This is a genomic window from Nonomuraea sp. NPDC049480 (assembly GCF_044465905.1).
Lineage (GTDB): Bacteria > Actinomycetota > Actinomycetes > Streptosporangiales > Streptosporangiaceae > Nonomuraea.
Map to the genome: position 1 here is coordinate 55,401 of NZ_JBITMD010000010.1, position 111,695 is coordinate 167,095.

The following is a 111,695-nucleotide window of genomic DNA, read 5'->3' on the forward strand; positions in this document are numbered from 1 at the left end:
TCAACGTGGGGGTTTCGTGGGAACGCGGCAGCGGCGGTTCGTTGAGGCCGGGCAACTGGGCGGGCTGGTTCGGGAGGCCCTCGGGGATGGGCGGCGGCTCGTCGAGATCGAGCGGCTCAGAGGAGGCAGCAAGAAGGGGGTTTACCGGCTCCGGTTCGATGACGAGTGGACTGCGTTGCTCTACGTCTGGTCCGAGGACGAGGATTTCTGGAACGCGGGTTCTTCGTCACCGGAGGGCTCGCATGTGCTCTCGCATGCTTCGGGACTGCGCCTTTTCCAGGCAGCCCAAAGCCGGTTGAGCGGCCAAGGGGTGCGGGTGCCGAGGCTTTACTTCGCCGACGGGAGCGGCCTGCACTATCCGGCTGACATCGCCCTGGTCGAGGACGTCCGCGGTGGGACGCTGGAGGACCTGCTGGAGAAGGATCCGATGAGCGGGGGCCGGGTGCTGGAGAGGCTCGCGCGTGCTCTCGACCTCATGGGGCGGGATCGGGCGCCGGAAGTCGGGAAAGTCGCGCTGGTCGAGGACGGCCGGGGTGTGCGGGGGCGGGACTGCGTCGACGTCGTGCTGGAATGGGCGCTGAAGGACCTCGCCGAGGCGGCGAGAAGGGTGGACGGCATTCGGGCGGCTCGGCAGGAGTTCGACGCGCTCCTCAGGGAGATGAGGGCCGGCGTGGAGCCGCGCCACGAGTACGCGCTCATCCATGGCGAGCTGGGCCCTGACCACGTGCTCGTGGACGAAGAAGGCGAACCCGTAATCATCGACATCGAAGGGGCGATGTTCTTCGACGTCGAGTGGGAGCACGTCTTCCTGCGGATCCGGTTCGGCGAGCACTATGAGCGGCTGCGCGCCGACGGGCTCGATGAGCGGCGGATGAGGCTCTACCAGCTCGCTCAGCACCTGTCTCTCGTCGCCGGGCCGTTGCGGTTGCTGGACGGGGACTTCCCGGATCGGGCCTTCATGACGGGCATCGCGGAACACCACCAGAAGGCCGCCCTGGAATTTCTGCGCGACCATCGATGAGTTCGCGCGCACGCCGCCGTCATGAGAAACATGCGGAAAATCATCTACTCGCTGCTGATCTCACTCGACGGCTACACGGAGTCGCCCAACGGCGACATCGGCTGGACCGCGCCTGACGACGAGGTCCACGCCTTCATCAACGACCAGGCCGGAAACCTGGGCGGCAGCCTGTACGGCCGCCGTCTCTACGAGAACATGTCCGCCTACTGGCCCACCGCCGACGAGCGGCCGGACGCCCCCGAACTCGAAGTGGACTTCGCCAGGACGTGGCGCGCCATGCCCAAGTACGTTTTCTCCAGCACGCTCGAGAAGGTCGAATGGAACAGCACGCTCGTCACCGGCGATCTGAAGGAGGAGGTCCTGAAGATCAAGCGGCAGCAGGGCGGAGACCTGGACGTCGGCGGGGCCACGCTGGCGGGGAGTCTGCTGCGGCTCGGGCTGATCGACGAGATGAGCATCTTCGTTCACCCGCTGGTGCTGGGCGCGGGCAAGCCGTTCTTCCCGCCGCTCGACGTCCCCATCAGGACGAGGCTGCTGGAAACACGGGCGTTCACGTCAGGGACCGTCTACCTTCACTATGAAGTCCTGAATTCTTAGGAAGGTTTCTTATCGGCTAGGGAGGGCGGGGTGCGGGTGAGACTCGTCGCGACGGCCCTCGGCGGCCTGCTGCTGATGATCGCCGGTTGCGGGAATGCCCAGGCGCCCGAGGCGCCGGTCAACGCCGACGACGTGATGTTCGTGCAGATGATGGTCCAGCATCACCGGCAGGGCATCGAGATCGCCAAGGTGGGGACCGCCCGCGCCACCGCCCCCGAGATCAGGACGCTCACCGCCGCCATCGAGAGCACCCAGCAGGACGAGGTCGAGATGATGCTGCGGTGGCTGCACTCCTGGGACCAGCCGCTCAAGCCGGCCGACGGCTCCCACGACCATCACGGCGGCATGCCGCAAACCGGCGTCGAGCGGATCCAGGAACTCAAGAAGTCGAAGTCCTTCGAACGCGACCTGCTCAACCTGCTGATCGCGCACCAGGACGACGCCGTTCAGCTGGCGGGTATGGAGGTCTACAACGGGGCGAATCCCACGGCCAAGGAATGGGCTGAGCAGGTGCAGGCCTCGCGGAAGGGGCAGATCGACATGATGACGAATCTCCTCAAGCGGGCAGGCGGGTGACGAACTCGCGTAACGCGCGCTCGTACCCGGTCCGGTCGACGTTCCACGAGCCCACGTGGCCGCCGCCGCGCGTCTGGACGAGCGTCACCAGGTCGGGCCGCAACTGCGCGAAACGCAGCGAGGGCGCGACGGGAACGCTGGTGTCGGAATCGTCGACGAACAGCAGGATCGGCTGCTTGAACTCGTTGGCGTGGCGTACGTGGTCCAGGTCGTCGAGCGAGACGCCCGTGCGGCGTTCGACGATGAACTTGGCCACCGAGGCCAGCCACAACGGGACGCCCTGCTGCCGGGCGCCCAGATCGATGGGGGCGTTCCAGTCGAGGACCGGGCTGTCCAGGATCAGGCCCTTGATCGGCTCGCCGGGCAGCATGCGGGCCGCCATAGGGACGATGCCGCCGCCCATCGAGAAGCCGTAGAGGACCACGCCGGTCGCGCCCTGGCCACGCGCGTACGCGATCGCCGCCGCCACCTCCTCCCACTCCGTGGCGCCGAGGTGGAACTTGCCGTCCTCGCTCGCCGGCGCACCTTCGTCGTTGCGGTACTTGATCGCCAGCACCGGCAGTCCCAGTGAATGGAAGAGCGGCATGAAGCGCAGGGCCTCGGAGGGGTTGGCGTTGCGACCGTGAACCGCGATCACCCAGGTCTTGGAGGTGCCGTGGGTCAGCCAGGCGGGGAACTCGCCCAACGTGCTGCGGATCGAGACCGTCGAGTACGGCAGGTCCAGGGCCGAGCGCGGGTCCTCGTGGCCCCAGACCCAGCGGTCGAAGTACGCGCGCACGCCGGGCCGCAAGATCCCCCGCCGCACTTTCACGACCTCCCTGACGACGCTACCGCCGGACGACGAGATCACCCGGCCGAGGGTGGCGTTGCCGTCGCGCCAGGTCAGCCCGTAGACGCCGGGCGCGGCAGTGTCGTTCCCGCCCGTCAAGGTGACCCGGGAGCCGTCGTAGGCGACCACGGAAAGCGGGTACGAGCCCCCGTGGGAGGGGTCGATGACCATGCCGGAGTAGTACCAGCCCGCGCCACCGACCCCGGCCACGGCTAATACCAGGACAATCCCAAGGATCCACACCATCACACGCTTCATGCCGCGAAAACTACTCTCCTCGTAGACGCCGGTGCGGATTAAGTGATTAGATCACTTGATATGTCCGAGGTATCGCGGCCCACGCTGTCCGACGCTCTGACGGAGCGCATGCTGGAGCTCATCCGTACGGGAGGGCACCAGCCGGGCGACAGGCTGCCCTCGACCAGGGAGCTCTCCCAGCGCTTCGCCGTCACCACCCCGACGCTGCGCGAGGCGCTGCGCAGGCTCGAGGCCACCGGGGCCATCGAGATGCGGCACGGCTCCGGCATCTACGTCGGGGCCGACATCGAGCGGCTGGTCCTGCCCAACCCCAACATGCGCGAGATCCGCGCCGCCCGGCTGCTGGAGCTGCTCGACGCGCGCATCCTGATCGAGCCGCCGCTGGCCGCGATGGCCGCCGAGCACGCCGGCCGCGAGGAACTGGCCGCGCTCAAGCAGGCGCTCGACGAGGCGGGCAGGCATCTGCGCGGCGAGGACGCCGAACTGCACGACGCGAACATGACCTTCCACCGGGCGACCGCGCGGATGGCGGGCAACAGCGTGCTGAACGAGGTCGTCGACTCGCTGCTCACCGTCCATGGACCCGAGCAGCGGGAGATCCTCCAGATCTTCGACGACCGGCGCCGCGACTACGAGGAGCACCTGGCGATCCTGGAGGCCGTCGAGGCGCGTGACGCGGCGCAGGCCGAGGAGCGCATGCGAGCCCATCTGGTGGACGTGAAGACGGTTATCGAGCACCGGTTGCAGCCTTCCCAAAGAACCAACGCCCCCCGATAAGAGAACCAAGGAGGCCGGCCCATGTTCCGGTCACGTGTTGCCATGCTGGGCGTGGCGGCGCTTGCCCTGGCCGCCTGCGGCGGCAACGGAGCCGCGACGCAGCAGAAGAAGACCGAGCTGACGCTCTACAACGACAAGGGCGCGTGGACGAAGTTCTTCGACGAGATGAGCGCTTTGTCGAAGCAGAGCATCGGGCTGAGCATGAAGCCGACGGGATACACGGACTCGGCGCAGTACCAGGCGTTCATCAAGGCGTCGTTCCGCACGAACGTCAAGCCCGACCTGTTCACCTGGCAGACCGGGGGGATGCTGGAGGAGATCGTCAAGCAGAAGCAGGTGGCCGACACCACGGCCGTCTGGCAGGAGGCGATCAAGGCCGGCGACCTGTCGCAGGATCTCGCGCCCTACTACACGATCGGCGGCAAGCAGTACTGCGTGCCGATGAACGTCGCGTACTGGGGGATGTTCTACAACAAGAAGATCTTCGACAAGTATGGCCTGAAGCCCCCGGCCACCTGGGACGAGCTGGTCCAGGCGGCCGAGACGTTGAAGAAGAACGGCGTCAAGGCCTTCTACCACACCAGTGTGCTGTTCTCCTTCGTCTGGTTCGAGCAGCTCATGGCCGGCACCGACCCCGACCTGTACGACCGCCTGGCCACCGGCAAGGCCAAGTACACCGACCCGGGCGTGGTCCAGGTGATGGAGAAGTGGAAGCAGCTCATCGACGCCGGATATTTCATCAATCCAGGCGATAAAACGGACCCCGGCGATGTGATGAAGAACGGCAAGGCCGCCATGGTGTCCTTCGGGACCTGGTTCAACACCAGCATGACCCAGCGCGACATGAAGCCGGGCGTCGACTACGACTTCTTCGTCATCCCCAACGTCAACGCCGCGCTCCCCAAGACCTCGATGATCTTCGAGAGCGGGCCGCTCTGCTCGCTGGCGAAGGCCGCCGACCCCGACGCCGGCATGAAGTACCTCAAGTGGTGGACCACCGCCGAGGCCCAGGAGAAGTGGGCGACGAGCAGGGGTGACGTGAGTGCCAATCCCAAGGTCGTCATCAAGGACGAGGCGCTCGGCGCCGTCACCAAGGACGCGGGCAGCGGCAAATACCGCCTGGTCAACCGCTACTTCGAGGCCACGCCGCCACCCATCCTGACCGCGGCGCTGGACGGCTTCAGCAAGTTCGTCGCCGAGCCCGGCACGTACAAGGAGGTCCTGGAGACCATCCAGAAGGAGGCCGACGAGTACTGGAGCACGCATCAGTGAGGCGGCGGCATATGGCGACCGAGTTCGCCTCACGGAGTGAGGCCATGAGCAGGGGCGCACCCACGCTGGGCCGGTTCCGTCACGGTTATGTGGCGCCCGCGGCCATCCTGGTCGCGGTGCTGCTCTACGCGCCGTTCCTGTGGACCGCCTACCTCAGCCTCACCCGGTACGACGGCCTGGAGCCACCGGCCTGGATCGGCTTAGACAACTTCGTCAAGCTGCTCGACGACCCCGCGCTGCTCACCTCGACCCGCAACACGCTGATCTGGGTCGCCGGCACGATGGTGCTCCCGGTCGGCCTCGGCCTGCTGGTGGCGGTCCTGTCGTACGACATCAGGGGCGGCGTGTGGTACCGCGTGCCGTTCATGCTGCCGTACGCGCTGAGCGGCGCGGGCCTGGCCATGGTCTGGAGTCCGATCCTGTCGCATGACGGGATCGCCAACCTGCTGCTCGGCGTGGACACCGCGTTCCTGCAGGAGGCGCCGGACAACACGCTGGCCATGCTGCTGGTCTGGACGTGGCAGCAGCTCGGCGTGAACACGTTGTTGTTCGTCGTCGGCCTGCAGTCCATCCCGAAGGAGCCGATCGAGGCGGCGCGGCTGGACGGCGCGTCAGGGTGGCGGTTGTTCCGGCACGTGATCTGGCCGCTGATGCGGCCGCTGACGGCGGTCGTGGTGGGGCTGGCGCTGGTGGCCAGCCTGAAGACATTCGACATCGTGTGGGTGCTGACGCAGGGCGGCCCGGGGCGCAACTCCGAGACGCTGGCGGCCACCATGTACAAGGAGACTTTCGTGGCCAGCGACTACGGCTACGGCTCGGCCGTGGCGGTGATGCTGACCGTGGTGACGGGGCTGGCGTCCTACCTCTACCTCAGGAGGCAGGTCCGATGATCCGCAGGGCTGTGCTGATCGTGCTCGGGCTGATCTGGCTCGGGCCCACCTATCTTCTGCTGGTGAACGCCTCGCGGCCGGCGGCGTCGTACGATCCCGCGCGCGCCTGGGTGCCCTCCGGCGACTTCGCGCTGCTGGAGAACTTCGCCAGGGCCGTCGAGAACGCGAACCTCGGCGGGAGCCTGGCCAGCACCGCGCTCTACGCGGTCGTGTCCCCGCTGCTGGGCGTGATCATCGGGGCGCTGGCCGGCTACACGATCGTGGTGCTGCGGCTGCGGCACGGGTTCTGGTGGTTCCTGCTGATCTTCGGCGGCACCATCTTTCCCTCGCAGATGCTGCTCGTGCCGCTGTTCGTCAGCTACAGCGACGCCGGCCTGTACGACACCCGCTTCGGCCTGATCCTCATCTACACGGCGATCAACGTGCCGCTGGGCGCGTTCGTGCTGCGGAACTTCTACTCCGGTGTGGCGTTCTCGATCTTCGAGGCCGCGCGCATGGACGGAGCCTCCACCTGGCGCATCTTCTGGCGCATCTACCTGCCGATGTCGCTCAGCGCGCTGACGGCCGTGTTCATCCTGGAGTTCACCTTCATCTGGAACGACCTCGTCTTCGGCCTGACCCTGTCCCAGACCGAGGACGTGCGGCCGGTGATGACCGCCATCGCCGGACTCATGTCCGACGTCTACGCCGGCACCCCCGTGCCGGTCGGCCTGGCTGCGGGACTGATGGTCTCGCTGCCGACCGTCGCGCTGTTCCTGGCCACCCAGCGCCTCTTCGCCCGAGGCCTTTCTCTAGGGAGTGTTTGATGACCAGCCGCTTGCTCCAGCGGAGCTTGGGTAGCCCCGACTACGACGGGATCAGGCAGGCGCTGCGGGACGACACCTCGACGCCCGTCATCAGCGTGCGCGGGCTGGAGGTGCGGGTGGCGGTGGTGCCGCTGTTCACCCACGACGGCCGCCAGGCGGTCCGGGTGACGAGCACCGAGCCGCTCACGCACGTGCTGGTGGGCGTGGACAGCGCGTCGGGCAAGGACGTGACGCTGCTGGTGCCCGAGGTGGACGCGCCGCGCGTGTTCACGCTGGAGAGCCGCGACGACGCCGGAGTGGTCGGCAGCGCGCGGATCACGGTGACCCCGCAGCGCAAGTGGAGCGTGTTCGTCGTGCACCACTCGCACCTGGACATCGGCTACACCGATCCGCAGGGCACCGTGCTCCGCCACCACCTGGACTACCTGGACGCGGCGGTGCGGCTGGCGGAGGAGACCGCGTCCTGGCCGGACGACGCCAAATTCCGGTGGACGGTCGAGTCGTCGATGCCCGCGCTGAAGTGGCTGGCCGCGCGGCCGGCCGAGATGGTCGAGTCGTTCAGGCGACGCGGCCGCGAGGGCGTGATCGAGGTGACCGCGCTGCCGTTCCAGCTGCACACGGAGGCGTGCTCGACCGAGGAGCTGCACCGGCAGCTCCGCTTCACCCGGCAGTTCGGATTCCCGGTCAAATCCGCCATGCACACCGACGTGCCGGGCGCGGTCGTCGGCCTGGTGGACGCGCTCAGCCAGGCCGGCGTGCGCTATCTGGCGGCGGCGCACAACTGGGCCGGGCGCTCTGTGCCGTACTTGCACGGCGGCGACAAGCTGACCAGGCCGTTCCGGTGGCGGGCGCCGAGCGGGAACGAGATCCTCGTGTGGTTCACCGACACGCCGCACGGGATGGCGTACATGGAGGGCAACACGGTCGGGCTGACCGACTCGTACGAGCTGGCCGACGACCTGCTGCCGCGTTACCTGTCGGCGCTGGCCACACGCGGATACCCGTACGGGCCCGGCACGTTCGGGTGGCAGGGGCCTGACGCGCCGCGGGAGCCGTACGAGCTGGACGTGCTGCACCTGCGGGTGCAGGGCGCGCACGCCGACAACGCGGGGCCGTCGATCGTGCCCGCGTCGATCGCCCGCAAGTGGAACGAGCAGTGGGCCTACCCGCGCCTGCGCTCGGCCGTCAACAGCGACTTCTTCGAGCACGTCGAGGAGCATTACCTCGACCGGCTGGCGGTGCACGAGGGTGACTGGACCGACTGGTGGGCCGACGGGCTCGGGTCGGGCGCGCGTCCGCTCGGTTACGTGCGCCGGGCGCAGTCGGCGCTGCGGGTTGCCGAGACCCTGCACACGATCGCCGGCGCGGACGCCACCGAGCAGATCGACGAGGCCTATGACAAGGTCGCGCTCTTCAACGAGCACACCTGGGGCGCGGCCAACCCCTGGGAGGACGCCGAGGAGGCCGGCGACTCCGGCGGCCTGCAGTGGACCCGCAAGTCCTCCGGCGCCTACCAGGCCCAGGACGACGCCTCCGACCTGCTGCACGCGGCCGTGCGGAGGTTCGCCGCGGCGCTCTCCGAGGCGGGGAGCGGGGGCGCGAGCTCCGGCCCGCCGGCCTCGTTCGCCGTCTTCAACCCGGCGACCCGGGCACGGACCGACGTCGTACGCGCCTTCCTGCCGCGCGACGTGGTGGGCGTGGACGTGCCGATCGCGCTGGTGGACGCGCGGACCGGGGAGACGCTGCCGCACCACGAGGAGTTCGTGGACCCGGACGACTGGCCGACGCGGCCGATCGGGCGGCACGTCCACGTGGTCGTTCCGGACGTCCCCGGGTACGGCTACGTCCGCCTCGACGTCGTCCCCGGCGAGACGCAGGCCCCTGAGCCGGTCGAGCTCGGCGACGCCCCGGTGATCGAGAACGAGTTCTACCGCGTCACCTACGACGTACGCGAGGGCTACATCGGCTCGATCTTCGACAAGCGGGCCGGTCGCGAGCTGGTCAACGGCGAGGCGGCCGCCGGCTTCGGCCAGTACGTCTACGACCAGTACGCCACCGCCCCGCATTTCAACCATCTGTCGGGACATGTCGGTGCGCACGACCGCACGCTCCTCGGCGACCGCGCCATCGGCAGGCACGCCACGATCACCAAGTGCCAGCGCACGGCCGTGGGCGAGAAGCTGGTCGTCGAGCTGCACGCCAAGGGCGTGGACTGGATCCGCACCACGATCGAGCTGCACTACGGCGTGCCCAGGCTGGACCTGACCTACCAGCTCGCCAAGCAGGGCACCCCGGCGAAGGAGGCGGTGTTCCTGGCCTTCCCGTTCGCCGCGTCCCAGGCCACGGCCTGGGAGCTGACCGGCGGCGTCGGCGGCCCCGGCGTGCCCCGCGTGCCGGGCTCGGCCGAGTACATGCTGCCGATCAGGCACTGGATCGCCTTCGAGGACCCCGAGCTGACCGTCGCCTGGGTCACGATGGAGGCGCCGCTGGTGCAGCTCGGCACCATCCACATGCCGTACGCGCCGTTCCCGCCGACGCTCGACCAGGAGGACGGCACGGTCTACTCGTGGGCGCTCAACAACATCTGGGACACCAACTTCCCGGCGCAACAGCAGGGCGAGACCACGTTCCGGTACGCGGTCGCCTCCGAGGCCGGAGCCCTGGGCAGGCGGCTGGGGGCAACGGCGGCCTCCGGGCTGACCGAGCCGTTCGTCGGCGCGCTGATCACCGACAGCCCGGCGGCCGCCGAGACGTACGCCTCGGTCGACCACCCCGACGTGCTCATCACCTCGATCGGGCACGAGGGCGTCAGGCTGCAGTCGCTGGCCGCCGAGCCGGTCGAGGCGACGGTCGGCCTGCCGGGACATGAGACGGTCAAGGTACGGCTGCCCGCCTGCGGGGTCGCCGTCGTTCGGGGAGCGAATTCGTGAAGATCGTTGACATCAGGGCCACGACGGTCGCCGTCCCGCTGGAGGCGCCGCTGCGGCACAGCAACGGCGCACACTGGGGGCGGTTCGTCCGCACGATCGTCGAGGTCGAGGCCGACAACGGGCTCGTCGGCCTCGGGGAGATGGGCGGCGGCGGGGAGAGCGCCGAGGCGGCCTTCCGCGCGCTGCTGCCGTACCTGCGCGACCACGATCCGTTCCAGCTCGAGGCGCTGCGCTTCAAGATTGCCAACCCGACGGCGTCGCTCTACAACAACCGGACGCAGCTCCTCGCCGCCGTCGAGTTCGCCTGCATCGACCTCATCGGACAGCATCTCGGGGTGCCCGCCTATGACCTGCTCGGCGGGCGGATCCGCGACGACGTGCCGTTCGCCTCGTACCTGTTCTTCCGGTACGCCGACGCCGGCTACGGCGAGATCCGCACGCCCGAGCAGCTCGTCGAGCACACGGCGCAGCTCAAGGAGGCGCACGGGTTCACCGTGCACAAGCTCAAGGGCGGCGTGTTCCCGCCCGGCTACGAGCTGGAGTGCTACCGGGCGCTGGCCGAGGCGTTCCCCGGTGACCGGCTCAGGTACGACCCGAACGCCGTGCTGTCGGTGGCCGAGGGACTGCGCTTCGGCCGGGCCATCGAAGGGCTGAACAACGATTACCTGGAGGACCCGGTCTGGGGGCTGGAAGGGCTCCGGGCCATCCGGGAGCAGGTCAAGGTGCCGCTGGCCACCAACACCGTGGTCGTCAACTTCGAGCAGCTCGCCTCGAACGTGCTGCGCAGGGCCGCCGATGTGGTGCTGCTCGACACGACGTTCTGGGGCGGGATCCGGCCGTGCGTGAAGGCGGCGGGGGTGTGCGAGACGTTCCAGCTCGGGGTGGCCGTGCATTCGTCGGGGGAGCTGGGGATCCAGCTCGCGACCATGCTGCACCTCGGCGCCGTGCTGCCCAACCTCACCTACGCCGCTGACGCCCACTACCACCAGCTGCGTGACGACGTGATCGAGGGCGGCAAGCTGGCTTACGTGGACGGGTCCATCGCCGTGCCGTCGGGGCCCGGGCTGGGGGTGCGCCTCGACAAGGAGCGGGTCGCCCGCTACGCCGAGCTCTACCGGGAGCTGGGCGGCTACCCGTACGACCGCGACCCCGGGCGGCCCGGCTGGTACGCCACGGTTCCGAACGAGCGGTTCGCCGACCCCACGGTGTCCCTGGATATAGCCCCATAATGGGGCGCTATGTCTGAAGCTGCACAGTACGCTCCCCCTGCCGACAATCTCGTCACGACGTCGCACACGCTGCCGTCGGGGCAGGCGTACACCGCCGTCACCGGCACCATGGTGCTGCGCGAGGAGGTGTTCACCGACGGCAAGTTCGACGGCCTGCAGTCTCCACCGGCTACTCGCGGGCGGCCGAGGGGGAGCAGGCCGAGCCGTACCACGGCTTCACCGGCGACCTGGAGTCGGTCGGCGAGATCATCAGGCTGTGGACGACGAGGAACGGGCGGTGGATGTCGCCGAAGTTCCTGGCCGGGGAGTCGTACGGGACGGTCAGGGCGGCCGGGCTGGCCCACCACCTGCAGTCGCGTTACGGCATGTACCTCAACGGCGTGATGCTGATCTCCTCGGTGCTGGACTTCGTCACCGGGGAGTTCAACGAGGGCAACGACCTGGCCTACGCCCTCTATCTGCCGACATATGCCGCCATCGCGCACTATCACGGGCTGCACGGCGACCGGCCGTTGGCGGAGGTCCTGCGCGAGGCCGAGGAGTTCGCCGAGCGCGACTACCTGTGGGCGCTGGCCCGCGGCAACCGGCTCACCCCCGAGCAGCGCGCGGCCACGGTCGCCAGGATCGCCGCGCTGACGGGGCTGAGCGAGGACTACGTCGACCGGGTGAACCTGCGGATCGAGCACATCCGGTTCTTCACCGAACTGCTGCGCTCGCGCCGCCTGGTCGTCGGACGGCTCGACGGCCGCTTCACCGGCTGGGACCCCGACGCGGGGCGCGAGCACTTCGCCGCCGACCCCAGCATGAACGCGATCATGGGACCGTACGGCGCCGCGCTCAACCACTACCTGCGCACGGAGCTCAACTACGCCAACGACCTGCCGTACGAGGTGCTCACCTCGCGCGTGCACCCGTGGTCGTTCAAGGAGTTCGAGGGCGCGCACGTCACCGTGGTCGACAAGCTGGCCGCCGCCATGCGGGCCAACCCGCATCTGCGCGTGCACGTGGCCTGCGGCTACCACGACGGCGCCACGCCGTACTACGCCGCCGAGCACGCCCTCGCCCATCTGCCCGTGCCCGCCGAACTGGCCCGCAACGTGGAGTTCACGTATTACGAGGCCGGGCACATGATGTACGTCCACGAGCCCAGCAGACTGCGCCAGTCAGCGGACCTGGCCGCCTTCGTGATCGGCGAGCACGCTTGACGCCTTCCTCAGACGATGCCCCAGGTTGGCGCGGAGCGCGTCGAACCGGTCGCGATTGTCGCGGATGACGGCCCGCTGCAGATCCGCGTCCGCCGCGTGCCAGGCGGCCACCAGGCCAGACGACCACTTGCAGTGCGTGTCGGCGATCGCGGTCAGCCGTTCGTCCTCGGTCACGGTCCGCTCCTCCAGGTTCCAGCGGCTGTCGGCGATGGCCGCCTCCGGAGCCGGATAGGAGTGACCCGCCTGGCTCATGCACGCCTCCCAGCGCTTGACCGCACCCGTGACGGAGGGGTGCTTGGCGGCCTGCTCCAGCGTGAGCGAGTCCTGCAGGGACAGCCACGGCCAGTCCGCCTTGCGCGCCCCCCGTTCCAGGGTCAGCGTCGCCCGGTCCAGGCAGCCCCGGTCGGCGGCGGTGCCGTACAGGTGGTGGCGGGTGGGCTTGGGCAGCTTGCCCGCCCAGGAGGCCGTCGTGTCAGGGGACGGTGGGCGGGCGAGGTGGTATCCGTAGCGCCGTGCCGCCTCGGTGTCCACGACGCCGTAGCGGCGGGAGTTGCCCGGGTCCGTCGCGGCGAGCGTGGCCGGGTCCTCGGCGGGCGGCTCGATGGAGATGCCTTCTTCGCGCATGCAGCGCACGACCAGGAGGTTGTGCGCGTTGCCCAGGACGGCCCGTTGCTCGGGAGTGGTCTTGTAGGCGTCGAACGGCAGCACCAGCTGCGCCACCGACCTGACGCCCGTCGCGTGCGCCTGCCGCATGGGCTCGTCGGCGGCGCAGCCCGCGGTGGAGATCAGCAGCAGCACACCCGCGAGCAGCCCGCGACAGCCGGTTTCCGGCGGCCAGACCCGGAAACCGGCACTCCCGTTCCCGGTCAGCGGCACCAGACGTCGAGCGAGCTGGTGCGGTCGTTGCCGACGGCGTTGTTCGCCAGGAGCCCGTCGTTCGAGTTATGCGTGAATGTGCTGTGGGCGCCCGTGTAGAACGGGTGCTGCCAGAGGGTGGCGCTGCAGCCGACACGGTTCCTGACCGAGCTGGTTTCGTTGTCCATGCTGTGCCAGGAATTGCTGAAGTCCCAATTCAGCCAGTTGTTGTCGGCGAAGTTCGAATCGTCCTTGACGAAGTCGCGCCAATGATCGGCCTGGCCGCGGTTGTAGTCGAAGTCCGCGTACAGGCAGACACGACCGCCGTAGCAGGTCGAACGGGGGCTGGCCACCGCTGCGGCGGCGGGGGCCACCACGGTGAACAGCGTGGCGGCGGCGACGAAGGCGGCGGCCTTTTTGGATAGCCTCACAGGTCTCTCCTCGATCGGTGAGTCGTTTCGACCACGTAACTTAGCGTGCCGAATCGAATGCGAGTCGTTATGACTCGCAGTCCGAGTAAAGGGCTGCGCGCCGCGAAGAGGTCGCGTGCCGGCACGCCGCCATACTCGTATCAAGGACGTGACCTGGAAGTTCTTCTCATTGACGCAACTGTTGCCTGCTTTTCCGAGTAATTGGAAAAGCGGCTATTCGGGGAGGGCCGCCGGGTTCTGCGCCAGCAGGCCGCCGTCCACGCGATGCTCCGCCCCCGTGATGAACGACGAGCGCGGCCCCGCCAGGAACGCCACCAGCTCCGCCACCTCCTCGGGCCGGCCCACGCGGCCCAGCGGGTGGGAGCGGCCCCATTGCCGGACCTGCTCCTCCTGTGACAGATCGCCCCGCCACAGATCGGCCGCCCAGCGCAGCATCGGCGTGTCGACCGAGCCGGGGCACACCACGTTCACCCTGATGCCGTCGGCGGCGTGGTCGAGCGCCATGGCCCTGGTCAGGCCGTTGAGCGCAGCCTTGCTCGCGGTGTAGGCGGCCACCTGCGCCTGTGAGGAGAACGCCTGCACCGACGACATGATCACGATCGAGCCGCCACCGCGGGCGCGCAACTCGGGGATGGCCGCCTTGCACGCGAGGTAGACGCCCTTGAGGTTGATGTCCAGCACCTCGTCCCAGACGTCCTCCGGCGTGTCCTCGACGGTGCCGTACCGCTGCACGCCCGCGCACGTCACGACGACGTCGAGCCCGCCGAACCTGGTCACGGCCAGGTCCACCAGGCCGCGCATCTCGTCCGCCCGCCGCACGTCGGCGATCCGGCCGACGACGTGTTCGGTGTCGAGCTCGGCGTTCTCGTCCACCCCGCAGAAGACCACGGACGCCCCGCCGTCGGCCAGGCGGTCCACCACCGCCCGCCCGATGCCCATCGAACCGCCCGTGACCAGCGCGACCTTGCCGGCGAACTCCGTCATGCCAGAACCTCCGCACGCATCCGCAACACCTTCGTCTCGCCGGGTTCAAGGGCGAGGGCCGTTCCGTTGGCCACGGCCGCGGCCAGGCCGTCGGTCGGCATGCTGGAGAACGGCTCGAGCCCCACCGTGTACGCCCGCCCCCACCAGGGGTATCCGGTGGACGCGCCCAGCTCCTGCCACATCCACAGGTACGGCAGCAGCGACGCGTCCCACTCCACCCGCATACCGATATCCCCCGAAATCTCGTACCAACCCTCGTCGAAGCCGGTCAGATAGACGATGTCGCTGGGCGCTCCCGGCTCCTGCACCACGCTGAGGTCCGTCTCGCCGCCGTGGTCGTCGGGGACCTTCGGCCACTGCCACGGCCCGCCGGCCCTGACCCGGCGACCCGCCGGGTTGATCGTTGTGGCGTGCGGGATCACCCGGACCCCTTCCGGCAGCCGGATCCTGGCCCCGGGGCGCAGGAACGGCCGGCCGTACACGATGTGCTGACCCCACATGGCATGCAGTGGGATCCCGGCCTCGTTCGCGGCCCGCCCCTCGATCTCCAGCGCGGCCGTGCCCGACCGCAGCCTGAAGACCTTCTCCATCCGGTACGGCAGCCTCCTGGTCCTGACGGTGAGCCGGATCGCGACCTCGTCCGGGGTGTCGGCCGTGACCTCGTAGGACCACGGCAGGCCGGAGACCTCCCCGTGCTGGGCCAGCCGCGCGCCGCGGTACTCGCTCGGCGCGCCGCCGCTGGGGAAGATCTCCTGCCAGCCGCCCTCGTAGTGGTCGACGAACTGGGCGACGTCGTCGGCCGCGCCCTGGAGGTGGTCGTGCGGGTTGCGCAGGCCCTGCGGGGAGAGCCAGACGAAGTCCGTGTCGGTGGGCTTGTGCAGGAACTCCACCACGTCCCCGCCCTTGTCCGGCACGACGGTCACGCGCAGCCGCTCGTTCTCCAGCACGACCGCCCGCAGCCCGTCGATCACGACGTGCCGCAGGCGGGCCGCCCAGTTGCGTCTCACCGTCACTGGAAGGTCACGTCCAGGAATCTCGGCCGGTAGATCGACACGTCGCGGTAGTGGTCGGTGTTCACGAAACTGTTGACGTTGTACGAGACCACGAGCCCGTTGCCGGCGACCTCTGGGTGGGCGTGGGCGTTGTAGGTGAAGATGTTCCCGCTGGTCTCGGGGGTCGTGTAGATGTGCTGCTTGCCGGTGAACGGGCCGAACGGCGAGCAGGAGGCGTAGGCCACGATGTTCGCGCTCAGCGCTTCCGTCGTGTCATGCGTGATCAGGACATATCCGGACCCCACCCGGGTGACGCTGAACTCGTTCGCCACGCCGCTCATGATCCGCGCGGAGTCGGCCTCGTTCGGCGACCAGTTGCCGTCCGCCTTGAGGTACTCCCAGCGGCCGAGCAGACTCTGGCCCTTGACCCGGGCGACGTGCATGTACTTCGGCGAGCCGAAGTCCTCGACGCCGTAGACGTAGGTGTACGCGCCGTCCTTGAGGGTCGCGGAGGCCCAGGACACGCCGTGCCCGGACGGCAGGTTGTGCACGCTGATCGGCCGGTCGAGCCGTCCCGGGGCGAACCTGGCCACCACGTTCCGATGCCAGCGCCAGTCCCACGCGCCGGTGCCGTACCGCTCGTACTCCTGGTAGGTGACCTCCACGATCCCGCCGGCCAGCGTCGCGTCGCCGGCCCAGAACCAGTGGTTCTTGTCGCGCGGCGGCATGACGGCGGCGGGCTTCTGGGGGGTGCCGCCGTAGATCGTGGACAGCTTGCCGTTGCGCTCGACGGCGAAGGTGTTGTTCAGGAAGACGGTCGTGCCGCCCTCCTCGACCACGGGCGGGCGCGAGCCGCCGGGGTTGACCTGGCCGAGGAAGGTGTCGGAGAAGATCCACAGCTCCTTCCCGCTCGGCAGCCTGAGCGAGTAGGTGCCGTCGGCGCCCGTCCAGTCGTCCAACCGGCTGTTGTCGTTGCCGTAATTGGTGAACAGGCTGGTCAGCCGGGCGTTCGTGGTCGCGCTCTTGACGGTCGGGGCGCACGCCGAGGCCGGTCCGGTCTGTTGTTGCTGCTCCTGTGCGATGGTCGGCACTGGTTTGGGCGGGGCGGCCCACGCCTGCTGCGACACGGTCGTGAGACCGATCAACGCGATGGCCAGGGGGGCGAGGGCAGAGCGGAATCGCGTCATCACTGGTTCCTAGGGGGAGGGGATTCCCTACAGTTCTAGTCATTAGATCACTTACTGTCTAGAGACCCCTATGGATCTTTCGGGGACGCTCGACGGCTGGACTTCCGCGAGCCGGAGCGCACTCCTCTCCGGCCCCACCGGGGGAAAATGTGATGACCGGCCCGGAACGGGCCCGGTACCCTGCGCCAATGGGCCACGTCGAAGTAGGACATCTGACATACGTGCTGCCCGACGGGCGGCCCCTGCTCAACGACGTCTCCTTCAGGATCGGCGACGGCGTGAAGGCGGCTCTCGTCGGGCCCAACGGCGCGGGCAAGACCACGCTCCTCAGGCTGATCGCCGGCGATCTGCCGCCGGTGGACGGCAGCGTGGCCAGCTCCGGCGGGCTGGGCGTGATGCGGCAGTTCATCGGCAGCGTGCGTGACGACAGCACCGTGCGCGACCTGCTGCTGGGCGTCGCGCCGCCGGCCGTGCGCAAGGCCGCCGAGCGGCTGGACGAGACCGAGCTGGCGATGATGGAGCGCGACGACGAGAAGACGCAGCTGCGGTACGCGCAGGCCATCAGCGACTACACCGACGCCGGCGGCTACGACATCGAGGTGCTGTGGGACACCTGTACGGTGGCCGCGCTCGGCGTGCCGTACGAAAGGCTGAAATATCGGGACGTGTCCACGCTGTCGGGCGGCGAGCAGAAGCGGCTCGTCCTCGAGGCGCTGCTGCGCGGCCCCGACCAGACGCTGCTGCTCGACGAGCCCGACAACTACCTCGACGTGCCCGGCAAGGAGTGGCTGGAGCAGCAGCTCAGGGAGACGCCCAAGACCGTGCTGCTGGTCAGTCACGACCGCCAGCTGCTGGCCAACGCCGCCGACCGGATCGTCACCGTCGAGGGCGGCAACATCTGGATCCACGGCGGCGGCTTCGCCACGTACGCCGAGGCCCGCAAGGCCCGCAACGAGCGGCTCGACGAGCTGCGCAGACGCTGGGACGAGGAGCACGCCAAGCTCAAGACCCTGGTCAACATGCTCAAGAACAAAGCCAGGTACAACGACGGCATGGCCCCCGCCTACCACGCCGCCCAGACGCGGCTGCGCAAGTTCGAGGAGGCGGGCCCGCCGGAGGTGGCCCCGAGCGACCAGAACATCAAGATGCGCCTCCGGGGCGGCCGCACCGGCAAGCGGGCGGTGATCTGCGAGGGCCTGGAGCTCACCGGGCTCATGCAGCCGTTCGACCTGGAGGTCTGGTACGCCGAGCGCGTCGCGGTGCTGGGCTCCAACGGCTCCGGCAAGTCCCACTTCCTGCGCCTCATGGCCGGGGAGAAGGTCGCCCACGAGGGCGTGGCCAGGCTGGGCGCCCGCGTGGTGCCGGGCCACTTCGCGCAGACCCACGCCAGGCCCGAGCTGATCGGCCGCACGCCGGTCGACATCGTCATGACCGAGCACGCCAAGCTCAAGAACGAAGCCATGAAGGCGCTGGCCCGCTACGAGCTGGCGGGCCGAGTTGCCGAGCAGCGGTTCGAGACGCTGTCGGGCGGCCAGCAGGCGCGGCTGCAGATCCTGCTGCTGGAGCTGTCGGGCGCCACGCTGCTGCTGCTCGACGAGCCGACCGACAACCTCGACCTGGCCAGCGCCGAGGCGCTCCAGACCGGGCTGGACGCATTCGACGGGACGGTGCTGGCGGTCACCCACGACCGCTGGTTCGCCGCCGACTTCGACCGCTACCTGATCTTCGGCTCGGACGGCACGGTCTACGAGTCGCCGGAGCCGGTCTGGGACGAGGCCAGGGTCGTGCGTCCCCGTTAAAGAGTTGGTACGGCTGGCGCGTGTCATCAGCCAGCCGTACCCATGCTCGGGTTATCACGGCAAAGTGATCCCGCACAGCCGAACCGCCAGCCTGCTCGCACTCGGGGCACTCGGGGCGATCTGCCTCACAGGGTGCTCAAGCGACGAGCGGCCAGTCCAAAAGCTCAAGCCCCTCGCTCTCAAGGAGCAGGTCTCGAACATCGTCAAGTCCGCGGACGGATACGCCGTCAACTGGGCGGGCGTGCTCACCAACGCCAATCCGTGGCACTTCGGCGAGCACGTGGTGGCCACGATCGTCGGCCACGACGCCAAGGGCACCGAGGTCGTCCGGCTGGACCAGCCGCTCGACGCCGTGCCGCCGGGCGGGTCGCTGGCGTTCACCGGGCAGGCCGGCGCCGCCGAGAAACCGGCCAGGGTGACGATCCAGTACCGTCCCGCGCAGTGGCGGCCGGCCGCGCGCATCGCCTCCGCCTTCCAGCGGTTTCCTATCACGCGTTCCCAGACATTGCCCCAGAAAGACGGCTCCTACCTTATTACGGGATATGTAGGAAATCCGTATCAGCTATCGGCCGGGAGCCTCGTCGTGAACGCTTTGCTGCGCGACAAGGCGGGCAAATTGCTCGGAGGTGGCAGCACGTTCGTGGACGACGTGAAAGCCGGCAGCCCGCCCAGGTTCATCCTCACCGTGTCCGGCCTCCCGCGCGGCGCCCAGGTCGCCAGAACCGAAATCACCGCCAGGACCTGGGGATCCACCGGCCGGCCCTACGAGGAGCTGGCGCTCGCAGGCGCCATCCCCGTGCACACGGCGACACCCACGAGCGAACCGTTCGCGGTGGACCGGAGCACGCAAATCGTGTCGGAGTACAAGCAGTAATGCGATAAATCCCTAAACCCGGGCGACGAAATTTCCCGGGTCGACACGACACGCCATGCCGTCCTACGGAAACGGTAGAACTACAAGTTACCAATCCATTACATTCGGTCACATGAACGACCGCGTCCTGGTGGAAGCACTCCGCGCCCGCGATCCCGGCGCCGCCGCAGCGCTCTACGACGCGTACGCGGAGGGCGTCTACCGCTACTGCCGGTCCCTTCTCCAGAGCGCCGACAGTGCCCAGGTGGCGCTCCGCGACACGCTGATCGCCGCCGAGGCGCACGCCGACGCGCTCGCCGAGCCCGACAGGCTCCGCACCTGGCTGTACGCGCTGGCCCGCGCCGAGTGCCTGCGCCGCCGCGCGGCCGCCTCACCGGGGGCCGACGAGGCCCTGGCCGAGGCGCCACCGCTGGACGACCCCGCCGACGCCGATCTGCGCGTCATGGCGTGGAACGCCGTCCGGAGCCTGCCCTTCGCCGACCGGGAGATCCTGGAGCTGTCCATCAGGCACGAGCTGCCCGACGCCGAACTGGCCCAGGTGCTCGCCGTCCCGGCGCGTCAGGTGGAGTCGGGCATGGACACCGCCCGCGACCGCCTGTGCGACGCGATCACCGCCGAGATCCTGGCCAGGAAGGGCCCGTACGACTGCCCGCGCCGCGCCGCCATCCTCTCCGGGTTCTCCGGCGAGCTGACGGCGGAGATGCGCGAGCGCCTGATCAGGCACCTGCCGCAATGCGAGATCTGCGCGCCGCACCGAGGCCGCCAGGTCTCGGCCGCCAAGGTCTTCGAGCTGCTACCGCCCGCGGCGCTGCCGGACTCTCTGCGGATCAGGGTGCTGAGCTGCTTCATCGATCCCGAGCTGCTGCCGTACCGCCGATACGTCGCCAGGCGTGCGAGCGCGCTCGGCGCCGCCGGGTTTCCCGTCCCCGCGGAGAAGGGTGTTCGAAGGTGGCCTCAGACGCTGGCAGGCGCGCTGGCGGCGGTCGCGACCGTGGTGGCTGTAGCGGTGATCTTCAATCAGATGGGCGGGGACGGCGGCGGGCTGTCGGGGGTCGCGACAGCCGCGTTCCCCGCGACCGGGGAGCCGCCCGTCATCCGGCTGCCCTGGCAGGGCGAGCCCCAGGATCTGCCGGTGACCGCGGCGCCTACCGTGAACAGCACGGGCACGCATCCGCTCCGGACGATCGCGTCGCCCCCGTCTACCGGGGCGACCGGATCACCTCCGCCTCGGCCCGTACCTGCCCAGGTCAGCCCGCCGTCCCGGACCGCCACCGCCTCGCAACAGGCCACGCCGCCGGGCGAGCACCCCGTCCAGGTCCCCTCCGGGGGACGCCCGTCGTCGCCACCACCCGAAGCACCCGGCCCGGGCACCCGCACTCCCTGCCCGACCCCGACCCCCACCCCGACGCGGACCTCCAGCCCGACGCGGACCCCTACACCGACGCGGACCTCCGGCCCGACGCGGACCCCCACCCCGACCACCACGCGAACGGAAACGTCCACCCCGACACCCACCGAGCACCCCTCGGTGACACCTGCGAGGCGCGGCTAGGCCGGCTCAGCGGGGGCTCTCCAACATCCACGGGGAAGGGCTGATCCCCACCCAATCATTACGTTACGTGAGTGAACCACCGGGAATTGTGTGCATAGAGTCACCATCTGTTTCCGGGGGGACCAATGCGTACATTTCGGGCTGGGTTGCTGGCGAGTTGCCTGCTCGTCGCCTTGTGCCCGCCGGTGGACGCCGAACCCCGCCCCTCCTCACGCGAGGTCGAGAAGGCCCGCGACACCGTACGGGCCCGCTCGAAGGAACTGGCTGCGGCACGCGCCGAGCTGGCCACGGCGCAGGCGCGGCTGGCGCGGCTGGCCGCCGACGTGGAACGGCTGGTGGAGGCGTACAACGGGGAGACGGTGCGGCTGCGCAACGCCGAGGAGGCCGCCCGCCAGGCCCAGACGCGCCTGGTCGCGGCCGACGCCGAGGTCGAGCGGGCCAGGCAGGACGTGGCGCTGCTGGCGGCGGAGGCGTACGGGGGATTGGGGACGCTGGAGCCGGTCGTCGGCCTGATCCTGGACAGGGGAGACGAGGCCGGCATGCTGCATCGGGCAGGCGTGCTCGGGCAGCTCAGCGGCGAGCGGGCGGCCGTGCTCGCCCGGCTGCGCGACGCCCAGGAAGTGGCGGCCATCCTGCGTACCCAGGCCGTCAACGCCCACGCCGCCCAGCAGGCCGCCGCGGAGAGCGCCGGGAAGGCGAAACTCGCCGCCGAGGCCGCCGTGGCCGCGCAGCAGCGTGAGACGAAGGTGCTGCGGGCCCGCGAGCAGCGCCTGCAGCGGCGGGTGGACGCCGCCCACACCCGCGCCGAACTGCTGGCCAGGCGCCGCGCCGCTGCCGGGTCGGCGGCCGGACTGATCACGGGAGGCTCGGCCAGGGGCCACGTGGCCGCTGACTGGGCGCTCGGCCAGCTGGGCAAGCCGTACGTGTGGGCGGCCGACGGCCCGGACACCTATGACTGCTCGGGGCTGACGATGAGGGCCTGGGAGCGGGTGGGCGTACGGCTCGACCACTGGACGGGCACCCAGTGGACGTCCGGCCCGCACGTGCCGCTGGACCAGCTACGCCGCGGCGACCTGCTGTTCTTCGCGCACAACAAGAGCGACCCCGGCACGATCCACCACGTCGGGATCTACGTGGGCCGCGGCCGGATGGTGCACGCGCCGCAGACCGGCGACGTGGTGCGGGTCGCCCCGATCTGGCGAGGGGACCTGGTGGGCGCCACCAGGCCCCGCTGAGGGGTCAGTGATGTCCCTCGTCCTTGGCCCGCTGGAAGGAGCGCTCGATCTCGGCCTCGGCCTCGATGCGGCCCACCCAGTTGGCGCCCTCGACGGACTTGCCGGGCTCCAGGTCCTTGTAGACCTCGAAGAAGTGCTGGATCTCCAGCCGGTCGAACTCAGACACGTGGTGGATGTCCTGGATGTGGTGCATCCGCGGGTCGGTGGACGGCACGCACAGGACCTTGTCGTCGCCGCCCTTCTCGTCGGTCATCCGGAACATGCCCACCGCCCGGCACGTGATGTAGCAGCCCGGGAACGTCGGCTCCTGCAACAGCACCAGCGCGTCGAGCGGGTCGCCGTCCTCGCCGAGGGTGTGCTCGATGAAGCCGTAGTCGGCGGGGTACTGCGTGGAGGTGAACAGGAGCCGGTCCAGCCTGATCTTCCCGGTCTCGTGGTCCACTTCGTACTTGTTCCGTTGCCCCTTGGGAATCTCAACGACAACGTCGAACTCCACCGCGGTTCCTCCGCTCAAGCCCCCCGGTACCCCCGGTCGGGCGTTAATGTCTCGTAGGCGAACTCAGAGAGAGGGCAGGCGACGTGGCGCGGCACGACCGGTCGGTGATGCTGGCCACCCTCGTCGTGCTCCAGGCCCTGACGATCATCACCGGCGTGTACGCGATGACCACCGACTTCAGCCTGGGCGCGCTGACGAGGCAGACTTCACCGACCAAGCCGACGGCGTCCCCGCCGGAAGGGTCTCCTCCGCCCGTCCCCGTGGTCACCTCGGGGCCTGTGCTGGCCCACCTTTCGGCGAAGTCAGGAGACGGACCTCTCCCGACTAAGGGTACTTTGACGCGGCAGCTCGCCAGCGCGCTGGGTGACGAAGCGCTGGGTGACCGGGTCGGCGCCGTCGTGATCGACGCGACCACGGGTCAGCAGGTCTTCGCCTCCAACCCCGACACCCCCATCACGCCCGCCTCCACCACCAAGATCGTCACCTGCAGCGCCGCGCTCGCCGCCCTCGGTCCCGACGCCCGCTTGTCCACCCGGGTGGTCCAGGGCGCCAAGCCGGGCGCCATCGTCCTGGTCGGCGGCGGCGACCCGCTGCTCGCGGGACCATCGGCGAAGCAGGCGTACCCGAAGCAGGCCAGCCTCGCCATGCTGGCCGCACGCACCGCCGCGACGCTCAAATCCCAGAACGTCAAGAAAGTCACGCTCACCTACGACACGTCGCTCTTCACCGGCTCCCCGATCGCGCCCGGCTGGAAGCCCAACTACATCCCCGACGGCGAAGTGGCGCCCGTCCACGCCCTGACCATGGACGAGGGCCGCCAGAACCCGCGCTACAACAACCCCCGCGTCGCCGACCCCCCTGCCTACGCCGCCGCGGCCTTCGCCAGGCTGCTCACCAAGCAGGGCATCGCCGTGTCGAAGTCCGTACGCCCGGGCAAAGCCGCCGCTGGCGCCCCCGAGCTCGGCAAGGTCGACTCCGCGCCCCTCTACGCCCTGGTCGAGCACACGCTGACCAGGAGCGACAACGATCTCGCCGAGGCCCTGCTCAGGCACGTCGCACTCAAGGAAGGACAGCCGGGGTCGTTCGAGGGCGGGGCCAAGGCGGTGATCGCGGTGCTCCAGCGGCTCGGCGCCGCTCAGGGCGTCTCGCTCTCCGACGGCAGCGGCCTGTCCATCCGCAACCGCATCAGCGCCCACGCCCTGGCCAAGCTCATCGCCCTGTCCGGCTCCGCGAACCACCCCGACCTGCACGCCATCGCCCCCGGCATGCCGATCGCCGGCTTCTCCGGCACCCTCGGCAACGGCCGGCGGTTCGTCAACGGCGACAGCAAGGGCCAGGTCGGCCTCGTACGCGCCAAGACCGGCACCCTGAACCACATCAACACGCTGGCCGGGCTGGCCACGACCAAGGACGGGCGGCTGGTCACGTTCGCCTTCATGGCCGACCGGGTGCCCGTCAACGCCGAGCCCGTGCTCGACCGGCTCGCGGCCATCGTCGCGCGTTCCTGATGGCCTGATGGCGAATCTTCGCAGCGTTGACGAGAACCACGTACGGTGGACGGTATGCAGGTGATCGACTGGGATCTGGCCGTCACGACCGGCACGCGCCTGGTGCGCCCCGGTCCTCAAGTGAGCCGGGAGGAGGCCAGGCAGGCCGTCACCGAGCTCCGCACCCTTTCACGTGAGGCCGAGGGCCACGTGCGCGAGTTCACGAAGATTCACACAGAGACCGCGCCCCAGCCCGCGACCATCGTGGACAGGCCAGGCTGGATCAAGGCGAACGTCGAGGGCTTCCGCGTGGTGCTCGAGCCCCTGACGCAGCGCATGGGCAACAGCTCCAACCCGCCCCCGGCCATCGTCACCGCCGTGGGCTCCCGCATCACGGGCGTCGAGGTCGGGGCCGTCCTGGCCTTCCTCGCCTCCCGCGTGCTGGGCCAGTACGAGCTGTTCCTTCCGCCCGACCCGACCGGCCAGGAGCCGACCGGGCGCCTCACGCTCGTCGCCCCCAACATCGTCCACGCCGAACGCGAGATGGGCGTCGACGCCCACGACTTCCGCCTGTGGGTCTGCCTCCACGAGGAGACCCACCGCGTGCAGTTCACGGGCGTGCCGTGGCTGCGCGAATACGTCCGCTCGCAGATGACCGAGTTCCTGCTCGCCTCCGACCTCGACCTCCCCACGCTGCTCGAACGCCTGCGCAACGCCGCCGACACGGTGGCCGACGTGGTGCGCGGCGGCGAGGGCAATCTGATCGACGCCATCCAGTCGCCCGGCCAGAAGGAGATCCTCGACCGCCTGACCGCCGTGATGACCCTGGTGGAAGGGCACGGGGACTACGTCATGGACGCCGTGGGCCCGTCCGTGGTGCCGACGGTGGCCGAGATCCGCGGCAAGTTCGCCCATCGCCGCGAGGGCGGCTCCCGTCTCGACCGGACGGTGCGGCGGCTGCTGGGGATCGAGGTCAAGATGAAGCAGTACGCGGAGGGATCCGCGTTCGTGCGGTCGGTGGTGGGCCGGGTGGGGATGGACGGCTTCAACAAGATCTGGACCTCCCCGGAAAGCCTCCCGACGACTCCTGAGATCGCCGACCCGGACGCCTGGATCAGCCGCGTCATCGGCACGCCGGCCCTTCCCGCCTGACCGACCGTCCTCTGGCCGACGACCTCCCACCGCTTCCGCCCCCGCCCTGGGCGCCCGCTTCCCGCGGAGCGCCACGTAGACGGTGCGGCGGCGGAAGCCGGTGCGGTGGTGCCCGGCGCCGGTCGGCGTGGTCAACCCGGCGCATGGCCGGCAGGGCCGGACGGAACGCCGGCCCACGGTGCCCGCATGCGACAACCTGCTGCAAGACGCCACAATGGCACCCGTGGGCCCACATCCAGCCGTAGCCGACGTCCGCAGGGCGGTGCGTGAGTCGCTGGCCGATCTCCCGCCCGGAGCCCTGGTTCTGGCGGCGTGCAGTGGCGGGGCGGACTCCCTGGCCCTGGCGGCCGCCCTGGCGTTCACCGCCCCCCGCGCCGGCCTCCGGGCCGGCCTGATAACCGTGGATCACCAGCTGCAGAAGGGCTCCGCCGAGCGAGCCCAGCAGGTGGTCGCGCAGGCGGCGCGGCTGGGCCTGCACCCGGCCGAGGTCCTCACCGTCACGGTCGGCACCGACGGCGGACCGGAGGCGGCCGCCAGGGAGGCCCGGTACGCGGCGCTCGCCGAGGCGGCCGACAGGCTCCAGGCGGCCACGGTCCTCCTCGGCCACACCAGGGATGATCAGGCGGAGACGGTGCTCCTGGGCCTGGCCAGGGGAAGCGGCCTGCGTTCGCTGTCCGGCATGGCGGCTCTGGCCGGCCGCTACCGCCGCCCCTTCCTGGACCTCCCCAGAGCCACCACCGTGGCCGCCTGCCAGGCGATGCACCTCGCCCCCTGGGACGACCCGCACAACGAGGACCTCCGCTACACCAGGGTCCGCGTCAGAAGAGCGGTCCTCCCGGTGCTCGAAAAGGAACTCGGCCCGGGGGTGGCGGAGGCGCTCGCCAGAACCGCGAGGATGGCGCGCGAGGACGCTGACGCTCTGGACGAATGGGCCGAGTCGGCGTACCAGAATTGCGCTCTTAGCGATATTGCCGGAACGGTGACGCTCTCCGTACCAGAACTCGAGAAGCTGCCCGACGCCGTCAGGCGGAGGGTGCTGCGGCGGGCGGCCATCGCGGCCGGAGCTCCGTCCGGCGCCCTGTCGGCCACGCATGTGCTGGCCGTGGATCGGCTGGTCACGCGATGGCGCGGGCAGAAGGCGGTGGATCTGCCCGGTGGCCTGTCCGCCGCCCGGCGGTATGGCACCCTGATATTCGCCATCAGTCCCCACGCGTAAGGAACCACAGGGTGGACGCTCCCGACATGGGCAATGACCTGGAGAAGGTCCTCATTCCCGAGGACGAGCTGCAGGCCAAGATCAAAGAGCTTGCCGGGCGGATCGACGAGGACTACGCGGGCAAGGACTTGCTGCTCGTGGGCGTGTTGAAGGGCGCCGTCATGGTCATGGCCGACCTGGCCAGGGCGGTGCACGTGCCCGTGCAGATGGACTGGATGGCGGTGTCGTCGTACGGCGCGGGCACGAAGTCGTCGGGCGTCGTACGCGTGCTGAAGGACCTCGACACCGACATCATGAACCGCCACGTGCTGATCGTCGAGGACATCATCGACTCCGGCCTGACGCTGCACTGGCTGCTGGAGAACCTCAAATCCCGCAACCCGGCGAGCCTGGAGATCTGCACCGCGCTGCGCAAGCCGGACGCGGTGAAGGTGCCGATCAACGTGAAATACGTGGGCTTCGACATTCCCAACGAGTTCGTCATCGGCTATGGCCTCGACTACGCGGAGAGATACCGGAACCTGCCGTTCATCGGCACTCTCGCGCCGCACGTTTATAAGTAGCACCACTTGCCATGGCCGGGAACATCGCGCAACGTGACGTACGTTGATAGGGCAAGGCCGGTGTAGCGGGCGGTCCCTCCGCGCGCTCTACCGGTGTACCTTCAGACTCCGGAAGGGTGACCACGTGTCCCCTTCGGGTAGTCAGAAGTCGCGGTGTCGGATGCCGCGGCCCCGGGCCAGCCCGGGGTTCCAGGCCATGGTCAGGAAGGGACGGGCCCGCAAGGGGTTCCGCATCGGATGGATCTCAAGCGATTTACACGTGGGCCACTGCTGTGGATCCTGGGCATCGTCGTGCTGCTCCTGCTCGTCACCCAGCTGTGGAGTGGCGGCGGAAATTACAAGCAGGCCGACACGTCCTTGGTTCTCCAGCAGATTCGCACCGGAAACGTCAGCAACGCCAAGGTCGTCGACAAGGACAACCGCATCGAGGCGACGCTGCACAACGCCATCCAAGTCAGGCCGGGCGATCAGCCGACGAAGCTGATCCAGGCCGAGTGGGTGACGGGTTACGGCAGCAAGCTGACCGATGAGCTGCAGGCTCAGGTCCAGGCGGGCAAGACCAAGAGCTTCACCACCGAGGTGCCGCAGGAGAACTTCCTGGTCAGCCTCCTGGTGAGCTTCCTCCCCATCGTCATCATCGTGCTGATCTTCCTGTTCATCATGAACCAGATGCAGGGCGGCGGCTCGCGCGTGATGCAGTTCGGCAAGTCCAAGGCCAAGCTCATCAGCAAGGACACCCCCAAGACCACCTTCGCCGACGTCGCGGGAGCCGACGAGGCCATCGAGGAGCTCCAGGAGATCAAGGAGTTCCTGCAGGCCCCGGCCAAGTTCCAGGCGATCGGCGCCAAGATTCCCAAGGGCGTGCTGCTGTACGGCCCGCCCGGCACCGGCAAGACCCTGCTGGCCCGCGCCGTAGCGGGCGAGGCGGGCGTGCCGTTCTACTCGATCTCCGGTTCGGACTTCGTCGAGATGTTCGTCGGTGTCGGCGCCTCGCGTGTCCGCGACCTGTTCGAGCAGGCGAAGGCCAACGCCCCGGCGATCATCTTCATCGACGAGATCGACGCCGTCGGCCGCCACCGCGGGGCCGGCCTGGGCGGCGGTCACGACGAGCGCGAGCAGACGCTCAACCAGCTGCTCGTCGAGATGGACGGCTTCGACGTCAAGGGCGGCGTGATCCTCATCGCCGCGACCAACCGGCCGGACATCCTCGACCCGGCGCTGCTGCGCCCGGGCCGTTTCGACCGGCAGGTCACCGTGGACCGTCCCGACCTGGAGGGCCGCAAGGGCATCCTCAAGGTCCACGGCCGCGGCAAGCCGTTCGCGCCCGACGTCGACCTCGACGTCATCGCGCGCCGCACGCCCGGGTTCACCGGCGCCGACCTGGCCAACGTGATCAACGAGGCCGCCCTGCTCACCGCGCGGGCCGACCAGAAACTGATCACGATGGAAATCCTCGAGGAAGCGATCGACCGCGTCATGGCAGGACCCGAGCGCAAGACGCGGGTCATGTCGGACAAGGAAAAGAAGATGATCGCCTACCACGAGGGCGGTCACGCGCTGGTGGCGCACGCACTGCCCAACTCCGACCCGGTCCACAAGATCACGATCCTGTCCCGCGGCCGCGCCCTCGGTTACACGATGACGCTGCCGATGGAGGACAAGTTCCTGGCGACCAGGTCCGAGATGATGGACCAGCTCGCGATGCTGCTGGGCGGCCGCGCGGCGGAGGAGCTCGTCTTCCACGAGCCCACCACCGGCGCCTCCAACGACATCGAGAAGGCCACGGCCGTCGCCCGCCGCATGGTTGTCGAATACGGCATGAGCGAGCAGCTCGGTGCCCGTAAGTTCGGCTCCGGGCAGGCGGAGGTCTTCCTGGGCCGTGAGATGGGCCACGAGCGCGACTACTCCGAGAAGATCGCCTCCACGATCGACGAGGAGGTCCGCCGGATGATCGAGACGGCGCACGACCAGGCGTGGGACATCCTGGTCGAATACCGCGACGTGCTCGACAACCTGGTGCTGGAGCTCATGGAGAAGGAGACCCTCTCCCGCGAGATGGTGCTGCAGATCTTCGCTCCGGTGGTCGTCAAGGAGCACCGTCCGTCCTACGCGGGCTACGGCAAGCGGCTCCCCTCGGACCGCCCACCGATCCTGACCCCGAAGGAGAAGCAGTCCGCCAACGGCTCGCTCACCAGCGGCCACCAGGACGCCCTGCCCTCCGGGGAAAGCGCGTAGTAACACAGCACGGAGACATTGCGTGACAAAGCACGACGTTGACCTGGGGCGGATCGAGAAGGCCGTCCGGGAGATCCTCTACGCCATCGGCGAGGACCCCGACCGAGACGGCCTGATCGAAACGCCCGCCCGGGTCGCCCGGGCCATGGCCGAGCAGTATTCGGGGCTCGGCCAGAAGCCCGAGGACGTGCTCAGCAAGGTCTTCGACGTCGACCACGACGAGATGATCCTGGTGAAGGACATCGAGGTCTATTCGACCTGCGAGCATCACCTGGTGCCGTTCCACGGCCTGGCGCACGTGGGCTACATCCCCAACGAGAACGGGCAGGTCACCGGCCTGTCCAAGCTCGCCAGGCTGGTGGACGTCTACGCCCGCCGCCCTCAGGTCCAGGAGCGCATGACGTCCCAGATCGCCGACGCGCTGATGCGGGTGCTGGAGCCGCGCGGGGTGATCGTGGTCGTCGAGGCGGAGCATCTGTGCATGACGATGCGCGGCGTACGCAAGCCCGGCGCCAAGACCGTCACCTCGGCGGTCCGCGGTGACTTCCGCACCAGCGACAAGACCCGTTCCGAGGCGATGGCGCTCATCCTCGGCAGATGAGGACCGTTATCCACAACGGGGGACCCGCGATGTCAGCAGGTGTGGGGGAACGCCTAGGCTTGGCCCATGACTAGCCTGCCCATCAACGCGCCGGGAGGCGCGGAGCGGTGCCTCGTCATGGGCGTGGTCAATGTGACCCCCGACTCATTCTCCGACGGCGGCCTGTGGTTCGACGAGGCGGCGGCCATCGGGCATGGATTCGAGCTGGTCGATGAGGGGGCCGACATCGTGGACGTGGGCGGCGAGTCCACCCGTCCCGGCGCGGCCCGGGTGTCGCTGGAGGAGGAGCTGGCCAGGGTCGTCCCGGTGATCAGGGCGCTGGCGGCCGAAGGGGTGACGGTCAGCGTCGACACGATGCGTGCGGAGGTCGCCAAGGCCGCGGTCGAGGCGGGCGCGCGGCTCGTCAACGACGTGAGCGGCGGCCTGGCCGACCCGGACATACCGCGCGTGGTGGCCGCGACCGGCGTCGCCTACGTGGTGATGCACTGGCGCGGCCACAGTCATGACATGGACACCCGCGCGGTCTACACGGACGTGGTCACCGAGGTGCGCGAGGAGCTGAGCAAGCGGGTGGACCTGGTGCTGGCCGAGGGGGTGTCGGAGGATCAGATCGTGCTCGACCCCGGCCTCGGCTTCGCCAAGCACGCCGAGCACAACTGGGCGCTGCTCGCCGCGATCCCGCAGTTGACAGAGGCGGGCTATCCGCTGCTCGTTGGGGCGTCGCGCAAGCGGTTCCTGGGGCGCCTGCTGGCAGCCCCTGACGGCACTCCCCGGCCGTTCAGCCGCAGTGACGACGCCACGCTGGCCGTGACCGCGCTGGCCGCGCACGCAGGCGCTTGGTGTGTGCGCGTGCACGAGGTCGGCCCCAACGCCGACGCCGTGCGCGTGGCCGCCGCATGGAAGAGAGCGGGAGCAGGCATATGAGCGTCGACACGGCCGCCATCGAGACGGTCAATCAGGAGTTCTACACCGCGATCGAGAGCGGCGATCTCGACAAGATGACCGAGATCTGGGCGGACGACACGGCCGACGACCAAGTGAGCTGCGTGCATCCCGGCTGGACACTGCTGACCGGCCGGTCGGAGGTGCTGCGGTCATGGGCCCTGATCATGGCCAACACCACCTACATCCAGTTCGTGCTGACCGACGTCAACACGACCGTGCTGGGCGACGTGGCCGTGCTCACCTGTGTGGAAAACATCCTGACCGCCGGCGAGGAGGGTGAGGCGAGCTTCGCCGCGGGCAAGGTGGTGGCCAGCAACGTCTACCTTCGCACCACGCAGGGCTGGCGGCTGTGGATGCACCACGGCTCGCCGGTCCTCCAGGGCGACGACGACGAGGAGGAGGAAGGCGAGCTTGAGCGCTGACCGCATCGCTCTCAAGGGCCTGCGGGCCAGGGGGAGGCACGGTGTGCTCGCCGCCGAGCGGGAGCTCGGCCAGGAGTTCGTGGTCGACGCGACCCTGTTCCTCGACACCGCGCCGGCCGCGGCCGGCGACGACCTGACCAAGACCGTCCACTACGGGGAGCTGGCCGAGGCCCTGGTCGAGGTGGTGGAGGGCGAGCCGGTCGAGCTGATCGAGACGCTCGCGCAGCGCCTGGCCGACGTGTGCCTGGCCAGCGACCTGGTGCACAAGGTCGAGGTGAGTGTGCACAAGCCGGCGGCGCCGATCCCGCTGGCGTTCGACGACGTGGTCGTGACGATCGAGCGGAGCCGCGCATGAAGGCCGTTCTCGCGCTGGGCGGCAACCTGGGCAACACGTTCCAAATCCTGCAGGGTGCCGTGGATGCTCTGTTCGACGCCCCGGACCTGGAGTTCGTCAAGGCATCGCCGGTCTACGAGACCGACCCGGTCGGCGGTCCTCCCGGCCAGGACCCCTATCTCAACGCCGTCGTGATCGCGGAGACCACCCTGCAGCCGCGCACGCTCCTGGAGCGGGCGCTGAGCGTGGAAAACGCCTTCGGGCGGGTCCGCGCGGAGCGCTGGGGGCCGCGCACGCTCGACGTGGACCTGATCGTCGTGGGCGACCTCGTCTGCGACGATCCTGAGCTGACGCTGCCGCATCCCCTGGCCCACGAGCGCGCGTTCGTGCTCGTCCCCTGGGCGGACGTCGATCCCGAGGGCGTTGTGCCCGGGCGGGGCCGCGTGTCCGACCTGGTCGAGGAGGTCGACAGGCGAGGGGTGCGCCTGCGCCCCGATCTCACGCTGCAGAGGCCGGATTGAGGCCCACGAACCCCGGCTGGCTGGTCGGCATCCTCGTCATCGTCGCCCTGCTGACGTGGGCGGTGGTGCAGCAGTTCTACGGCGGGCTGCCCCTCATGCCGTGGACGGCGATCCCGACCCTGCTGCTGCTGGCGATAGGCGAGGGCTACAGCGGCTGGGCCACCAAGGCCAGGATCGCCAGGAAGCCGGGGACCAAGCCGGTGGAGCCGCTGGCGGTGGCCAGACTGGCCGCCCTGGCGAAGGCCTCCGCGTACGCGGGGGCGCTGTTCGGCGGGCTGTTCGCCGGGTTCGCGCTCTACACGGTGCAGATCCTGGACCGGGAGACGCCGCGCTCGGAGTTCTTGGTTTCGAGCGGCTCGTTCGTGGCCTGCGTGGCGCTGGTCTGCGCGGCGCTCTATCTGGAGAACGCCTGCCGCATCCCGAAGGACCCGGAGGATCAGAATCCGAAATAGCGCCATCCGTCCTGCTCGCCCGACAGGTCCTCGCCGTCCTGCCGTCGAGCGTCGCGCGAGCTCCGGCGCACCCGCTCCTGCCAAGTGTCACGCTGCAGCACCCGCAGTGCGCGGCGGATCACGTCGCTCGGCCGCTCGTTCTCGCGCATGGCGGCACGGATGATCCGCTCGTCCTCGGCATTGGCCCGGAAGCCGATGTCAGCCATGCTCCGAGCCTACGGAGCCGCCGGCCTCCTCGTCCTGCGTTTGCCTGACCGGCGTGCGGCGCCGGCCGAAGAGGTAGATGACCGGGGTGGTGCAGATCAGCGGTCCGATGATCGCGATGGGGCGCTCCAGCCACCATTTCAGATCCGGCGGGATCGTGCTGCCGAGCGTGCCGAAGAGCCACCACGACAGCCCCAGCGCGATGGCCATCCCGGTCGTGTGGAACAGGAACAACGGCAGCGAGTACCGGTTGATGAAGTCGTTGGCCCGGCGCCAGCGCGGCCGCTCCAGCACCCGCTCCATGGCCGGTCGCAGCACCTCGACGAGGCCGATCTGGAACAGCAGCAGGGCCACGATCACGAACGTCGGAGGCGCCATGTTGGACCACTTGTCGCCGGGCACCCCCACCATCGACCCGGGATAGACGCCCGAGTACACCAGCCCGAACAGCGCGAACAGCCCGGTCCACAGCAGGGCGACGTCGTAGCGCCTGGGCAGGATCACGATCCGTTCGTAGAAGAACCCGGCCTGGTGGGCCAGCCCCCACACGATGATCATGTTGAGCCAGCCGACCCCGTCGACCCCGTACCGGAAGCGCACCACGTCCACCACCAGGGCCGCGCCGCCGAGCCAGATCAGGGTCAGCACGTCGTAGCGGCGGTGCAGCCAGAGCGCCACCGGCAGCAGCGCGATCAGCACCAGGTAGACGCCGAGGAACCACAGCGGGCTGAGCACCAGCAGCACCACCCGCCACATCCAGTCCACCCCGAACGTGAACGTGACCACCGCGCCGACCGCGATCCACACCCCGGACAGGAAGAGCGCCGGTAAAGCCAGCGCCCGGATCCGCCGCCAGACGAACGCCCCGATGCCGACGCCGCGCTGCCGCGCCCGGTCCCAGGAGAGCAGATGCACGTGCCCGCCGACGTAGAAGAACAGCGGCAGCACCTGAAGCAGCCAGGTGAGGATCCACAGCCCCGAGGTGAAGCCCAGCGGGCTGGTCGGCTCGGGCCCGTACGGCTTCCACACGAGGATCGTGAACGCCCAGTGCCAGACCACCACCACGACGAGGCTCAGCGCGCGGAGCCAGTCGACGTACTTGTCGCGCTCGGGGGCTTTCACTTGTCGATGTCACCCACGACGAAGAACATCGACCCGAGAATGGCCACCATGTCCGCCACCAGGTGCCCGGGCAGCATCTCCCGCAGCACCTGGATGTTGCTGTACGAGGCCGAGCGCAGCTTGAGCCGCCACGGGGTCTTGTCGCCCTTGGAGACCAGGTAGTAGCCGTTGATGCCGAGCGGGTTCTCCGTCCATGCGTACGTGTGCCCCTCCGGCACCTTGAGCACCTTCGGCAGCCGCTGGTTGATCGGCCCCGGAGGCAGTGAGCGCAGCCGCTCGACGCACGCGTCGGCCAGCTCGAGCGAGACCTTGAGCTGGTCGAACAGCACCTCGAAGCGGGCGTGGCAGTCGCCCCCTCCCTTGGTGACGACCTTGACGGGCAGCTCCGGGTAGGCCAGGTAGGGGTCGTCACGCCGCAGGTCGAAGTCCACTCCGGAGGCACGGGCGATGGGGCCGCTCACGCCGTACTGCATGATCTGCTCGTGCGTGAGCACGCCGACGCCCTTGGTGCGGGCCATGAAGATCTCGTTGTGCAGGATGAGGTCCTCGATGACCGGGACGCGGCGGCGGGTCTCCGCGACGGCCTCGGACACCCGGTCCAGCCAGCCCAGCGGCAGCTCCTCCTTGAGCCCGCCGACCCGGTTGAACATGTAGTGCATGCGCCCGCCGGAGATCTCCTCCATGACCGCCTGGATGCGCTCGCGCTCGTTGAACGAGTAGAAGATCGGCGTCATCGCGCCGAGCTCCAGCGGATAGGAGCCGAGGAACATCAGGTGGCTGAGAACCCGGTTGAGCTCGGCCAGCAGCGTACGCGCCCAGACGGCCCGGACCGGCGGCTCCATGCCGAGCAGCCGCTCGGCGGCGATCACCACGCCAAGCTCGTTCGCGAACCCCGCCAGCCAGTCGTGCCGGTTGGCGAGCATGATGATCTGACGATAGTCGCGGACCTCGAACAGCTTCTCCGCGCCCCGGTGCATGTAACCGATGATCGGCTCGGCGGTGGCGATGCGCTCTCCGTCCAGCGTCAGCCGGAGCCGCAGCACCCCGTGCGTCGACGGGTGCTGCGGGCCGATGTTGAGGATCATGTCCTCGGTGGCCAGCTCTTTCGCGCCTGCACCGATTCCGACCACGCGTTCCGTCATATTGGCCATGCTGCCACCGTCGTCGTGAGTGATCCAGCGCGGGGGATGGTCAAGGAATCGTATGGAAACGCATCGTTACTTCGGACATGGGGAGGAAGCGGGGGAACGGGGGGAGAAAGCACCATGAAGAAGGTTCTGTTCGATGTCGCGGCTCTGATCGCGCGGGTGGCGACCGGCGTGATCTTCGTGGCTCACGGCTGGCAGAAGTGGCAGAGCGGCATCGGCGGCACGGCGCAGGGGTTCAGGGAGATGGGGATCCCGTTGCCCGAGCTCGCCGCCGGGTACGCCACCGTCGTCGAGACCATTGGCGGCATCTTCCTGATCGTCGGTCTGCTGGTGCGGCCGGTGAGCCTGCTGTTGCTGCTCAACATGCTGGGCGCGATCGTGTTCGTGCATGCGGGGAAGGGGATCTTCGTCGCCGCCGGCGGTTGGGAGCTGGCAGGCACGCTCGGCGCGCTGAGCCTGCTGTTCCTGGCGCTCGGCGGCGGGCGGATCGGGCTGGACGGGGTGTTCGGCTCGCTGTTCCGCCGGCGCTCGGGACGCCACACCGCTGAGGAGGAACACGAGACGACGGCCCGCGGCACCACGGGCGGGGCGGCCGGCGGCCCGCTGACGCCGGCGCAGTCCACCACACCCGAGCAGCCGAACGTGCCCAGGCAGCCGACCGGGCCCAGGACGGGCGCGAGCAACCTCAACGACGAGGACATGCGGGACATCGACGCCCTGGTCTCCGACGATCAGCCGGAGCACCGCAAACCGCCGAACCGGTAGGAGCCGGGCTCAGCGGGAGACCAGGTCCCGCAGCGCCTCGATCAGCCGGTCGACGTGCTCCTGCGTGGTCCCGATGCCGATCGAGGCCCGTACCGCGGAGGCCGTGCCGTCCGCGCAGCCGCCGTCGTTCTCATGGTCGCGCCCGCTTCCGCCTCCGTCGGGCGCTTCCAGGAGGTGCCTGACGAACGGGTGCGCGCAGAACTTCCCGTCGCGCACCCCGATGCCGTACTCGCTGGACAGCGCCTCGGCCACCTCGCGAGCCGGGTACCCGGCCACGGTGAACGACACGATGCCCACCCGCGGATGATCGTCCCCCCACAGCGCCAGCTCCCGCACGCCCTCGACCGAGGCCAGCCCGGACCGCAGCCGCGCCAGCAACCGCTCCTCCTCGCGCACCAGCGCCGTCCAGCCGGTGGCGGTGAGCGCGTCGCAGGCGGCGGCCAGCGCGATGGCGCCCAGCACGTTCGGGGTGCCCGCCTCGTGGCGCGGCTCGGGATCGTCGTGCCACTCCGCGACGTCCCCGACCGTACGCACCGCGCCCCCGCCCTTGAGGTACGGCTCCCCCTCGGCCAGCCAGTCCCCGCGCCCCACCAGCACTCCGGCGCCGAACGGCGCGTACAGCTTGTGCCCGGAGAAGGCCACGTAGTCCAGGTCGAGCGCGGTCAGGTTGAGCCGCCGGTGCGGTACGAGCTGCGCGGCGTCCACCAGGATGCGGGCCCCGTGCCGGTGCGCGATGTGGGCCAGGGCGGCGATGGGCCACAGCTCGCCGGTGACGTTGGAGGCGGCGGTGACGACGAGCAGCTTCGGCCCGTCGATCCCGGCCAGCGCCTCGTCGGCGGCGCGGACGGCCTCGCCGGGGAAGGCGGGCGGCGCCAGCCGTACGGACTTCGGCCAGGGCAGGAGCGAGGCGTGGTGCTCGGTGTCGAAGACCACGGTGGTCGTGCCGGCGGGCAGGCAACGGGCCAGGAGGTTCGTGGCGTCGGTGGTGTTACGGGTGAAGATCACGGCGTCGTCGGGCCGGGCGCCGACGAACGCCCTGACCGTGTGGCGGGCCTGTTCGTACCTGGCGGTGGTGAGCTGGGAGGCGTAGCCGGCCCCGCGGTGGACGCTGGAGTAGGCCGGGAGCGCGGCGGCGACGGCCGCGTTGACCGGCTCCAGACAGGGCGCGCTGGCCGCGTAGTCGAGGTTCGCGTAGCCCACCAGCCTGCCGCCCTTGACCGGCACCTGGAGGTCGGCGCCCAGCACCGCCGGGATCGGCCGGCTGCCGGCGTCAGGCACGCTCGGAGCGGCCTGGTCGGGGACGGAGCTGAAGATCGTCAACGTGGGCACGGCACATCTCCTCAGGGTCAGTCGGACCCCTGGAGCAGCCACGGAGCCCGCGCTTGCCCGCCACATCTCGTGACAGACCAGGTCTTCACCCGGGGCACCCCGCCGCGGACGCGAGGGTTGCCGGCCAGCTAGCCGGGGCTTGTCGCTGACACTCATGACCTACGTCCCGCACTATAACCCACGGCCGGTGACGTTTCGCAAGTCGCGAACTTTTGCACCCTTTGACTCGTTGCTACCGGAAACCCGTCAGTGACACGTCATGGAGGTATGCAGATGTTCGACTGGGTGGCCGACCCACAGATCTGGATCGGCTTCTTCACCCTGGTCTCCCTGGAGATCGTGCTGGGGATCGACAACATCATCTTCATCTCCATCCTGGCGGGCAAACTACCTCCGGAACAGCGGGACCGGGCACGCGTGCTGGGTCTGGCCGCGGCGCTGATCAGCCGGTTGCTCCTGCTGCTCGGCCTGTCCTGGGTGGTGCAGCTCACCGAGCCGCTGTTCTCCGTCTTCGGCCACGACATATCGGGACGTGACCTGATCCTGTTGCTCGGTGGCCTGTTTCTCCTGGCCAAGAGCGTCACCGAGATCAGCCACAGCATGGACGGCCCCGTGAGCAAGGACGGCAAGAGCGCCGCGGCGGTCTCGTTCACGTCGGTGATCGTGCAGATCATGATCCTCGACGTCGTGTTCTCGCTCGACTCGGTCATCACCGCCGTCGGCATGGTGGACCAGCTCGGCGTGATGATCGCGGCGGTCGTGGTGGCGGTGCTGGTGATGTTGTTCGCCTCCGGGCCGATCAGCCGGTTCGTGGACCAGCACCCGAGCATCAAGATGCTGGCGCTGGCGTTCCTGGTGCTGATCGGCGTGGTGCTCGTCGCCGAGGGCCTCGACCAGCACATCCCGAAGGGCTACATCTACTTCGCGATGGCGTTCTCGGTCGTCGTGGAGCTGCTGAACATCCGGATGCGCGGCAAGCACGCCAAGCAGGTCGAATCTGAAAGCAGTGCTCCTAAGATGAAATAGTGCGCTTTGATCCCTGGAATCCGGATTTCGTGGCCCACCCGTACCGGGTCTACGACGAGCTGCGGCGTGAGTCGCCCGTCTGCTACTTCGAGCCGACCAACCAGTGGCTGATCTCGCGCCACGCCGACGTCAACGCCCTGCTCAGGGACCGCCGCCTGGGGCGGTCGTACCTGCACGTGGCCACGCATGAGGAGTTCGGCAAGGAGCCCGAGCCGGAGTTCCAGGAGCCGTTCTGGCGGGTGATCAGGGCGGGCATGCTCGACGTGGAGCCGCCGGTGCACACCAGGCTGCGCCGGCTGGTCTCCAAGGCGTTCACGCCGCGCATGGTCGAGTCCCTGCGGCCCCGCGTGCGCGCCATCGCCGAGGGCCTGGTGGACACGTACGTGGAGAAGGGCGGCGGGGATCTGATCGCCGAGGTCGCCGAGCCGCTCCCGGTGACGGTGATCGCGGAGATGCTCGGCATCCCCGAGGGCGACCGCCACCTGCTGCGCCCCTGGTCGGCCCAGATCTGCGGCATGTACGAGCTCAACCCCGCCCTCGAGGTCCAGCACACCGCGGTCCGGGCGGCGGCGGAGTTCGCGGACTACCTCAAGTCCCTGGCCCGTGAGCGCCGGCACAGCCCCGGCGAGGACCTGATCAGCGCGCTCACCCAGATCACCGAGCTCACCGAGGACGAGCTGGTCGGCACCTGCGTCCTGCTGCTCAACGCCGGCCACGAGGCCACCGTGAACGTGACGGGCAACGGCTGGTGGTCGTTGTTCAGGAACCCCGGCGAGCTGGCCCGGCTGCGCGCGGACCGCTCGCTGCTGCCCACGGCCGTCGAGGAGCTGATGCGCTGGGACACGCCGTTGCAGATGTTCGAGCGGTGGGTGCTGGAGGACATCGAGATCCACGGCGTGACGATCCCGCGGGGTTCGGAGGTGGCGCTGCTGTTCGGCTCGGCCAACCGCGATCCGGCGGTGTTCGAGGACCCGGACCGGCTGGACGTGGGGCGGGTCGACAACCCGCACATTTCCTTCGGGGCCGGCATCCACTTCTGCCTGGGGGCGCCGCTGGCCCGCATCGAGCTCGTGGAGTCGTTCGGAGCGTTGCTGGATCGGGCTGCCGAGCTGGAGCTGCGTGAGGAGCCCGGTTGGAAGCCCGGCTACATCATCCGCGGGCTGCACGCCCTGGAGCTGGACGCCCGGGCCTGAAGGACTCGTCGCCGTCGAGGGCGGCTCACCGCCGCAGCCCGCGCACGGCATGGTGTGGCGAAGATCACACGATGTTCAGCGGCACTGGTCGAGCCACCCGAAGCCGCCGAGTCCCGCCGGATCGATCAGCTCGCCTTCCTCCGACGCCCTGGCAAGGGCCCGGAGGTAGCCGCGCGGATCGGTGCGGGCCAGATCGACGGGCGGCCGGGCTCCGAGGATCCCCAGGGCCCGCAGCGCGTCGCGTTGTGTGGACAAGGCTGTGGATATCGCGCCGGTCCGCCGCCCGGCCTCCGCGCACGCGTCGAGCGCGACATGGGCCGTGATATCGCAGGTCCCGTCAGGAATGGGGGTTACGACCGCGCCGTCGCGGTACCCGGTCAGCGTGCCGTATGGCGGCCGGTTATCCACAGGATGTGCATAATCGATGGCGATCGCTCGCCCCCTGGTGAGGCGCGTGACGACCGACGCCCAGGCCTCGTCGCGGGGGCGCCCGATCTCCGCCCGCGAGCCCACGCGGGACAGCGGCCACCACCGGTCCAGCCATTGCCGGTCCGCGGGCCGCAGCGGGCCGCCGAGGCGCTCGTCGCCCGTACGGGTGTTCACCAGGACCAGCCGAGGGCCGTCGGGTGTCTGCTCGGCCACGTCCACCGGGACGTTGTCGAGCCATTCGTTGGCGATGGCCAGGCCGGTGATGCGGTCGGGCAAGCCGCGGCGCCAGCCGATCCGCTCGGGAAGGCCCTCAGGCCGGGGGGAGAGGTCGACGGCCGTGACGCGCAGCCGGTCGCGCAGCGAGGGCTCGGCGGTGGCCAGCACCTGGGCGACCAGCCCGCCTTCGCCCGCGCCGATGTCGACGAGGTCGAGCGCCTCCGGCTTGCCCAGCTCGGCGTCCACCTGCCGGAGCAGCTCCAGCACCGCGTCGGCGAACGCCGCGGAGGCGATCACCGAGGTGCGGAAGTGGCCCGACGGGCGCTCGCGGAGGTAGAAGCCCTCCTCGCCATACAGCGCTCGCTCCGTCGCGGCACGCCACGTGAGCCACATGCCTTGGACTATCTCACGACTTTCGCCGGGCACACACAGTTATCTTCCGACTACTCTTGGTCGCGCAATTGCATTGCTGTTACTTTGCGTCATCAGGTGATCGCGCTTCGCCAACACCCATCTGGCGGATCGGATCGCTCTCGAGTCGAGCAAGCGCCCCGCGGCCCTGTGCCGCGCAACTGAGAGGAGCTCTCATGCTCAAGAAGACCCTGGCCGTGGCCGGAGTCGCCGCAATGTTGCCGCTGGCCGCCCCGGCCGCGCACGCCGTGGTCGCCGGCGGCGACGGCAGCGTGCTCTCGGGGAACCAAGTGCATCCTCCGGTCGGCACCCCGATCGACGTGTGCGGCAACGCCGTGGCCGTCATCGGCCACTCCATCGCCGGCTGCAAGGGTGGCGCCGGCGTGGGTCATCACTGACCAGTAGAAGAGCCCGGACCGGCGCGGTCCGGTCCGGGCCCCGGTCCTGGCCGGTCAGTCGGCGGATGAACCGGCCAGGCGCACCTCCAAGGGGTCACATCGATGCGGGCGTCGGGTCCGGCCAGGACTCGGCGCCCGCTGCCATGCGATGAACCCCTCTCCTCATCTCTTCCGACAGGGGGTGCACGATTTGTATGCCCTTGTCGCTTTTGTCGTTAACTCAACATGCGGCAAAGCACCGGTCACATCCGCAATGGGGAGAGGCCGTTACGCTGGTCGGCAGTCCCAAAAGGTCGACAGGGGTGTGACGTCATGGACGCAGGGGATCGCCCGGCCCGGCTGACTGTCGGCGTGCTCGGGGCGGGCAAGGTCGGCTCGGCTCTCGGTGCCGCGTTGGCGCAGGCAGGGCATCGGGTCGTGGCCGCGAGCGGCGTGTCCGACAACTCCCAGCGGTGGGCCGCCGACCGGCTGGGGATCACGCCGTCGCGGCCCGACGAGGTGGTGGCGGCGGCCCAGCTGATCCTGCTCACCGTGCCCGACGACGCGCTGCCCGACCTCGTCAACGGCCTGGCCACCACCGGGGCCGACCTCAAGGGCAAGCTGCTGGTGCACACCAGCGGGGCGTACGGGTTGTCCGTGCTCGACCCGGCGGCCAGGGCCGGTGCGCTGCCGCTGGCGCTGCACCCGGTGATGACGTTCACGGGGCGCGACGACGACCTCAACAAGCTGACCGGGATCTCGTACGGCGTGACCGCGCCCGACGCGCTGCGCCCCATCGCCGAGGCCCTGGTGATCGAGATGGGCGGCGAGCCGGTCTGGATCGCCGACGCCGACCGCGCTCTCTACCACGCGGCGTTGGCCGGGGCGGCCAACCACATGGTCACGCTCATCGCGGAGTCGCAGGAGCTCCTGGGACGCATCGGCGTCGAGCATCCGGGGCGGATGCTGGGCCCGCTGCTCGGCGCCGCACTCGACAACGTGCTGCGGCTGGGCATCGCCGGCCTCACAGGACCGGTCGTCCGCGGCGACGCCGGCACCGTGCGCAAGCATGTGGACGCGCTGATCCTGGCCGCTCCGGAGGCCGCCGACGCCTACATCGCGCTGGCCAGGCTCACGGCCGACCGGGCGCTGGCGGCGGGATTGCTCAAACCGGAGGAGGCGGAGCGGCTGCTCGACGCGCTGGGCGGCAACATATGGACATAACAGGCGAGGCGGCGTATGGCGACCGAGCCCGCCTCACGAAGTGAGGCCATCAACAGGGAGGGCGTTATGGAGCTGATCGTCGCCAGGAACCGGGAAGGCCTGCTCAAGGCGCGCACCGGTGGCGAGGTGGCCCTGGTGCCGACCATGGGCGCGCTGCACGAGGGGCATCGGTCGCTGATCAGGCTCGCCCGCACCCGCGCCGATCAGGTCGTGGTCAGCATCTTCGTCAATCCCCTGCAATTCGGGCCTACCGAGGATTTCTCCCGCTATCCGCGTACATTCGATGCCGACCTGGAGGTGTGCCGGGCCGAGGGCGTCGACGTGGTCTTCCATCCGTCCGCGGAGGACATCTACCTCCCCGACCGCCAGGTGAGCGTCCACTCCGGCCGGATGGGCGAGATCGTCGAGGGCGCCGCCAGGCCGGGCCACTTCGACGGCGTGCTGACCGTCGTGCTCAAGCTGTTCAACCTGGTCCAGCCGCACGTGGCGATCTTCGGGCAGAAGGACGCCCAGCAGCTCGCGATGATCCGCCGCATGGTCGCCGACCTCGACGTGCCGGTCGAGATCGTCGGCGCGCCCACCGTACGCGAGCCCGACGGTCTGGCCCTGTCCAGCCGCAACCGCTACCTGACCGCCGAGGACCGGCAGGTGGCGCTGGCGCTCTCCCGGGCACTCCACAAGGGCGCGGCCGAGCCCACACCGTCGAGGATCCGCGCGGCGGCCAGAGAGATCCTCGACGCGGCCGGTCCGCGGCTCTTCGTGGACTACCTGGTGCTGGTCGATCCGGCGACCTTCGCCGAGGTGGGCGAGTCTCACGCGGGCCCGGCGGTGCTCGCGGTGGCCGCCACGGTCGGCACCACGCGGCTGATCGACAACGTCACCCTGACCTTGAATCCCGCCTGAGGCGGATTACCGTCGGAATCATGACCGACGAGGAGTTACGGGACGAGCTGCTCCGGCGGATGAAGGTCGACCAGGCCATGCGCGACCCGGCCAAGGGCTTTCCCGGAGACAAGCGGCTGGCCCGGCTCCAGAAGTTCGACGAGGGCAACACCGCCTGGCTCTATTCCGTGGTCGCCACCCGCGGCTGGCCGCTCATCTCGCAGGTCGGGGCGCGGGCCGCGCGGGCGGCCTGGCTGCTGGCGCAGCACGCCACCTCCCTCGAGGCTCAGCGCCTCTTCCGCGAGGTGATGGCCGACGCCGTGGAGCGGGACGAGGCCTCGCCGCGCGATCTGGCGTACCTGGAGGATCGGGTACGCGTGCGCTCCGGCCGCCTCCAGCTGTACGGCACCCAGTTCCACGGCGGCGCCGACGGACTGGAGCCCATGCCGATCGAGGAGCCAGAGCTGCTGGACGAGCGGCGCGCGGCCGTGGGGATGGAGCCGTTCGCCGAGTATGAGGCGTTCATCAGGAAAACCGCGGGCGACGACTGAACCCCGGGGCATGGGCACGGCGCGGCGGGCGTTATCGTCATATTGACGAAATCGCCTCACGTGAGGAGACCCCAATGAGCGCACCGGCCATTCCCTTGCGGCTGACCGCTCCGGCGCCCGGCTGGACCGCCGAGGCCGACGTGGTCGTCGTGGGCTCCGGCATCGCGGGCCTGTCCGTGGCCCTGCGCCATGCCGAGCTGGACCCGGCCGCCAAGGTCATGGTCGTCACCAAGGACGTGCTGTCGTCCGGCTCGACACGCTGGGCCCAGGGCGGCATCGCGGCCGTGCTGGATCCGCGTGACACACCCGAGGAGCACCTGAACGACACGCTGCTCGCCGGGGTCGGCCTGTGCGACATGCGGGCGGTGCGGACGCTGGTCACCGAGGGGCCGGGTGCGCTGCGGCGGCTGATGGCACGTGGCGCGCGGTTCGACCGGACCCCCGACGGGGAGCTTGAGCTGACCAGGGAGGGCGGGCACCGGCGCCGCAGGATCGTGCACGCCGGCGGTGACGCCACGGGCGCCGAGGTCCAGCGGGCGCTCGTCGAGGCGGTGCGCGCCGCCTCGATCGAGGTGATCGAGCACGCGCTGGTGCTGGATCTGCTCAAGGACGCCAGGGGCCGGGCCAGGGGCGTGACGCTGCACGTCATGGGCGAGGGCGCGCGCGACGGCGTAGGCGCCGTGCTCGCCAGGGCGGTGGTGCTGGCCACCGGCGGCATGGGCCAGGTGTACGCCGCCACCACCAACCCCGTGGTCTCCACCGGCGACGGGGTCGCTCTCGCGCTGCGCGCCGGGGCCGTGGTGCGCGACATCGAGTTCGTCCAGTTTCACCCGACCGTGCTCTGGCTCGGCCAGGGCTCGACGGGGCAGCAGCCGTTGATCTCCGAGGCGGTCAGGGGCGAGGGCGCGGTCCTCGTCGACCACGACGGCAACCGGTTCATGACGGACGTGCACGAGCTGGCCGACCTGGCGCCGCGCGACGTCGTGGCCAAGGCGATCATGCGGACCATGCGCACGACCGGCCGCGACCATGTCTATCTCGACGGTCGCCACTTCGGCAGGGAGAAGTGGGAGACCCGCTTCCCGACGATCTACGCGGTCTGCCGCGAGCACGGCATCGACCCGGCGACCGAGCCCATCCCCGTGGCCCCCGCCGCCCACTACGCCAGCGGCGGCGTCCGTACGGACCTGCGCGGCCGCACGTCGATCGACGGCCTGTACGCCTGCGGCGAGGTCGCCTGCACCGGCGTGCACGGCGCCAACCGGCTGGCCTCCAACTCCCTGCTGGAGGGGCTCGTCTTCGCCGAGCGCATCGCCGAGGACATCCACCAGGTACGCCCGTCGCCCGGCGAGCCCGTCGAGGGCCACGCCGCGATCGGGCTCGCGGACCCGCGGATCAGGCCCAGGATCCAGGCCCACATGAGCATGGGGGCGAGCGTGCTGCGCAGCCGCGAGTCGCTGCTGGCCACCGCCAGGGCGCTGCGCGACGCCCGCTGGACGCCCGTCTCGGTGCCGCCGTGCACCGAGTCCTGGGAGACCACGAACCTGCTCACCGTGGCCACCCTGCTCGCCGGCGCGGCGGCGGCCAGGCTCGAGACCCGCGGCTCACACTGGCGCGAGGACCACGACGAGCGTGACGACGACGAATGGCTGGGCCACCTTGATGTCACCCTGACGGAGGAAGGCCCCCGCATGACGTACACACCGCACGGTGACGCGACTTCAATGGCCTCACTCCGTGAGGCCGGCTCGGCCGCTCCTGATGCCGCAGCAATGCCGCCGGACCTGGCGCAGGAGCTCACGGCCGCCGGGCTCGACCCGGCCGAGGTCGACGCGCTGATCGACCGGGCGCTCGCGGAGGACCTGCAGGAGGCGGGCGACGTGACCAGCCTGGCGACCATCCCGGCCGGGCAGCGTTCGGCGGGTGACGTGGTGGCCCGCAAGGACGGCGTCGTGGCGGGGCTGGCCGTGGCCGAGGCGGTGTTCGTCCGGCTGGGCGCGGGGCGTACCGAGCGGCGGGCCAAGGACGGCGAGCGGGTCAGGGCGGGTGACGTGCTGATGACGGTGGAGGGCCCGACGCGGGCCTTGCTGACGGCCGAGCGCACCGCCCTCAACCTGCTCACGCACCTGTCCGGGGTGGCCACGCTGACCGCCAGGTGGGTCGAGGAGATCAGTGGCACGGCGGCGCGCGTACGCGACAGCCGCAAGACGCTGGCGGGGCTGCGGGCGCTGGAGAAGTACGCGGTGCGCTGTGGCGGCGGGGTCAACCACCGGATGTCGCTGTCGGACGCAGCACTGATCAAGGACAACCACGTGGTGGCCGCCGGTGGCGTGGCCGAGGCGTTCCGTGCGGTGAGGAAGCGGTACCCCGATCTGCCCATCGAGGTGGAGATCGACCGGCTGGACCAGCTGGAAGCGGTGCTGGACGAGGGGGCCGAGGAGATCCTGCTCGACAACTTCACGATTGAGGACACAGCTCGCGCCGTACAAATCGTGAAATATCGGGCGAAAAACAGGGTTGCGCTTGAAGCCAGCGGGGGATTGACCCTGGAATCGGCCCGCCCTGTGGCCGAAACTGGCGTTGACTACCTTGCGGTGGGAGCGCTAACGCATTCGGCGCCGGCCCTGGACATCGCACTTGATCTGCGGGGGTAATTGATGCTGCTCACGATCGACGTCGGCAACACGCACACGGTGCTGGGGCTGTTCGAGGGCGAGGACGTCATCGAGCATTGGCGGCTGGCCACGGACGCCCGCCGCACCGCCGACGAGATCGCGGTCGTCCTCCAAGGGCTGCTGGCGCAGTCGCCGCTGCTCAAGGGGGCCGACATCGACGGCATCGCCATCTGCTCCACGGTCCCCAGCGTGCTCAACGAGATGCGTGAGATGACCCGCCGCTACTACGGCGACGTCACCGCGGTGATCGTGGAGCCGGGCATCCGCACCGGGGTGCCCGTCCGCATGGACAACCCCAAGGAGGTCGGCAGCGACCGCATCGTGAACGCGCTGGCGGCCATCGACCAGTACGGCGGCCCCTGCGTCATCGTCGACTTCGGCACCGCGACGTCGTTCGACGCGGTGTCGGCCAAGGGCGAGTACGTCGGCGCGGTCACCGCCCCCGGCATCGAGATCTCGGTGGACGCGCTGGCCGCGGCCGGGGCGCAGCTGCACAAAGTGGAGCTGGTCAGGCCGCGCTCCGTGATCGCCAAGAACACGGTGGAGGCGCTGCAGGCCGGCATCATCTACGGCTTCGCGGGCCAGGTGGACGGCATCGTCGAGCGCATGACGGCCGAACTGGCCGACGACCCCGACGAGGTGACCGTGGTGGCCACCGGCGGGCACGCGGCGCTGGTGGTGGGCGAGTCGCGCTCGATCGACGTGCACGAGCCGTGGCTGACCCTCATCGGCCTGCGCCTGATCTACAACAGGAACGTCGCATAGCCGGATCCGCGGAAACACCTCACATAAGACAAGCGGCCCCCCGCTCGGGTAAGGGGGCCGCTTGCGTATATGACCGCGTGAGGATTACTCGCTCTCGACGGTGTAGAGGTGCTGCCAGTGGCCGCACTTCTTCGGGTAGTTGCCGTGCAGGTCGATCTGGCAGACCTTCGCCCGCAGGCCGTAGACGTCGTGCTCCTGGAAGTGGAAGGGCTTGTAGCCGGGGAAGCCGCAGTACTTCTTGTAGTAGGCCGGCGACCAGTCGTAGTCGGAGTCCATGGTCTCGAACTTCACGAACGCGCACTTGCCGCCCTCGTTGTAGCTACGGTTGTCGCGGTCGTAGAGCTTGCCCCAGACGTGGACCTCGTTGGACTCGCCGTCGTGGTCCCAGTTGACGCTGACCTTGCCGTGGGCCTTGGCCAGACCGTGCTTGGAGTAGACCGGGCCCCAGTGCTGGGAGTAGTCGTCGTAGTCCGGCGAGCTGGCGTGGGCGGCGACCGGAAGCGACAGGGCCAGCGCCGTGGTCGCGGCGACGGCGAGGGCGCCTGTCGCGATCTTCTTCAACATGTTCTCTCCTGAAGCTCCCCTGGGCCGGCTCCCTGCCGGCTCCCCCCTGAGCTCGTGAGATATTGATAAGAGAGTTCTCTTGCAACGTTCCTGCAGAGGACCGACGAGCCCTTGCAGTTCGCCGTATCCCCTACTCTTTGTTGATGTGAGCGACGAACTTCCCGAGCAGATGCGCATCCGGAGGGAGAAGCTCGACCGCCTTCGCAGCGAAGGCGTCGACCCTTACCCGGTGAGTTTCCCCCGTACGGCGACGAACGCCGAGGTCAGGGAGAAATACCAGGGCCTGGAGCCCGACGCCGCCACCGGTGACACGGTCGCGGTCACGGGCCGCGTGATGCTCAGCCGGGTGGGCGGCAAGCTCTGCTTCGCCACGCTCAGGGACGGCGAGGCGGACCTGCAGGTCATGATCTCGCTGGACAAGGTCGGCGAGGAGTCGCTCGCCCGCTGGAAGCGCGACGTCGACCTGGGCGATCACGTCGGCGTGGTCGGCGAGGTCATCACCTCGCGCCGGGGCGAGCTGTCGATCCTGGCCGACAGCTGGCAGATCACGGCCAAGTGCCTGCGCCCGCTGCCGGAGAAGCATCTGGGCCTCACCGACCCCGAGGCCCGCGTACGCCAGCGCTACCTCGACCTCATCGTCAATGACGAGGCCAGGAAGATGGCCCGCATCCGCAGCGCCACCGTGCGCGCGGTGCGCGACTTCTGGCACGAGGAGGGCTACCTCGAGGTCGAGACGCCGATGCTGCAGCCCATCCACGGCGGCGCGACGGCCCGGCCGTTCAAGACCCACATCAACGCCTACGACATGGAGCTCTACCTCCGCATCGCGATCGAGCTCTATCTGAAGCGGCTCGTGGTCGGCGGCATCGAGAAGGTCTTCGAGGTCAACCGCAACTTCCGCAACGAGGGCGCGGACTCCACGCACAACCCCGAGTTCACCATGGTCGAGGCGTACGGCACCTACCTCGACTACAACGACATGGCGGACCTGACGCAGCGGATGTACCAGAAGGCCGTCATGGCCGCCCTGGACACCACCGTGGTCGTGCACGACGGGGTCGAGGTGGATCTGGGGGGCGCCGCCTGGCCCAGGATCCCGCTCTACACGCTGGTGTCCGAGGCCGTCGGCGAGGAGATCACCACCTCCACCACCCTGGAGGAGCTCCGCAAGATCGCTGACCGGCGCGAGATCCACTGGGACCCGAAGTGGGGTTCAGGCAAGCTCGTGCAGGAGCTCTTCGAGGCCCTGGTCGAGCACACGCTCGTCCAGCCCACATTCGTCATGGACTACCCGCTGGAGACCTCGCCGCTGGCCCGGCTGCATCGGGACAACCCGCTGCTGACGGAGAAGTGGGACCTGATCGGCTTCGGCACCGAGCTCGGGACGGCCTATTCGGAGCTCAACGACCCGATCGACCAGCGCCACCGGCTGACGGAGCAGTCGCTGCTCGCCGCCGGGGGAGACCTCGAGGCGATGCAGCTCGACGAGGACTTCCTGACGGCGCTGGAGTACGCGATGCCGCCGACGGGTGGCATGGGGGCCGGCATCGACCGGATGATCATGGCCTTCACCGGCAAGAACATCCGCGAGACGATCCTGTTCCCCCTGGTCAAGCCCACCCACTGACACGTCGGCGGCAGGGCGCGCGTACCCCGGTCAGGGGACGAGGACCAGACGGCCGCGGACGCCGCCCGAAGCCACCCGGGCGTGGGCGTCCGCGGCCTTCTCCAGCGGGCACACCTCCGCCACCCGCAACGTCAGCCGCCCGGCCTCCACCAACCGCACCACCTCGCCGAGCTGATCGGCGTCGGCACGGAAGAACACGGTGGCGACGTCGATCCCGCGCAGGCCGACCGGAGCGACACCGGCCGACAGCGCCACGAACGCCCCACCGTCCCGCACCGCGTCGAGCGCCGCCAGCCCCAGCACGGCCGCGTCCACGGCGGCGTCCACACCTCCAGGCACGCGTTCCCGCACTGCCGAGGCCACGGACTCACCGCGTGCCACGAACCACTCGGCACCCAGCCCCCGTACGAATTCCTCGTCCCCGGCCCCCGCCACGGCCACCACCCGGGCGCCCCGCAGCGCGGCCAGCTCCACCAGGTACCCTCCGACGGCCCCGGCCGCCCCCGTGACCAGCAGCGTCCGCCCCGGTCCCACTCCGGCCCTGTCCAGGGCCTGCCAGGCGGTCAGCGAGTTGAGCGGGATCGTCGCCGCCTCCACGGCCGGGACCCCGCGTGGTGCCCGCGCCACCGCCTCCGCGTCGAGCACCACGTACTCGGCCTGCGCCTTCGTGGGCACCTCCAGCCGCGCGGCGAGCCCGATCACCTCCTCGCCCACCCGGAAGACGGCCCCGTCGCCCACCTGGTCCACGGTCCCGGCCGCGTCGAAACCGAGCCCGTACGAGTCCAGTCGCCGCGCCACGCCGTAGTCGGCGAGCGTCCCCGCCGCCACGGCGAGATCGAAGGGGTTCACCGCGGCCGCGGCCACCCTGATCCGCACCTGCCGGGGTCCTGCCTGCGGCAGCGGCACCTCCACCAACTGGGGAGCGCCGGAGCCGCCGATGAGTGCACGCATGGTCGTCTTCGTCATGCCTGCGACCCTAGGAAGAGTTACTCTCTTCTGGAAAGAAGGCACCTGGAAGTGCGTAACAAACCGTAAGGAGCGAGCGGATGGCCACGAAGACGGCGGCGGAGCGGCGCGAGGTGGCCAGGCAGGCGTTCGACGCGTACTTCTCCCAGTGTCCCTCCAGAAAGCTGCTCGACCGCCTCAGCGACAAGTGGGTCACGCTGGTGCTCACCGCGCTGGAGCGGGGGCCGTGCCGCTACAGCGATCTGGCCAGGCGCATCGCGGGCGTCAGCCAGAAGATGCTCACCCAGACCCTGCGTGGCCTGGAGCGGGACGGCCTGGTCACCCGTACGCTCACGCCCTCGGTGCCGGTACGGGTGGACTACGAGCTCACCCCGCTGGGAGAGAGCCTGATGCCGCTGGTGGCCGCGATCAAGAGCTGGGCCGAGGCGCACATCGAGGATGTGGAGCAAGCCAGGGAGCGCTACGACGCCGTCAGCGCCTGAGCCGCGACGGCAGCCCGGCCGTGCCCGCCTGATCGCCAGGAGGCCGCGGAAGTAGCCGCGAAACTCCCTTCCGGCCCGGCCGGTTTCCGATACGAGTTCGTCTGTAAGCATCGGGTCAAGGCCGTGCGCAAGAATTTCACTCCAGCCGCGAAAGCGTTCCTGATCCTTCGGAGGCACTCCGAGTATTTCGGTGATGACCATGATCGGCAGCGGATAGGCGAATGCTGAAACCAGGTCCGCCTCATCCGGCGGCGCGCCGATCAGTTCGGCGGTTATCTCTTCGATGCGGGGGCGTGGCCGTTCGAGCACGCGCGGTGTGAACGACTTGCTCACCAGGGCACGCAGCCTGGTGTGGTCGGGCGGGTCCGTCCGCAGGAACGACTCGACCGGCTGACCTGCGTCTCTTCTGGCCAGCGGGTCGGATCCATGCCCGAAGCGGGGGTCGGGGAGCATCGCTCCGCAATGCTCATGGGTGGTGACAACAAGCAATCCGGCACAGGTACGGAAGACCGTGCTCCGCGCGCTCATTTCGCGATAGCACGCGTACGGTTCACGCGGGAAATCCGAATCGTAGGGATCGAAGCCGAGAACGTCGACCGGGCCCATCGACGGCGGGTACGATGCGCCGGGCTGATCAATGAGATCGCTCATCACGCGCCACGGGTCCCGTCACCATATGGCGAGTACGTCACATATAAGGGATCATGTCAATAGCGTTCGTCAAGGGAGGCGATTATCACGCTTGACGACCTTTCCTGGATGCGTTTACCGTCTGCGAGACGAGCGGCTTCGGCCCGTTGTGCGGTCCGATTTCTGCTGTTGGGGGGGAGGGCTCCCGATGGATGTGCTCACTGAAGGCGTTGAGCTGAGCCATGCGGATCTGGCGTTACTGGCGGAGCTTGCCAAAGGGGTTACGGTCGATCGAGTGGGTAGACGTCTGGATATCAGCGGACGGACGGTACGCCGGCGGTTACGGGGCATCTGCGACCGCATAGGCGTGGCCACGGCCATCGAGGCCGTGGCCTGGGCAGCTCGCCGCCAGCTGATCTGACGATCAGTCGGCGATGCGCACCGCGCCGGCGTACGGCCGCCTTTCGATCGACGCGACGCGCACGACATCACCCGTCCGGGGGGCGTGCACCATCATGCCTCCGCCCAGGTAGATGCCGACGTGGTGCAGATCGCTGTAGAAGAACACGAGGTCGCCGGGGCGCAGCTCGGACTTGGAGATGTGCCGTCCTGCGGTCCACTGGTTGCCGGTGTAGTGCGGCAGCGAGATGCCCACCCGCTGGAAGGCCGCCATCACCAGGCCTGAGCAGTCGTAGGAACTGGGGCCCTCGGCGCCCCAGACGTACGGCTTGAGCTGCTGCGTGAGCGCCCACCTCGCGGCCTGGGCCGCCTTGCCGTTGCCGGGGATCGGCAGGTTGATCCGCACAGCGCGGCTGCCGGACTGGCCGGCCTCGCCCATGGCGCGCCTGAACAGATTGCTCTCCGCTTTGCTCACCAGTTTGGTGATCTTGTCCCGCTTGGTGTCGAGCTCGTCGACGATCTTCTGCAGCTCCTCCATGCGCGTCTGGGCGCCCGCCTTCGCGCGGGTGGCGGCGTCCATGGCCTTGGCGAGCTGGTTGAACTCCTCGCCCTGCTCCACCTCCAGCGCATACGTGGTGGCGGCCTGGTCGAGGAACTTCTCCGGATCCCCTGAGGAGGTGAACGCCAGCGCCCTGCTCAGGCCGCCGGTCATGTACGCGTTCTGGGCGAGCAGGACGGCCTTGGCGCGCTTGGCGGCGAGATCGGCCTCGCTGTCCGCCAGCGTCTTCTGGGCGGCGTCGGCGGCCTTCTGCGCGGTCTTGTACTTCTCCCGCTGGCCGTTGTACTGCTCCGTCAGCGTCTCGATCTCGACATGCAGCTTCTCGACCTGCTCGGAGAGATCCTTGAGCGAGGGCTTCGGGTCGGCGGACGCCGGACCCATGGGGATTGCGAACAGGAGCGCGGCCACTGTGACGCCTGCCACACCTAGGCGGCGCCAGGCTCGTTCCGGAGGGCGGGCGTTCGTGCCCGCCGACTTCTCCCCACGGTTCTTGCGCTTCACCAACCGAGCTCCTCTCATTGCCGCCTACCGGGTTAGCTGACGGGTTCGGGCCGGAGCAGCCCTACCGAAGAACTCGGATTCACCCCAATGGTGGCGTTCGGAGGGTCGCCACCGGCGGGTCCCCGGCTCCCCTTACGGGAATTGGGCGTGTCGCCCGCGCGCTACACGCGGGGAACGTTGTCGCTGGACACTAATGCACTCCGGGTTCGTGCTCAACCAGAACTGCTCGATCTGTAGAGGTTTCACAACTGAAGGGTCACGGGGTGATCTCGTGATCTATCGTGCAGAACAGACTTTATGTCCTCTTTGTCCTCGGTTCTGCCGTGGGCCCAGGAGAGACCGAGCCCAGGCCTGGGTTGACCGTGACATGTCACAGGATGGGGCCAGACGTGGGAGTTAGGGCCGAGCCGTAATGACATCTGTACTCTGGAGAGCCATGGAGCAGGTGGCCGAACTGACAGTGCCCGAGACCGCGGTCGTGGTCCGGCGTGCCCGCACGCCCGACGTACGCATGGTCCGGCGCCTGGTCGACACCTACGCGGGCGCGGGTCCCCGCCTCCTGGAGAAGACCACGGTGACGCTGTACGAGGACGTACAGGAGTTCTGGGTCGCCGAGTTGGACGGGCGGGTCGTCGGCTGCGGCGCGCTCCACGTCCTGTGGGAGGACCTCGCCGAGGTCCGCACGGTGGCCGTCGACCCCGAGTGCCGAGGCAGAGGCGTCGGCCATCGGATCGTCTCGGCGCTCATACAGCAGGCGAAGGATTTGGGGCTGCAGCGTGTATTCTGTCTGACTTTTGAGGTCGACTTCTTCGCCAGGCACGGCTTCCGCCCGATCCAGGGCACGCCGGTCTCACCCGAGGTCTACGCCGAACTGCTGGCCTCGTACGACGAGGGTGTCGCGGAGTTCCTCGACCTGGAACACGTGAAGCCGAACACCCTGGGCAACACCCGCATGCTGCTCCACCTGACATCGGGTGACGCGGACCTTGACTAGATGGAAAGGTGATTGTTGATACCTATGTCGATACGTTGGGCAGCACAGGGCATGTGTCCTGACACGTGCCACATGCGCACTCGAAGCGAGGTGACACGGTGAGCACCGGACAGCCGCCGTATCCACAGGACGAATCCGGCGAGAATTCTGCGCCCGGCAATCCCCACTACGGGCAGCAGAACACGGGCCGCCACCCTGGCGAGCCCGATCCCGACGCGACTGTGGTCGGCTACCGGGCGGACGACCCCTACGGTCAGCAGCCCCAGTACGGTCAGCAGGGCTATGGGCAGCAGCAACAGCAGTACTCCCAGCCCCAGCACGGCCAGCAGCAGGGCTACGGCCAGCAGGCTCAGTCCCAACCCGACTACGGCCAGCAGCACGGCTATGGCCAGCAGCAGGGTTACGGTCAGCAGGCGCAGTCCCAACCGGACTACGGCCAGCAGCAACCGGGCTACGGTCAGCAGGCACAGTCCCAACCGGACTACGGCCAGCAGCACGGCTATGGGCAGCAATATGGTTCGCAGCCGCAGCAGGGCTATGGGCAGCAGCCCCAGTCCCAGCCCGGCTACGGCCAGCAGCCCGCCTCCGGGCAGTACGGCGCTCAGCAGGAGGGCTACGGTCAGCAGCCGCAGTCCCAGCCGGGCTACGGCCAGCAGCAGGGTTACGGTCAGCAGGCTCAGTCCCAGCCCGACTACGGCCAACAGCAGCCGGGCTACGGCCAGCAGCCGCAGTCCCAGCCGGGCTACGGCCAGCAGCCACAGTCCCAGCCCGGCTACGGCCAGCAGCAGGGCTACGGGCAGCAATATGGTTCGCAGCCGCAGCAGGGCTATGGGCAGCAGCCCCAGTCCCAGCCCGGATACGCCCAGCCGCAGTATGGTCAGCAGCAGTACGGCGACCAGCAGCAGTACGGTCAGGGCCAGGCCTACGGGCAGCCGCAGCAGGCCGCCTACGGGCAGCCGGGCTACGGCCAGCCCTACGGCCAGCCGGTCGGGATGCAGCCGCCGGGCGCGCCGGCTCCGCTGGCGGAGTGGTGGCAGCGGCTGGTGGCGAGGATCGTCGACGGAGTCATCTTCGGCATCGCCATGGTCGTGCTGACGGCCATCTTCACCGCCGTCCTGCTCGCGAGCTACAACTCGGCCACTGGCGCCTCCACGGGCCTGATCGGCTCGTTCGTCCTCGGCATCATCATGGCGATCATCATCACGGTCGTCTATGTCGGCTACGACTTCCTCATGCACAAGATGAGGGGTCAGACGCTTGGCAAGATGATCATGGGCATCAAGGTCGTGCAGGTCGGCGGGACGGTGCCGCAAGGCGGCATCCCCAACGACGTGGCACTCAAGCGGGCGGCCGTGACGTGGGGCGGCTATTTGCTGTACTGGTTGCCCCTCGGACCCGTGCTCGCCGGCCTCGTCTGCGCCCTGAACGGCGCCTCCATGCTGTGGGACAAGCCCCTGCAGCAGACGTTCGCCGACAAGTTCGCGCAGACCGTGGTCGTGAAGATCAAGTAGTCCACGCGAAGCGTAAACATAGGGGCCGGCTTCCCGCCGGCCCCTATGTTTTGTCCCCCGGGCCGTACCAAAATGATGAAGACCGCACACCGATGACGTGAGGTGGAGGTTATGGCCGGGACGTCGCCGGGGGCGGACGCGCTGCCGGCGGAATGGTGGGAACGGCTCGCCGCCCGGCTGATTGAAGCGCTCGTCTTCGGGGTCTTCTATTACATTCTGTTCATCGCGCTGTGGGGCATCTTCCGAACTGTCGGGATGCTGGACGTGTTCGACGGCCGGCTGCCCGGCGTGTGCGCCTGGTTCGGCGCGGGACTGGCTTATGCCTGCTACGACTGGCACGCTCATTCCCGGCACGGCCGGACGTTCGGCAAGGCGATCATGCGGATTCGCCTGGCGCCGCGGAAGCTTCCGCCGGGGGCGGCGCTGAAACGAGCGCTCGTCTATCCAGGGCCGCTCGTGCTCATGGGCATTCCGGTCGTCAATCTCCTGGCTGGAATGCTGCTGTTCGGCGTGGGCCTGCTCATCCTGATCGACAAGCCGCTGGAGCGCGGGCCGCACGACAGGCTGGCCGGAACGCGTGTGGTTAAAGATCTTAGGTGAGGCTTGGCACGCCTGCCGCCGACGCCTTATCGCAAAATTTTTCGGTTGATCCGGTAAGGAGCCTGGAGAGACTGGCATTAGGCTATGGGGCGTCCGGGTTGCCGGATGTTGGTGCCCCTGCACGCGCAGGGCATCTGTGTGCCGCTATGGTCGGGTGCGGGCGGTAGCCGCCCTCGTGCTGCATGGGGGCCGCGCTCCTCCAGGCCGCGCAGAGGCGCTTATAGCGCCGCCGAAACCCCGCTAGCCGTGGAGGCGAGGACGAATGGAAGCCCTAACAGACGTATTGTCAGCGCTCATCCCACCGGCCGTGGTCGCCGGAGCGTTCATCTTTGGGCTAGTGAAGTTCCTCCGATCGGACGCCGCCGGGCGGCGTCCTAAGGGGCAGGAGCCCGCCGAGAAGCAGAACTGATCGGCCAGTCAGCCGAATCCCCGCTGTGCTGAATTGTCTCAGCGCCTTTCCGGGTATATGTTTGGGCAGGCGAATGAAACAATGCCCGCGAAAGGATTGCGTACATGGCCAAGCAGATCCAGGAGATTCTCATCGATGACCTCGATGGGGGCGAGGCCAATGAGACGGTCAGCTTCGCTATTGACGGCTCGTCCTATGAGATTGACCTCAGCGACCTTAACGCCAAGAAGCTGAGGGACGCGCTCACGCCTTTCGTGCAGAGCGCGCGCCGGGCGGGCGCCGCTTCCACGCGTCGTCGTGGTCGCGGTGGCAACCGTGCGATGAGCCGCGAGAAGAGCTCCGAGATCCGTCAGTGGGCCAAGGCCCACGGGCTCCCGGTCAGCGAGCGAGGCCGGATCGCCTCCACCGTCGTCGAGAAGTACGAGGCGGCCCACTGACAGAGTCGACTCTCGACCATGCGCTTATGCCGTTCGCCTTGGACCCCGGCGACCGCCATAAGCGCATGATCGTCTCCAGGGTATTCCGAATGCTGGAACACCCGGAGGGTGATCTCTGACAGTCCATATGCGGGCGTTTTGGCCATGTGCCGAGGCCCGTGCCTGGCGCTGTTTCGTCGGCGAGCGCCCGCATATGTGAAGGTGTCGCGCTGCGCGTGCCCGAATGGGATTCCCCGCGCGTGGCCCGTTCCGTGAGAGCGGCGCTTGCGGATGGCGGAGCGACGATGCCGGCGATGTGGCGGGCATTGCCCGGATCCGCCGACGGAACGTAAGTGTGGATCCGCTACTTGTGGCGGCCCGCAGAACACGGTCCACCATACGTTGAATGAGGTATGCGGGTCTCCCCGTGCGCCGCGGAAAACCAGGGATCTCTGTTGAGAGTGGCCCTAATCCGCGATCTCGACTCCCGCCCGTGTGGCGCCGGGCAAAACCCGCTCCCCAGGGCATGTGCCGCACAATGCCGCGCCTCCACGTGTGCGCGCCTCCGCGAATCGCGTGACTCGTTGGACAGTCGTGCCTGATGGGATCGGGTAACCGGGCTGACCGGATGAGGATTTGATGAGAGTGCGGTAGGTGCCGTTCCATGCTCAGGGCGTAGTGCGCGCACTTGGCCAACCATTGCATGGGGACATAGGATGATTGCGTAACAGATACGGACGCGAGCATCGGAAGATGCGCGGGGGAAGGGCCGTCACGGCGGTCGCCGGCCCCGAAGCGTCCGAGTGGCCATCCGTGTTGATCTGCGTACGCCGCGGGCGGCAATTTAGTGTCGCCTCAGTGATGCGGCCTAAACATCGTTCGCTTGCGGCGTATCGGGAACACGTCACCCCCGAACAGTAGTTGGATGGAGGGTGAACGCCCTGCTCTCGGGGAACGTCTCTGCTATAGAGCGTGTCAGCGGCGAGTGGGCACGGTTCGCCGAGCCAGGGCTAGCATGCGGGATGACGGGACCGGATTTACCGGCCTGACTGACCGCTCTGTGAGGAGCGACGAGATGTTCGAGAGGTTCACCGACCGAGCGAGGCGTGTTGTCGTCTTGGCCCAAGAAGAGGCCAGGATGCTCAACCACAACTACATCGGCACTGAGCACATTCTTCTTGGTTTGATCCACGAAGGTGAGGGCGTTGCCGCCAAGGCTCTGGAGAGCCTGGGCATCAGCCTTGAGGGTGTGCGCCAGCAGGTCGAGGAGATCATCGGCCAGGGCCAGTCGGCTCCGTCGGGGCACATTCCCTTCACCCCGCGGGCCAAGAAGGTCCTCGAGCTGTCGCTCCGTGAGGCTTTGCAGCTGGGTCACAACTACATCGGCACCGAGCACATCCTGCTCGGGCTCATCCGCGAGGGTGAAGGTGTGGCAGCCCAGGTGCTGGTCAAGCTTGGAGCCGATCTCAACCGTGTCAGGCAGCAGGTCATCCAGTTGCTCCACGGATACCAGGGCAAGGAGCCGGCCGCGGCGGGCGGCCCGCAGGAGGCGGCACCGTCCACGTCCCTGGTGCTCGACCAGTTCGGCCGCAACCTGACCCAGGCGGCCCGCGAGGGCAAGCTGGATCCGGTCATCGGCCGCGAGAAGGAGATCGAGCGGGTCATGCAGGTCCTCTCCCGGAGGACCAAGAACAACCCCGTTCTCATCGGCGAGCCCGGCGTCGGCAAGACCGCCGTCGTCGAGGGCCTGTCGCAGAAGATCGTCAGGGGCGAGGTGCCCGAGACGCTGAAGGACAAGCAGCTCTACACGCTTGACCTCGGCGCCCTGGTCGCCGGCTCCCGTTACCGCGGCGACTTCGAAGAGCGCCTGAAGAAGGTGCTCAAGGAGATCCGCACGCGCGGCGACATCATCCTGTTCATCGACGAGCTGCACACGCTCGTGGGTGCGGGCGCCGCCGAGGGCGCGATCGACGCCGCCAGCATCCTCAAGCCGATGCTGGCCCGCGGCGAGCTGCAGACGATCGGCGCGACCACGCTCGACGAATACCGGAAGTACCTCGAGAAGGACGCCGCGCTGGAGCGCCGGTTCCAGCCGATCCAGGTGGCCGAGCCCTCGCTCAGCCACACGATCGAGATCCTCAAGGGTCTGCGCGACCGCTACGAGGCGCACCACCGCGTGTCCATCACCGACGACGCACTGGTGGCGGCGGCGCAGCTGGCCGACCGCTACATCAGCGACCGCTACCTGCCCGACAAGGCGATCGACCTCATCGACGAGGCCGGGTCCCGGATGCGCATCCGCAGGATGACCGCTCCGCCGGACCTGCGCGAATACGACGAGAAGATCGCCAACGTGCGCCGCGACAAGGAGTCCGCGATCGACGCGCAGGACTTCGAGAAGGCCGCTGCCCTCCGCGACCAGGAGAAGCAGCTGCAGCTCAAGCGTGAGCGCCGGGAGAAGGAGTGGAAGGCCGGCGACATGGACGTCGTGGCCGAGGTCACCCAGGAGCTCATCGCCGAGGTCCTGGCGACGGCCACCGGCATCCCGGTCTTCAAGCTGACCGAGGAGGAGTCGCAGCGGCTGCTCCGCATGGAGGACGAGCTCCACAAGCGGATCATCGGCCAGGACGACGCCATCAAGGGTCTGTCGCGGTCCATCCGGCGCACCCGCGCCGGTCTGAAGGACCCGCGCCGTCCCGGTGGCTCGTTCATCTTCGCGGGTCCCTCCGGCGTCGGTAAGACCGAGCTGTCCAAGGCTCTGGCGGAGTTCCTCTTCGGTGACGAGGACGCGCTGATCAGCCTGGACATGTCGGAGTTCATGGAGAAGCACACCGTCTCCAGGCTGTTCGGCTCGCCTCCCGGCTACGTCGGCTACGAGGAGGGCGGCCAGCTCACCGAGAAGGTGCGGCGCAAGCCGTTCTCCGTGGTCCTGTTCGACGAGATCGAGAAGGCCCACCCCGACATCTTCAACTCGCTGCTGCAGATCCTGGAGGACGGTCGCCTGACCGACGCCCAGGGTCGGGTGGTCGACTTCAAGAACACGGTCATCATCATGACCACCAACCTCGGCACCCGGGACATCTCCAAGGGCATCGGGGTCGGGTTCGCGAAGTCCAACGACGCCGACTCCAACTACGACCGGATGAAGTCCAAGGTCCAGGAGGAGCTCAAGCAGCACTTCCGGCCCGAGTTCCTCAACCGTGTCGACGACATCGTGGTCTTCCACCAGCTGACGCCGAACGAGATCATCAAGATCGTGGATCTGATGCTCCACCAGGTGGACCTCAGGCTGAAGGACCGCGACATGGGGCTCGACGTCTCGCCCGAGGCCAAGCAGCTGCTCGCCGACCGGGGTTACGACCCGGTCATGGGCGCTCGGCCGCTGCGGCGGACGATCCAGCGCGAGCTGGAGGACTCCCTGTCGGAGAAGATCCTTTACGGTGAGCTCCGGCCGGGGCAGGTCGTGAAGGTGACGATCGAGGGTGAGGGCGACAACGCCAAGTTCATCTTCCGGGGCGAGACGGCCTCGAAGATCCCGGACTCGGCGGCCGCCATCGCGGCTCCGATCCAGCACTGACGGCCCCTTCTCAGCGAAGCCCCCGTGTGGATCACCACACGGGGGCTTTCGCGTGCTCGGGTCCCCTGAGCGCGTTTGTGCTCATCGTGTGGGCTCCCCTGGACAAAGTGGTCCTGCGGCCGCGGTGCGCGCCCTAGGATGCCTTCTCGCGCCCCTGAGCCGTCTTTTCGCACGACCGGCCGTACCTGGCTCATCTCTGCTCGCCAGATGGGCACTAATCCGGATATAACCGGCAAAAAGGGCAAAGTGATTGGAATGTGGTCGTTGCGTAATTGTTGGTTAGGCGGGTATACCACCACCGCAAGTAGTACTACACTGCGTAGAGCTTCGCCAAGTCTCATCCAAGTGAGTCACAAGAGCACGTTCCTAGGCTGTGGCCTGCTCCCTGGGGAGTACTGAGGAATCAACTCAGGGCGGACGCAAGCACCATCCATGAGCAGGCATGCTCAACAAGGTTCGCGCGTCCGTGGCGGGCGATGGGAACACACATAAGCAAGCCGTGGAGGAAACCGATGCGCCTGCGTCACGATGACGGAACGCTCGTTCACCTCGCCTACAACGCAGGCGTCCACCCCGCTGAGGACCTGGAGAACTTGATCGCCCATCTGACCCGCTACGCGGTCCCGGTGCGCAAGCGGCTGGGCGTGGAGCGGATGGGCATCGGGCTGTGGCTGTCGCCGACCGTGGCCGACCACCTGACCGCCGACCGTATCGAGCTCGTACGGCTGCGCCGCTCCCTGGAGGAGCGTGGCCTGGAGGTTGTGAGCCTCAACGGCACCGGCGGCCGCAACCAGGAGGTCCCGGGCCCCGACTGGGCCAAGCCCGAGCGCTATCGCTACACCATGGCGCTGGCCAAGATCTTGGCGTTCCTGCTGCCCGATGACGTACGGTTCGGGAGCATCTCGACGATCCCCATCGGCTGGCGCCGCGACTGGCCGGCCGACCTGCACACGATCGCCACCCGCCGCCTGGAGCGGCTCGCCCGCGAGCTGCGCGGCATCTACAGCGTGACCGGCAAGACGATCAGGGTCGGGTTCGAGCCGTGGCCCGGGTGCGTGCTGGAGACGACCGAGCAGGCGCTGGAGCGGGTGTGCGGGATCGACTCCGAGCACCTGGGCGTGTGCCTGGACGCCTGCCACCTGGCCTGCGGGGCCGAGGAGCCGGGCGCGGCGCTGAGGGGCCTGGCGAAGGCGGGGGCGCCCGTCGTCAAGCTGGGGCACGTGCACAATCACGCGGGCGAGATGTCGAACACCGGCGCGGTGCTGCACGACACCCTGACGGCGATGTTGTCGGGCGCCGTGAGCGGCAGCGCGCACATCGAGGTCGAGACGCACAATCTTGCCGTTCCAGGGCGGGCCAAGGGGCCGGGGGCCCTGGTGTCGTTGCTGGCCGAGGAACTGGCCTGGGCTCGTACGCGCCTCACCGGCCTGGGCCTTCAGCTCGCCGCCTGAGCGGCGGGATTCGTCAAGGGCTGGTCCGACGCCGTAGCCGAGGACCTCGAGCATCGTCCCGGCCGGCCGCGCCGCGTAGGTCTTACAGGGTGCCGAACCAGCCCGGCATGTCCAGGCGCCACGGATTGCCCGGGGTGACCTTGCGCAGGTCCGACTCCAGGGCGCGCAGGCGGTCCTCGCCCAGTTCGCCGGCCCAGCGGGCGCGCAGGGCGTCGAAGATGCGGGCCGAGCGGTCGAGTGCGTCGATTCCGTACGGGGTGAGGCGGACGATCTTACGGCGGGTGTCGTAGGGGTCGGTGGTGCGTTCGACGTAGCCGATGCGTTCCAGCGTGTCGATGGTCTTGCCGGCCGCCTGTTTGGAGACGCCGAGCGTACGGCCCAGTTCGACGGCCGTGGTGCCCTGCGGGCCGATCGCCTGCATGATGAATCCATGCATAGGCCGTATGTCGGGATGGCCTTGCCTGGACAGCTCGGCGTGGAGCTCGTCGATGAGCGCTCTGAACGCCAGCAGCAGGCGTAGGGGCAGTTCGAATCCTGGAGTGTCGCTTGACACGATAGACAACCTGGTTAACTATATTGATGGACAACGTGGTTGCCTATCTTAAGGGGATTTCAGGGATGACTGTTATTCGCGCCGCCGACGCGCGGCGATCGGAGACACCGGGAGGGGTCATGACGACGTTCGCCTCGCCGGCACAGGGCGGCTCAGGACGGTCCCTCTGGCGGGTCGACGCCCACCCCGGCGCCGTCGGGCCGGTGCACGACTTCGACGTCGAGCAGGTGTGGAGCTGGATCGCCGGCGCGGCGACCGTCGAACTGGGCGGGGAGACGTTCGCCGTGGCCGCCGGCGACACCGTCGTCATGCCCGCCCGGACGGTGCGGCGGGTGCTGGCCGACCCGGACGCCGGATACACCGCCGTCGTCGCGGCCCCGGCCGGGGCCAGGGCCATGTCCGCCGACGGAGCCGACCTGGGCGTACCGCCGTGGATCGTGTGAAGGGGGATTCCATGTCCGTCGTCCTGTCCGCTGATTCCCGGCGTACCGAGACGCCCAACGGCTTCATGACCACGCTCGCCTCGCCCACGCAGGGGCAGGCCGGGCAGGCCGTGTGGCGGGTGGACGCCAGGGCCGGCATGGAAGGGCCGGTGCACGCGTTCGACGCTGAGGTGGTGTGGACGTGGCTCGACGGGGCCGCGGTGGTCGAGCTGGGCGGGGAGCGGTACGAGGTCGCGGCGGGGGACACGATGGTGTTGCCGGCGGACGTGAGCCGGCAGATGTTCGCCGATCCGGTACGCGGCTTCGTGTCGATCGTCGCCGCACCGCTTGGGGCGCAGGCGTACAACCCCGGCGGGGTGTCGGCCCCGGACGCCTGCGACCTGGCACCCAAGGGCACGGAACGCACCGTGCCGCCCTGGATCAGGTAGCTCGGGCGTCCGGAGTGCCGGAAGGGCTCAGGCCTTTGGAGGCCAGGCGGCTCAGCGGGCCGTCCATCACGCCCTGTGGGTGGCCCCCGGCAAGGCCGCTCCATCGCGTCACCGGCCCCAGTCCCCGCGGTGCCACCTCCGCGGACGCCCCACGGGCGCGAAGTCTCAGCGGGGCCCCGGTGGCTGGGCGTTGAGGGGCCATCGCGCGGAGCCGCCTCACAGATCCCCGGTGGCGCATGGCGCAGCGTCGAGAGGCCGACGGGCGCGAACCGGACTCTGGCGATCCAGGAAGGCGGATCGGGCTCGGGGCGGATCAGGCGTGGGGGCCCGGTGACTCAAGGCAGGTCAGGCGTGGGGACCGGTGATTCAAGGCGGCTCAGGCGTGAGGAAGGCGGTAGGTGCCGTCGTCGAGGGCCTCCGCCAGGCCGTCGGCGATCAGGCCGTCCAGGGAGCGCTCCCGCTGGGCGGCGTCGTCCCACACCACGTCCAGCGCCGCCTTGGGCACCGGCCCGTGGGCCGAACGCAGCACCTCCAGCAGGCGGCCGCGGCACTGGCGGTCCGTGCCCGCGTACGTCTGCCCCTTCCGCGCGGGCCCGGCGTGCGGCGGCTTGCCGGCCAGCATCCACGCGCACAGGTGCGCGATCGGGCAGTCGGCGCAGCGTGGCGCACGGGCCGTACAGACGAGGGCGCCCAGTTCCATCACGGCCACGCCCCAGCGGGCGGCGCCCAGCTCGGGCAGGAGGCTCTCCGCCAGCCGCCGCTCGGCCGCCGAGGTGGCCGTGGGAGGGTATTCCTCCGCCCGGACCGCCCTGGCGAAGACCCGGCGGACGTTCGTGTCGAGTACGGCGTGCCGGCCGCCGTAGGCGAAGCTGGCGACCGCGGCCGCGGTGTACTCGCCGATGCCGGGGAGGGACAGCAGCGTCGCGTGGTCGGACGGCACCTCGCCGCCGTGCTCCTCGATGATGGCCCTGGCGCAGGCGTGCAGGCGCAGCGCGCGGCGTGGGTAGCCGAGCCTGCCCCAGTGGCGCACGGCCTCGCCCGGCTGTTCGGCGGCCAGGTCCTTGGGGGTGGGCCAGCGGGTCATCCAGTCGTGCCAGACGGGCAGGACGCGTACGACCGGGGTCTGCTGGAGCATGATCTCGCTGACCAGCACGCCCCACGGCGTCGCGTCGGCGGCACGCCACGGCAGATCCCTCGCGTTGCCCTCGTACCAATCCAGGACTGGAACGTGCAGAAGATTCGGCTCAAGCACGCGGTCAAGGGTATGTCTAGCTGATTGGTCTCGGCGTGTCGTCACTCTAGGCGAGCCGCCGAATTACCATGCTGAGCGTATGGATCCGGATACGATGCGTGGCGACGGCGGTGACGTCTATTGGCGGCGCCGGATGAGTGTGCTGGTGGCGGTGCTCGTCGTGGTGGCCGTTGTGGCGTGGGCGTGTTCCAGCGGGGGCAGCGGCCCGGGCCGCCCGTCCAGCGCGCAATCATCACCGAGCGCCACGCCCGCCGTCGATCCGCTGCTGGCGGGCCTGCGCACCCTCGCCATGGGCACGGCCAGCCCGTCGCCCAGCCCGAGCCCCGCCACCTCGACCCCCGCAGCCCGCCCCGAACAGCCCGGTGAGCCCTGTGCCGAGGAGGACCTGGTGCTCAGCCTCCAGGGCGGCAAGGACCAGATCTACGCCGGGGACGCCCAGCCCAACTTCATCGTCACGCTGGTGAACACGGGCCCCGTGATGTGCAAGGCCGACGTGGGGCCGCGGGCCATGGAGATCCGCATCACCTCCGGCGCGGACCGCATCTGGTCCAACGCCGACTGCGTGAGCGGCGTGGGGACGGAGATCAAGGAGTTGGAGCGCGGGATCCCGTACGTCCGGTCGTTGAACTGGGACCGCCGCCGCTCCAGCGCCGACTGCCGCTCCACGCCGGCGTACGCCCTGCCGGGGACGTACGTGGCGACCGTCCGCCTGGGCAAGCTCCGCAGCGGGAAAGGCGTCTTCCACCTGCGCTGACCACCCAGCGCGCCCAGCGCGTGCCACCGATCAATCCTTTGTCGTGATTTTTCTACGCATGATCCGCACTCCCGGTAGGGTGAGCCGGTCAAGTGATCATGGAGGAACGCGATGAAGCAGACGACAGCCAGGCGGATCGGCCGTTCGGCTCTGGTGGCGGCGCTCGCCGCAGGACTCATGCCGGCCGGTGTCGCGTCGGCGGCGGCCGCCGTCGCCGAGCAGAAGCCGGCCTTCGGTCCGTACGGGTACGGCAGTCTGCGGCTCGGGATGACCGCCGCGAAGGCGAGGGCGACCAGGAAGATCGTTCACAAGCCGGGCGGAGACTCCGCCAGGTGCACGACGTGGGACCTCAGGGAGAACCCGCTTCCCGACTACCGCGTGGGAATGTACATCTCGAAGAAGCTCGGCGTAGTCGTGATCATCGCGCCTCCCGGCGCCAGGACTCCGCAGGGCATCGGCATCGGCTCCTCCCAGGCACAACTCAAGGCCGCCTACCCCAAACTGAGGCGCGGCCCGTCGGGCTACCCCGCCGCCACCGTGCCCGGCAACAAGAAGGCGTACTACCTCTTCAACGCGCGCAAGGGCAAGGTGGTCGAAATGAGCCTGGTGGTGGCCAAGCAAGATTGCCTCAAGGTCGGCTAGCGCCTGCGGAACGCTATACGTAGCGTTCGAGGATGGAGGACTCGGCGAGGCGGGAGAGACCCTCGCGGACGCTGCGGGCACGCGACTCCCCGACGCCGCCCACGGCCTGCAGGTCGTCGATGCTGGCAGCCAGGAGCTTCTGGAGACCGCCGAAGTGGTTGACCAGCCGGTCCACCACAGTGGCGGGCAGACGGGGGACCTTGGCCAGCAGGCGGAAGCCTCGGGGGCTGACGGGACTGTCCAGTTTGTCGGTGCCGTTGTGGCCCAGGACATGGGCGACCGCCGAGAGGTCCAGCAGGTCGGTGCCGGACAGCTGGTCCAGGTCGTGCATGGCCTCCACCAGGCGTTTCTGGCGGCGGCCCGCGGGAGCCGGGAGGTAGTCGCGGATGACCAGCTCGCGTTCGGAGTCGACGCCGGCGACCAGCTCGTCCAGCTGCAGGGACAGCAGGCGCCCGTCCGTGCCGAGCTCCACCACGTAGCCCTTGATCTCGTCGGAGATGCGGCGGACCATCTCCAGGCGCTGGACGACGGCGGCCACGTCGCGGACGGTGACCAGGTCCTCGATCTCCAGGGCCGACAGCGTGCCGGAGACCTCGTCCAGACGGTGTTTGTAGCGCTCTAGCGTGGCCAGGGCCTGGTTGGCCTTGGACAGGATGGCCGCGGACTCCTCCAGCACGTAGCGGATGCCGTCGAGGTAGAGCGCGATGATCCGCATCGACTTGCTGATCGCGATGATCGGCAGGCCCGTCTGCCGGGCGACGCGCTGGGCGGTGCGGTGGCGGGTGCCGGACTCGTCGGTGGGGATCGAGGGGTCGGGCACGAGGTGCACGGCGGCGCGTACGATTTTGTGGTCGTTGCTCAGCACGATGGCGCCGTCCATCTTGGCCAGCTCCCGAAGCCTGGTGGCCGAGAAATCGACGTCCAGCTCGAAACCGCCGCTGCAGACCGCTTCGACGTCCCTGTTGTAGCCGAGCACGATCAACCCGCCGGTCTGCCCGCGCAGGATCCGCTCGAGGCCGTCGCGCAGAGGTGTGCCCGGGGCCACCGCGGCCAAGGCTTCGCGACGGCGGTCGTCAAGACTCCTATCCACCTGACCCCCGTGTCGATCGGTCACCTCAGCTTAGCCGCGCTATGTGACGTGTGTGAGTGCGTCCCAGACGTTCTCCGCCTGGACGACCTCGAAGCCGGGCGCGAACGCCACCGGTCCGACCGGCACCAGCGAGCGCTGACCGCTGCGCCTGCGGGCGCCGTCCTCCAGGGATCCCGCAGGCACGAGAGCCCGCTTGAAGCCCAGCCTGGCGGCCTCCGTCAGCCTCCTGCGCACGTCCTTGACCGGCCGCAGCTCGCCGGCCAATCCCACCTCGCCGAGCGCCACCATTCCGGCGGGCAGCGGCTTGTCGCCGGCGGCGCTGGCCACCGCCAGCATGACCGACAGGTCCACGGCCGGATCGGCCAGCTTGATGCCGCCCACGGTCGCGGTGAACACGTCGCAGCCGCCGAGGCGGGCGTTGAGCCGGCGCTCCAGGACCGCGAGGATCATCTGCACGCGGTAGGCGTCGAGGCCGGACGAGGTGCGCCTGGGCTGCTGCGCCTCCGTGCGCGCGACCAGGGCCTGCACCTCGGCGGGCAGCGGGCGGGTGCCCTCGACCGTGACCGTGACGCAGGTGCCGGCCACCGGCTCGCTCCGCCGGGAGACGAACAGGCCGCTCGGGTCGGTGATGCCCTCGATGCCGTGCTCGTGCAGGTCGAAGCAGCCGATCTCGTCGGTGGGGCCGAACCGGTTTTTGATCGCACGGACCATGCGGAGCCTGGAATGGTGGTCGCCCTCGAAGCTGAGCACGACGTCGACCAGGTGCTCGAGAGTGCGGGGGCCGGCGATCGAGCCCTCCTTGGTGACGTGGCCGACGAGCACGGTCGACATGTTGCGCTCCTTGGCCAGGCGCACGAGGTTGGCCGCCACCTCGCGCACCTGCGTCACCCCGCCGGGCACGCCGGTGGTCTGGACCGAGCCGATCGTCTGCACCGAGTCCACCACGAGCATCGTGGGCTGGACCTTCTCCACGTGGGTGACCAGGGCCGACAGCTCGGTCTCCGCGGCGAGGTAGAGGTTGTCCCGGATGGCGCCGATGCGGTCGGCACGCAGCCGCACCTGGGCGGCCGACTCCTCGCCCGTCACGTAGAGCACGGTCTCGCGCTCGGCGATGCGGGCCGCGGCTTCCAGCAGCAGCGTGGACTTGCCGATGCCGGGCTCGCCCGCCAGCAGCACGACCGCGCCGGGCACCAGGCCGCCGCCGAGCACCCGGTCGAGCTCGCCCACGCCGGTGGTGCGGGCGGCCGCGACCTCGGCCTTCACCTGGCCGATCGGCACGGCCGGAGCGGTGGTGGCGCCCGCCTGCACGACGGTGACGCCGGCCCGGGCGCCCTCCTCGTCGACCGTGCCCCACGCCTGGCACTCGCCGCACCGTCCCACCCACTTGGCGGTGCGCCAACCGCATTCGGCACAGCGGTAACCGGGTTTCTGGGCTGACTTGGCCATGCGGAGCAGGCTAGCGGCAGGTACCGACAATCTTCGACTTTCCTGCGAGGCGTTCCCTGGACTGCGAAGGCGGCCCGTGATCCGTCCAGGGAGAGGGAACGGCTGTCACGCCAGGCCGAGCTCGGACTCCAGGAGGCGCTTGGGCTTGGCGCCGACGACCCGCTTGACCGGCTCGCCGTTCTCGAACAGCAGCAGCGTGGGGATGCCCATCACGCCGTACTTCGCCATGATTTCCGGGTTCTCGTCCGTGTTGAGCTTGCCGATCGTCAGGCCGCGCTCCGCCTCGATCTGCTCGAGTACGGGTGCCACCATCCGGCAAGGACCGCACCACTCGGCCCAGAAGTCCACCAGCACCGGCTCGTTGCTCTTGAGCACCTGCTCCTCGAAGTTCTCCGTGGTCAACGTGATCATTTTCATCCCCTTACAAAGCAACCTGGGCACGACTGGGCGAGCTGGGCGGCCACTTCCGTGCGGCGGGCCAGCAGGACGCGGATCTCCGCGTCGATCTGGGCCAGCTTGCGTTCGTAGACCAGGACCGACTCCGCGCAGGAGCCGCCCGTGCTGTGGCCGCTGCGCAGGCAGTCCACGAACGGGCGGGTGTCCTCCAGCGTGAAGCCGACCGCGAGCAGCGCCCGGATCTCGGAGACCAGCTTGACGTCCTCCTCGGAGTACTGCCGGTAGCCGTTTGATCCGCGGCGGGCTTCGAGCAGCCCGTGCTGCTCGTAGTAGCGGAGCGAGCGGGTGCTCACTCCGGTGCGTTCCGCCAGCTCACCGATGCGCATGCCACTACGGTAAACGTTGACACTGACGTCAAGGTCAAGGGCTCAGTAGTAGCGCCAGCGCAGGACGTTCGGATAGGCCAGCTCCAGCCCCGGCGTCTCCGCGATGGCCTGCTCGGCCACAGCGGGCGTGAACTCGATGCGCAGCACCGCCTCCAGGTCGGCCCGGCGCTCGAAGGTCATCCGCAGGTCGAGCGGGCGCCGTTGCCAGCCTTGCCGGTCCCAGAACGCCTCCACCTCTCGCGGCGAGTAGGACGGCACGGTACGCGAGAACCACCGCCCGAACGATCCCCGCGTGGCGTCCAGGTCGATGACGAAGGCCGCGCCGCCCCGGCGTACCACCCTGGACAGCTCGCGCAGCCCAGGCTCGCAGCCGGGTCCGAAGAAGTACGCCCAGCGCGCCATCGCCACGTCCACGCTCGCGTCCGGCAGCGGCATGTCCTGGGCCGCTGCGGCGTGCACGGTCACGTTGGCCAGCCCGGCGCAGCGGCGGCGGGCCAGCAGGGCGAGCTCCCCGTGGGGCTCCACGCCGATCACGCTCACCGCCGACGTCGCCAGGACCGGCAGGTGGTAGCCGGTGCCGCAGCCGATGTCGAGCACGGTGGCGCCGTCCCAGGGGCGCAGGGCGCGCATCGCCGCGTCGGCCGCGCCCTCCGGATCGACGGCGCGGTTCTCCAGCTCGTAGACCTGGGGGGTGTTCCAGATGTTCGGGCTCGGGATGGCGCCTTTGGCTATCCGTGGCATGCCATAAAGGTAGGCGCACCACCCCCTGTGGTGAGCCAGCAGAGGGCTCGCTACAGGGGGGCGCGCGCCAGATGGGCTTCACCGGCTTAGGCTGGCAGCGTGGCTGATGTCATCCGCGTGCCCAATGCGAAGATCGCATTGTCCACTGCTTCGGTATATCCAGAACGCACTCCTGACGCGTTCGAACTGGCCGCCCGCCTGGGCTACGACGGCGTGGAGATCATGGTCGGCGCCGACCCGGTGAGCCAGGACATCGACGTGATAGAGCGGCTCTCCGAGCACTACGAGGTTCCCGTCCTCGCCATCCACGCGCCCTGCCTGCTGGTGACGCAGCGAGTTTGGGGCCGTGACCCGTGGGCCAAGCTCGTCAAGGCGCGCAAGGCGGCCGAGCGCCTGGGCGCCTCGGCGGTCGTGGTGCACCCGCCGTTTCGCTGGCAGCGCGACTACGCGCGTGACTTCGAGACGGGGCTGGCCAGGATGCGTGACGAGACGGACGTCACATTCGCGGTCGAGAACATGTTCCCCCTTCGGGCCAGGGGCAACGACGTGGTGCCCTACTCTCCCGGCTGGAACCCGATCGACTACGACTTCCCGCAGGTCACCCTGGATCTGTCGCACACGGCGGTGTCCGGCTCGGACGCCATGGAGATGGCCGCCAAGCTCGGCGACCGGCTCGCCCACCTGCACCTGGCCGACGGCATCGGGGTGACGAACAAGGACGAGCACCTGGTGCCCGGCAGGGGCAACCAGCCGTGCGCCCAGATGCTGGAGCGCCTGGCCAACACCGGCTACTCCGGCCTGGTCGTCCTGGAGATCAACACGCGCAAGGCCGCCAGCCGCACCGAGCGGATCGACGATCTGGCGGAGGCGCTGGCCTTCGCCAGGCTGCACCTGGCGGCGTCCGCATGAACATCGGGCCGATGAGGGACCTGGGCAGGGTGTTCGACCGCGTGGCCGACGCGTACGACGCGGGCCGGCCCAGCTATCCCGACGAGATGTATCGCGCGATGAGCGAGCTGACCGGCATCGATCTCGACGGCGCCACGGCGGTGGACGTCGGGGCGGGCACGGGGATTCTGACGCGGGCGCTCAGGGCGCGCGGCTCCCACGTGATCGCGGTCGATCCGGGCGCGGAGATGCTGGCCCGCCTCACGTCGCGGTCGGGCAGCGGCACGCCCGCCGTCGCGGCGGTGCAGGGCGACGGCAACGCGCTGCCGCTGTCCGACGGGGTGGCCGACCTGGTGGCGTACGCCCAGTCGTGGCACTGGCTGGACCCGGTGGTCTCGATCGCCGAGGCCCGGCGGGTGCTGCGGCCGCGGGGCGCGATCGTGGGCTGCTGGAACCTGCACCACGCCGCCCAGGCGGACTGGCTGGCCGCGTACGAAGCCCGCCTGGCCGAGGAGGTCCCCGCCTACTGGGGACCGGCGGTGGAGCAGTGGTCGGTTCCGCCCATCGCGTCGGCGTTCGAGGTGATCGAGGAGCGCTGGATCCCGTGGACGAGGCTGGTCGGCATCGAGGACTTCCTCCTCGACCTGCGCTCGCACTCGTACATGGCGGCACTGTCGCCCGAGGCGGCCGACGCGCTGGTGCGGCGGCAGCGGGCGGAGTTGCGCGAGGAGTTTCCTGAGGGCGTGTTGTCGGTGCCGATGCGGGTCTATCTGGCGGTGGGCAGGTGAGCACCGTGAAGAGACGTCCTGGGCGCCGGCCGGGGTCGGCCGACACGCGCGGGGAGATTCTCGCGGCGGCGCGGCGGGTGTTCGCGGAGAAGGGATTCGACAAGGCCACCGTGCGAGGGATCGCCAGGGAGGCCAAGGTCGACCCCGCTCTCGTGCACCACTATTTCGAGACCAAGGAGGGCATGTTCGCGGCGGCCATGCAGCTCCCCGTGTCGCCGGACAAGGTCATCCCGGTGTTGCTGGAGGGCCCGCGCGAGGAGATCGGCGAGCGGCTGGTACGCCTGCTCCTGACGGTCACCGCCGAGCCGGAGACGCGTGAGCCGATGGTGGCGCTGATCCGCTCGGCCATGACCAACGAGCAGGCGGCCGCGATGATGCGGGAGTTCATCACCAACGCCCTGCTCTACCAGGTGGCCGACCGGCTCGGGGTGCCGCATCTGCGGATCGAGGCCGCGTTCGCCCAGATGTTCGGCACGATACTGGGGCGCTACGTGCTCAAGCTGGAGCCGTTGGCGAGCGCCGATCCCGAGGAACTGGTCGAGCTGCTGGCGCCGACCGTCCAGCGGTACTTCACAGGCTAGAGCATTGTTCTGAACAGGGCGATGACCTTAGGGTATGTCGCGTACTCCGGAAATGTTACCCGCGGGTAGTATCCGAAGTAAGGCGTGCGCAGCGGCTGACCGTACGCTGACAGCCAACGTCGTCTGTGGGAGGACCCGTGCTCTGGGTAGCCATCATCGGGCTCGTCATGACCGTCCTGGCGGTGGCCGTCGCCGGCCGCAGGGCGCTGTTCCTGTTCAAGCTGGCGACCGTCGGCCCACCCGCGCCGGAGCGGGTGGAGTACGCCAAGACGCACGCGGCCGATGAGGTCAAGGCGCAGCTCGTCGAGGTGTTCGGGCAGAAGAAGCTGCTCAAGTGGACGCCGTCGGGCCTGGCGCATTTCTTCGTCATGTGGGCGTTCTTCATCCTTCTGACCGTCTACATCGAGGCGTACGGCGCGATCATTCAGGGTGCGATCACGGGCCGGCCCGACTTCCACATCCCGCTCATCGGGACCTGGGCCGTGCTGGGTTTCCTGCAGGACTTCATCGCGGTGGCCTGCCTGGCCGGCCTGGCGGTCTTCGCCGGGATCCGGATCAAGAACTCACCCAAGACGCTCGGCCGCACCTCCCGCTTCTCCGGCTCGCACCTGGGCGGCGCGTGGCTCGTCCTGTTCATGATCTTCAACATCATCTGGACGCTGTTCCTGGCCCGCGGCGCGGCGGCGGCCAACGGCAACTTCCCCTACTCCTCGGGCGCGTTCGCCTCGCTGGCCCTGGGCGAGGCGCTGCCGGCCAGCGCGGTGCTGGAGGAGATCTCGCTGCTGCTGCACATCGGCTTCATGCTGGTGTTCCTGGTCATCGTGGTGAACTCCAAGCACCTGCACATCTTCACCGCGCCGCTCAACGTGCTCTTCTCGCGCCGCCCCGACGGGCTGGGCGCCGCGGTGGAGATGCGCGTGGACGGCAAGCTGGTGGACTTCGAGGACGAGGACCTCGACCCGGAGCGGCTCGGGCGCGGCAAGATCGGCGATACCACGTGGAAGGGGTTCCTGGACTTCTACTCCTGTACGGAGTGCGGCCGCTGCCAGTCGCAGTGCCCGGCGTGGAACACCGACAAGCCGCTCTCGCCGAAGATGCTCATCCTTGACCAGCGCGACCACGCCTTCAAGGTGGCCCCGTACCTGATGGCGGCCGCGGGCGGCGTCGAGCACAAGGACACCGACGTGCTGGCGCTGCTGGAGAAGCCGCTGATCGGCGAGGAAGGCGTGATCCACCCGGACGTGCTGTGGTCGTGCACCAACTGCGGCGCCTGCGTCGAGCAGTGCCCGGTGGACATCGAGCACATCGACCACATCCTCGACATGCGCCGCTACCAGGTGATGGTGGAGTCGTCGTTCCCGTCCGAGGCGGGGGTGATGGTCAAGAACCTGGAGAACAAGGGCAACCCGTGGGGGATGTCCGAGATGAAGCGGGCCGACTGGATCGAGGAGCTCGACTTCGAGGTCGAGGTCGTCGAGGAGAAGATGCCCGAGGACGCCGAATACCTGTTCTGGGTGGGCTGCGCGGGTGCGCTGGAGGACCGGGCCAAGAAGACCACCAGGGCGGTGGCGGAGCTGCTGCACATCGCGGGCGTGAAGTTCGCCGTGCTCGGCCCGATGGAGGCCTGCACCGGCGACCCGGCCCGCCGCCTGGGCATGGAGTACCTGTTCAACATGCTCGCCCAGCAGAACATCGAGACGCTCAACGAGGCGGGCGTCAAGAAGATCGTGGCCACCTGCCCGCACTGCTTCAACACCCTGGCGAACGAGTACCCGCAGCTCGGCGGCACGTACGAGGTCGTGCACCACACCCAGCTGCTGGCCAAGCTGGTCGACGAGGGCAAGCTGACCCCGATCACACCGATCGAGGAGAAGATCACCTACCACGACCCGTGCTTCCTCGGCCGCCACAACAAGGTCTACTCCCAGCCACGCGACATCATGTCCAAGGTGCCCGGCGTGCAGACCCAGGAGATGCACCGGCACAAGGACCGCGGCTTCTGCTGCGGCGCGGGCGGCGCGCGGATGTGGATGGAGGAGCGCATCGGCAAGCGCATCAACACCGAGCGGGTGGACGAGGCGCTGACCACGAACCCGGACACCGTCTCCACTGCCTGCCCGTTCTGCATGGTGATGCTGGGTGACGCGATCAACGAGAAGAAGAACAACGGCGAGGCGAAGGAGTCGCTGGAGGTCGTGGACGTGGCCCAGCTCTTGATCAAGTCGGTCAAGGGCGCTTCCTGACGGAGGAAAGTCGGACTCCTCCACAGGCCATGTGGAGGAGTTTCGCATGTCAGCGCGTGTGGTTACGAGAAATCTGCCATCCACATAACGGGAAAATCACGGTAACCTCAACGTCGCATGGCTCTATTCGAGGGGGAGGGGGCTTGTGATGGGCGTCGTCGTCACCGACGCCGAGGTCACCCTGGCGGACGTGCTCTCCCTGCGATTGGCCATCGACGAACCGCTGCAGGACGGCACCGATCTCGTGCTCAGGCACCGCACCACGGGCGTCGAGCGTGACGTGCGGCTGACCACGCCGGGGGCGCGGGCGTGCGAGGCCACGCTGGCGGTCTCGCTGGCGCCGCTGGATCTCAGTACCGGGCGCTGGGACGCCTACCTGCGGGGGGCGGACGGCAAGCGCAGCAGGCTGCGCAGCGTGGACCCGGGCTTCTCGCTCGACCACCTCGACGCGTACGCGTTGTGCAAGCGCACCCTCGCCTACCGCTCCTATCGCACGCGCAACGGCTTCCTGGCGCTGAAGATCTCCGATGCCGAGCCGGCGGCCGAGGTGCGTGCGGTGTGGATCAGGGAAGGCCGCTTCGAGGTCACGGGCCTGCTGGCCTTCACCGGGCTCGAGGACGACGACTCCCGTCACGAGGCCACGTTCACCCTGGACCGCAGGCAGACGAGCGCCAGGGTGACCGCCACCGCCTTCGTCCAGGGCGTGCGCTTCCACGCGGCCGTCTCGCTCGTGGACGTGGTCGCCGCCGATCCCGATGCCTCGGGAGTCTCCGGCACCTGGGAGCCCGCGCTTCAGGTCGAGGGCGTGCCCACGCCGCTGAAGCTGGGTGCCAGGCTCGATGACGTGGACGGCAAACGGCGCCGGCTGCACTACCCCGCGGCCAAGGTGGACGACGTGCCGATCAGGCCCTCCTACACCGCCGACGACGAGCTGCGCATCGAGGTGGGCGGATGAAGGTCAGCTTGATCATGCCGTCCGCCTACGGCATGCGGGGCGACGTGCGTGCCACGCTCAGCCTCGCCTCAGCCCTGGCGGCGCGGCACGAGGTCGAGGTGATCAGCGTCAGGCGGCAGAAGGAGAAGCCGTTCTTCCCCGTCGGCTCCGATGTGGCCATGCGCGACGTGGTCGACGTACGCCCCGGGGTCAGGCACCTGCTGCCGCGGGGTCAGGTCCGCACCGAGGTGGCGCTGTGGCGGATGCTGCGCGCGCTCAAGTGCGACGTGCTCATCACCACCCGGCCAGGTCTCGGCGTCCAGGCCGCCAGGCACGCTCCCCGTGAGCTCTTAAAGATCGCCAAGGTGTGGAGCCGCCCGACCGTGCCCGGCCCCGTGAAGCGCTTCTACCCGCGCCTGAACGCCGTCGTGACGGCCACGGAGACGGCCCAGGGGGAATGGGCCAGGCTCCTGGACGGCGGGCCCGTCGTGCACTGCGTGCAGGACGCGCTGCCGGCCGGTCCGTGGCCGCGCTCGCGGATGGACAACAGGATCGTGGCCGCCGGGGGCCGGTGGGTGCCGGCCAAGGCGTACGACCGGCTGATCCGGGCGTTCGCCATCGTCGCCGGCAAACGGCCGGACTGGCGGCTGCGGCTGTACGGTGGCGGCCCCGAGGAGCGGCGGCTGCGCGCGCTGGTACGCGAGCTCAACCTGCACAACCACGTCTACTTCATGGGCACCACCCCGGACCTGGCGGGCGAGTTCGCCAAGGCGTCGATCGTGGCCAACACCTCATTCGGCGAGGACCAGGCCATGGCGGTCCTGGAGGCTATGGCGTGCGGGGTGCCCGTAGTGGCCTTCGAGGGGACCAAAGGGCCCACGGAGTTCGTGGCCACGGGGTACAACGGGGTTCTGGTGCCCGAGTCCGAGGCCGACCCGGGGCTGTTCGCGGCCGCGCTGCTGGCGTTGATCGACGACGAGCGCAGGCGGCGCTCGCTCGCGGCGGGCGCGCGGGACACGGCGATGCGCCACGCGCCCGGCGAGGTGGCCGAGCAGTGGGAGAAGCTGATCACGGATCTCCGCCATTGATACCGGTTACGGGTACCGTAGAAGCATGCATGGGTACAGCGGAGACAAGCAGGCGTATCTGACGCGGCTCAGGCGAATCGAAGGGCAGATCAGAGGCCTGCAGCGCATGGTCGATGACGACGCCTACTGCATCGACGTGCTCACCCAGGTCTCCGCTGCCACGCGGGCGCTTCAGGCTGTGGCACTGGGATTGCTGGAGGAGCACATCTCGCATTGCGTCGCGGACGCGATCAACAGTGGCGGGCCCGAGGCCGAGGCGAAAGTCAAGGAGGCGTCCGCGGCGATCGCGCGTCTCGTTCGCTCGTAGTATGAGTCCTCCTCAATTTGGAGGAGGCAAGTGACTAGTTATGCGAAACCCCGGGAACTAGGTTCCCGGGGCTAGAAATCGTGATGGTCGTATGGTTCTTCAGCGACTCGCCGAAGTCCGCAATCCGAGCGCGTCGTCGAGTTCGTCCAAGGTCAGCCGCCGCTCGCTGACAGCCACGGCCGTGAGTACCTCGGCGTAGAGCGCAATCTCGTCCAACGCGACACGGTCGTGGACCCGAGAGTCCAGGTCGTCGTGCCCCACCGCGTCGTCCTTTCCTTCCGCAGCCCACACCCTCTACGAGGTTACGGCGCACCCCGCCGTCCGGGACATGGCCCATCGGAGTCATTCCTTTCCGCGCCGTGGGGCCCCAGGGGGATCATTTCCCGAATCCGAGATCACAAGTCAGCGAAATTAGTGATCGTTGGAGTGTTAGATGGATATAGGCGAGGTTAGGGTGAAATAGCGCGATTAGTGGTTTAGGAGTGGTTGGCGTCGCTTTCGTGGTGATCGTCGCGTTCGTGGACGAGCTTGGCCACGAGCGCCGACTGCCCGGCCAGCCCCCGCTCGGGCACCTTGGCGCCCGTCAGCCTGCCCCACGCCAGCCCCATGGCGTACGCGGCCCCGAGCACCGCCGCCGCGCTCGTCCGGTCCGGCGGCGCCACCTCCAGCACCGGCGCGGGCACGGTGGACACCCCGCCGGGCCGCGCCTGCACCGGGAAGCCGTCCGGCGCGGTCGTCTCCGCGGCGGAGGTCCCGGTCAGCCCGGCCCGCTCCAACTCCTCGTACGCCATCCTGAGCCGGTGATCCAGCCGGGGCGGCAGCATCCCCCTCGAGTCCGACAGATCGGCCAGGAACGCGGCCGTGGCCCTGGACGGGTCGGCCATGAAGGCCAGCGCCTCGGCCAGGTCGTACACCGCATGCGAGAAGTGCGCCTCCGGATGGGTCTCCACGAGCAGCGCCCGGCGCAGCCGCGCGGGGCAGCGGCCCAGCCACGCCAGGCGCACCGCCTCGTCGTCGGGGAGCGGGTCGTCGAGCCCGGGCTGTCGCAGCACGGGCTCGACCATGGTGAGCAGCGCGAGCGCCCGCGGCCTGAAGCGGATGTCGGACATGAGGATCTGCGCCGTGTCCGCCATCACCGCGGCGAGCCTGAGGGCGGCGCGCGAGTGACCGGAGCGCGCCCGCTCGGTCACCAGAGTGACGAGGTCCAGCAGCGGCGGCGCGGGCAGCCAGCGCACCCACTCGTCACCGGGCAGCGGACGGCGCAGGTATTCGCCGAACACGGTGATCAGCCGCTCGTTGCCGTCGAAGGCGGGCGCGTACGCGCACCACATGATCGTCCCCCACAGGGCCGCCACCGTACTGGGCACGTCCGAGGCGAAGATGTCGCCGAAGGCCGTCAGCGGGTAGTCCAGCTCCGACTTGCGCCCGCTGGCCCGCAGCAGCACCCTGAGCCGCTCGGTCAGGTCCGCCGACACGTCCGGGCCGATGAACGCCTGCGTGGAGCCCGGCTCGGCGTGGAAGTCGGGCCCGTGCGGGATCACGGCGTCCGGCAGCACCGCCGCCGGATGGCCCACCTGGCGGGCCCTGGCGGTCCTCGGCGGCGGCGCCAGGTGCCAGCGGCCGTCCGCGGGGTCGTACAGATGCCAGCGCGCGTGGGCGCCGAAGAGCCAGCGGTCGCCATCTGGGGTCACAAGAATTCTGGCGGCCAGGACGTGGGCGCGATCGGGCACGGAAAGCCCTTGCCAACGCGGGTCCGCGACCATCGCGCGGACCTCTGCCTCGGCGGCGGTGAACGCATCCCAGGGTGGCACGGGCGTCATCGTACTTGGAGGCCGCGGATCAACCATCGGCATTTCACGGCAGAATGGCCGCTATGAGGGCGAAGGTAGCAGGGACGTTAGCAATCGTGAGTGTAGTGGCCGGTTGCGGCACATCTACATCCGCGCAGCCGACGCCCAGCGGACCCGGCCTGGTCACCTTGGACAAGGTCACGCCGCCCGCCCCCGGCGGGGAGGTCGGCCAGGCCTCGACGGAGTTCTCGAAGGCGACGGACCTGTCCATGTGGATCAAGCTGAGCACGACGGAGAAGGACGTCGACAGGATCGCCAAGCTCGACGTGAACAAGACCGTGAAGGGCACGATGTACCTGGAGCCCAAGACCTCGGCCTGGTTCGACGGATTCCGCGGTCCTTTCGTGTACCAGGATCTCGCCGGCGACATCGTCATGCACGCCCGGGTCAAGGTCGAGGGCAAGAGCGGCGGCTGGCCCAAGCGCAAGTTCTCGCTCGGCGGCCTGATGGCCCGCCAGCCCGGCTCGTACGAGACGCCCAACTGGGTGTCGGCCACCGTCGGAACCACCGACAGGAGCGGCCGGGTCGAGGCGAAGTTCACCAAGGACGGCAGCTCCAAGCCTAAGGAACTGTCGGTCAAGCACGGCTGGGTCGACCTCGTCCTGGCCCGGATCGGCCGCGTCTTCGTCGCGCTGTACAAGGAGAACGGCGGCAAGTGGAAGGTGGCCAACCGCTGGCCCTCGACCCTTCCCGACGCCCTGCAATGGGGCATCACCGCCTACACCGACTGGGACAGCTACAGCACGCTCAAGAAGGACGCGGCCAAGGGCAACGCCAAACAGGTCAGGGGACTGCCCGACCTGAAGCTGACCGTCGACTTCGTCCGGTTCCTCCGGCCCGAGCTGCCGGAGTACGCCGACCCGCTCAACAGCGCGTCGGTGTCGGACGAGGTCCTGATCAAAGCGATGACGCCTGCCGGTGCCTGAGCGCCTTGGCCATGTAGTTGTCCGGCGTACGGGCGAAGGACGCCCGGTCGTCGTCGGTGAGCTCGCGCACGATCTTCCCGGGCACGCCGGCGACCAGCACGCCGGACGGGATCTTCTTGCCGGGGCCGACCAGCGCTCCGGCGGCCACCAGCGTGCCGGCGCCGACGCGGGCGCCGCCGAGCACGATCGCGCCGATGCCGATCAGCGCGCCGGACTCCACGTGGGCGCCGTGGACCATGGCCTTGTGACCGAGGCTGACCCGGTCCTCCAGGACCGCGGGCTCACCGGGGTCGGAGTGCAGGCAGCACAGATCCTGTACGTTGCACTCCTCGCCGATTTCGATCCGCTCGTCGTCGCCGCGGAGAACGGAGCCGTACCAGATGCTGGACGCCCGGCCGACCCGTACCCTTCCGACCACGGTCGCGCCTGGCGCGATGTACGCCTCAGGATGTATGTCCGGGATTGCTCCGTTGTCCAACGCCGCTATGTACATTCGACACATCGTAATTCCAGGCTCGGGTATGGCGTTCCGGTTGCGGACGTGGGCAGATGGCAGGAAAGTCGTTTCCTGACGTCTCGTCGTCAGACCCTCACAACCCGCAGTTATCCCCCGCCTCACGCAAACCACCCTTAGGTAACCCCCATGATGAACCAGCACGAGAGCATTCCCGATCTGATGCAAGAGGACACCTTCGAGGTCGTGATGCGCGGCTACAACCGCCGCCAGGTCCACGACTACATGATGCGCACCCGTAACCAGATACGGGATCTGGAAGAGCGGCTGGCACGGGCGATCGAGCAGGCCGAGCAGGGCCGCCTGGAGCTGGCGGAGGCCAGACGGCGCATGGTCGAGGCGCCGCAGAGCTACGACGACCTCAGCCCGAGGCTCGCCCAGATTCTCAAGCTCGGCGAGGAGGAGGCCGCGTCCAAGCGGTCGGACGCGGAGGCCGAGGCCGCCAGCGTGCGCGACGCGGCCAAGTCCGAGGCCGACCGGCTGCTGACCACGTCCCGTGAGACCGCCGACAAGATCCTCACCTCCGCGCAGGCGGAGGCGGAGCGCCGGGTGAACGAGGCCACGCAGGCGGCGGAGCGCATGCTGTCCCAGGCGGGCACGGACGCGGAGGAGCAGCTCACCGCCGCCCGCGGTGAGGCCGAGGAGTTCCTGCGCGAGTCGCGGGCCGAGGCGGAGCGAGTGCTGGCCGCCGCCCAGGCCGAGTCCGACCAGTTGCTGAAGGCCGCCCACGCGCAGGCCGACCAGCTGGTGACCGGGGCGCGGGACGAGGCCGACTCGATGCTCGCGGCGGCGCAGCAGCGTACCGCGACATTGGACGAGCAGGCCGGGCGGCGGGTCGAATATCTGACCAACACGCATACCGAGGTCGTGCGGCGGCTCGACGAGATCAGCTCGGTGCTGGGCGACCTCATGCGCAACGAGGCCGGCGCGGGGCCGCTGGTGCCCGACACCGCCGTTCCGGCACTGTCCCAGGGCAGCGCCGTGCCCTCGCCTCAGGACGACGTGCGGGTCATCGTGGAGAGCGAGGACGACGGCGAGCAGCCCGAGGAGAAGCCCGCCGTGTCCGAGGACACGGACGTGAACATGATCCGCCTGTCGGAGGTCCCGAAGCCGGGCCACTGACGCTGGAGAAGGGTGACTCCGGGCGGACTGCCCCGAGGTTTCAGGCGTGCGTGATCGTGTCCAGGACGTCGATGACGTACAACCGGGGGTCGGCGCCCGGTGACGGCACCGCCACACGGCAGCCGGCCTGCTGCCCGACGAGCGCGTCCAGCCAGGCCGGGGGCACCGCTCCCGGCCTCAGCGTGAACGCGCTCGGCCCGCCCTTCCGGTACGAGGAGTCCACGACCACGTGGGACGGCCAGGACGCGGCCACGTACTGGATGATCACCTTGGCGCCCGCCGCGACCTCCCGCCCCGAGCCGTCGATGAGCGTGCGGGGCGGGTCGGCGGGTGTGAGGTCTTTGGGGATCACCGGCAGGGTCCGGCCGACCAGCCGGGCGTCGGGCGGGTAGCCGCCGAGGATGTCGAAGACCAGCACCAGCGTGTCCGCGGGCGAGACGCCGGTCAGCGGCACATTGGGCCCGAGCGCCTCGGCGGCCGGGCTGACCAGCATGATCCGGCTGCCGGCCGGATGGCCGATGAGCGACTGCCGCCAGGTCTCCGACACCTGCCTGCCGTCGAAGACGACAGTGGTGGGCTGGTTGACGTCGTAGGTGCTCATGTACGGCTGGTTGCCCGACCACCGCCGGATGTCCACGTCCGCGAGCACCACGTCACCCGGCACGGTACGCCGCCCGGTCCCCACCGACAGCACCGTGATCCGCGGCGTGCGGCCCGGGTTGCCGTTGGGGATGGCGACGACAGGCTTGCTGCCGAACGCGCCGGTGACGACGGGTTGTGAGCCTTCCTCGGCCAGGCCACACGAGGTGGCGAGCATGAAGACGGCAGGCCAGAACAGGCGCACGGTATCCTCCAGAAAATCCGAAGGGGTTACTTGCCGCATTGCGCAAAAGCAAAGCTTCGGGTCTGGCCATCTCCCGACAAAGGGCGCGGGAGACTGGGGTCCGTGCGCGAGCGTAGAGAGCCGATGGACACAGCAGCATGCTTGCTCACAGGACCGACGCAGGAGGGCCTGTGAGCAAGCCCAACTTGGCGCGCAGGGTCGCGGACGCGGCCGAGATCGCGCTGACCACCCGCAAGTACGTCACGTTCATCGACGTGGTCACGGGTTTGCGCTGGCTGCACTCCCGGCACGTGGACACCTGGCGGCAGGGCCGGGTGGCCACGCTGGCCGAGCTGGCGGACGTGGACGAGGAGCGCCTGCTCACGACGGCCGCGCTGCTGAGGGAGTGGGCGCTGGCCAAGGGGCTGAAGCCGGTGGACACCCCGTACGTGGCCGGCACCCGCGACCGCCGCGAGCTGCGCTTCACCTCCTGCCACCCGCAGGATCCCTTCCGCGTGCACTGGATCTCGCCCGACCTCAGCGAGGCCAGGGTGCGGCGGCTCGTCGAGACGCAGAGCAAGGCCCCCGACCTGGTGGCGGTGTCGCCGCTGGAGCCGTGGACGTGCGCCGACTGCGGTGACACCGGCCCGTACCTGATCATGGAGGATGCGCAGCCGCACTGCCTGAGCTGCGCGGACATGGACCATCTGGTGTTCCTGCCGGCGGGGAATGCGGCGCTCAGCCGCCGCGCCAAGCAGGAGAGCGGCCTGTCGGCGGTGGTCGTTCAGTTCAACCGGCGGCGCAAGGTCTACCAGCGGCTCGGCCTGCTGGTGGAGCAGGCCGCGCTGGAGGCGGCCGAGGAGCGGTGCCTGGCCGACGAGGAGGTGCGCCTGCGCCGCCGCGAGCGCGACCGGGTCCGCAGGGCCGAACAGGACGTCGAGTTCCAGGCCCGGATGGCGGCCGAGATCGCCCGGCTGTTCCCCGGTTGCCCCGCAGAGCGGACGCGGGAGATCGCCGAGCACGCCGGGCAGCGCGGGAGCGGCCGGGTGGGCAGGTCGGCGGCGGCCAAGGCGCTGGACGAGAACGCGATCACGCTGGCCGTGATCGCCTCCATCCGGCACCTCGACACCGACTACGACAACCTGCTCATGTCGGGCGTGCCACGGTTGGAGGCCCGCGAAATGATCAGGGACCGTATCGAGCGCAAGCTGGAGGACTTCCGCCGCCGCCCGTGACCGCGCTCAGGTGACGGCCAGCCGCCGGGCGTACCTCTCGTCGCGCCAGAGCTCGTCGTCCAGCACTTTCAGCAGCGTGACGGCGGCGTCGTACACGTCGGTGTAGCGGATGTACAGCGGCGCGAAGCCGAACCTGAGGATGTCGGGCGCGCGGAAGTCCCCGTGGACGCCGCGGTCGATCAGCGCCCGCATCACCGGGTAGCCGTCGGGATGGCGGAAGCTCACCTGGCTGCCGCGGGCGGCGGCGTCGGCGGGCGAGGCCAGCTCCAGCGCGTTCGCGACGAGGTCCACGAAGAGCGAGGTCAGTGCCATGCTCTTGACCCTGACCTGGTCCATCGGCACCCGTTCCCACACGTCGAGCGCCGCCTCCAGTGCCGCGAACGACAGCACGTGCGGGGTGCTCACGGCGAACCGCCTGATCCCGTCGGCCGGGCGGAAGCCGGTCTCGAACGCGAACGGCTCGGCGTGGCCGTACCAGCCGGACAGCGGGTTCTCGGCGGTCGCGTGGTGGCGCGGGTTGACGTAGAGGAACGCGGGCGCCCCGGGACCGGCGTTCAGGTACTTGTAGGTGCATCCGACGGCGAAATCGGCCATGGACACGTCCACCTCCATGGCGCCCACGCTGTGGCACACGTCCCACACCATGAGCGCCCCGGCCTCGTGCACCCGGGCGGTGACCGCCGGCACGTCGTGGCGGGCGCCGGTCCGGTAGTCCACCTCCGCCACCAGCACCACCGCCGCGTCGTCGAAGCGTCCCTCGGCGAAGTCGCGGATCTCGTAGCCGCCGAGCAGCCCCGCGAGCCCCTGCACCATGTAGTGGTCGGTGGGGAAGTTCCGCATGTCGGAGACGATCACCCGGCGTTCGGGACGCAGCCGCAGCGCCGCCGCGACGGCCTGGTAGACCGCGATCGAGGTAGTGTTGCCCACCACGACCTGGCCAGGTCCGGCGCCGATCAGCGGGGCCAGCCGGTCCCCTGCGGTCAGCGGCTGGTCGAACCAGCCGGCGTGGTTCCAGCCGCCGACCAGTTGCGCGCCCCACTCGTCCTCGACGGTTCGCCGCACCCGCTCCGCGGCCCGGCGCGGCAGTGCGCCCAGTGAGTTGCCCACGAGATAGACGACGTCTTCGGGCAGGACGAACTCGTCTCTGAACGCGCGCAGCGGGTCGCCGGCGTCGAGGGCGAGGCAATGGTCGCGATCCAACACCCATTCACTCCTGTTGTGGTGGGATGGTGGCAATCACCCGGTTCACCCCATTCTGGTACTCGCGGACGTACCAGTTCTGTACCGGGTTGTGCCGCTCATCCAGCATGAACGTGCCGCGGGGGCCGGCCAGCTCGCCCACGGCGGCCAGACCGCGCCCCAGATCGCGGCCCCGGGCCAGAGCCGCGTCGATCAGCCGCATGGCGTCCCAGCTCTGCAGCGCGACCGTGGACGGGTTCTCGCCGGTCCTGGCCCGCCACCGGGCGACGAACGCGGCGTTGTCCGGGTTGTCCAGCGCGGGGGAGTACATCCCGACGCTGGTGATGCCCTCGGCGTCCGGGCCGATGGCCCGCAGCACGTCCTCGTCGGTGAGGTTCTGGCAGGTCAGCAGCTCGATCTTGGCGTCGTAGCCCAGCTGCTTGAACGTCCTGGCGAACGCGACCGCCTCCGCGCCGGCGTAGAAGGCGTACAGGAGCTCGGCCTCCGGCGGGATCTGCGCGAAGTACGGCTCCAGGTCCGGGAGGCCGCCGAACGGCGTGAGGATGCTCTTGAGCGGCTGCTCGCCGTAACCCTCGGTGAAGCCCCGCAGCGTCTCAACGCCCGCGGAGTAGTCGGAGGCCATGAGGACGACGTCCTGCCGGCCGTACCGCTCGGCGGCGTACCGGCCGGCGGCGTGGCCGTGGGCGTGGTTGGTGTACGAGACGCGGAAGACGTTCGGGCCGCCCAGCGCGTCCGCGCCCGCGTTGGCGATCACCACGGGCGTGCCGCCGGCCACCTCGACGACCGACTCGGCGACCGGCGAGGCGATCAACCCGGTGATCACGTCCGCGCCCTCGTCCTCGATCAGGCGCCTGGCCTGCTTCTGGCCCTCCTCCGGGTTGCCGGCGTCGTCGGCCACGACCAGCGTGGCCGGGCGGCCGCCCAGGCGGTCTCCGTGGTCGTCAAGGTAGAGGCGCATGGCGGTCTCCATCTCGTCGCCGAGCATTGCGTACACGCCGGTCTGCGAGATGATCGCGCCGACCTTGACCGTAGGGTCGTCCTCGTACGGGGGCGATCCGCCGCACCCGGCCGCCACGAGCACTACCAGCCCCAGCACCGGTACGCGCATGGGGGAGCTCCCTTCAGCCCAGGAACGCCTCGGCGTTGGCTGCGAGCAGCTTGGCGCGGGCCGGGCCGGTCAGGAAACCGGCGTGCCGGATCAGGTCACCCGCCGGTGACTCTCCGAGTGGATAGGGGAAATCGCTGCCGAGCATCACATGGTCCTCCCCGAGAGTGTCGACGAGCAGTCGCAGCGCGCGCTCGTCGAAGACGGCAGAGTCGACGCTGAACCTGCCGAGGTAGTGGGACGGCGGCCGCTCGGAGCCGGCGACCAGGTCGTGCCTGCGGTGCCAGGCGTTCTCGACCCGGCCGAGCCAGAACGCGAACGAGCCGCCGCCGTGCGCGAAGCAGATCCGCAGCGTGTCCGGGACGCGGTCGAACACGCCGCCGAGGATCATCGCCAGGATGGACAGGTGGGTCTCCGCGGGCATCCCGACGAGCCACTGCGCCATCCACCGCTCGATGCGCGGCCCGGCGGGCAGGTCCCACGGATGCACGAAGACGGGAACGTTCCTTGCCGCGCAGTGCTGAAGGAACTCGGCGACGCCGAGATCGTCGAGGTCGCGGTCGCCGACGTGGTTGCCGATCTCCACGCCCCGGTGGCCGTTGGCCAGACAGCGGTCGAGCTCGGCGCAGGCCAGATCGGGGTCCTGCAGCGGCACCTGGCAGAACGGGATCAGCCGCCGATCGGAGCAGATCTCGAGCGCCAGGTCGTTGAAGACCTTCGCGATCCGCACGCCCTGCGCGGCCGGCCGCTCGTAGCCGAAGAAGACGGGCGTGGGCGAGACCACCTGCCGGTCCACGCCGTCCTTGTCCATCTTTTCCAGTCGGACCCGCGGGTCCCAGCAGTCATCCTGAATTTTCCGGAAATCTTGGTCGTTGACGAGGATCGTCGCTTCGCGCTCCGACTCGACCCTCAGCCTGGGCGCCCCGGGCCAGCCCAACTCGGGCCAGCCCTTGGGCACATAGTGCGTGTGGACGTCGATGACCATCTAGCCCTTGCCAGGATGCAGCGCGCCGCACCGGCCGCAGGTGCGGGCCTTCTCGTCGGCGTAGAACGCCTCGAAGACGGGCGGAAGGTCCTTGACGATGTCGCGCACCTGCACCTCGACCTCGTGCACCCGGTTGCCGCACTCCACGCAGTACCACTGGAACTTCTCCAGCGTGCCCTCAGGCCGGATCTTCTCGACCACCAGCCCGACGGACCCGGCCTCGGGCCGCTGCGGCGAGTGCGGGACGCGCCGCGGCAGCAGCCACATCTGCCCTTCGCGGATGTGCACGGTCTCGGGGCCGTTCTCGGTGACGACGTTGACGTGCATGTTGCCGCGTACCTGGTAGAACAGCTCCTCGTACGGATCCACGTGGAAGTCGGTCCTGGAATTGGGCCCGCCGACCACCATCACGATGAAGTCGCCGGCCCCCTCGAAGACCACCTTGTTGCCGACCGGCGGCTTGAGCAGGTGGGCGTGTTCGTCGATCCACCGGGTGAAGTCGATGGGTGGAATCATGATCGCTCCTCCGGATGGTAGGCGACGGCTTGCATCTCGATGAGCAGGTGCGGGTGCGGTAGCTGGTGCACCGCGACCGTGGTCCTGGTGGGCCCCTCCTCGTCGAAGAACTCCGCGTAGACCTCGTTGTACCCCTTGAAGTCGTTCATGTTGACCAGGTAGGCGGTGATCTGCACGAGGTCGGCCAGCGAGCCCCCTGCGGCCTTGAGTATGTCGCCGACGTTCTCGATGACCGCCCTGGTCTGTGCGCGGATGTCCAGGTCCGTCGCCCCGTGCTTGTCGACTTCCACGCCCACGAACGTGTCGTCGGGGCGGCGGCAGCTCGTGCCGGACACGTACAGGAAGTCTCCGGCCCGTTTGACGTGCGGGAACCTGCCACGCGGAGTGGCCTTCCCCGGCACGCGCATGGCGTTCTGTCTCACTTGGAGAACACCGCCCGCACCGATCCCAGCCCCTCGATGTGCGCCTCGAACGCGTCCCCGGGGCCGGCCGGCACCAGCGGCCCGAGCGAGCCGGTCAGCACCACGTCCCCGGCGCGCAGGGCGTAGTCCGTGCGGCCGAGCTGCGAGGCCAGCCAGACGGCGGCGTTGAGCGGGTTGCCCAGGCACGCGGCGCCGGAGCCCGTGGAGACCTCCGCGCCGCCGCGCGTCAGCGTCATCCGGGCCGCCCGCAGATCGAGTCCCATGAGCGACACCGGCGTCGCGCCCAGAACGAACGCGCCGGCCGCCGCGTTGTCGGCGACCATGTCGGCCAGCGTGACGTCCCAGTCGGCGATCCGCGAGTCGGCGATCTCGATGGCGGGCAGCGCGAACTCCACCGCCCTGATCACGTCGGCCACCGTGAAGGGCCCACCGGTCAGGTCCCTGCCGAACACCAGCGCGACCTCCACCTCGGCCCGCGGCTGCAGGAGCCCGTCGAGCGGGATGGGCAGCCCGTCGGAGTGGGCCATGTCCGCGAAGAGCATGCCGTAGTCCGGCTGGTCGACGCCGTAGCGCCGCTGCACCTCCGGGTTCGTCACGCCGATCTTCCTGCCGACCAGCCGCCGCCCCTCGCCGAGCGCGCGCCGCGTGCCGATCTCCTGCACGGCGTACGCGTCGGCCGCGCCGCCGATCAGGTCCCTGATCGGCGCGCACGGCTTGCCCGTCCGCACGGCCTCGGCCAGACGCTCGGCGGCCTGGGTGCGCACGTCCACGGCTTGGGACCATTCGTCATACATCCGGTTGCTCCAGTTTGATGGTGATCGTGGTGGGTTCAGAGTAGAAGTCGAGCGACTGGATGCCACCCTCTCTGCCGATTCCCGACAACCGAAGTCCGCCGAACGGGGTGCGCAGGTCGCGTAGGTACCAGGTGTTGACCCAGACCAGCCCCGCCTCCAGCCGCTGCGCCACCCGGTGCGCGCGGTCGAGGGCGCCGGTCCAGACTGTGGCGGCCAGGCCGTACTCGCTGCTGTTGGCCAGGTCGATCGCCTCGGCCTCAGTGTCGAAGGGCGTGACGTGACACACGGGACCGAAGATCTCCTCCCTGTTGAATCGGGACCACTCCGACAAGCCTGTCACCACTGTCGGCTCCACGAAATAACCGGAATCGCGGTGATCACCGAACGCCGGGACTCCGCCTCCCGCGAGCATCTTGGCTCCCTCCGAGCGGGCCAAGGCGTAGTAGGAGAGCACCTTCTCGCGGTGTTCCGAGGAGATCATGGGCTGCGGCACCACTTCCAGGGCGCGGACCGCCAGGCGGGCGCAGAACTCCTCGAAGATCGGGCGCGCGACGTAGAGGCGCTCGGTGCACAGGCAGACCTGGCCGCCGTTGGTGAAGACGGACTTGGCTGTCCCGTCGACCGCCCTGTCCAGGTCGCAGTCCTCGAAGATCAGCCCGGCGTTCTTGCCGCCCAGTTCGAACGAGATCGGCTTGACCCGGTCGGCCACGGCCTTCATGATCGCCGTACCCGTCCGGGTGGAGCCCGTGAACGTGACGGCGTCCACGCCGGGGTGCTCGACGAGGAGCTGCCCGGCGGAGCCGTACCCGTAGATGATGTTGACGACGCCGGCGGGCAGGCCGGCGTCGGCGCAGATCTCGGCGAACACCGCGGCCGAGCCCGGCGTGTGCTCGGACGGCTTGACCACCACGGTGTTGCCGGCCACGAGGGCGGGGGCGAGCTTCCACGTCATGAGCAGGAACGGCAGGTTCCACGGGACGATCACCGCGACCACGCCGAGCGGCCGGCGCACGGTGTAGCTGAGCACTCCCGACAGGTGGAAGGCGTCGTCGGGGCGCTGGGCGGCGATCTCGGCGAAGGCGCGGAAGTTCGCGATGCCGCGCGGGATGTCTAGCGTGCGGGTCTGGTCGAGCGGCTTGCCCGTGTCGGCGATCTCCGCCGCCACCAGGTCGTCGAAGCGCGCCTCGATGCCCTCGGCCAGGCGGCGCATCCACCCGGCCCGCTCGGCGACCGGCAGCGCCGCCCAGTCGCGCGCCGCCTCCCTCGCCGCCCGGACCGCCCGGTCGACCACCTCCGGGTCGGCCTCGCAGACCTGTTTGATCACCGCGCCTGTCACCGGGTCGTGGACCGGGAAGGCCTTGCCCGCCGCCACCGGCTCACCGCCGATGAAATGGGTCAGCACAACGGTCTCCTCATCTCTCCCTCACTCCCGGTATAGATCGCCGGACGGCGCTGGTCGCTGGGAGAAGACCTGTCCAGATGGACATCTTCCGGTACCCCTTGAGCGCCCGCCATCATGGTCGGATGGCTCGGACGTGGGAATTGTGGGGAAACGTCATTATTGCTGGTACGTTTGCGCTCCCCCTGGCGTTGGCGGCAATCCTGCTCCTCTCCCGCCACCGCGCTCGCGCCGGCCATCCGGCGCCTCTGCGTACCTCGATTGCCGACGTCGGCATCGTGGTCGGCACCGCCCCGTGGATTTGGATGATCCTTACCCCGTCCGAGGGCCCCAACGGAGTCGGCCTCGTCCCCTTCAAGGACCTCGCCGACGTGGCCGCCGCGTCGTGGCAGACGGTGTCGGTGCAGGTAGGAGGCAATCTGCTGGTCTTCGCCGCGCTGGGCGCCCTGCTGCCGGTACGCACCGCGGCGATGGCCTCGATCGGCCGGGTTGCGGCGGTCGCGGCGGCATTTTCGGTCCTGGCCGAGCTCCTCCAGTACATCCTGAGATTGGGTCGTTTCTCGTCCGTGGACGACGTCATCCTGAACACGGCAGGCGCTGCGATCTTCGCATTGATTACTCGCCGCTGGTGGGCCATCCCAATACCGGCTCGGACCGTTCCACAGTAACGGTCCGCTTAAACATCACGGAATTCATCACACGGGCACGATCCGCTCAAAAACAGCTCGCGACCATCCTCTGTATCTGTGCGATCGTGGACAAGACGGGGCAAGTTCTCTGGAGACGCCACAACCTGGTTGGTGACAGAGGGTGATCAAAGTTGTCTGAATCCCCGGTACCCCACGAGCCCCCTATCTATCGCCGCATCGCCGACGGTCTCCGCGCCCGGATCCTGTCCGGCGAGTTGCGCGACGGGGACCGACTACCGGGCGAGAACGCACTGATGGCCGAATACGCAATCGCACGAGCCACCGCCAGGCAGGCGCTTGCCGTACTGATCAACGAAGGGCTGGCGGTGCCCAGACGAGGTTCGGGGGTTTACGTGCGGCTGTTCAAACCGATACGCAGGCACGGCTCGCGCCGCCTGTCACGAGAGCAGTGGGGTCAGGGCCGGGCCATCTGGGACGCTGACACCCGTGGCCGGCCGTTCACCGTGGATCATGTGGAGGTGGCGCTGGAGCGCGCCACAGAGGAGGTGGCGAACATCCTGGAGAGCGGCGAGGTATGGGTACGCCGGCGCCGCTACTCGGTCGACACCAGGCCCGTGCAGCTGGCCACCTCCTATTTCCCCGCGCGCCTGGTCGAGGGCAGCGCGATCACCCTTCCCGACACGGGTCCGGGCGGCGTGTACGCCCGGCTGAGCGATCTGGGCGTGCCCCCGGCCCACTTCACCGAGGAGGTGCGGGCCCGCATGCCGCAACCGCGCGAGAGCGCACTGCTCGACCTGCCGGGCGGCACACCCGTGATCGTCATCGCACGCACCGCGTACACGTCGGGCGGGCTGCCCATCGAGGTCAACGAGATGGTGCTCGATTCGGCGGCGTATGTACTCCAGTACGACTTCGACGCCTGATTCAAGCCGATCTGTCAAGCGATAGGTTGACCTGTCCACCACGATCATTGATATCTCTAGAGAAGTCCCTCATCTTCTAAGGAGATGGAACCTCGCCTGGGGCCCGGGGAAGGTGGACAGTGGTGTCCGTTGATCGGCATCTCGCCGAGATCGCCCGGGAGTACCCCAAGTGGACCATCTGGCGGAGCGACGCGGGCCGCTGGTGGGCCACGAGACACCATCCGCTCAGCGCAGCGCAGCGCGATGCCGGATGTGCGATGACCATCGACGCGGACGACCCGGACGGTCTGCGCGACCAGCTCCGGGACCAGGAAGGACGGGCCGGCGAGCCGCACCGGTGGCGGACCGGCCCAGGACCTCCTTGACGTCCGCCGTGGAGCGTTCCGCGGCGGACGCCCGCGAGCAGCCCGGTGCCGGGTCCAGCGTCTCGGCGGCCCCGGCACCGGGCCACCAACCAGGGCGGGGCCAGGAACGCGGAAGCCCCCGACCCGATCGGGGGCGGGGGCTTCCGTACGGTCCGATCAGGCGACCGCACGCAGTCTGATGGTCATGATCCGGACACAATGCGACGGACGAAGCGCCTGAGCCGTGACTTCTGGGCGGGCGCGCCCCGCAGCTCCTCCAGCGCCTCGGCGGCGGTCGGCCGCTTGGCGGGGGAGTGGTCGAGCATTCTGCGCACCACTTCGGGCACCTCAGGGCCGTGGGCGTCGGCGCTGGTCGGGAGCTCTCCGGTGAGCAGCTGGTAGGCGATCGCCCCGGCAGCGTAGACGTCGGAGGCCGTCGTCATCCGGTCGGGCCGGGCCTGGCACTCCGGCGCCACGTAGTGCGCGTCGAGCACGTTGCCCAGCTCATGGGCGACGGTGTAGTCGCGCGGCCCCGGCTTGGCGTAGTCGAACCCGGTCAGCACCGCGTGCTCGTCGTCGGTGACCAGCACACAGGCGGGGGTGAGCGCCCGGTGCACGACGCCGTTGGCGTGCGCGTGCGCCAGCCCGCGCAGCAGGTCCTGGATCACGGTCATGCGGGCGCCGCGGCCCAGCGCCAGGTGCAGCGCCTGACCGTGCACGTCGTCCAGCACCAGCACGAACCGGCTCTCGTCGTCGATGGCGAAGAAGTCGCGCGAGCGCACCACGCACGGGTGCGGCGGGATCCTGGCCAGCGTCTGGTACGCGTTGGCGATGCGCTGCCGCTCGGACGCCCGCGCCTCGGCGTCTGCCAGCGGGTCGGCCTGGTAGACCCGCAGCAACACGGTCTCGCTGTCCGGCAGCGTCGCGTTGAACGCACGGTATTCGGTGACCTTGGTGTCGCCGCCGAGCTGCTCCTCGACCTCCCAGTTGCCGAACCTGGGCGGCGCGGTGCTGCGGCGCACGGTCTGGTTGAGCGCGTCGAGGACGGCCGTCATGTACGGCCGCGCGTCCGGGCTGCATCCCCGCCTGATCCGGGAGACGTCGCTCAGCGTGGCCAGCAGGCCGGTCAGGGTGGTGACGTTGACCGCGTCGCGTCCGGCCGGATCGACGAGCTCGGCGTCGGGTGAGGTGAGCACCACCAGGCTGTCGACGTAGACGCGTTCGAGCTGGGTGGCTCTGGACACCAGCAAGCCCTTCAGCGCCTTGGCCGTGCCCCGCAGTTTGGCCACGGGAGAGCCGAACGCCTCCCTGCGCGGCGGGAACCAGCGTGTGCCCGACACCTCGATGCGTCCCCGGGTGCCCTTGACGTCGACGACCACGATCGAGTGACCGGTCAGCACGATCAGGTCCACCTCGAAGACGTCGTGGCCGCGCGGGACCTCGATGTTGTGCAGCAGCAGCCAGTCGGCGGGCGCCTGGTCGCGCAGGTATGCGATGACGCGACGCTCGGCGTCGTTGACCGGACGTCCTCCGCCGACGATCTCTGCCATGGGCTCATCCTCCCACGGGATCCTATTGACAGCATGCTGTCGAAGTGACAAGATGTTGTCATGAAGAAAATCGTTCACCAGGCCGTCTACGACACGCTCGCCGACTGGGAGACCGGTCACGCGACCGCGCACCTGCGCAACGGGAGCTGGCATCGCGAGCCCGGCGCATACGAGATCGTCACCGTGGGCCTGACCACCGACCCCGTCGTCAGCATGGGCGGCCTGCGCATCACCCCCGACCTCGCGCTCGACCAGCTCTCCCCGGACGACAGCGCGCTGTTGATCCTGCCGGGGGCGGAGCTGTGGGACGGCGGCCACGAGCTGGCGCCGTTCGCGCGCAAGGCCCGCGAGTTCCTGGCGGCCGGCGTGCCGGTAGCGGCCATCTGCGGCGCCACGGCCGGGCTGGCCAAGGAAGGGCTGCTGGACGACCGGGACCACACGAGCGGGGCCGTGCAATACCTGGAGGCCCAGGAGGGCTATGCGGGCGCCAAGCGCTATCTCGACCAGGACGCGGTGCTCGACGGCGACCTCATCACGGCCGGGCCCACCGAGCCGGTGGCGTTCGCCAGGGAGATCTTCCGCCGGCTCGACGTCTACCGGCCCGAGGTGCTGGACGCCTGGTTCCGGCTCTTCGGGCGGAGCGACGCCTCGGCGTTCGAGGTGCTGATGACGGCATGAGCGAGACGGCCGACCTGCTCTCCGGCCTGGCGCTCGTGGCGTTCCGGCTGAACGGCCAGTTCCTCCACGTGGCGGAGGGACTGGCCCGGCCGGCCGGTATGACCGCGGCGTGGTGGCAGGTGCTCGGCGCCGTGCTGCGCGAGTCCCTGCCGGTGGCCGGGATCGCCAGGGACATGGGGATGACCAGGCAGGGTGTGCAGCGGATCGCCGACCTGCTGGTGGAGCGGGGGCTGGCCGAATACCGGCCCAACCCGGCGCACCGGCGGGCCAAGCTGCTCCAGCCGACGGCGGCCGGCCGCGAGGCGGTAGCCAAGATCGTCCCCGGCCATCAGGAGCTCGCCGACCGGCTGGTGGGCGAGCTGGGCCTGGAGGAGGCGAAGCGATGCCTGGAGAGCCTGCGACGCCTGTCGGCCGCCCTGGACCGGCTCAACGAGTAAGGAGATCGGAAACGCCCTGGAACCGGAAAAATCGGGACACGCTAGGTTGAAGAGCCTGCGGATCCGACACATCAGGAGAAGCATCATGACGGGTGACACCCCTCCGGCCGGTCAAGCGCTCCCGCCCCGGATCGACACCGGCGTCCCGCACGCGGCACGGATGTGGAACTACTGGCTCGGCGGCAAGGACTACTACGCCGTCGACCGGGAGGCCGGTGACCAATTCAGCCTGCTGTTCCCGGACATCGTGCACATCGCCCGGCTGTCGCGGCACCTGATCGCCCGCATCGTCCGCCATATGGTCGACGAGGCCGGCGTGCGCCAGTTCCTTGACATCGGCACCGGCCTGCCGACTGTGGACAATACGCACGAGGTCGCCCAGCGGGCCGATCCGGCCTGCCGGGTGGTGTACGTGGACAACGACCCCTTGGTTCTCTCCCACGCCCGCGCCCTGCTGGTCGGCACCCCGGAGGGCGCGACGGACTACGTCGACGCCGACCTGCGCGACCCCGACAAGATCATCGCCGCGGCGGCGAAGACGCTGGACCTCAGCCGGCCCGTGACGCTCATGCTGATGGGCATCGTGGGATACGTGACCGACGAGGAGGGTGCACCCACGATCGTCGCGCGGCTCATGGACGGTCTGCCGTCCGGCAGCTACCTGGCCATGTGGGACGGCGTCAACGTGGTGACCGGCGAGGCGCTGGAGAAGGCCCAGGAGGAGCACAACCAGGGTCCGGGAGTGCCCTACAACCTGCGGACGCGGGAGGAGTTCACCGCGTTCTTCGACGGTCTGGAGCTCGTCGAGCCGGGCATCGTGTCGCTCCCGCTGTGGCGGCCCGACCCCGATCCCCTCGCCGACCTCGCCGAGGTGGACGCCCTGGTGGGGGTCGCCCGCAAGCCCTGAGGCCGCGTGCGGGGAGCGGGCCTACAGGGCGTCGATGAGCCCGCGCAGGAACGCCGGGGTCTCGGCCGGGGGCGGGGCGTGCACGCCGAGCTCGTTCAGCAGATGCTGGTACTGGCGCACGTCCGTCTCCTTGGTGAGGTATTGGGCGCCGGTGAGGTGCTCGAGGTAGACGACGTCGTGCAGCTCCTCCTGTGCGAAGCGCAGGAGGGTGACGGGGCCGATGCCGCCGATGGCGGTGCCGGAGGCGAACGGGAACACCTGCAGGGTGATGTGCGGCTGCCCGGCCAGGCCGACGAGGTGCTCGAGCTGCTCGCGCATGATCGCCTCGCTGCCGACCCGGCGGCGCAGCGCCCCTTCGTCCATCACCACCCAGAGCTTGTGCCGCGTGGGCGGGGTCAGGATCTTCTGGCGGCGCATGCGCACCTGGATCCGGTGCTCGATCCGCTCGGCGGACTCGTCCCTGTGGCCGTGCGCGATCACCGCGCGGGCGTAGTCCTCGATCTGCAGGAGGCCGGGGACGAACTGCACCTCGTGCGTACGGATCAGCGCGGCGTCCTGCTCCAGTCCGAGGTACGGATCGAACCAGTCGGGGATCACGTCACGGTAGTCGTGCCACCAGCCGGGCGCGTTGGCCTGCTCGACCAGGGCGAACAGGCTCGCGCGCTCGGCGTCGTCGGTCACGCCGTAGAGGGTGAGCAGGTCGGCCACGTCACGCGTCTTGAAGCTGGTGCGGCCGCACTCCATACGGCTGATCTTGGAATGCGAGCTGCGGATGGCGTATCCGGCGTCCTCGCGGGTCAGGCCGCGGGCCTCGCGGAGCCGGCGCAGGTGCGCGCCGACCAGGAGCTTGAGCGCGGTCGGCCCGGAGTGCAGGGAATCGCTACCCGATATTTCGGGAATTTCGGTCATGTCGGCCATATCATGAGCACTCCGCACCTATGCTCCTCAATTGGCACTTCGCCGCAGTTCCGGTCCGTGGGACAATCCTGCCACGCCAGGCGTCACCTGTACGGTATTTCCCTGCGGTCGACAACGGCCGCTTTATCCACACAGATCACGGTGATCACCTGGCCGTCGCCAGGATCACCCCGGAGCCGTGGCCGGCCAGCTCGACGGCGACCAGCCGCCCGTGCCCGAGCAGCGTCCCCAGCCCCGGTGCCGATCTCCAGCACGCGGCCCCGCTCGAGAACGCCCGCGGCCAGCGCGGCGAGCAGCCCGCCGACGGCCGGATCGCAGGAGTACGCGAACCCGGTCGCCCGAGCCCGCTCCACGGCCGCGTCCACCAGTTCATGATTCATGGTCGATTTCTATCCCGCGGTCGCCCCGGCGGTCACCGGAGTTTCCCGCGGGGTTTGAACACCGACAATGTGGTGGCGATCAGCAGCATGACGATCTGCGTGCCCAGGGCCGCGACCTGGCTCCACTGGCGAGTGGCGGCGGGCTGCACGGCGCCTTCGGTGGCCGCGGCCATTCCCTCGGGATCGAACAGGAACATGCCCACGAAGATGACCGCCACCAGCAGGATCAGCTTGATCGCCACCCAGTAATAGCGGAACAGGCCCCAATGGCTCGTCAGGCCGAGCGTGATGCCGGTGACCAATGCCGCGAGGCTCAGCGGTATGCCGCCCGCGAACACCAGAGTGGGCATCAGCCGATAGGCGGCGTGCGCCAGCTCCAGGTCCTTGGTCAGCGCCGCCGCCGTATTCAGCGCCACCAACCCCCACACTTCGCCGATCAGTGCGACGGAGACCACGATGTGGATAACCATGACGCTCTTGCGGATACGTGGCCGCATCGCTCTCACCTCACCTCTGGATTGCGAACTTTCTGCCATCGTCGCGGCTTTGTTCGCGTTCGGCGTCCACCCACGGATGGCGCTCCAGGTACGCCGATCGGTGTACGGGGAGTATCAAAGTTTCAGGCGATCATTGTTTATGCGGCGGTGAAATATCGCCTGGTCAATCTCTTCGGCGACCAAATCAACGTCGTTTGCCGGATGGTCCAGGCAGTGTGAATGCCGCTTCTCGGCGACCGGCGTGAAAACCAAGTGCCAAGAAATCGAGGCGCCTCCTTGACCTCGGTGAGGGCGTTCTGGGTTGCGAGTCGTGCTGCCTGCCGCGATTGTTATCTGCGGCACCTCGCAGCCCTGCACAAACGACTACGGCGCTGGAATTCCGCGCCGTCCATGGAGGAAAACAAACATGATCCGTCGTATTCTGGCCGGCGCAGCGATCGCGGCCGTCGCTCTTGGCTTCTCCGCCACCGGAGCCTCCGCCGATCAACCCAACCCCCACAACGGGGGACAGGCCTTCCTGAGCCAGTTCCAACTCGCCGACGACGCGGTGAACGGCGTGCTCAACCAGGCGCTCAACGAGTCCCTCAGGAACATCACGCTCGATGCCAGCCAGTTCGGAAATGTCTCCGAGGTCGACGTCAACCTGCTGAACAACCAGCCCCAGGCCCTCGTCCGCACCCCGGACAGCAACGCCTGGGTGGGTGCCTCTGGCGTCTGACGTTTCCCCGCAGGGCTCGCAGAAGGGCGATTCGCGGCCGCCCACGGTGGCGGCCCTCTGGCCAGAGAGTCGTCCTCCTGGCGCCCGGCCGAAGCGCGACACGAGTGTGGCGCGCCGAAATTCCGCACCCATCCATGGAGGAAAGCAAGCATGATCAGTCGTATTCTGACCGCCGCGGCGATCGCGGCGGTCGCCTTCGGCTTCTCCAACAGCTCGGCCTTCGCCGACATGCCGAACCCGAACAACAACGGCCAGGGGGTGCTGAGCCAGTTCCAGGTCACCGATGACCTGCTGAACCAGGTGGCAAACCAAGCGCTCAGCGAGTCCCTCAGGAACATCGAGGCCGACCTCAGCCGGTTCGGGAATGTCCACGAGGTCGACGTCAACCTGCTGAACAACGGACAGCCCGCGGTGGGCGGCACTGGCTCCTGAGCCGCTCTCCCGATGCCGAGGTGAACCGACAGAGTGCGTCGTGGGTACTCGCGAGGCCACTGACGGCTCTTGAGGTCACCGTAAGGTGCGAGCGCCGTGCGGCCCCAGACCGGTCCTGGGCCGCACGGCTCAATCGTCACACCTCGACGTCCGCAGGGCCCGCCCCCGGCCGGATCACCCCCATGAACCGCGGTCTGTCGAGCCGATCCATCCGCACGAACGCCCCTGTGTACGGCGCGTGCACGATCCTTTCCCGGTCGACCGCGATCGCCACGTGTTCGGGCCCCGGACGGTCAGGCGAGCTGTCGTAGAAGACCAAATCTCCCGGTTCCAGCATTTCCCTCGCCACCTGGATCCCGGAATGCCACTGTTCCTGTGTGGTCGTGCCGATCGGCACCCCCGCCCGCGCGTACGCGTACTCGGTGAGGCCCGAGCAGTCGAACCCCATGGTTCTGGCGCCCTTCCCGATCCCGTAACCGGGCCCGTGCACGCCTCCGCCGCCCCATGAGTAAGGGACGCCGACCATTGCCAGCGCCGCGCGCAGCGCGATAACCCCGGTCGCCGATCTGCGGCTTGCGGCGCCCGCCAGTGTGGGGATCGAATTCATGACGCACACGAGGACGCATATCGCCGTTATTCGCCTTCCGTTCATGACATATTCAGCGCCCTCCGAATCGATGATCTGTGAGCGTTGTCTGCTGTGTGACTTTTCTCCCTCTGAATAGGGATAAAACGTCATCGGATAAATTCCGGCTTGTCTGGATATATCCGGAAATGCAGCGCTGGCAGATTCTCTCCGGTGGCAGGGTCGCTCACTCGGTAGATCCTTCGTAAAACACTGGTCCGGCGCGGGCAATCGCGGTCTGCGCGGGCCGGTCTCCGCCGGAGATCGCGGCAGGGGATGGCGGGCCGCGGCGGCTCTTCAGGATTTCCCGCTAATTCGGTCATTTTCTCGCGAAGATTACATAGTGAAACATACTTCGTGTAGCCTTGGTTCTGGCTGACGACAAAACCCCCGAAGCATGCGTGTTGGGGGGTGCTAGAGCGTGGGCGGTCCAGAAGAGCGGCTGCTCTACCAGGACGAGCAACTCACGATCACGGTACGCGCGACATCCGAGGCACCGGCCGTCACGCTGATCGGCGAGATCGACGCCACCAACAGCCATGCGCTGGCGGGCGCCCTGGCGAGCTGCCGGCAGGGCACATACATCGTCGTCGACACCGGGCTGCTGACCTTCATCGACGTCTCGGGGCTGCGCGTGCTCGTCATGCCCACCCTGCCCCCGTCACAGCGCTGGATCCGGCTGCACAACGTCACGCCGTACCAGCGGCGGCTGCTGCGCATGATGGGCTGGTACTACGAACATCGCCCCCACCATCTGCCCATCTAGCCCGGCTGATCACCTGCGGGGAAGGCGGCCGCGGCCGAGGTGCCCAGCCCTTTCGGGCCGCCGAGCAGGAAACGCGGAGGCCGGTGATGGCGGCGCAGCGACTCCTCGTCGTAGCGGCGGCAGAAGCGGTGCCAGTTCTGGATGCCGGCCAGCCAGTTCCGCAGCTCGGCCACGAACCCGTCGAGGTCCCGCCGGGCCTCCGCGTCCAGCCCGAAGTCGTCGCAGACGACCGGCAACTCGTTCTCGGCGAGGTGCTGGAACTCCTTCACCCGCGAGGTCAGCAGGTCGTTGACGATCGTCAGCGCCGCCGGGTAGTCGCAGTCGAAGAAGTTTCGCACCACCAGGAGCGAGTTGTGCAGCTCGCCCTCGAACTCGATCTCCTTCTGGTAGGAGAAGATGTCGTTGACGAGCAGGCCGGCGTCCATCATGGCGTTCTCCAGCGCCCGCATGGGGCCGCTCTCGTACACCTCCTCGGGGATGGCCTTCCCGTGCCGCAGCCGGCTCAGGCTCATGGTCATTTCCGAGCCGAAGGTCAACCGGCGCATCTCGATGTAGTCCACCGGGTCCGGGATGTGGTGCGCCGCCTCGTTGGCCAGCTCCCACAGCCACCCCTCGCACATCCGCTCGACCGCTCCGCGGAGCTTGCGGCGGTCCGCGGGCGGCATCGGCGCGACCGTACGGGCCCAGACGTCGGCGAGCCCGCGTTCCAGCGCGCCGGCGGGCGGCGGCGGGGGCGTGCCGTCCACAGGCATGAACGCCGAGAACTTGGCCACCGTGATCCTGGCCGCCACGAGGTTGCGCGACCTGCCGAAGACGACCGGGAAGTAGTCGTCGCCGTAGGTGCCCCAGGCCAGCCAGAACGACGCCAGGTCCAGCTCCTCGGGAGAGGCGTCGGGGTGCAGTCCCGCCGCGCACAGCGGCAGGTCGATGTCGACCAGCTTCTCCGCGTCCCACACCGCCGACCCCGCCACCCCTGGCTGGGCCTCCAGCATGCCCATCGCCCGGCACCAGGCCACGGTGTGGCGGCGGGCGGCGTCGAGATGCGGCGACAGCCGGAGCTGGAAGGGCACGTGGAGATCGGGGATCTGGGACGGCCCCACCCGCTGGTACGGGACATGCGTGAAGTTCCGCAGCCGCTCGGCCCCCAGCAGGTCCGCCACCGACGACATGCCCAGCGGCCTGCCCGGCTTCGCCCGCTCGTTCATGTACCGGCTGGAGCGCATGTGCCACTCGTGCCCGCCCGACTGCCAGTCCTGCAGACCTTTGACGTACGCCAGCACGCCGGCCGCCGAGACCGGGTCGATCCCGTGCTCGGCGAACAGCGGCCCCAGCTCGGCCACCGCGGTGTGCTCGAACTGCTGCAACCGCGAGGTCAGCAGATCGTTGACGGCGTCGGCCGCCTCCTGCGTGCCGCAGCCGAGGAACGTCTCCAGCACCAGCACCCCGTTGCTGAGCTCGCCCTCCTCCCCGACCTCCCGCTGGTACGAGAACAGGTCGTTGCGCAGGTGGACGGCGTCGGAGAAGGCGTCTCTCAGCACCCGCATCGGCCGGGTCGCCGCGATCCGCGCCGGCACCTCGGCCCCCACGGCGTGCTCGACGAGCCCCGCCGACCACGGCGCCCCGCCCACCTTGCGCCGCATCTCGATGTACTCGACGGGGTTGGCGATCCGCCCCTTGTTGATGTTGGCCAGCTCCCAGAGCGACTCGTTGAGCAGGTTCCGTGTGCTCTCGGCGAACCGCTCGCGCCAGCCCCCGGACCGGCCCGGCACGGTGCGGACCCACAGGTCGGCCAGTCCCGCCTCGACCGGGTTGGCCGGCTCCGGCATGGTCAGATCCGCGCCCATCGGCATGAAACGGGCCACCCTTGCGAGGTACGCCTTGCCGCCCTTCAGGTCACCCGTACGCTTGAAGACCTCCAGGAAATGGTCGTCGAAGAAGAAGACCCACACGTACCAGTCGGTTATCAGGCACAGCTCCGCGGCGTCGCAGTCCGGATGGGTGTAGGCGCACATCAGCGGATAGTCGTGGGCGTCCAGATCGGCCTCCTCCCAGACGCCCGAGCCCTCCAGCATGCCCATGTCGCGCGCCCATCGCTTGGAGTGCGTACGCGCCTGCTCGAGGTGCGGGTTGAGCCGCGCCGGGTACGGCATGTAGAAGTCCGGCAGCTCGAACGGCTGGCTCATGACCGCTCGCTCCCCGCCATCGCGAACACCACCAATCCTTGGACAGGACGGACGAGAGGCAATCTCTGACTCAGCCGTTCCTGCCGATCTCCACGTCCTCCAGCACGCCGAGCGCGTCCGGCACCAGGACGGCGCACGAGTAGTAGGCGGTGACCAGGTAGGAGACGACGGCCTTCTCGTTGATGTTCATGAAGCGCACCGACAGGCTCGGCTGATACTCGTCAGGGATGCCGGTCTGGTGCAGGCCGACGACGCCTTGGTTCTCCTGCCCGGTCCGCATGAGCAGGAACGACGTCGTACGCGTGCCGGAGATCGGGATCTTGTTGCACGGAAAGATCGGGACACCCCGCCAGGCCGGCACCCGATGTCCGTTGACCTCGCTCGCCTGCGGGTAGACCCCGCGCTTGCTGCATTCCCTGCCGAAGGCAGCGATGGCCTGGGGGTGGGCGAGGAAGAAGGCCGGATCCTTCCACACGGTGGCCAACAGGTCGTCGAGGTCGTCGGGGGTGGGCGGGCCGGAGCGGGTCCTGATGCGCTGGCCGAAGTCGGCGTTGGAGAGCAGGCCGAACTCCTTGTTGTTGATCAGCTCGTGCTCCTGGCGCTCGCGCAGGGCCTCCACCGTGAGGCGGAGCTGCTGGTCGAGCTGGCTCATCGGCTGGTTGTACAGGTCGGAGACCCGGCTGTGCACGCGCAGGACCGTCTGCGCCACGCTCAGTTCGTACTCGCGGGGGCTCAGCTCGTAGTCCACGAATGTGCCGGGCAGCGTGGGCTCGCCGCTGTGGCCCGACGCCATGTCGATCGCGGCCTCGCCGTAGTCGTTGTGCGCGAGGTTCTCGGTGGAGCGCCAGTTGTCCACGTGCTCGCGCAACGCCGGCGACTGCTCGGCGACCTGCTCGAAGTCCTGCCTGGAGAGCGTGAGGACGGTGGTGACCGTCTTGGCCCGCGCGCTGAACTCGAACTGCCCGCCGTCGGTGAGTGCCTGCTCGCCGAGGTAGTCGCCGTCGGCCAGGGTGCCGAGGCTCTGCGGGTCGCCGTACGCGCCGGTGCTCATCTTGCGTACGCGGCCGTGGGCGATCAAGACGAGCCGGTCACCCGGGCTGCCCTCGGCCACGATCTCCTCATCGGCCGCGACCTCGCTCTGCGTGAAACGATCGGCCAGCGCTTCGAGCACCTCCATATCGTCGAAGCCGCGCAGCATGGGCAACTCGGTGAGCTCGGCCGGGATGACGCGCACCTCCGAGCCGGTGTTGCTGAACGTGATGCGGCCGTCCCCGAGCGTGTAGGTCAACCGCCGGTTGACCCTGAACACGCCGCCGGAGCACTGCACCCACGGCAGGAGCCGCAGCAGCCACCGAGAGGTGATCTCCTGCATCTGCGGGGGAGTCTTGGTCGTGGTCGCGAGCTGCCGGGCCGCCTCGGTGCTGAGGCTGAGCTGCCCGTTGCCGTTTTCAGAGTGGGTGATTTCGGTCATCATGCACCTGCCTGTCTCCGTGCTGGGCCTTGCCGGGGTTGCGAGTAGGTCTGATTTCGGGAGGAAGGGAGAACGTCAAGGTCTCTTGGGTCAGCGTCACCTGCTCCACGTCGGCGTAGCCGCGGGCGGCGAGCCAGGCGAGTAAGTCCTGGACCAGCCGCTCGGGCGCGGAGGCGCCGGAGCTCACGCCGACGGTCTCCACACCGCGCAGCCACCGCTCGTCGGCGTCGGCGGCCCGATCGACCAGGTACGCCGCGTCCGCGCCGGCGCCCCGCGCCACCTCCACCAGCCGCTGCGAGTTGGAGGAGTTGGCCGAGCCGACGATGAGCACCAGCTCGCATTCCGGGGCGATCCTGGTGACCGCCTCCTGACGGTTCTGGCTGGCGTAGCAGATGTCGTCGCTGGGCGGGTCGGCCAGATGCGGGAAACGCCCGCGCAACTCGGCCACGGCGCGCATGGTCTCGTCCACGGCCAGCGTGGTCTGCGACAGCCAGCTCACCGGCCCGGAGCCGCTCGCCGTCACCCCGCCGGGGCGGGCCGGGTCCACGACGTGGATGTGGCCCGGGGCCTCGCCGAGCGTGCCCTCGACCTCCTCGTGCTCGGCGTGGCCGATGAGCACGATCTCGTGACCCGCCTCCGCCAGGCGCGCCGCCTCCTTGTGGACCTTGGTGACCAGCGGGCAGGTCGCGTCGATCGTCCGCAGCCCGCGCCGCGCCGCCTCGTCCTTGACCGCCGGAGACACGCCGTGGGCGGAGAAGACCACCAGCGCGCCGTCGGGAATCTCGTCGAGCTCGTCGACGAAGACCGCGCCCTCCCTGGTGAGCTCGCCGACCACGTACGAGTTGTGCACGATCTGCTTGCGTACGTACACCGGCGCTCCGAAGCGCCGCAGCGCCTCCTCGACCGTGACGATCGCGCGTTCGACGCCCGCGCAGTAGCCGCGCGGCGCCGCGAGAAGTACCCGTGCCATCTGGGAAGCCCCTTACCTGGTGCGGTGCGCGAGCCGATCGGCCAGCACGGCCAGCGCGCTCGCGGCCTCCGGCTTGATCTGCGCCTCGGCCAGGGTGGTCATGGCCTCGCACACCCGTTGTTCGATCATTTCCTCGACCTGCGCGAGCGCTCCGGTGTCGCGCAGGATCTGGCGCAGCTCGGCGGCGCGCTCCTCGGTCAGCTCCCGGTCGCCGTGCCAGCGCCGGAGGTGGTCGCGCTGCGCCGGTGAGGCGTGCCGCATGGCATGCGCGAACAGCACGGTGTGCTTGCCCTCACGCAGGTCGTCGAGCGCCGACTTGCCGGTCTCCGCCGACGAGCCGAACGTGCCCAGCACGTCGTCGCGCAGCTGGAACGCCTCGCCCAGCGGCACGCCGAACCGCGAGTACGAATCCAGCAGCTCCGGGGGTGCGCCGGCCAGCGCGCCGCCGATCTGCAGCGGCCGCTCCACTGTGTACTTGGCGGTCTTGTAGCGGATGACCGTCAGCGCCTCGTCCACGCTCGCGCCGGCACGGAGCTGGGCCAGCATGTCGAGGTATTGTCCGCTGATCACCTCGGTGCGCATGGAGTCGAAGACGTGGTGCGCGGCGCGCAGCCGCAGCGGCTCCACCCCGCACGTCGACAACATCGCGTCCGACCAGGCGAGGCTCAGCGTGCCGAGCAGGATGCCGCCCGCCTGGCCGAACGCCTCCGCGCCCGGTCCTTCGTGCAGCCTCGCCAGATCCTTGTGCACGGTCGGCCGCCCGCGGCGCAGCTCGCTCCCATCCATGATGTCGTCGTGGATCAGCAGCCCGGCGTGGCACAGCTCCAGGGCGGCGGCGGCCTTGATGATCTCCTCACAGTCGTCGCCGCCGGCTCCGCGCCAGCCCCAGTAGCACAGCTGCGGCCGGATGCGCTTGCCGCCGCTGAGCACGAAGTCGTTCAGCACCTGGTACGCGGCCTCGACGTCGGGATCGGGAACGGGGGCGCGCCAGGCTTCGAGAAAACCGCTCAAGTGCTGATCAATGCGTGAACCAAGGGGGTCCTGAGTGAAGCTCACCGGCATTCGCGTGGCTCCTTCTGTCAATCGGTCACTACCAGTAGTTACTCACTGAATACAGAGCGTGTAAAGTCTCTTTTATAGCTGGCGTCTGCTTTTGCCTCAGCGATCCCAAGCTCTGGGGATGCCATGAAGACCCTCGGTGCGGCCCTTCGACCGGCACACCGGCACCTGCGCGGGCGGGCCGGCCACGAGATGGCCGGCCATGGTGCGGGGATGGTCGTTTGATGCTTGACGTGGGGGTATGCGGTCACCATGAAGGCAGTCACCTGGCACGGCAAGCGTGACGTACGGGTCGAGGAAGTGCCCGACCCGGCCGTCAAAGAACCCAACGACGTGGTCATCAAGGTGACCAGCAGCGGAATCTGCGGATCCGACCTGCACCTGTACGAGGTGCTCGGGCCGTTCATGGCCGAGGGCGACATCCTGGGCCACGAGCCCATAGGCCTCGTCGAGGAGGTCGGCTCCGCGATCACGAATCTCAAGCCCGGTGACCGCGTGGTCATCCCGTTCAACATCGCCTGCGGCCACTGTCACATGTGCGGCATGGAGCTGTACGCGCAGTGCGAGACCACCCAGGTGCGCGAGCAGGGCACCGGCGCCGCCCTGTTCGGCTACACCAGGCTGTACGGCCGGGTGCCCGGCGGGCAGGCGGAGTACCTGCGGGTGCCGGAGGCCCAGTTCGGGCCGATCAGGGTGCCGTCCGGGCCGCCGGACGAGCGGTTCGTCTACCTGTCGGACGTGCTCCCGACCGCCTGGCAGGCCGTCGCGTACGCGGACATCCCCGACGGCGGCAGCGTCACTGTCTTCGGCCTGGGGCCCATCGGCCAGATGAGCGCCCGCATCGCGCGCCACCTCGGTCATCGGGTGATCGGCGTGGACGGGGTCATGGCGCGTTTGGAGATGGCCCGCCGCCACGGCATCGAGGTGATCGACGCCAGCGAGGTGTCCAACGTGCCGGAGGAGATCCGCTACCGCACCACGGGACGCGGCACGGACTCGGTCATCGACGCGGTCGGCATGGAGGCCCACGGCTCACCGGCCGCCAAGCTCGCCCAGACGCTCACCGGCCTGCTGCCGGACGCGGTGGCCGCCCCGCTGATGTCCACCGCGGGCGTGGACCGCCTCCGGGCGCTCAACCAGGCCATCGACTCCGTACGCCGGGGTGGGGTGATCTCCGTCATCGGGGTCTACGGCGGCATGGCGGATCCGCTGCCCATGCTGCGCATGTTCGACAAGGGCATCACGCTGCGCATGGGACAGGCCCACGTCCGCCGGTGGATCAGTCAGTTGATGCCGCTGGTGACCGACGACTCCGACCCGCTCGGCGTGATGGACCTGACCACGCACCGGATGCCGCTGGATGAGGCGCCGAGGGCGTACGAGATGTTCCAGAAGAAGGCAGATGGGGCCGTCAAGATTCTGCTGCAGCCATAGAGCGCAGGTCACAGGGGTTTCGTGGGGTGGAGAGCGGGCAGCGGAGCCGTCATGAGAGTCGTTGTGGTGGGGGCCACCGGGAACGTCGGCACCAGTGTGGTGCGCGTGCTGGCCACGGATGAGAACGTGAGCTCGATCGTGGGGGTCGCGCGCCGGCTGCCCGGGTGGCGGATCGACCGCACCGACTGGCGGCAGGCCGACGTGGCCTCCGCGGACCTGACACGGATCTTCGACGGCGCCGACGCCGTGGTGCATCTGGCGTGGCTGTTCCAGCCCACGAGGGACCCGGCGACCACCTGGCGGGCGAACGTGCTCGGCAGCATGCGGGTCTTCCGCGCCGTGGCCGAGGCGGGGGTTCCCGCGCTGATCCACGCCTCGTCCGTGGGGGCGTACTCGCCGGGGCCCAAGGACCGGCCGGTGGACGAGAGCTGGCCCACGCACGGCTGGCCGGGCGCCGCGTACGGACGCGAGAAGGCGTATGTCGAGCGCGTGCTCGACGTCTTCGAGAACGATCACCGGAGCGTCCGCGTGGTGCGGATGCGGCCGGCGTTCATCTTCCAGCGGGTGGCCGCGACCGAGCAGCGCCGGCTGTTCGGCGGGCCGCTGGTGCCGCGGCGGCTGGTCCAGCCGGGGCGAATCCCGTTCGTGCCGGACATTCCGGGCCTGCGGCTGCAGGTGGTGCATGCCGAGGACGCGGCCGAGGCTTATCGCCTGGCCGTGACCCGGCCCGTGAAGGGCGCGTTCAACATCGCCGCCGAGCCCGTCCTCGACCCGCACGACCTGGCCAAGCTGCTCGATGCCCGTACGGTCCGGGTGGCGCCGGGGCTGGCCAGGGCGGCCATGGCGGCGGGATGGCACCTGAGGCTGCTGCCCGCCGCGCCGGGCCTGTTCGACATGGCCCTGCGGCTGCCGGTGATGAGGGTGGACCGGGCCAGGGAGGTGCTCGGCTGGACGCCGCGGCGCTCGTCCTGGGAGACCATGCGGGAGATGTTCGAGGGCTTGCATGACGGCGCCGGCATGGACACCGCGCCGCTCGCCCCCGACGGCGGCCCGGTCGGCCGGGTCAAGGAGTTCGTCTCGGGGGTCGGGGGACGTCCGTAGAAGTTGCCAAGTGTACTTTCCCCTTTGCTGGGAAGAGGGGCACTACGCGAGGTCCTGAGGCGCGGCCTGGTGTCGGAACGACACGGAGGAGCGCTTCATGGACTTTTTCCCCGGATCGCCATTGGACAGGTCCCTCTTCGCGAATTTCGCACGCATACGGATGTTGCGCGTCGGCGAGACCAGGCCAGGTTGGAGGAGCCTGCCATGCGCACCCTGTTGACCCAGCCCTTCACGCTCCACGACGTCACGAAGCTGCGTCGCGCGGTGGCCGAGCAGGCCGAGAGTTGCGGGCTGAGCGGCCGCCGGCTGGACGACTTCGTCCTGGCCGTGCACGAGAGTGTCGTCAACGCTGTCGAGCACGCGGGCGGGCACGGGTATCTCAAGCTGTGGACGGTGGACGGCGTCATCCGCTCCGAGACGTCCGATCGGGGGTCGGGCATCCCGGACGCGTATGTCGTCGGTCACTCGCGGCCGTCCGACTTCTCCTACAACGGGAGAGGGATCTACCTGATCCGGCGGCTGTGCGACACGGCCGACTTCCGCACCGGTCCCCTCGGCACCACGGTCCGGCTCACCATGCGGCTGCCGCCGGGTCCCGATTTCGGCACCCGCCGGCGCATGAGGCGCATCAGGGTCTCGGCAGGCGGGCATCCGCCTGGCCGCTTCACCGCCTGAGTCCGCAGGTAGGCTCACAGGCGTGAGCGGCGCGCAGCTTTCCCCCGGGATCATCTCTCCTGTCCGGCGCATCGGGCGGCGGGAGTTCGATTTCGACCGCCAGGTCGCCGTCATGGCCATCGTCAACCGGACCCCCAACTCCTTCCACGACCAGGGCCGCACATACGCGCTGGACAGCGCCGTGGCGGCGGCCAAGAAGGCCGTGGACGACGGGGCCGACTGGGTGGACATCGGCGGGTTCGCCTTCAGCGCCGCCCAGGTGCAGATCGGCGCGGCGGAGGAGATCGACCGCGTCGCCCCCGTCATCGCCGAGGTCAGGGCCGTCACGGACGCCGTGATCTCGGTGGACACCCACCGGCCCGAGGTGGCCCGGGCGGCCATCGAGGCCGGCGCCGACGTCATCAATGACACCAACGGCCTGCGCGAGCCCGGCATCGCCGAGGTCGCCGCGGCGGCCGGCGTGACCGTGGTGGTCACCCACAGTCTCGGTGGCCCGGGTCGCCGTGTCTTCCGGCCGAGCTACGCCGACGTGGTCGGCGAGGTCGCGGACTTCCTGCGAGAGCGGGTGTCGTTCGCGCTGAAGGCGGGGATCGCCGCCGAAAAGATCATCATCGATCCCGGGCACGACCTCAACAAGAACACCTTCCATTCCCTGGAGCTGACGCGCCGGTTGCAGGAGATCACCTCGATCGGCTACCCGACGCTGGTGGCGCTGTCCAACAAGGACTTCATCGGGGAGACGCTGGACCGTCCGCAGGGGGACCGGAAGGAGGGCACGATCGCCGCCAACGTCCTCTCCATCCTCAAGGGCGCCCGCATCCTCCGGGTGCACGACGTGGCCGCGACCGTCGCGTCCGTACGCATGACCGAGGCCGTGCTCGGCTGGCGCGGCCCTCTCGCCCCAAGTCACAACCTTGCCTGAGATGGGAGCTGATGTGACAGACCGCAAGCCGCCCGGCATGCCGTTCGAGAGCTGGGTCGATCGCCAGATCCGCGAGGCGACGGAGCGCGGCGAGTTCGACGATCTGCCGGGCGCGGGCAAGCCCATTCCGGGGCTCGACCGGCCGCACGACGACATGTGGTGGATCAAGCAGAAGGTGGAGAGCGAAGGGCTCACGATGCCGCTGCCGCCCACGCTGGCGCTGCGCAAGCAGGCGGAGGAGGCGCTGGCCCAGGCGCGCGGGGCCCGGTCCGAGGCCGAGGCACGGCAGATCATCGAGGACGTCAACCACAAGATTCGTGAGGCGATCAGGACGGGGCTGTCGGGGCCGCCGCTCAACCTGATGCCGTTCGACGTGGACGAGATCGTGTCGGAGTGGCGCAGGGCGCGATGAGGAGAAGGGGCCCGGGCCGCAAGGGCCCGGACCCCTCCGTGAGCCGAGGGACCCGGGTCAGGCGGGCCCCTCCCGGCCGATGAGCGGACCCGGGTCAGGCGGGTCGCTCACCGGCCGGACGCCTCTCAGTTGATCGGCGGGTAGGCGTTCTGCAGCAGTTGACGGAACTGCGCGGAGAACCACTGGCCCGACAGCGGCGCGTCGGGCAGCGCACCCGACATGTTGAACTTGTTGAGGTTGTTGCCGGTGTACGTCGGGTCGCACATCCGGTCGAACTTCTTGCCCTCGTCGTTCGGGATGTCCTCGCTGGCGCCGTCGGACTCGCCCGGAGGCTTGATCCAGACGTAGGCGTCGAACCCGGATGCCGGGTTGGCCACGGGCCGCGTTCCCAGGCCGGCGCCGCTCTGGTTGCACCAGTTGCCGGCGTGGATGCGGCGGTCGACACGTGACTGGTCGACGAACGGGTTCAGCTCCGTCGAGGTGCTCGGCCCGGTCGGGCGGGCGCTGCCGCCCCAGCCGTTGCGCGAGGTGTCGATCAGCATGCCGAGCCCGGAGCGGAAGCCCTTGCTGATCAGCCGCGAACGCAGCTCCGTCGCGAAGCTCCGCTCGTCGATGTACCAGTTCCAGTCCACCCAGTTGGACTGCCGGATCGGCTGGTTGCCCACCGTGCCGTTGACGGTGAAGTACGGCTCGGTCGTGGCCGAGTAGTTGGCGGTGTTGACGATGAAGCCGTCCACGCTGTCCACGCCCGCGGTGGTGCCGGCGACGGTGTTGTAGAAGAGGTCGACCGCCGGTTGGAAGTTCGAGTCCCAGCCGAGCCAGGCGTGGTGGGCGGCGTCGATGTAGGTGTAGACGTTGGTGATGGCGTGCAGCTGGTTCAGCGCATACCGGACGCCGTCGACATAGCCGCCGGGGCCGTTGGCCTCGCGGCACTTCTCGAAGGCGTTGAGGTTGGTGACCAGGTTCGGCAGCGAGTCGGGCTCGATGATCGTGACGATGCGCAGGTTGGCGTACTTGGAGTCGCGCATGATGGCCGCGATCGGGTCGATGTACTCGGTCTTGTAGCGGTTGAACCCGTTCTGGGCGATGAGCAGCTCGCCGTTGGAGGCCAGCGCCGAGCAGTCACGGTTGGGCAGGTTGTAGATGACGACCTGGATCGTCAGCGGGGCGGAGCCGTTGGCGGCGTCCTGCCTGACGGCCTCGTCCAGATGGGCGCGCAGGCCCATGGCGGAGGAGTTGCCCGCGATGGCGGCGATGCGGTCCATCCACACGGCCGTGGAGGTGTTGGCCACCGCGGAGCCGCCCGGCTCGGCCGCGGCCTTCGCCGACCAGTTGGGGTTCACGTAGCCGGTGGCTCCGGCGTACGGGTTCTCGGCGTGGGTCGGGTTGGTGCCGCCGTCGTCGTCGGCCTCGGTGGCGGTGACCGTCCGCGAGGTCAGCCCGGTGGAGGCGACGTTGATCGTCCGGCTGCCGTTGGCGGTGTCGGAGTCCTGCGCGGCGGCCAGGGTCACCGTCTGCGGGGTGTTCCAGTTCGACGTGCTGAACGTGAGGTTGCCGCCGGAGGAGACGGTGATGTTGGTGTCGCCGGTGCCGGCCGTCGAGGTGACGCTCACGTTGCCGGTGGGCTGGGTGGCCAGCTGCACCGCGTACGTGGCGGTGGAGCCCTCGGGCACGGTCACCGCGGTCGGCGTCACGATGATCGACTGCTCCTGGACGGCGTCGTCGTCCACCTCGGTGGCGTTGACCGTGGCGCCGGTGACGCCGTTGCCGCCGACGCTGAAGGCGGCCGTGCCGGCGGTGGCGTCGGAGTCCTGGGCCGCGGCCAGGGTGACGGTTTGCGCGGTGTTCCAGTTGCCCGGCGTGAAGGTCAGCGAGCCGCCGGAACTGACGGTCAGGTCGGTGTCACCGCTGGTGCGCGCGGTGGTGACGGTCACGTTGGCGCTCGGCGCGGACGAAAGCCGGGCGGTGAACGTCGCCGTGCCGCCCTCGTTGACCGCGACCGAGCTGGCCGAGACGACCACGGAGGGCGTCGTGGGAGCGCCGCCGCAGGTGGTGCCGTTGACGGT

General features: G+C 69.2%; 114 protein-coding genes and 2 riboswitches (1 of these 116 only partly in view). Of the genes, 71 read left to right on the forward strand and 43 right to left on the reverse strand.

The window, feature by feature from the left end:
* Nucleotides 1-16: 16 nt before the first annotated feature.
* Genes ACIBX3_RS27780 through ACIBX3_RS27790 form a run of 3 tightly spaced genes read left to right on the forward strand, consistent with a single transcriptional unit; the run spans nt 17 to nt 2,194 of the window.
* Nucleotides 17-1,021: a phosphotransferase family protein gene (locus ACIBX3_RS27780; RefSeq protein ID WP_397121875.1), complete on the forward strand. Its 1,005-nt coding sequence runs from the start codon at nt 17-19 to the stop codon at nt 1,019-1,021.
* Nucleotides 1,022-1,051: 30 nt separating this feature from the next.
* A complete protein-coding gene (locus tag ACIBX3_RS27785; protein ID WP_397121877.1) occupies nt 1,052-1,618 on the forward strand; it encodes a dihydrofolate reductase family protein in 567 nt (188 codons plus the stop codon).
* A 30-nt stretch (nt 1,619-1,648) separates the two neighbouring features.
* On the forward strand, nt 1,649-2,194 hold the full coding sequence (locus ACIBX3_RS27790; RefSeq protein WP_397121879.1) for a DUF305 domain-containing protein: 546 nt from the start codon (nt 1,649-1,651) through the stop codon (nt 2,192-2,194).
* Here the strand turns inward: ACIBX3_RS27790 and ACIBX3_RS27795 are convergent.
* Nucleotides 2,175-3,281, reverse strand: a complete 1,107-nt coding sequence (locus ACIBX3_RS27795; RefSeq protein WP_397121881.1) for an alpha/beta hydrolase — start codon at nt 3,279-3,281, stop codon at nt 2,175-2,177. The genes ACIBX3_RS27790 and ACIBX3_RS27795 overlap by 20 nt on opposite strands.
* Before the next feature lie 60 nt (nt 3,282-3,341).
* On the opposite strand from ACIBX3_RS27795, the gene ACIBX3_RS27800 reads away from it, so the two are divergent.
* The 7 genes from ACIBX3_RS27800 (at nt 3,342) to ACIBX3_RS27830 (ending at nt 12,390) form a co-directional block, all read left to right on the forward strand.
* Nucleotides 3,342-4,058: a FadR/GntR family transcriptional regulator gene (locus ACIBX3_RS27800; protein ID WP_397121883.1), complete on the forward strand. Its 717-nt coding sequence runs from the start codon at nt 3,342-3,344 to the stop codon at nt 4,056-4,058.
* Between the two features lie 21 nt (nt 4,059-4,079).
* The gene (locus ACIBX3_RS27805; protein ID WP_397121885.1) at nt 4,080-5,330 is read left to right on the forward strand and encodes an ABC transporter substrate-binding protein; all 1,251 of its coding nucleotides are present in this window, start codon (nt 4,080-4,082) and stop codon (nt 5,328-5,330) included.
* 44 nt (nt 5,331-5,374) lie between these two features.
* Nucleotides 5,375-6,220, forward strand: coding sequence for a carbohydrate ABC transporter permease (locus tag ACIBX3_RS27810; RefSeq protein WP_397121887.1), 846 nt, complete (start codon nt 5,375-5,377; stop codon nt 6,218-6,220).
* Entirely contained in the window at nt 6,217-7,026 is an 810-nt protein-coding gene (locus ACIBX3_RS27815) for a carbohydrate ABC transporter permease (RefSeq protein ID WP_397121889.1), read from the forward strand. Before ACIBX3_RS27810 ends, ACIBX3_RS27815 begins: the two co-directional genes overlap by 4 nt.
* Complete coding sequence (locus tag ACIBX3_RS27820; protein ID WP_397121891.1) at nt 7,026-9,956, forward strand: glycoside hydrolase family 38 C-terminal domain-containing protein; 2,931 nt, start codon at nt 7,026-7,028, stop codon at nt 9,954-9,956. Before ACIBX3_RS27815 ends, ACIBX3_RS27820 begins: the two co-directional genes overlap by 1 nt.
* Nucleotides 9,953-11,185: an enolase C-terminal domain-like protein gene (locus ACIBX3_RS27825; protein WP_397121893.1), complete on the forward strand. Its 1,233-nt coding sequence runs from the start codon at nt 9,953-9,955 to the stop codon at nt 11,183-11,185. The genes ACIBX3_RS27820 and ACIBX3_RS27825 overlap by 4 nt, the downstream gene beginning before the upstream one ends.
* Nucleotides 11,186-11,466: 281 nt before the next feature.
* The gene (locus ACIBX3_RS27830; protein ID WP_397121895.1) at nt 11,467-12,390 is read left to right on the forward strand and encodes a S10 family peptidase; all 924 of its coding nucleotides are present in this window, start codon (nt 11,467-11,469) and stop codon (nt 12,388-12,390) included.
* On the opposite strand, the gene ACIBX3_RS27835 is transcribed toward ACIBX3_RS27830, so the two are convergent.
* The 5 genes from ACIBX3_RS27835 to ACIBX3_RS27855 form a co-directional block, all read right to left on the reverse strand.
* A complete protein-coding gene (locus tag ACIBX3_RS27835) occupies nt 12,349-13,188 on the reverse strand; it encodes a hypothetical protein (protein WP_397121897.1) in 840 nt (279 codons plus the stop codon). The two genes, ACIBX3_RS27830 and ACIBX3_RS27835, sit on opposite strands and share 42 nt — an antisense overlap.
* 68 nt (nt 13,189-13,256) lie before the next feature.
* Nucleotides 13,257-13,676 (reverse strand): peptidase inhibitor family I36 protein, encoded by a 420-nt coding sequence (locus ACIBX3_RS27840; protein ID WP_397121899.1) that lies wholly within the window; start codon nt 13,674-13,676, stop codon nt 13,257-13,259.
* Between the two features lie 213 nt (nt 13,677-13,889).
* Nucleotides 13,890-14,660 (reverse strand): SDR family NAD(P)-dependent oxidoreductase, encoded by a 771-nt coding sequence (locus ACIBX3_RS27845; protein WP_397121901.1) that lies wholly within the window; start codon nt 14,658-14,660, stop codon nt 13,890-13,892.
* Complete coding sequence (locus tag ACIBX3_RS27850) at nt 14,657-15,673, reverse strand: DUF4432 family protein (RefSeq protein WP_397121903.1); 1,017 nt, start codon at nt 15,671-15,673, stop codon at nt 14,657-14,659. Before ACIBX3_RS27850 ends, ACIBX3_RS27845 begins: the two co-directional genes overlap by 4 nt.
* Entirely contained in the window at nt 15,670-16,839 is a 1,170-nt protein-coding gene (locus ACIBX3_RS27855) for a DUF4185 domain-containing protein (protein WP_397121905.1), read from the reverse strand. Before ACIBX3_RS27855 ends, ACIBX3_RS27850 begins: the two co-directional genes overlap by 4 nt.
* 188 nt (nt 16,840-17,027) lie before the next feature.
* On the opposite strand from ACIBX3_RS27855, the gene ACIBX3_RS27860 reads away from it, so the two are divergent.
* From ACIBX3_RS27860 to ACIBX3_RS27875, 4 genes are all read left to right on the forward strand, one after another.
* A complete protein-coding gene (locus ACIBX3_RS27860) occupies nt 17,028-18,638 on the forward strand; it encodes an ABC-F family ATP-binding cassette domain-containing protein (protein WP_397121907.1) in 1,611 nt (536 codons plus the stop codon).
* 64 nt (nt 18,639-18,702) lie between these two features.
* Entirely contained in the window at nt 18,703-19,512 is an 810-nt protein-coding gene (locus ACIBX3_RS27865) for a hypothetical protein (protein ID WP_397121909.1), read from the forward strand.
* 112 nt (nt 19,513-19,624) lie between these two features.
* The gene (locus tag ACIBX3_RS27870; RefSeq protein WP_397121911.1) at nt 19,625-21,064 is read left to right on the forward strand and encodes a sigma factor; all 1,440 of its coding nucleotides are present in this window, start codon (nt 19,625-19,627) and stop codon (nt 21,062-21,064) included.
* A 125-nt stretch (nt 21,065-21,189) separates the two neighbouring features.
* A complete protein-coding gene (locus ACIBX3_RS27875; RefSeq protein ID WP_397121913.1) occupies nt 21,190-22,299 on the forward strand; it encodes an NlpC/P60 family protein in 1,110 nt (369 codons plus the stop codon).
* Between the two features lie 4 nt (nt 22,300-22,303).
* Here ACIBX3_RS27875 and ACIBX3_RS27880 read toward each other — a convergent pair whose 3' ends face one another.
* On the reverse strand, nt 22,304-22,795 hold the full coding sequence (locus ACIBX3_RS27880; RefSeq protein WP_397121915.1) for an inorganic diphosphatase: 492 nt from the start codon (nt 22,793-22,795) through the stop codon (nt 22,304-22,306).
* An 83-nt stretch (nt 22,796-22,878) separates the two neighbouring features.
* On the opposite strand from ACIBX3_RS27880, the gene dacB reads away from it, so the two are divergent.
* The 11 genes from dacB to ACIBX3_RS27935 all read left to right on the forward strand — a co-directional run bounded on the left by dacB (nt 22,879) and on the right by ACIBX3_RS27935 (nt 32,723).
* On the forward strand, nt 22,879-24,303 hold the full coding sequence (gene dacB / locus ACIBX3_RS27885; RefSeq protein WP_397121917.1) for a D-alanyl-D-alanine carboxypeptidase/D-alanyl-D-alanine-endopeptidase: 1,425 nt from the start codon (nt 22,879-22,881) through the stop codon (nt 24,301-24,303).
* 54 nt (nt 24,304-24,357) lie between these two features.
* Nucleotides 24,358-25,434, forward strand: a complete 1,077-nt coding sequence (locus tag ACIBX3_RS27890) for a zinc-dependent metalloprotease (protein ID WP_397121919.1) — start codon at nt 24,358-24,360, stop codon at nt 25,432-25,434.
* A 214-nt stretch (nt 25,435-25,648) separates the two neighbouring features.
* Nucleotides 25,649-26,650, forward strand: coding sequence for a tRNA lysidine(34) synthetase TilS (gene tilS, locus ACIBX3_RS27895; protein WP_397122547.1), 1,002 nt, complete (start codon nt 25,649-25,651; stop codon nt 26,648-26,650).
* Nucleotides 26,651-26,661: 11 nt separating this feature from the next.
* Nucleotides 26,662-27,213, forward strand: a complete 552-nt coding sequence (hpt, locus tag ACIBX3_RS27900) for a hypoxanthine phosphoribosyltransferase (protein WP_397121921.1) — start codon at nt 26,662-26,664, stop codon at nt 27,211-27,213.
* A 237-nt stretch (nt 27,214-27,450) separates the two neighbouring features.
* A complete protein-coding gene (gene ftsH, locus ACIBX3_RS27905; protein ID WP_397121923.1) occupies nt 27,451-29,448 on the forward strand; it encodes an ATP-dependent zinc metalloprotease FtsH in 1,998 nt (665 codons plus the stop codon).
* 22 nt (nt 29,449-29,470) lie between these two features.
* Nucleotides 29,471-30,049, forward strand: a complete 579-nt coding sequence (gene folE / locus ACIBX3_RS27910) for a GTP cyclohydrolase I FolE (protein WP_397121925.1) — start codon at nt 29,471-29,473, stop codon at nt 30,047-30,049.
* A gap of 117 nt (nt 30,050-30,166) precedes the next feature.
* On the forward strand, nt 30,167-30,973 hold the full coding sequence (gene folP / locus ACIBX3_RS27915) for a dihydropteroate synthase (RefSeq protein WP_397122549.1): 807 nt from the start codon (nt 30,167-30,169) through the stop codon (nt 30,971-30,973).
* Nucleotides 30,970-31,416 carry a nuclear transport factor 2 family protein gene (locus ACIBX3_RS27920; protein ID WP_397121927.1) on the forward strand — a complete coding sequence of 149 codons (447 nt, stop codon included), beginning with the start codon at nt 30,970-30,972 and terminating at the stop codon, nt 31,414-31,416. The genes folP (ACIBX3_RS27915) and ACIBX3_RS27920 overlap by 4 nt, the downstream gene beginning before the upstream one ends.
* Nucleotides 31,406-31,771: a dihydroneopterin aldolase gene (gene folB / locus ACIBX3_RS27925; protein WP_397121929.1), complete on the forward strand. Its 366-nt coding sequence runs from the start codon at nt 31,406-31,408 to the stop codon at nt 31,769-31,771. Before ACIBX3_RS27920 ends, folB begins: the two co-directional genes overlap by 11 nt.
* Nucleotides 31,768-32,271, forward strand: coding sequence for a 2-amino-4-hydroxy-6-hydroxymethyldihydropteridine diphosphokinase (gene folK / locus ACIBX3_RS27930; RefSeq protein WP_397121931.1), 504 nt, complete (start codon nt 31,768-31,770; stop codon nt 32,269-32,271). The genes folB and folK overlap by 4 nt, the downstream gene beginning before the upstream one ends.
* On the forward strand, nt 32,268-32,723 hold the full coding sequence (locus tag ACIBX3_RS27935) for a DUF3180 domain-containing protein (protein WP_397121933.1): 456 nt from the start codon (nt 32,268-32,270) through the stop codon (nt 32,721-32,723). The genes folK and ACIBX3_RS27935 overlap by 4 nt, the downstream gene beginning before the upstream one ends.
* Here the strand turns inward: ACIBX3_RS27935 and ACIBX3_RS27940 are convergent.
* From ACIBX3_RS27940 to ACIBX3_RS27950, 3 genes are read right to left on the reverse strand one after another with little or no spacing between them, the layout of a single operon-like run.
* Nucleotides 32,708-32,929: a hypothetical protein gene (locus ACIBX3_RS27940; protein ID WP_397121935.1), complete on the reverse strand. Its 222-nt coding sequence runs from the start codon at nt 32,927-32,929 to the stop codon at nt 32,708-32,710. The two genes, ACIBX3_RS27935 and ACIBX3_RS27940, sit on opposite strands and share 16 nt — an antisense overlap.
* Nucleotides 32,922-34,049, reverse strand: a complete 1,128-nt coding sequence (locus ACIBX3_RS27945; protein ID WP_397121937.1) for an acyltransferase — start codon at nt 34,047-34,049, stop codon at nt 32,922-32,924. Before ACIBX3_RS27945 ends, ACIBX3_RS27940 begins: the two co-directional genes overlap by 8 nt.
* Nucleotides 34,046-35,191, reverse strand: coding sequence for an NADH-quinone oxidoreductase subunit D (locus tag ACIBX3_RS27950; RefSeq protein ID WP_397121939.1), 1,146 nt, complete (start codon nt 35,189-35,191; stop codon nt 34,046-34,048). Before ACIBX3_RS27950 ends, ACIBX3_RS27945 begins: the two co-directional genes overlap by 4 nt.
* Nucleotides 35,192-35,314: 123 nt before the next feature.
* On the opposite strand from ACIBX3_RS27950, the gene ACIBX3_RS27955 reads away from it, so the two are divergent.
* A complete protein-coding gene (locus ACIBX3_RS27955; protein ID WP_397121941.1) occupies nt 35,315-35,962 on the forward strand; it encodes a DoxX family protein in 648 nt (215 codons plus the stop codon).
* Between the two features lie 9 nt (nt 35,963-35,971).
* On the opposite strand, the gene ACIBX3_RS27960 is transcribed toward ACIBX3_RS27955, so the two are convergent.
* The gene (locus tag ACIBX3_RS27960) at nt 35,972-37,291 is read right to left on the reverse strand and encodes an aminotransferase class V-fold PLP-dependent enzyme (protein ID WP_397121943.1); all 1,320 of its coding nucleotides are present in this window, start codon (nt 37,289-37,291) and stop codon (nt 35,972-35,974) included.
* Nucleotides 37,292-37,335: 44 nt separating this feature from the next.
* Nucleotides 37,336-37,451: riboswitch (SAM riboswitch) on the reverse strand.
* Between the two features lie 113 nt (nt 37,452-37,564).
* On the opposite strand from ACIBX3_RS27960, the gene ACIBX3_RS27965 reads away from it, so the two are divergent.
* Together ACIBX3_RS27965 and ACIBX3_RS27970 are read left to right on the forward strand one after the other, a co-directional pair.
* Complete coding sequence (locus ACIBX3_RS27965) at nt 37,565-38,317, forward strand: TerC family protein (RefSeq protein ID WP_397121945.1); 753 nt, start codon at nt 37,565-37,567, stop codon at nt 38,315-38,317.
* A complete protein-coding gene (locus tag ACIBX3_RS27970; protein ID WP_397121947.1) occupies nt 38,317-39,510 on the forward strand; it encodes a cytochrome P450 in 1,194 nt (397 codons plus the stop codon). Before ACIBX3_RS27965 ends, ACIBX3_RS27970 begins: the two co-directional genes overlap by 1 nt.
* Before the next feature lie 75 nt (nt 39,511-39,585).
* Here the strand turns inward: ACIBX3_RS27970 and ACIBX3_RS27975 are convergent, their stop codons facing one another.
* Nucleotides 39,586-40,548: an SAM-dependent methyltransferase gene (locus tag ACIBX3_RS27975; RefSeq protein ID WP_397121949.1), complete on the reverse strand. Its 963-nt coding sequence runs from the start codon at nt 40,546-40,548 to the stop codon at nt 39,586-39,588.
* 194 nt (nt 40,549-40,742) lie between these two features.
* Here ACIBX3_RS27975 and ACIBX3_RS27980 point away from each other — a divergent pair, with 194 nt between their 5' ends.
* From ACIBX3_RS27980 to ACIBX3_RS28005, 6 genes are all read left to right on the forward strand, one after another.
* Entirely contained in the window at nt 40,743-40,964 is a 222-nt protein-coding gene (locus ACIBX3_RS27980) for a chaplin family protein (protein WP_397121951.1), read from the forward strand.
* Nucleotides 40,965-41,276: 312 nt separating this feature from the next.
* Nucleotides 41,277-42,167, forward strand: a complete 891-nt coding sequence (locus ACIBX3_RS27985) for a Rossmann-like and DUF2520 domain-containing protein (protein ID WP_397121953.1) — start codon at nt 41,277-41,279, stop codon at nt 42,165-42,167.
* 66 nt (nt 42,168-42,233) lie between these two features.
* Nucleotides 42,234-43,070, forward strand: coding sequence for a pantoate--beta-alanine ligase (gene panC, locus ACIBX3_RS27990; RefSeq protein ID WP_397121955.1), 837 nt, complete (start codon nt 42,234-42,236; stop codon nt 43,068-43,070).
* 20 nt (nt 43,071-43,090) lie between these two features.
* Complete coding sequence (locus ACIBX3_RS27995) at nt 43,091-43,600, forward strand: DUF6624 domain-containing protein (RefSeq protein ID WP_397121957.1); 510 nt, start codon at nt 43,091-43,093, stop codon at nt 43,598-43,600.
* Nucleotides 43,601-43,674: 74 nt separating this feature from the next.
* Nucleotides 43,675-46,254 carry an L-aspartate oxidase gene (locus ACIBX3_RS28000; protein ID WP_397121959.1) on the forward strand — a complete coding sequence of 860 codons (2,580 nt, stop codon included), beginning with the start codon at nt 43,675-43,677 and terminating at the stop codon, nt 46,252-46,254.
* Nucleotides 46,255-46,257: 3 nt separating this feature from the next.
* Nucleotides 46,258-47,040, forward strand: a complete 783-nt coding sequence (locus tag ACIBX3_RS28005) for a type III pantothenate kinase (RefSeq protein WP_397121961.1) — start codon at nt 46,258-46,260, stop codon at nt 47,038-47,040.
* Nucleotides 47,041-47,124: 84 nt separating this feature from the next.
* On the opposite strand, the gene ACIBX3_RS28010 is transcribed toward ACIBX3_RS28005, so the two are convergent.
* Complete coding sequence (locus ACIBX3_RS28010; protein ID WP_397121963.1) at nt 47,125-47,604, reverse strand: hypothetical protein; 480 nt, start codon at nt 47,602-47,604, stop codon at nt 47,125-47,127.
* Between the two features lie 145 nt (nt 47,605-47,749).
* On the opposite strand from ACIBX3_RS28010, the gene lysX reads away from it, so the two are divergent.
* Nucleotides 47,750-49,231, forward strand: coding sequence for a bifunctional lysylphosphatidylglycerol synthetase/lysine--tRNA ligase LysX (gene lysX, locus ACIBX3_RS28015; protein ID WP_397121965.1), 1,482 nt, complete (start codon nt 47,750-47,752; stop codon nt 49,229-49,231).
* A gap of 30 nt (nt 49,232-49,261) precedes the next feature.
* Here the strand turns inward: lysX and ACIBX3_RS28020 are convergent, their stop codons facing one another.
* Entirely contained in the window at nt 49,262-50,197 is a 936-nt protein-coding gene (locus ACIBX3_RS28020; protein WP_397121967.1) for an NADP-dependent oxidoreductase, read from the reverse strand.
* A gap of 80 nt (nt 50,198-50,277) precedes the next feature.
* Here ACIBX3_RS28020 and ACIBX3_RS28025 point away from each other — a divergent pair, with 80 nt between their 5' ends.
* Together ACIBX3_RS28025 and ACIBX3_RS28030 are read left to right on the forward strand one after the other, a co-directional pair.
* Nucleotides 50,278-50,679 carry a winged helix-turn-helix transcriptional regulator gene (locus ACIBX3_RS28025; protein ID WP_397121969.1) on the forward strand — a complete coding sequence of 134 codons (402 nt, stop codon included), beginning with the start codon at nt 50,278-50,280 and terminating at the stop codon, nt 50,677-50,679.
* A gap of 838 nt (nt 50,680-51,517) precedes the next feature.
* The gene (locus ACIBX3_RS28030) at nt 51,518-51,730 is read left to right on the forward strand and encodes a LuxR C-terminal-related transcriptional regulator (RefSeq protein WP_043615366.1); all 213 of its coding nucleotides are present in this window, start codon (nt 51,518-51,520) and stop codon (nt 51,728-51,730) included.
* A gap of 3 nt (nt 51,731-51,733) precedes the next feature.
* Here the strand turns inward: ACIBX3_RS28030 and ACIBX3_RS28035 are convergent, their stop codons facing one another.
* Nucleotides 51,734-52,768, reverse strand: a complete 1,035-nt coding sequence (locus ACIBX3_RS28035) for an NlpC/P60 family protein (RefSeq protein ID WP_397121971.1) — start codon at nt 52,766-52,768, stop codon at nt 51,734-51,736.
* Between the two features lie 6 nt (nt 52,769-52,774).
* Nucleotides 52,775-52,926, reverse strand: a riboswitch (cyclic di-AMP (ydaO/yuaA leader).
* 278 nt (nt 52,927-53,204) lie between these two features.
* On the opposite strand from ACIBX3_RS28035, the gene ACIBX3_RS28040 reads away from it, so the two are divergent.
* From ACIBX3_RS28040 to ACIBX3_RS28065, 6 genes are all read left to right on the forward strand, one after another.
* On the forward strand, nt 53,205-53,762 hold the full coding sequence (locus ACIBX3_RS28040) for an amino-acid N-acetyltransferase (RefSeq protein ID WP_397121973.1): 558 nt from the start codon (nt 53,205-53,207) through the stop codon (nt 53,760-53,762).
* A gap of 98 nt (nt 53,763-53,860) precedes the next feature.
* Complete coding sequence (locus ACIBX3_RS28045; RefSeq protein ID WP_397121975.1) at nt 53,861-55,273, forward strand: RDD family protein; 1,413 nt, start codon at nt 53,861-53,863, stop codon at nt 55,271-55,273.
* Between the two features lie 111 nt (nt 55,274-55,384).
* Nucleotides 55,385-55,873, forward strand: a complete 489-nt coding sequence (locus tag ACIBX3_RS28050; RefSeq protein WP_397121977.1) for an RDD family protein — start codon at nt 55,385-55,387, stop codon at nt 55,871-55,873.
* A gap of 513 nt (nt 55,874-56,386) precedes the next feature.
* Complete coding sequence (locus ACIBX3_RS28055; RefSeq protein WP_397121979.1) at nt 56,387-56,719, forward strand: Lsr2 family protein; 333 nt, start codon at nt 56,387-56,389, stop codon at nt 56,717-56,719.
* A gap of 1,054 nt (nt 56,720-57,773) precedes the next feature.
* Nucleotides 57,774-60,275: an ATP-dependent Clp protease ATP-binding subunit gene (locus ACIBX3_RS28060; protein ID WP_397121981.1), complete on the forward strand. Its 2,502-nt coding sequence runs from the start codon at nt 57,774-57,776 to the stop codon at nt 60,273-60,275.
* A gap of 512 nt (nt 60,276-60,787) precedes the next feature.
* The gene (locus ACIBX3_RS28065; protein ID WP_397121983.1) at nt 60,788-61,726 is read left to right on the forward strand and encodes a sugar phosphate isomerase/epimerase family protein; all 939 of its coding nucleotides are present in this window, start codon (nt 60,788-60,790) and stop codon (nt 61,724-61,726) included.
* A gap of 82 nt (nt 61,727-61,808) precedes the next feature.
* Here ACIBX3_RS28065 and ACIBX3_RS28070 read toward each other — a convergent pair whose 3' ends face one another.
* Nucleotides 61,809-62,279, reverse strand: a complete 471-nt coding sequence (locus ACIBX3_RS28070) for a MarR family winged helix-turn-helix transcriptional regulator (RefSeq protein ID WP_397121985.1) — start codon at nt 62,277-62,279, stop codon at nt 61,809-61,811.
* Nucleotides 62,280-62,398: 119 nt separating this feature from the next.
* On the opposite strand from ACIBX3_RS28070, the gene ACIBX3_RS28075 reads away from it, so the two are divergent.
* Together ACIBX3_RS28075 and ACIBX3_RS28080 are read left to right on the forward strand one after the other, a co-directional pair.
* Nucleotides 62,399-62,722, forward strand: a complete 324-nt coding sequence (locus tag ACIBX3_RS28075) for a cupin domain-containing protein (protein ID WP_397121987.1) — start codon at nt 62,399-62,401, stop codon at nt 62,720-62,722.
* An 11-nt stretch (nt 62,723-62,733) separates the two neighbouring features.
* Nucleotides 62,734-63,150 carry a cupin domain-containing protein gene (locus ACIBX3_RS28080; RefSeq protein ID WP_397121989.1) on the forward strand — a complete coding sequence of 139 codons (417 nt, stop codon included), beginning with the start codon at nt 62,734-62,736 and terminating at the stop codon, nt 63,148-63,150.
* A 376-nt stretch (nt 63,151-63,526) separates the two neighbouring features.
* On the opposite strand, the gene ACIBX3_RS28085 is transcribed toward ACIBX3_RS28080, so the two are convergent.
* Entirely contained in the window at nt 63,527-64,285 is a 759-nt protein-coding gene (locus ACIBX3_RS28085; protein ID WP_397122551.1) for an A/G-specific adenine glycosylase, read from the reverse strand.
* A gap of 196 nt (nt 64,286-64,481) precedes the next feature.
* Between ACIBX3_RS28085 and ACIBX3_RS28090 the strand changes: the two genes are divergently transcribed.
* Together ACIBX3_RS28090 and ACIBX3_RS28095 are read left to right on the forward strand one after the other, a co-directional pair.
* Nucleotides 64,482-65,156, forward strand: coding sequence for a hypothetical protein (locus ACIBX3_RS28090; RefSeq protein ID WP_397121991.1), 675 nt, complete (start codon nt 64,482-64,484; stop codon nt 65,154-65,156).
* Nucleotides 65,157-65,267: 111 nt separating this feature from the next.
* Nucleotides 65,268-65,798: a hypothetical protein gene (locus ACIBX3_RS28095; RefSeq protein WP_397121993.1), complete on the forward strand. Its 531-nt coding sequence runs from the start codon at nt 65,268-65,270 to the stop codon at nt 65,796-65,798.
* Between the two features lie 13 nt (nt 65,799-65,811).
* On the opposite strand, the gene disA is transcribed toward ACIBX3_RS28095, so the two are convergent.
* The 5 genes from disA to ACIBX3_RS28120 form a co-directional block, all read right to left on the reverse strand.
* Nucleotides 65,812-66,888: a DNA integrity scanning diadenylate cyclase DisA gene (gene disA, locus ACIBX3_RS28100; protein WP_397121995.1), complete on the reverse strand. Its 1,077-nt coding sequence runs from the start codon at nt 66,886-66,888 to the stop codon at nt 65,812-65,814.
* 39 nt (nt 66,889-66,927) lie between these two features.
* Entirely contained in the window at nt 66,928-68,334 is a 1,407-nt protein-coding gene (radA, locus tag ACIBX3_RS28105; protein ID WP_397121997.1) for a DNA repair protein RadA, read from the reverse strand.
* Between the two features lie 105 nt (nt 68,335-68,439).
* Complete coding sequence (gene trxA / locus ACIBX3_RS28110) at nt 68,440-68,745, reverse strand: thioredoxin (RefSeq protein ID WP_397121999.1); 306 nt, start codon at nt 68,743-68,745, stop codon at nt 68,440-68,442.
* Nucleotides 68,746-68,747: 2 nt separating this feature from the next.
* Nucleotides 68,748-69,116 carry a MerR family transcriptional regulator gene (locus ACIBX3_RS28115; RefSeq protein ID WP_397122001.1) on the reverse strand — a complete coding sequence of 123 codons (369 nt, stop codon included), beginning with the start codon at nt 69,114-69,116 and terminating at the stop codon, nt 68,748-68,750.
* A gap of 42 nt (nt 69,117-69,158) precedes the next feature.
* Entirely contained in the window at nt 69,159-69,857 is a 699-nt protein-coding gene (locus ACIBX3_RS28120) for a class I SAM-dependent methyltransferase (RefSeq protein WP_397122003.1), read from the reverse strand.
* A gap of 99 nt (nt 69,858-69,956) precedes the next feature.
* Here ACIBX3_RS28120 and ACIBX3_RS28125 point away from each other — a divergent pair, with 99 nt between their 5' ends.
* From ACIBX3_RS28125 to ACIBX3_RS28155, 7 genes are all read left to right on the forward strand, one after another.
* Nucleotides 69,957-70,766 (forward strand): sugar phosphate isomerase/epimerase family protein, encoded by an 810-nt coding sequence (locus ACIBX3_RS28125; RefSeq protein WP_397122005.1) that lies wholly within the window; start codon nt 69,957-69,959, stop codon nt 70,764-70,766.
* 11 nt (nt 70,767-70,777) lie between these two features.
* Nucleotides 70,778-71,533, forward strand: coding sequence for a class I SAM-dependent methyltransferase (locus tag ACIBX3_RS28130; protein ID WP_397122007.1), 756 nt, complete (start codon nt 70,778-70,780; stop codon nt 71,531-71,533).
* Nucleotides 71,534-71,538: 5 nt separating this feature from the next.
* Nucleotides 71,539-72,114 (forward strand): TetR family transcriptional regulator, encoded by a 576-nt coding sequence (locus ACIBX3_RS28135; RefSeq protein ID WP_397122009.1) that lies wholly within the window; start codon nt 71,539-71,541, stop codon nt 72,112-72,114.
* Nucleotides 72,115-72,251: 137 nt separating this feature from the next.
* Nucleotides 72,252-74,357, forward strand: coding sequence for a (Fe-S)-binding protein (locus ACIBX3_RS28140; RefSeq protein WP_397122011.1), 2,106 nt, complete (start codon nt 72,252-72,254; stop codon nt 74,355-74,357).
* Nucleotides 74,358-74,505: 148 nt separating this feature from the next.
* Complete coding sequence (locus tag ACIBX3_RS28145) at nt 74,506-75,312, forward strand: hypothetical protein (RefSeq protein ID WP_397122013.1); 807 nt, start codon at nt 74,506-74,508, stop codon at nt 75,310-75,312.
* Nucleotides 75,309-76,379, forward strand: a complete 1,071-nt coding sequence (locus tag ACIBX3_RS28150) for a glycosyltransferase (protein ID WP_397122015.1) — start codon at nt 75,309-75,311, stop codon at nt 76,377-76,379. Before ACIBX3_RS28145 ends, ACIBX3_RS28150 begins: the two co-directional genes overlap by 4 nt.
* Before the next feature lie 25 nt (nt 76,380-76,404).
* Nucleotides 76,405-76,686: a metal-sensitive transcriptional regulator gene (locus tag ACIBX3_RS28155; RefSeq protein WP_043615428.1), complete on the forward strand. Its 282-nt coding sequence runs from the start codon at nt 76,405-76,407 to the stop codon at nt 76,684-76,686.
* Between the two features lie 99 nt (nt 76,687-76,785).
* Here ACIBX3_RS28155 and ACIBX3_RS28160 read toward each other — a convergent pair whose 3' ends face one another.
* A complete protein-coding gene (locus ACIBX3_RS28160; protein WP_020540796.1) occupies nt 76,786-76,947 on the reverse strand; it encodes a hypothetical protein in 162 nt (53 codons plus the stop codon).
* 215 nt (nt 76,948-77,162) lie between these two features.
* Nucleotides 77,163-78,506 (reverse strand): hypothetical protein, encoded by a 1,344-nt coding sequence (locus ACIBX3_RS28165; RefSeq protein ID WP_397122017.1) that lies wholly within the window; start codon nt 78,504-78,506, stop codon nt 77,163-77,165.
* Between the two features lie 86 nt (nt 78,507-78,592).
* On the opposite strand from ACIBX3_RS28165, the gene ACIBX3_RS28170 reads away from it, so the two are divergent.
* The gene (locus ACIBX3_RS28170; protein WP_397122019.1) at nt 78,593-79,462 is read left to right on the forward strand and encodes a hypothetical protein; all 870 of its coding nucleotides are present in this window, start codon (nt 78,593-78,595) and stop codon (nt 79,460-79,462) included.
* Here ACIBX3_RS28170 and ACIBX3_RS28175 read toward each other — a convergent pair.
* Nucleotides 79,434-79,955, reverse strand: coding sequence for a gamma carbonic anhydrase family protein (locus ACIBX3_RS28175; protein WP_397122021.1), 522 nt, complete (start codon nt 79,953-79,955; stop codon nt 79,434-79,436). The two genes, ACIBX3_RS28170 and ACIBX3_RS28175, sit on opposite strands and share 29 nt — an antisense overlap.
* A gap of 150 nt (nt 79,956-80,105) precedes the next feature.
* Between ACIBX3_RS28175 and ACIBX3_RS28180 the strand changes: the two genes are divergently transcribed.
* Nucleotides 80,106-81,098, forward strand: coding sequence for a hypothetical protein (locus ACIBX3_RS28180; protein ID WP_397122023.1), 993 nt, complete (start codon nt 80,106-80,108; stop codon nt 81,096-81,098).
* 40 nt (nt 81,099-81,138) lie between these two features.
* Here ACIBX3_RS28180 and ACIBX3_RS28185 read toward each other — a convergent pair whose 3' ends face one another.
* The gene (locus ACIBX3_RS28185; RefSeq protein ID WP_397122025.1) at nt 81,139-81,942 is read right to left on the reverse strand and encodes an FKBP-type peptidyl-prolyl cis-trans isomerase; all 804 of its coding nucleotides are present in this window, start codon (nt 81,940-81,942) and stop codon (nt 81,139-81,141) included.
* Between the two features lie 170 nt (nt 81,943-82,112).
* On the opposite strand from ACIBX3_RS28185, the gene ACIBX3_RS28190 reads away from it, so the two are divergent.
* Nucleotides 82,113-83,156, forward strand: coding sequence for a DUF2293 domain-containing protein (locus ACIBX3_RS28190; RefSeq protein WP_397122027.1), 1,044 nt, complete (start codon nt 82,113-82,115; stop codon nt 83,154-83,156).
* Nucleotides 83,157-83,162: 6 nt separating this feature from the next.
* On the opposite strand, the gene kynU is transcribed toward ACIBX3_RS28190, so the two are convergent.
* Genes kynU through ACIBX3_RS28225 form a run of 7 tightly spaced genes read right to left on the reverse strand, consistent with a single transcriptional unit; the run spans nt 83,163 to nt 89,580 of the window.
* Nucleotides 83,163-84,359, reverse strand: coding sequence for a kynureninase (gene kynU / locus ACIBX3_RS28195; RefSeq protein WP_397122029.1), 1,197 nt, complete (start codon nt 84,357-84,359; stop codon nt 83,163-83,165).
* Nucleotides 84,360-84,363: 4 nt separating this feature from the next.
* Entirely contained in the window at nt 84,364-85,464 is a 1,101-nt protein-coding gene (locus ACIBX3_RS28200; protein ID WP_397122031.1) for an ABC transporter substrate-binding protein, read from the reverse strand.
* Nucleotides 85,465-85,477: 13 nt separating this feature from the next.
* A complete protein-coding gene (locus tag ACIBX3_RS28205) occupies nt 85,478-86,446 on the reverse strand; it encodes an amidohydrolase family protein (protein WP_397122033.1) in 969 nt (322 codons plus the stop codon).
* The gene (locus tag ACIBX3_RS28210) at nt 86,447-86,962 is read right to left on the reverse strand and encodes a 3-hydroxyanthranilate 3,4-dioxygenase (protein ID WP_397122035.1); all 516 of its coding nucleotides are present in this window, start codon (nt 86,960-86,962) and stop codon (nt 86,447-86,449) included. It abuts the gene before it with no gap.
* The gene (locus ACIBX3_RS28215; protein WP_397122037.1) at nt 86,959-87,384 is read right to left on the reverse strand and encodes a RidA family protein; all 426 of its coding nucleotides are present in this window, start codon (nt 87,382-87,384) and stop codon (nt 86,959-86,961) included. The genes ACIBX3_RS28210 and ACIBX3_RS28215 overlap by 4 nt, the downstream gene beginning before the upstream one ends.
* A complete protein-coding gene (locus tag ACIBX3_RS28220) occupies nt 87,381-88,178 on the reverse strand; it encodes a 2-keto-4-pentenoate hydratase (RefSeq protein ID WP_397122039.1) in 798 nt (265 codons plus the stop codon). The genes ACIBX3_RS28215 and ACIBX3_RS28220 overlap by 4 nt, the downstream gene beginning before the upstream one ends.
* Entirely contained in the window at nt 88,171-89,580 is a 1,410-nt protein-coding gene (locus ACIBX3_RS28225; RefSeq protein WP_397122041.1) for an aldehyde dehydrogenase family protein, read from the reverse strand. The genes ACIBX3_RS28220 and ACIBX3_RS28225 overlap by 8 nt, the downstream gene beginning before the upstream one ends.
* A gap of 77 nt (nt 89,581-89,657) precedes the next feature.
* On the opposite strand from ACIBX3_RS28225, the gene ACIBX3_RS28230 reads away from it, so the two are divergent.
* From ACIBX3_RS28230 to ACIBX3_RS28240, 3 genes are all read left to right on the forward strand, one after another.
* Complete coding sequence (locus ACIBX3_RS28230; RefSeq protein ID WP_397122043.1) at nt 89,658-90,245, forward strand: VanZ family protein; 588 nt, start codon at nt 89,658-89,660, stop codon at nt 90,243-90,245.
* A gap of 152 nt (nt 90,246-90,397) precedes the next feature.
* The gene (locus ACIBX3_RS28235) at nt 90,398-91,150 is read left to right on the forward strand and encodes a GntR family transcriptional regulator (protein WP_397122045.1); all 753 of its coding nucleotides are present in this window, start codon (nt 90,398-90,400) and stop codon (nt 91,148-91,150) included.
* Between the two features lie 122 nt (nt 91,151-91,272).
* Nucleotides 91,273-91,515, forward strand: a complete 243-nt coding sequence (locus ACIBX3_RS28240; RefSeq protein ID WP_397122047.1) for a hypothetical protein — start codon at nt 91,273-91,275, stop codon at nt 91,513-91,515.
* A gap of 182 nt (nt 91,516-91,697) precedes the next feature.
* Here ACIBX3_RS28240 and ACIBX3_RS28245 read toward each other — a convergent pair whose 3' ends face one another.
* On the reverse strand, nt 91,698-93,044 hold the full coding sequence (locus ACIBX3_RS28245; protein WP_397122049.1) for an NERD domain-containing protein: 1,347 nt from the start codon (nt 93,042-93,044) through the stop codon (nt 91,698-91,700).
* Between the two features lie 60 nt (nt 93,045-93,104).
* Between ACIBX3_RS28245 and ACIBX3_RS28250 the strand changes: the two genes are divergently transcribed.
* The 3 genes from ACIBX3_RS28250 to ACIBX3_RS28260 all read left to right on the forward strand — a co-directional run bounded on the left by ACIBX3_RS28250 (nt 93,105) and on the right by ACIBX3_RS28260 (nt 95,066).
* Entirely contained in the window at nt 93,105-93,722 is a 618-nt protein-coding gene (locus ACIBX3_RS28250; protein ID WP_397122051.1) for a type 1 glutamine amidotransferase family protein, read from the forward strand.
* On the forward strand, nt 93,719-94,159 hold the full coding sequence (locus tag ACIBX3_RS28255) for a MarR family winged helix-turn-helix transcriptional regulator (RefSeq protein ID WP_397122053.1): 441 nt from the start codon (nt 93,719-93,721) through the stop codon (nt 94,157-94,159). Before ACIBX3_RS28250 ends, ACIBX3_RS28255 begins: the two co-directional genes overlap by 4 nt.
* Before the next feature lie 85 nt (nt 94,160-94,244).
* Complete coding sequence (locus ACIBX3_RS28260; protein WP_397122055.1) at nt 94,245-95,066, forward strand: SAM-dependent methyltransferase; 822 nt, start codon at nt 94,245-94,247, stop codon at nt 95,064-95,066.
* A 21-nt stretch (nt 95,067-95,087) separates the two neighbouring features.
* Here ACIBX3_RS28260 and ACIBX3_RS28265 read toward each other — a convergent pair whose 3' ends face one another.
* The 3 genes from ACIBX3_RS28265 to ACIBX3_RS28275 form a co-directional block, all read right to left on the reverse strand.
* On the reverse strand, nt 95,088-95,975 hold the full coding sequence (locus tag ACIBX3_RS28265; RefSeq protein WP_397122057.1) for a helix-turn-helix domain-containing protein: 888 nt from the start codon (nt 95,973-95,975) through the stop codon (nt 95,088-95,090).
* Between the two features lie 154 nt (nt 95,976-96,129).
* Nucleotides 96,130-96,357, reverse strand: coding sequence for a hypothetical protein (locus tag ACIBX3_RS28270; protein ID WP_397122059.1), 228 nt, complete (start codon nt 96,355-96,357; stop codon nt 96,130-96,132).
* A 39-nt stretch (nt 96,358-96,396) separates the two neighbouring features.
* On the reverse strand, nt 96,397-96,870 hold the full coding sequence (locus tag ACIBX3_RS28275) for a hypothetical protein (RefSeq protein ID WP_397122061.1): 474 nt from the start codon (nt 96,868-96,870) through the stop codon (nt 96,397-96,399).
* Between the two features lie 397 nt (nt 96,871-97,267).
* On the opposite strand from ACIBX3_RS28275, the gene ACIBX3_RS28280 reads away from it, so the two are divergent.
* Nucleotides 97,268-97,579 (forward strand): hypothetical protein, encoded by a 312-nt coding sequence (locus ACIBX3_RS28280; RefSeq protein WP_397122063.1) that lies wholly within the window; start codon nt 97,268-97,270, stop codon nt 97,577-97,579.
* 150 nt (nt 97,580-97,729) lie between these two features.
* Nucleotides 97,730-98,011 carry a hypothetical protein gene (locus ACIBX3_RS28285; RefSeq protein WP_397122065.1) on the forward strand — a complete coding sequence of 94 codons (282 nt, stop codon included), beginning with the start codon at nt 97,730-97,732 and terminating at the stop codon, nt 98,009-98,011.
* Between the two features lie 136 nt (nt 98,012-98,147).
* Here the strand turns inward: ACIBX3_RS28285 and ACIBX3_RS28290 are convergent, their stop codons facing one another.
* Nucleotides 98,148-98,618 carry a C40 family peptidase gene (locus ACIBX3_RS28290; protein ID WP_397122067.1) on the reverse strand — a complete coding sequence of 157 codons (471 nt, stop codon included), beginning with the start codon at nt 98,616-98,618 and terminating at the stop codon, nt 98,148-98,150.
* A 439-nt stretch (nt 98,619-99,057) separates the two neighbouring features.
* Between ACIBX3_RS28290 and ACIBX3_RS28295 the strand changes: the two genes are divergently transcribed.
* The gene (locus ACIBX3_RS28295) at nt 99,058-99,402 is read left to right on the forward strand and encodes an STAS domain-containing protein (protein ID WP_397122069.1); all 345 of its coding nucleotides are present in this window, start codon (nt 99,058-99,060) and stop codon (nt 99,400-99,402) included.
* Here the strand turns inward: ACIBX3_RS28295 and ACIBX3_RS28300 are convergent.
* From ACIBX3_RS28300 to ACIBX3_RS28315, 4 genes are all read right to left on the reverse strand, one after another.
* Nucleotides 99,399-101,585: a germacradienol/geosmin synthase gene (locus ACIBX3_RS28300; protein WP_397122071.1), complete on the reverse strand. Its 2,187-nt coding sequence runs from the start codon at nt 101,583-101,585 to the stop codon at nt 99,399-99,401. The genes ACIBX3_RS28295 and ACIBX3_RS28300 overlap by 4 nt on opposite strands.
* 70 nt (nt 101,586-101,655) lie before the next feature.
* The gene (locus ACIBX3_RS28305) at nt 101,656-103,056 is read right to left on the reverse strand and encodes a family 2B encapsulin nanocompartment shell protein (RefSeq protein WP_397122553.1); all 1,401 of its coding nucleotides are present in this window, start codon (nt 103,054-103,056) and stop codon (nt 101,656-101,658) included.
* The gene (locus ACIBX3_RS28310) at nt 103,034-104,026 is read right to left on the reverse strand and encodes a 4-hydroxy-3-methylbut-2-enyl diphosphate reductase (protein WP_397122072.1); all 993 of its coding nucleotides are present in this window, start codon (nt 104,024-104,026) and stop codon (nt 103,034-103,036) included. The genes ACIBX3_RS28305 and ACIBX3_RS28310 overlap by 23 nt, the downstream gene beginning before the upstream one ends.
* Nucleotides 104,027-104,038: 12 nt before the next feature.
* Complete coding sequence (locus ACIBX3_RS28315) at nt 104,039-105,037, reverse strand: polyprenyl synthetase family protein (RefSeq protein ID WP_397122074.1); 999 nt, start codon at nt 105,035-105,037, stop codon at nt 104,039-104,041.
* Between the two features lie 300 nt (nt 105,038-105,337).
* Here ACIBX3_RS28315 and ACIBX3_RS28320 point away from each other — a divergent pair, with 300 nt between their 5' ends.
* The 5 genes from ACIBX3_RS28320 to ACIBX3_RS28340 all read left to right on the forward strand — a co-directional run bounded on the left by ACIBX3_RS28320 (nt 105,338) and on the right by ACIBX3_RS28340 (nt 109,629).
* Entirely contained in the window at nt 105,338-106,519 is a 1,182-nt protein-coding gene (locus tag ACIBX3_RS28320; protein ID WP_397122076.1) for a zinc-dependent alcohol dehydrogenase, read from the forward strand.
* A 51-nt stretch (nt 106,520-106,570) separates the two neighbouring features.
* On the forward strand, nt 106,571-107,620 hold the full coding sequence (locus ACIBX3_RS28325; protein WP_397122078.1) for an NAD-dependent epimerase/dehydratase family protein: 1,050 nt from the start codon (nt 106,571-106,573) through the stop codon (nt 107,618-107,620).
* A gap of 204 nt (nt 107,621-107,824) precedes the next feature.
* Nucleotides 107,825-108,295: an ATP-binding protein gene (locus tag ACIBX3_RS28330; RefSeq protein WP_397122080.1), complete on the forward strand. Its 471-nt coding sequence runs from the start codon at nt 107,825-107,827 to the stop codon at nt 108,293-108,295.
* Between the two features lie 22 nt (nt 108,296-108,317).
* Nucleotides 108,318-109,217 (forward strand): dihydropteroate synthase, encoded by a 900-nt coding sequence (folP, locus tag ACIBX3_RS28335; protein WP_397122081.1) that lies wholly within the window; start codon nt 108,318-108,320, stop codon nt 109,215-109,217.
* Nucleotides 109,218-109,230: 13 nt separating this feature from the next.
* Nucleotides 109,231-109,629, forward strand: coding sequence for a DUF1992 domain-containing protein (locus tag ACIBX3_RS28340; protein WP_397122083.1), 399 nt, complete (start codon nt 109,231-109,233; stop codon nt 109,627-109,629).
* A 125-nt stretch (nt 109,630-109,754) separates the two neighbouring features.
* Here ACIBX3_RS28340 and ACIBX3_RS28345 read toward each other — a convergent pair whose 3' ends face one another.
* A protein-coding gene (locus ACIBX3_RS28345; RefSeq protein WP_397122084.1) for a glycoside hydrolase family 6 protein crosses the window boundary here: on the reverse strand, nt 109,755-111,695 show its 3' portion. Its footprint extends 360 nt past the window's final position; the window shows 1,941 of its 2,301 coding nt (coding positions 361-2,301); its start codon lies off the right edge, out of view; it ends in the stop codon at nt 109,755-109,757.

Bases quoted from the DNA above. Each gene is read 5' to 3' on its own strand.
- ACIBX3_RS28230 (WP_397122043.1), top strand. From the start codon at position 89,658: ATGGACATCTTCCGGTACCCCTTGAGCGCCCGCCATCATGGTCGGATG.
- ACIBX3_RS28330 (WP_397122080.1), top strand. From the start codon at position 107,825: ATGCGCACCCTGTTGACCCAGCCCTTCACGCTCCACGACGTCACGAAG.
- ACIBX3_RS27820 (WP_397121891.1), top strand. From the start codon at position 7,026: ATGACCAGCCGCTTGCTCCAGCGGAGCTTGGGTAGCCCCGACTACGAC.
- ACIBX3_RS28270 (WP_397122059.1), bottom strand. From the start codon at position 96,357: ATGAACTGGTGGACGCGGCCGTGGAGCGGGCTCGGGCGACCGGGTTCG.
- ACIBX3_RS27815 (WP_397121889.1), top strand. From the start codon at position 6,217: ATGATCCGCAGGGCTGTGCTGATCGTGCTCGGGCTGATCTGGCTCGGG.
- tilS (WP_397122547.1), top strand. From the start codon at position 25,649: ATGGCACCCGTGGGCCCACATCCAGCCGTAGCCGACGTCCGCAGGGCG.
- ACIBX3_RS28085 (WP_397122551.1), bottom strand. From the start codon at position 64,285: ATGCTCCAGCAGACCCCGGTCGTACGCGTCCTGCCCGTCTGGCACGAC.
- ACIBX3_RS28245 (WP_397122049.1), bottom strand. From the start codon at position 93,044: ATGGCAGAGATCGTCGGCGGAGGACGTCCGGTCAACGACGCCGAGCGT.
- ACIBX3_RS28260 (WP_397122055.1), top strand. From the start codon at position 94,245: ATGACGGGTGACACCCCTCCGGCCGGTCAAGCGCTCCCGCCCCGGATC.
- ACIBX3_RS27995 (WP_397121957.1), top strand. From the start codon at position 43,091: ATGACCGACGAGGAGTTACGGGACGAGCTGCTCCGGCGGATGAAGGTC.
- folP (WP_397122549.1), top strand. From the start codon at position 30,167: ATGGGCGTGGTCAATGTGACCCCCGACTCATTCTCCGACGGCGGCCTG.
- ACIBX3_RS27965 (WP_397121945.1), top strand. From the start codon at position 37,565: ATGTTCGACTGGGTGGCCGACCCACAGATCTGGATCGGCTTCTTCACC.
- ACIBX3_RS28080 (WP_397121989.1), top strand. From the start codon at position 62,734: ATGTCCGTCGTCCTGTCCGCTGATTCCCGGCGTACCGAGACGCCCAAC.
- ACIBX3_RS27890 (WP_397121919.1), top strand. From the start codon at position 24,358: ATGCAGGTGATCGACTGGGATCTGGCCGTCACGACCGGCACGCGCCTG.
- ACIBX3_RS28210 (WP_397122035.1), bottom strand. From the start codon at position 86,962: ATGATTCCACCCATCGACTTCACCCGGTGGATCGACGAACACGCCCAC.
- ACIBX3_RS27805 (WP_397121885.1), top strand. From the start codon at position 4,080: ATGTTCCGGTCACGTGTTGCCATGCTGGGCGTGGCGGCGCTTGCCCTG.
- ACIBX3_RS28205 (WP_397122033.1), bottom strand. From the start codon at position 86,446: ATGGTCATCGACGTCCACACGCACTATGTGCCCAAGGGCTGGCCCGAG.
- ACIBX3_RS27950 (WP_397121939.1), bottom strand. From the start codon at position 35,191: ATGACGGAACGCGTGGTCGGAATCGGTGCAGGCGCGAAAGAGCTGGCC.
- ACIBX3_RS28060 (WP_397121981.1), top strand. From the start codon at position 57,774: ATGTTCGAGAGGTTCACCGACCGAGCGAGGCGTGTTGTCGTCTTGGCC.
- ACIBX3_RS28220 (WP_397122039.1), bottom strand. From the start codon at position 88,178: ATGTATGACGAATGGTCCCAAGCCGTGGACGTGCGCACCCAGGCCGCC.
- ACIBX3_RS28090 (WP_397121991.1), top strand. From the start codon at position 64,482: ATGGATCCGGATACGATGCGTGGCGACGGCGGTGACGTCTATTGGCGG.
- ACIBX3_RS28325 (WP_397122078.1), top strand. From the start codon at position 106,571: ATGAGAGTCGTTGTGGTGGGGGCCACCGGGAACGTCGGCACCAGTGTG.
- ACIBX3_RS27985 (WP_397121953.1), top strand. From the start codon at position 41,277: ATGGACGCAGGGGATCGCCCGGCCCGGCTGACTGTCGGCGTGCTCGGG.
- ACIBX3_RS28065 (WP_397121983.1), top strand. From the start codon at position 60,788: ATGCGCCTGCGTCACGATGACGGAACGCTCGTTCACCTCGCCTACAAC.
- ACIBX3_RS27785 (WP_397121877.1), top strand. From the start codon at position 1,052: ATGCGGAAAATCATCTACTCGCTGCTGATCTCACTCGACGGCTACACG.
- ACIBX3_RS28055 (WP_397121979.1), top strand. From the start codon at position 56,387: ATGGCCAAGCAGATCCAGGAGATTCTCATCGATGACCTCGATGGGGGC.
- ACIBX3_RS28000 (WP_397121959.1), top strand. From the start codon at position 43,675: ATGAGCGCACCGGCCATTCCCTTGCGGCTGACCGCTCCGGCGCCCGGC.
- panC (WP_397121955.1), top strand. From the start codon at position 42,234: ATGGAGCTGATCGTCGCCAGGAACCGGGAAGGCCTGCTCAAGGCGCGC.
- ftsH (WP_397121923.1), top strand. From the start codon at position 27,451: ATGGATCTCAAGCGATTTACACGTGGGCCACTGCTGTGGATCCTGGGC.
- ACIBX3_RS27845 (WP_397121901.1), bottom strand. From the start codon at position 14,660: ATGACGGAGTTCGCCGGCAAGGTCGCGCTGGTCACGGGCGGTTCGATG.
- ACIBX3_RS28145 (WP_397122013.1), top strand. From the start codon at position 74,506: ATGGGCGTCGTCGTCACCGACGCCGAGGTCACCCTGGCGGACGTGCTC.
- trxA (WP_397121999.1), bottom strand. From the start codon at position 68,745: ATGATCACGTTGACCACGGAGAACTTCGAGGAGCAGGTGCTCAAGAGC.
- ACIBX3_RS28250 (WP_397122051.1), top strand. From the start codon at position 93,105: ATGAAGAAAATCGTTCACCAGGCCGTCTACGACACGCTCGCCGACTGG.
- ACIBX3_RS27855 (WP_397121905.1), bottom strand. From the start codon at position 16,839: ATGACGCGATTCCGCTCTGCCCTCGCCCCCCTGGCCATCGCGTTGATC.
- ACIBX3_RS28180 (WP_397122023.1), top strand. From the start codon at position 80,106: ATGATGAACCAGCACGAGAGCATTCCCGATCTGATGCAAGAGGACACC.
- ACIBX3_RS28130 (WP_397122007.1), top strand. From the start codon at position 70,778: ATGAGGGACCTGGGCAGGGTGTTCGACCGCGTGGCCGACGCGTACGAC.
- ACIBX3_RS28075 (WP_397121987.1), top strand. From the start codon at position 62,399: ATGACGACGTTCGCCTCGCCGGCACAGGGCGGCTCAGGACGGTCCCTC.
- ACIBX3_RS28150 (WP_397122015.1), top strand. From the start codon at position 75,309: ATGAAGGTCAGCTTGATCATGCCGTCCGCCTACGGCATGCGGGGCGAC.
- ACIBX3_RS28290 (WP_397122067.1), bottom strand. From the start codon at position 98,618: ATGAATTCGATCCCCACACTGGCGGGCGCCGCAAGCCGCAGATCGGCG.
- ACIBX3_RS28005 (WP_397121961.1), top strand. From the start codon at position 46,258: ATGCTGCTCACGATCGACGTCGGCAACACGCACACGGTGCTGGGGCTG.
- ACIBX3_RS27870 (WP_397121911.1), top strand. From the start codon at position 19,625: ATGAACGACCGCGTCCTGGTGGAAGCACTCCGCGCCCGCGATCCCGGC.
- ACIBX3_RS28010 (WP_397121963.1), bottom strand. From the start codon at position 47,604: ATGTTGAAGAAGATCGCGACAGGCGCCCTCGCCGTCGCCGCGACCACG.
- ACIBX3_RS28265 (WP_397122057.1), bottom strand. From the start codon at position 95,975: ATGACCGAAATTCCCGAAATATCGGGTAGCGATTCCCTGCACTCCGGG.
- ACIBX3_RS27875 (WP_397121913.1), top strand. From the start codon at position 21,190: ATGCGTACATTTCGGGCTGGGTTGCTGGCGAGTTGCCTGCTCGTCGCC.
- ACIBX3_RS27860 (WP_397121907.1), top strand. From the start codon at position 17,028: ATGGGCCACGTCGAAGTAGGACATCTGACATACGTGCTGCCCGACGGG.
- ACIBX3_RS28165 (WP_397122017.1), bottom strand. From the start codon at position 78,506: ATGACGCCCGTGCCACCCTGGGATGCGTTCACCGCCGCCGAGGCAGAG.
- ACIBX3_RS28320 (WP_397122076.1), top strand. From the start codon at position 105,338: ATGAAGGCAGTCACCTGGCACGGCAAGCGTGACGTACGGGTCGAGGAA.
- ACIBX3_RS28120 (WP_397122003.1), bottom strand. From the start codon at position 69,857: ATGCCACGGATAGCCAAAGGCGCCATCCCGAGCCCGAACATCTGGAAC.
- ACIBX3_RS28280 (WP_397122063.1), top strand. From the start codon at position 97,268: ATGATCCGTCGTATTCTGGCCGGCGCAGCGATCGCGGCCGTCGCTCTT.
- ACIBX3_RS27830 (WP_397121895.1), top strand. From the start codon at position 11,467: ATGTCGCCGAAGTTCCTGGCCGGGGAGTCGTACGGGACGGTCAGGGCG.
- ACIBX3_RS28030 (WP_043615366.1), top strand. From the start codon at position 51,518: ATGGATGTGCTCACTGAAGGCGTTGAGCTGAGCCATGCGGATCTGGCG.
- ACIBX3_RS28285 (WP_397122065.1), top strand. From the start codon at position 97,730: ATGATCAGTCGTATTCTGACCGCCGCGGCGATCGCGGCGGTCGCCTTC.
- ACIBX3_RS28300 (WP_397122071.1), bottom strand. From the start codon at position 101,585: ATGAGCCAGCCGTTCGAGCTGCCGGACTTCTACATGCCGTACCCGGCG.
- ACIBX3_RS28310 (WP_397122072.1), bottom strand. From the start codon at position 104,026: ATGGCACGGGTACTTCTCGCGGCGCCGCGCGGCTACTGCGCGGGCGTC.
- ACIBX3_RS28115 (WP_397122001.1), bottom strand. From the start codon at position 69,116: ATGCGCATCGGTGAGCTGGCGGAACGCACCGGAGTGAGCACCCGCTCG.
- folK (WP_397121931.1), top strand. From the start codon at position 31,768: ATGAAGGCCGTTCTCGCGCTGGGCGGCAACCTGGGCAACACGTTCCAA.
- ACIBX3_RS28175 (WP_397122021.1), bottom strand. From the start codon at position 79,955: ATGTACATAGCGGCGTTGGACAACGGAGCAATCCCGGACATACATCCT.
- ACIBX3_RS27800 (WP_397121883.1), top strand. From the start codon at position 3,342: ATGTCCGAGGTATCGCGGCCCACGCTGTCCGACGCTCTGACGGAGCGC.
- ACIBX3_RS27920 (WP_397121927.1), top strand. From the start codon at position 30,970: ATGAGCGTCGACACGGCCGCCATCGAGACGGTCAATCAGGAGTTCTAC.
- ACIBX3_RS28095 (WP_397121993.1), top strand. From the start codon at position 65,268: ATGAAGCAGACGACAGCCAGGCGGATCGGCCGTTCGGCTCTGGTGGCG.
- ACIBX3_RS28155 (WP_043615428.1), top strand. From the start codon at position 76,405: ATGCATGGGTACAGCGGAGACAAGCAGGCGTATCTGACGCGGCTCAGG.
- ACIBX3_RS27795 (WP_397121881.1), bottom strand. From the start codon at position 3,281: ATGAAGCGTGTGATGGTGTGGATCCTTGGGATTGTCCTGGTATTAGCC.
- ACIBX3_RS27955 (WP_397121941.1), top strand. From the start codon at position 35,315: ATGAAGAAGGTTCTGTTCGATGTCGCGGCTCTGATCGCGCGGGTGGCG.
- ACIBX3_RS27940 (WP_397121935.1), bottom strand. From the start codon at position 32,929: ATGGCTGACATCGGCTTCCGGGCCAATGCCGAGGACGAGCGGATCATC.
- ACIBX3_RS28025 (WP_397121969.1), top strand. From the start codon at position 50,278: ATGGCCACGAAGACGGCGGCGGAGCGGCGCGAGGTGGCCAGGCAGGCG.
- ACIBX3_RS27975 (WP_397121949.1), bottom strand. From the start codon at position 40,548: ATGTGGCTCACGTGGCGTGCCGCGACGGAGCGAGCGCTGTATGGCGAG.
- radA (WP_397121997.1), bottom strand. From the start codon at position 68,334: ATGGCCAAGTCAGCCCAGAAACCCGGTTACCGCTGTGCCGAATGCGGT.
- ACIBX3_RS27810 (WP_397121887.1), top strand. From the start codon at position 5,375: ATGAGCAGGGGCGCACCCACGCTGGGCCGGTTCCGTCACGGTTATGTG.
- ACIBX3_RS28050 (WP_397121977.1), top strand. From the start codon at position 55,385: ATGGCCGGGACGTCGCCGGGGGCGGACGCGCTGCCGGCGGAATGGTGG.
- ACIBX3_RS28040 (WP_397121973.1), top strand. From the start codon at position 53,205: ATGGAGCAGGTGGCCGAACTGACAGTGCCCGAGACCGCGGTCGTGGTC.
- ACIBX3_RS27980 (WP_397121951.1), top strand. From the start codon at position 40,743: ATGCTCAAGAAGACCCTGGCCGTGGCCGGAGTCGCCGCAATGTTGCCG.
- ACIBX3_RS28200 (WP_397122031.1), bottom strand. From the start codon at position 85,464: ATGCGCGTACCGGTGCTGGGGCTGGTAGTGCTCGTGGCGGCCGGGTGC.
- ACIBX3_RS28305 (WP_397122553.1), bottom strand. From the start codon at position 103,056: ATGACCGAAATCACCCACTCTGAAAACGGCAACGGGCAGCTCAGCCTC.
- ACIBX3_RS28020 (WP_397121967.1), bottom strand. From the start codon at position 50,197: ATGACGAAGACGACCATGCGTGCACTCATCGGCGGCTCCGGCGCTCCC.
- ACIBX3_RS28255 (WP_397122053.1), top strand. From the start codon at position 93,719: ATGAGCGAGACGGCCGACCTGCTCTCCGGCCTGGCGCTCGTGGCGTTC.